Below are 115,343 nucleotides of genomic sequence, written 5' to 3' on the forward strand. Positions count from 1 at the left end.
GAGTTAGATCTTTTAGGTCAAAAAGTGTCGGTTTCGGACTTTATACCTAGAGCGGCTTGGAAAAAGCGTATCCCTAGCTTTTTCCCTACTCTGGTATGGAAGAATAATAAGATTTCATCTGAACTATATGAACTACCATCACCAAATGAGGGTGAAAGTGTAGAAGAGTATACTCAGAGGTGGTGTAAAGAGTTTGAAAAGCGACTTTGTCATTTCTTCGTTAATCGTTATGACAACTTACGTGCTACGGGGGGGTTTTGGGTAAACCTTGATAAGTAAGTTAAACTTTAGCCCAATACTTATATAAGACAAGTATTCATACTTCAATAAGTAATTAATAAAGCCAGTTTGTGCTCTTATAAAAGGGCTTTTTTACAATAAGAGTACAAACATTAACAACTATAGCTATGCCTATATTGTATTATGTTCCGTCGACAGTATGTGAACTGCTTGGACCGTTTTTTAAATTTATCAACTCATTTAACTAGAGGCCATGAGTTAGATAAAACAGGATAGAAAAATGTTTAATATATCACCGATAGGCTCTTGCCGAATCAACACCCCCCTCAGAATTACTCAAGAAACTTATGGTTTTACAGTTTGTAAGAGTCGCAGTTACGGTTTTACACACACTTCGGCTGAAGCTGTTCAACAGGCTAGGTTTATGCTGGGCCTCTACGAACCTCAACCTCAAGCATGGCCATTAATAGCGCGAGGTCGAGACTCAGAAGAATTGATCTCTTCGCCTTATACCGACTCAGATTTATACGTTATTGAAATATCTTCTTTAAAAAAGCTGACTCTTGGTGATGATTGCATTCAGCTTAATTACTTATCTAATGAGTTCAAAGCTTTCTTTAGTGATAAAGAGCGTAGTAAGGCATATTGGAAAGTTGTCTCTAATTCTGATCAGAAAGTGGTTGATGACTTTCTTGCTGAGCATTGGGACGAAACCGACGAACAAAAAGCTGAGCAGCAGACTCTTAGGGCTATCAGACTGAGCTTAATGACCGAAGATGAAATTAGAGAAGACATCAAAACGCTTATTGAGCTTTTACCAAGAGTTGTGTTTATCACTCATGTAAATGCAAGAAAACCCAATGGTGAAGTAATTGCAAGCCGTAATACGCTTATTGAAACCGTAAAGAAATTGGCAAATGAGCTTGGTGCTTATGTGTATGATCCTACCAATAAAATGTTAGAAGTAGGACAAGAAGTAGCGATAGAAGATCACAGTGACTCCCTAGCTCATTACACAGAAGAGTTTGGTCAACTTTTAGTTAAAGATTGGTTCGATGAATACATTAAAGCGCAACTCTTTGACATTCTAGCATCTTCTGACATTGAAGACTTCAAATCTAAGGCTGTCGCTTACTTTAGAGCCTTGATAAAAAATAATGAACAGAGTTATGTTGTTGAGCAGTTAAATAAACTGCCTCTGACTTCATCTAGTTCTGAGCTGTATCAGATGAAAGCACAGGCTTATGAAGAGTGCCAACAAGCAGAACTTGCTCTAGATACACTTAAAAACGCTGTTCAAGAATATCCTGATGATATGACCGCGATCCGAAGCTACTTCGATGCTGCTCTTGCTTATGGTTCAGCGGATGAAGCGCTTAGAATGTTTGAGCTTTTGTCAAAGCAAGAAGAAATAATATCAAGTGAATTAGAGTTAAAGCTTATTAATTTAGCTGCTGAAAAAGAAGCAGTTGGCTCGCACTTTTCATTATTGGTCGAGTTATATATTAGGCACCCAAATTGTGGCGATCTTGCATCTTTACTTGTTGATGCGGCATTGGCTTCGAACTCTGACGATAAGACCATTGAGATTCATGCTATTAAATTAATGGTTCCTTACGTTTCTCCAACGAAGCTCCTAGAGCTGGCACCGTCTATTTTTGATGAGCTCAACGATGAAGAGTGGCTAATGATCTTTGATAATCATCAGCTAGACACTAATTTGTATATTTCTACTTTCATCAATGAAAATAGATTTAGCTTAGCGACTCAGTTTTTAAGTTACAAAGAGATCCCGGCTGTAGGTAACTTAACTTCCTTAGGTCGAATCGATATTGAGCTTGCAACAGCGGCGTCGGATTGGCTTGAGAAAATAGCATCATCAGAAAACCTAAAACTGAAAAACCAGGCTATCAGTAGCTTTAATAAAGCTTTCACTAATTTGCGTGAAGGTGTGCTTACACATAAAAGTTTTGTAAAAGATATACTGACAAAGACTCGAGCGCTTTATAAACAAGGCTCAACAGATGAGCTGTTAAGTTTATATCAGCAGATTGGTAATCAAGATGACTTATTTGAATTACCGTTCTTAACAGCAAGAACGCTTTTCAATGATAATCGTTTTGAGGAGTCTTTAGAGGTCGTTAGCAGTGCCTTACAGCTAAGACCTGAACATTTACTTGCTAATGTTTTTGCAATGCGTAGTGCCGTTAAGTGTGAGCAGTTTGTTACAGCATATAGAGCAGCAGAACGAGTGATAGAGTTGAATGAGCCAGACTCAGAAAACTTGCTAAATGAAGCGAGAGTAAATTTAAGTAGAATACCTCAAAAGGCGACAATCTCGTTTAGGAATACAGAAGACTTAGATGAAAAGTATGCGCTTCTGAACATTATTGAAAAAGAACACTCACTAAAAGATAAAGCTGAAAAGTTCTATAAACAGCTTGAACGAGTATCTGTGAAAAAACTCATCGACATGGAAAAATCAGAAGATTTCTCACCTTTTGATATATGTTCTTTTGCTGAAGATGTACATAAGCGTTTCGGAAATATAGAGAAAGTTTTATTGGTGTTAGCGAGAAACTGGACAAAGCAAAAATACTTCGCTTTGGCTATTCCTTATTGGGCTGCTTTAACTGTAAAATATCCAGCCAATCCTAATTATCATCAGCAGCTAGAACGCTGTCAAAGCAACATGGGTCAGTAATACACATGGACTTAGAAATACTTTTTAAATATATCGATGCCTCTCAACTTCAACCTGAAGGCGTAGACAAGTCTTTGTCTGACAAACTAGCTCAAACAGCTAAACAGACACTTAACCCAGAAGAGTCTAAAGCTTGGTTATCTGATTTTCTTGTCAACTACAGTCATGTAGTTCTTTCCGCTGAAGACTGTGCCAATCTTTTGCTGGTTGCTGAAAAAACGAGAGAGTCTGGGTTAGAAGTGCTTTGGTTTAAGGCTTTTGAGCGTTTCCCATTAAATATCGCGATATGTCGACTGGCGATGCGATGGTATCGACGCTTAAAAGAGATAGATACAGGCCTTCAACAACTTTATCAGGCAAATCCAGAGAACCAAAGCAATTCTGTTCATGCAAATAACATGATTCTAGGACTGGTAGAGCTTCAACTTTGGGCAAATATTGATGAGCTAGCTTTAAAGTACTTAAAGCAGCATAAAGAAGATCAGAAGATCAGAAACCGATACATGATAGTGCTGCACAAGCAAGCAAGATATAAAGACATGCTTAACGTTGCTAGTGAAGGCCGCCAAACCGAGAAATTATCACCGTCAATGCAAAAACTACTTCAAGATGCTGAAGAAAACCAAGAAAACAGCAGTGAACTTATTAAAGTTGATCCTGCAGCGCTGCGCGACATCGCACGTATTCTTCAGTCAAAGCCAGTTAAGGCATTTGATAAGTCTTCTAAACAAGAAAAAGTGTGTTTCTTCACAGGTCAGTTAGGCAGTGGTGGTGCGGAAAGGCAGTTAACGCGTATCGCGGCTGAGTTTAGAAAAAGAGAACATTTTAACGGCAAAATTCTACCATACGTATGTGTTAGACATGCAACGCCTAAACTAAAGAGCGACTTCTTCTTACCTGTTCTAACTGATGCACAAGTACCTGTGTATCAATTAAACGATCATGAAACGCCCGACATTTCACGTTTTACTGATGACAAAGAAGTATTGAAAATTTGGAAAACGGTTGAACCAAATTTAGGCAAATCTATTCTTTGTTTAGCTGCGGTGTTAGCTGAAGAAAAAACGGATGTCATTTATGCATGGCAAGACAGTGCTGTTTTAATAGGTGTTGTTGCGGCATTATTAGCAGGTGTGCCTAGAATTATTTGTAACTTTAGAGGGATGGCGCCTATTCTTCGCCCTGAGTTACTTAGAGCCGAAATGAAACAACTATTCCCTGAGCTACCAAATATCAGAGGTGTAGCTTTCACGGCAAATAGTCTTTTAGCAGCGAAAACATATACAGATTGGCTTAAGTTTGATATCGAACGCTTTACCATTATTCCGAATGCGCTAGATGACTTTACTGTTAAGCCTTTATCTCCACCTGAGTCTGAACAGGAAACATGGGATAGAATTGAAAAAGCGTCACCTGACTGTACACATACGGTAATCGGTGTGTATAGATATGATGATAATAAACGTCCTTTATTCTGGGTTGATGTAGCCGCTAAGTATGTAGCTGAACATCCTTTAACAAGGTTTATTATCGTTGGTCGAGGCAAGTTAGAACAGCAAGTAAAAAGCTATATCAAAGAACTTGGCATGGAAAATAGAATCTTCCAAGCAGGTGTGTCTGAGCATGTACCATTCTGGTTAAGTAAAGCTGATTTGCTAATGCATTTAGCGAAAATGGAAGGCCTACCAAATGCGATTATTGAGTCTCAAATATCAGGAACACCTGTGTTGGCGACTCCTGCTGGTGGCGTGCCTGAGTTAATTGAGGATGGGGTGACGGGCTATTTGTTAAATGACAACATAGATCCGTGTAAAGATCATGTTTTTGAAGTGCTAAAGAACGCCTTAAGTTGTGACATCAGCCTAAAAACGATTGCAACACAAGCTCGTGAATGTTCTTCTGTTCGTCATGAAGTGAATCGTGTCTTACACAGTAACTACGAGTTATTGACTAAAGGTAGCATTTCTTAAGTTAGTTAAATTACTCAGGAGCGCTTTATGTAAAAGCTTTCTGAGTCAATTTAACACTAGGATAAACTACTCTATGTCAAAGAATATAGTCCAAGATACTTTTTTTGTTAATCATGAGCGCTTAATTGCGCTCATGAAGCGTGAGAGTGATATAAGGTTCGCAGGAGGCCCTTTGGGGGTTTTGTGGGCTTATCTTCCACCGTTATTTTGGATTGGGCTTGTTGCATTGGTCTTTTATGTTTTAAAAAGTCCTTTGCCAATTATGACTGAGCCCGCATTATTTGTCGCTACAGGGATATTACCTTATGCCATTTTTAGGCAGGGGATAACATCTATGATGAGGAGTATCAAAGTAAACCGCTTACTCCCTTTGTTACCTGAAGTTACTAAAGCACAATGTTTGCTTGCTACTGCAATACTAGAATGGTTAACAAGTATCATGTTAGCTATTTTTATTTTTGGTGGTGTGAGTTTATTCTTTTCGGTCCCTTTTCCTGGTAATCTGTTTACCGTTTGTGTTGCGTTAACGGTTGCTTGGGCATTAGGGGTTAGCATTGGCGCTTTATTTGCCTCAATTGGTCAGGTCAGCGATACTTTCTCAAGAAGCGTACCTATTATTTTACGTCCATTATTTTGGATATCTGCAATTTTTTACACCGTAAGCCAAGTACCATCAAGCATTCAAACTATGCTAAGTTACAACCCGCTCGTTCATATAATTGAGAGTTTAAGAGAAGGGTATTTCCTCGGTTACACGTCGCCTGTCAGTAATCTGATCATTCCAGTTTCTACTATTTTATTTTCAATAATAGCTACGATTTATGTAGAAGCATGGATTGAAGAGAAAAAGGCAAATCGACACTTATGATTATGCTTGATAATGTATGCTTTGCATATCGTGGCTCAAAACCTGTGCTCAATGAGATAAACACTCGGTTTTTTAGTGGTGATAGGGTAGGGATTTATGCTGAGTCAGGTCAAGGTAAAACGACACTAGCTAGACTTTTAAATGGCTTTCTAACACCCAGCTCAGGCTTTGTGCATTGCAATGATAGTGTCTCTTGGATATTAGGTGATACTTCATTTTTTCACCGTGAACTTAGCGTTTACGATAACTTAGTATTATTGTGTGAAATATTAAATCGAGATTTAGAAACTGTTCTTTTATGGGTGAATACTTTCGCCCAACTCCAAGGTTTTCAAAATAAGCCTCTGAAAGGGCTTACACCGCAACAAAAAGCATTACTCGGTTACAGTGTCTCATTGGCTGTAAAATATAACTGGTATATTGCAGATGAAAAGCTGACTGTTGGTGGCAGGGAGCTTTTACCTATTTGCGAAGCGGCTTTAGAACAGCAATTAAGTGACAGTGGTTTGATATTTTTTAGTAAAAACAGTAAACAACTGCAAACTCACTGTAATCGTTTTTTTATTCTCAAAAACACAAAACTCATTGAATGTGAGAGTGCTGAAATGGCTGAAGCTATTTCAAAGCAGTGGCCAAAGAAAAATTAAAGCTATGACAGATAAAAAAGATAACCAAGAACACACTCAAAGTGAAGAAGAAAGGATCGCAGCTTGGAAAGCTGAGAGGCAGAGAGTTGCTGAAGAACAAAAGCAGGAGCGCATTCGCCTCAAGCAAGAAGAAAGAGAAAAAGCAGCTGAGCAAAGAAAGCTAGAGGCTGAAGCGCAAAAGCAAGAACGAATTCGCCTCAAGCAAGAAGAAAGAGAACAAGCAGCTGAACAAAGAAAGCTAGAGGCTGAAGCGCAAAAGCAAGAACGTATTCGGCAGAAGCAAGAGGAAAGAGAAAAGCAGCAAAAGGAGCAAGAAGAAAAGTTGGCGCAACAGGTGCAAAGCAGAATTCCAAGTTTGGATGAGGTTAATGCTCAAGACGTTCGTTTTGAAGAGCACAAGCGTAAAATCAAGCAATCAAAAATAAAGCTTTTCTCTGTACTTGTACTAATACCTACGTTATTTGTTTTATTTTACCAAAGTTTCATTAGTACGCCGCTTTATAGTGCCACAGCGGTGATCAGTGTATCTTCAAAACAATCTGAATCTTCATCTAGTTTTGGAGGTGTTCCTGCGCTCGGTAATACTGTAAACCCTGACGTTTATTCATCTTATGCCTATTTAACTTCAACAAGCTTATTAAGAGCATTAGACAAAGAAAGTAATATAGTGCACAGGCTTTCTTCTGATGAAGTTGATCCTATTACGAGGATTCGCTCTTGGCTAGGTAGTAGTGAAACAGCACAGTTAAAGCGCTTTATTGAGTCATCGATAGACATACAATCGGGCTTGATCACAATTACTGTTTTTGATTATCAAAAAGAACAAGCAATCAAAAATATCAATACAATAATTAATTTAGTTGATAAGCAAACAAGTTTACTAAGTAAAGAGCTTTTCGAGTCTCAGATAGAGAGTGCAGTAATGGCTGTTGAAGAGGCTAGGCTAGGTGTCATTGAAGCAACTCAAGTCTTGACTCAAATTCAATTAGAAAGCTCAATTCAAGATCCTGAATTATATTTAGCTTCTATATATAGAGATATAGATACTATGTCAGCTGAAAGGCTGCAATTGCTAAACCAAATAAAAAGGAACGAGATAAATGGTACAGGCAATAGTCCTTTAACTAATAGTTTAAGGCTTGAAGTTAAAGAGTTAGATAAAAGAATAACCAGCACAAGAAATAATCTCATTGAAACAGAAGATACTGAGAGTTTTGCTAGTCTTTTGAAGCGTTTTAATCAGGCGAGAAAAGAGTCTCAAATCGCGAATGAGATCCTTAATAAAAGTTTACAAGCCCTTGCGGACATCGAAAAGGACGCAGCTCTTGGCAAGAACTTAATTCAAAGGGTTGTACCTGCACATGCGAGTGAATCCACAACACATCCAAAAGTACTTAAAACAACTTTCATTGCTTTTTTACTCACTTATTCGCTGTTTTTAATAGTGCGTGTGGTTTTAAAACTTGATTAAAATGAAAGGTTCTTACACTGTGTTTTTAGTCATAGATTTATTTAGATGCAGGCATTGATTATTAATGACCAATCGCGTTCAAATTAAATAATGTAGTGGCCATATATCTTGGTGACTACATATTTATCTGTCAAAAATTTACTTCACTTTAGGCTTTCACCAATTAGAGATAAGAATAAGCTATAAATAAGTGCTCCTTTAGTTGGTGTATTTGCTACAGTTGATTTTTGTTTTGAATTAGTAAATGTGTGCAATACAAACCCTCGAAAACACTTAACTACTTTGAGGTAAGAATTTTAATTAGCTGAGTGAATCATTTCTAATTTAGAGCAAATTCTTAATCAAAGCTTCCGTTTTACTTACATGTATTTAGTTATCTGAACGCAGAGGTTCTGATATTGTGAAGGTTAACTTACTGTATAACGAAATGATTTCAATTAGAGGATTAGCATAAATATTTATAGTGGCTAAAATTCATACCAAACTTATGTATATATACGCTAGTTACCTAAACACAAAAAAGCCGAGCTGAGCTCGGCTTTTTTATAAGAGACCTAATAAGTAGGGTAGAAATTACTTATATTGTGCGTCTAGTGTCACACCAGAGAAAGTTCTGTAAGCACGTAAACCAATGTGCCAAGTACCTGCTTGTGGGTTTGTGAACGTACAAGTTTCAGCATTACCGTTTTTGTACGGACGACAATCGTAAGATGATGTCGTTGGTTGGCTGCCTTGTCTAACATATAGGTCAGCATCACCAGAACCACCAGATATAGTCACAGTGAAGCTTGTCATGCCCGCAGGGATTTCAACAGTTTTACGAACCCAGTTGCTACGACTTGCTGAAAGGTTTGTTTCAGTGATACCACCAGGTTGAGGACCTACAGAACCAGCAGTTAAATCACCTTGTAAGCTTACGCCTGTGTATGCAGAGTAACCTTGAAGCATGACGTGATACGTGCCAGCTGCTGGGTTATCGATAGTACATACTTCGTTGTTACCGCCTTTATAAGGACGACAATCGTATGATGATGTAGTTGGTTTGCTACCTGCTTTAACATAAAGGTCAGCATCACCTGTGCCACCGCTCATAGTAAATGTTACTTTGCTTGTGTTTGCTGGTACTTCCATTGTGTAGAAGTCTTGACCGCCTTGTGAACCGCTAAGGCCTGTTTTAGCAACGCCATCAGCGAGTACATTGTCACCTACTGGTGGCTCAACTACACCGCCTGATGCTTCAGCAACTGCTGCAGCTGCATCGATAATACCCGTACCACAATTGTTACAAGTCGCACCGAAGCTCTTAGTCGTATTTTTAAGAATTGTTTCAATCTCATCAGGCGTCGCTGAAGGTTTAGCTTGCTTGATTAGTGCCGCTACACCTGCAACATGAGGTGCTGCCATTGATGTACCTTGAGAATATGCATAGCTGTCAGAGCTTGGTGTTGTTGAACCTGAGTTGTAAGTAGATAAAACACCTTCAGGGTCATTTGCAAAGCTTTGTGCGCCACCTGGTGCTGCTACATCAATGTTTGAACCATAGTTAGAGTAGTAAGCACGACCACCGTTACGACCTACTGCAGCTACGTTAACTACGCCAGAACAGTTACCTGGGTTATAGTTAGCTGAGTTATCGTTGTCGTTACCAGCTGCAATAACAACTACCGCACCATTTGCACGCGCTTGGTTAATTGCGTTTTGCGTTGTTGAACTACAAGCACCGCTGCCACCTAAACTCATGTTGATTACGTCAGCAGGGTTAGGGTTTGCAGGAACACCAGACACTGAGCCACCTGCAGCCCAGATAATACCGTCAGCGATATCAGACGTTAAACCACCACATTTACCAAGTACACGTACAGGCACAACTTTTGAGTCATAAGCCACACCAACAACTCCTTCGCCGTTGTTTGCTACAGCCGCAACCGTACCCGCAACGTGTGTACCGTGCCAGCTTGAACCTTGTGCACCGTGTGTGTATCCACACTCGTTTGCAGAAATCGCATCACCTGGATCGCTCGCGTCTGAATCACGACCACCACCATCATTCGCAACGAGTGTGTTTGAGATCATGTCATAACCAGGTAGTAGGTTAGCGTTTAGATCTGCGTGAGGGCGGTAACCTGTATCAAGTACGGCAACGACTACACCAGCACCAGTTGCGCTATCCCATGCAGCTGGTGCGTTAATGCCCGCTGTATTTTCAAAATAGTGCCACTGATCAGAGTACTGTGGATCATTTGGAGTCGCAGTTGGTTTTAGCATTTGGTCAATTTCGATGTACTCAACATTGCCAGATGCTGCAATTTCTTGCATTAATTCGTTTGCTTCAAGCGCTGATAGTTTTTTGTTAACACGCATTACGTGGTGGTTGCTTAACGCCATTGCACGAACGTACTGAGGTGTTACTTTTGCTTTTTTACTTTTAAAGTTCTTAACAAAAGACTGAGCGCGTTGATTCATCATTGATGGAGAAAACTCTCCGAACTCTGCTGACATCATCATTTGCTGTTGCATGTTGTCTTTATATTTGATGATGAACTGAGTGCCAAGCGTTGACTGGCTTTTTAGTTTTGCCGCTGTTTGGTTAACAGTAGGTGTGTTTACTTGGTCTTGAAAAGGTAAAGCTGAAACTGAACCTGCTACCATCGCAGAGGCCATTGCTAGGCTAAGTGCGCCTAATTTAAATGGTGTTTTTCTTATCATAATAGTTTCCCAATAGTCACTTGTTGTTTTTCTTCGCCAAACTGCGGCGAGGAAGAAAAGTAAAATAAAAGTTAATTTTTTGGAAGGGTAAGTTTGGTTATTAATGTATGTGCAATGGTTATATGTAGATGGATAAACGTCTTTTTATTTTTTAAAGGTGCTGATTATTAAGGTTTTTTTAAATTTAAATGAAGATTTAGAGTTTTAACTAGTAATGTAAACATATGTAAATGGGTGGTAATTTTGTGTTAATTTTATGCTTGTTTGCACAAAAGACCCACCATCAAGGTATAATCCTCCTCGATTTCGGCAAAACAGAGAAAAATATGTTGCAATACGACGTGGTGATTATTGGTGCAGGTGCTGCAGGTTTAATGTGTGCAGCTCAGGCTGGCTATCGAGGCAGACGTGTTGCAGTTGTTGATATGGGCAAAAAACCGGGCCGTAAAATATTGATCAGCGGCGGTGGTCGTTGCAACTTTACCAACGAGGGCGCAAGCCCAGCAAATTATTTGTGTGGTAATCCGCATTTCGTTAAGTCTTGTTTAAGCCGTTATACACAACATGACTTTATAGAACTTGTTGACCGTCATGGGCTTGCTTACCATCATAAAACGCTAGGCCAGTTATTTTGCGACAATAGCGCACAAGATATCGTTGATATTCTCATGACCGAATGTGAATGGGCGGGTGTTGAATTACATCTCAGAAATGAAGTATTAAGCGTCTCTGGGTTAGCTGAAGGCGGTTATCAAGTAACTACCTCTGAGAGTGTCTTTACCTGTGAGTCGCTGGTTGTAGCTGCTGGTGGCTTAACTATGCCGAAATTAGGCGCTACGCCGATTGGTTATAAAATCGCAGAGCAATTTAATTTAAAGGTGTTGCCGACAATGGCTGCACTGGTGCCTTTTACCTTACATGATCATGATAAAACACGGTTTGATGGTTTATCAGGCGTGAGCATTCCATGTTTGGTCTCGAGTGAATGCGGCACTGAATTTAGAGAAAATATTTTATTTACTCACCGCGGTTTATCTGGGCCAGCTATTTTGCAAATCTCTTCATTTTGGCGAGCAGGGCAAGCGGTGACTATTAACTTATTGCCAGAACTACAACTGGATGAAGCCATTCATCAATGGCGTAAAGATCAAGGCAGTAAGTCTTTAAAGAATACTTTGTCTAACATTTTGCCAAAGCGCTTCATTGAAGTGCTGATCAACGAACAAGCTATTCCAGATAAAGCATTGAATCAATTAACACACACTGAAATTGATGAAATTGCAAAATACATTCACCAGTGGCAGATCAAACCTAACGGCACAGAAGGCTACAGAACAGCTGAGGTGACTTTAGGTGGTGTAGACACCGATGAGTTAAGCTCCAAAACATTTGAATCGAAAAAGCAAAAAGGCTTGTACTTTATCGGTGAAGTAACCGATGTGACTGGTTGGCTAGGGGGTTACAACTTCCAGTATGCGTGGAGCTGTGGTTGGGCGTGTGGGCAAGCTTGTTAGTTTTTCAGTATAAATGGTGGCCTACAGAATACAAAACCAAGCTCCTGTAGGTTGTGCTTTAGCGCAACAAAATGTTTAAATCTTGTTGATTTAAATTACCCGACATAAAGTCGGTGCTACCGAAATGAAAAATACTTTGTCGCCATAAGACGACCTACACAAGATTAAAACAGTTTGGTAGCAGCGATTTTATATTGCGTTCTGTTGATTGAGTACTCCATGACAGCTGTTAAGATTACTCATTTCACCTTGCGCAAAAGTAACCTTGCATCGCGCACTGTAAATGAAGTTTTGGATGTAGTGTTGTTTTACATCCATGTAGCTACGCCCATCGGGTATCCATACCCTCACCTCCTTGTGCTGCGAAACTTCGTTTCGGTCACTCGTCGCCCTTGCGCAAAAATAACCTTGCTTCGCAACGTATATTTTGCACGATAATGTCGCCATAAATGACAACCTACAGATAATAAAACAATTACCTGTAGGTTGTGCTTTAGCGCAACAAGGTTTTGATTTAATTCAACACTCAAATGGTAAGCTGAGCCCTATATATTTAACTCATTATTCAATGCCATGGCTGCCGAGCGATTAGGCGCATTTAATTTTTCTAAAATCTTCGCGACATGGTTCTTCACCGTATATTGGCTGATCCCTAAGATCATACCAATCTCTCCATTGGTTTTGCCTGATGATATCCAGTCTAACACTTCTTTCTCACGCCCTGTAAGCAAATGAATAGGTGAATTAAATGCCCGCATTGATTCATATCTAAACAGCTGTGCTTTATGAAGATAGGGTAAAATGAGCTCAATCAAATAAGATGCTGGGGCCGATGTGTTTGAGCGTTTATTATTAAAGGCCACTAAAGTTACAAATCCAGAGTCTTGGTTATCTAAATCATATGTCGCGATATCAGATAACGGGTTTCTCGCTTTTGCATAGCTTTTTAATAAATTTACATTGTTTAATTTAGTGCAATTAATGGTTTTTAGCAGTTGTTGTTGTTGGTTAGGTGAGTATTCGATTGAATAATCAGTTTTTACAGACAGGTTCGACTTATCAATTAATGCGATGTACAGCGCTTCTTTTTCAGCAAAAAACATAACCTCTTCAAAAATATTGATATCAAAAGAACGGTCTTTTATAGATGTTTTTAACAGCTCTATGGCCTTTAAAATACTAGATAGCTCTTCAGTACAACCTAAAAACATGTGCATTCTCCTTAAAATACGATGTCAAGGTAATGAATTTATTCATATTAATTCTGCAGGCGGTGCAGTTACTAAATTCAAATTTAATTAATCGCGTGATTAATTAAAGCATGGATGCGGAATTGATAGCAATTAAAAGTGAAGAAATTGTGAATAAAAAAGAATAAATTATTGATTTTGAGTAATTGTCATAAAACTGGGTGGGAAACGAGCAAAGTAAGACCGTATAGACGGATATTAGTAATTTTTATGTAATCTAATAACACAGTTGAGTGAGGTAATGACGGGTGATTCAAGATCTCTGATTTTGCAACATGAGTGATAGATGGTCCTATCAGACTATACGATCTGTCAACGTATATGGTTAGACTTAACAGGTGATTGAAAGGGATCAAGGTGTAACATGATTGAAAGATTACGACGACCATCGTCATGGCCATTTTATTTTACTGTGCTGATTTATGCTTCATTGATTTGGTTACAAGGCCTCTCGAATTCATTGTTGCAAATAGTTCATGAATTTGAGATCGCATTAACAATGGCATTAGGCTCTTTTGTGGCCGGTGGAACAGCTTTAGGTGGGGGAGCGGTCGCATTTCCTGTGATGACCAAGGTTTTAGCCATAGAGCCTGCTACAGCTAAAGTGTTTTCTCTGGCGATACAGAGCTTTGGTATGACTGCGGCAGCAATCACTATTTTTTGTCGTCGTATTCCTATTTATACCAACATCGTTTTTATGGCATTGCCTATGTCGGCTTTAGGCGTGGCAATCAGTTTGTTGTATGTAGCCCCATTCGCGCCGAGATTATTGGTTAAATCGATTTTCAGTTTTCTACTCTTGTGTTTTGCTATTACCATGGTGCTGCGCTGGTGGCGAAAAGCGCATCATCAACCGAGTGCTGAGCATATAAAGCCTAGCTTAGGACGCTTTTTATTAGTTGGGTTTGTTGGCGGTATTGCTAGCGGTTTAGTGGGGTCTGGTTCGGATATCGCATTATTTGCTTTGCTTATCATTGCCTACCAAGCCGACATCAAAAAAGCGACCGCAACCTCTGTAGTAGTGATGGCATTTACTTCATTGGTGGGCAGCGCCATTAATGCTTGGCATCTCAATGAAATTACGCCTGAAATAGAACAATATTTATTGGCCGCAATTCCTATTGTTGTTGTTGGCGCACCGCTTGGGGCTTATGTGTGTTCAAAAGTGAAAGTTGGCCAACTAGTGAGTTTTTTACTGTTGTTAATCAGCCTAGAAGTATTCTTTACAGGTTATGAACTATGGCAGCAGTAAAAGCAATCATCAACTGGTACTCGCAATCAAGAGAGTTAGCATAAGTATCTATTCTATAAATAAAAAAATAAACTTCAGTTGACTAAATAATGAACTTTATATTTAATTAACCAGTTGGTTAATTAAATATAGAGAGAATAAAATGACAACAAAAGTTACTCGAGGAAGACCTGTTTGCGAAACCAAAAAAGCGGAACAAAAGGCTAAGCTGGTTATTGCCGCACAGCATTTACTCAACATGAAGTCGTATAGCCAGATCACCATTCGAGAGATAGCAGCCGAAGCAAAAGTAAACTCAGCGATGATCAAATATTACTTCGATAGCAAAGAAGGCCTATTCGTAGAGTTGATCCAAGCCTTGGCAGACGAGCAATTTTCTCATTTTGATGATTTGCATGCACAAGCTCGGCCTGTTTATCACTTTATGCGTCAGTTCAATCAAATCCTGCAAACAAACCCCGGATTTGTGCATTTATTAGCGGAAGAAATTCTCAATAAAACCACGCCATTGGCACAGGCCTTTATGAGTGCATTTCCAGAGCGAGTGTCGCAATTCTTACCTGAGTTAATCAAACAAGAAGCAGGCATTGATGACCATAAAAAAGCCAAGTTGGCGGCTTTTTCACTGATGACGCAATTGGTATCACCTTACATTTTTAAAACACTACGTCAGCAAGCTTGGCAAATCGAAGACGCCGAGATACAAAGCGAACAGCGTGTAAAGGAATTATATCTACAGTTTATTTTTGGCTTAAAGGAGCAACAAACTCATGAGGTGGAATTTTAGTGCAAGAAGGAACTTGCCTATCGCAGTGGCGATTGGCGTTCTATTAGTTGTCATCATAGTTAAATTAAATGCGTCAATGCAGCATCAGCCTGCGACTGATGACGGTCAATTAGCGCATTATCAGTTGCTCAATCAGCGAGCAGTAAAGCCAGAAATAGTGGGCTTTGGACGCGTAGAGCCAAATATTAAATTTAATAGTATTGCTGAAGTGTCGGGTAAAATTACCTTTGTGCATCCAGCACTAAAAAAAGGCGAGTTATTTGAGCAAGGCTCTTTATTACTATCAATAGATGACAGTGATTACCAACTCCAACTGGCGAAAGCCAATGCCAACTTAGCTGCAGCAGAGGTCGAACTTGCAGCCAAGAAGACCGCACAATTAAATAATGCGCTCGACATTAAACTTAGCCACAACAAGCTCAAAATAGCGCAAAGCGAATACGAGCGTTTAGCGCGTTTACTTAAACAAAAAAGTATATCTCAAAATGAGCTAGATAGAGCCCAACAACAAGTGTTATTGCAACAGCAAGACTTGCAACGTAACGAAAATATCAAGAGCTTGTTGCCATTAGAGATCAAAGCTCTACAGGCGGGAGTCAATAAAGCCCAAGCCGATGTGAAACAAGCAGAGCTTGCGATTGAACGTACACAAGTTCGTCTGCCATTTACGGGACGTATTCATAAAGTGAATATTGAGCAATCGCAATGGGTCACCATGGGCATGCCATTATTCAGTGCCAGCGATGTGGCGCAAGTACAAATAAATGCCCAATTCACCTTTAACAGCTTTCATCAATTTACGGGATTCTTTCAACGTCCGCCTAATATTACAACGGTATCCGCCCAAGGTATGGCCGCCTATTTTGACGAACAAGGTTTGCAAGCTCAGGTCGAGTTATTGGGTCATGAAGGTATGCGCTGGCAGGCTAAAATTGCTCGTATGAGTGATGAAATAGACCCACAAAGCCAAACTGTTGGGGTGGTTGTTACCATTGACGATAGTTATAAAAATATCGAGTTAGCAAACAAGCCGCCCCTATTGGCAGGTATGCGCGCAAAAGTAACATTACTAGCCACAGAACAAAACTTCATTGCAGTGCCGAGGGCGGTAGTAAAAGGTCGCTATGCGCTTTTAGCCGATGCACAAAACACATTACAAAAGCTTGATACGCGACGTGCGCTGAAGCAGCAAAATTATTTCTTATTTCAAGATGAAAAGTTAGTAGGTGCGAAACTGGTCACCACAGATCTGTTTCCTGTGATCGCAGGCAGTAAATTACAGTTAGTACCAGAAAATGCCGTATTGGCAGTGACATCAGTGAAGGAGCTGTAATAATGATCCGCTTTTTTGCTGCACACCCCACAGCAGCCAATATTTTAATGCTGCTGTTTATTGTGATTGGCTTAGTCAGCCTACCGCAAATTCACCGTGAAACTTTACCTAAAATCAACCAGTACCAGCTCGATATCGTGGTGCCTTACCCCGGAGCCAGTGCAGAAAACGTCGAACAAAAGATCTGCTTAAGTCTAGAGAGTGCCTTAGATGGGATCAGCTTTTTAGAAGAAAAACATTGTGTGGCAAGACAAAATGTTGGCCAGATGACGGTCAAAATGTTTGAACAAGGTGACTTTGAACAGTTCAGTACTGACGTTAGAAATGCTATCGACACCATAGATGATTTTCCTGCTCAGGTTGAGCAATGGACCATCAATGAACGAGGACGTACACAAGATGTGGTGAGTGTCGCAGTGACCACTCATGCGGCACAAAATGGCGCAGATAAGGGTTTATCGCGCGTTGAGTTAAAAGCTTTAGCTGAGCAAGTTAAAGTGACTTTACTGCGCCATCCAGACATTCCGATTGTTGAAATCAACGACTTTTCTAAACATCAACTGCGCGTGACAGCATCACAAGACGCGCTGCAACAATACGGCTTGAGTTTGCAAACCTTGAGTCAGCGTTTAATTGCACAGAATATCGAACTGCCGCTCGGTGTGCTCGAAACATCAGAAGCCGACACGCAAATTCGTATTAAAGACGAACGTCGCTCTGCGGAGCAGTTGGCAGATGTAGTAGTGAGCACAGGCACACAAGGTAATCACGTGCGCATCGCCGATTTAGGGCAAGTGAGCGATACGTTTGAACGCGATGAAAAGCAGATCTTTTTCAACGGTGCGCCTGCAGCCATTATCACCATTAAAAAGAACACCAACGAAGATAGCCTGAGGGTATTACATGCCACCGAAGCGGTGCTGGCAAAGTTACAAACCAGTTTACCAAGTGGGGTGCATTTAACCTTGACCAACGACAACACCAGTTTAGTTAAAGACAGGATCAATCTGTTGATCACCAATGCGTGGCAAGGTTTGTTGTTGGTGTTTTTTGTGATGTGGCTATTTTTCTCTTTCAAATATGCGTTTTGGGTAGTGATGGGTTTACCTGTGTCATTTTTAGCGAGTTTCTTTCTAATGATGCACTTAGGGATCTCAATCAATATGCTCTCTATGGTGGCGCTGTTATTGGCGCTTGGGATCTTAATGGACGATGCCATCGTGATCGCTGAGTCTATTGGTTCGCATATTGAAAAAGGCTTAAAAGTGCAAGATGCCGTGCTTCAAGGTACTAAAGTCGTCTTGCCCGGGGTGTGTTCTTCTTTTGTTACTACGTTATGTATTTTTGTTGGTTTGATCTTTATTGAGGGTAATTTAGGGCAGATCTTAAAAGTGATCCCCATTGTGCTTATTTCTGTTATCACTGTTTCTTTGATTGAAGCCTTCTTTATTTTGCCGAACCACTTAAGTCATGCCTTACAAAGTAAAAGCAAAGACGGAAAATGGGCACAACGTGTTGGTGCAATTCGGGCTCGGTTTGAAACTAAGTTTACCCATTGGAATCAGCAGATATTGCATTTGAACCATGTGTTGATCCGCTATCGCTACTTGGTGTTTGGAGCGGTGATCGCCACCTTTTTATTGTCTCTGAGTATGTTGATTTCTGGCGTGCTGAAATTTACCGCGTTCCCTGATATTGATGGTGATGTATTACAAGCGCGTTTGTTAATGCCAAATGGCACGCCGTTGGTTAAAACCCAGCAAACCATGCGAAAGATTGAGCAAGCTTTGGCGCGCACCAATGCAAAACTCAGCGAGCAAGAAGACGGCGAGTTGGTGATTGCCAGCACTGTGGTGTATGGGCAAAACCCAGACTACCAAGATCAAGGAGCCAACTTGGCCTATATTTCTGTGGATTTACTCAGTGCCGAGCAGCGCAATACCCATTTGCAGGCTTTTTCGGATCTGTGGCGCAAAGAATTAGGTGATGTACCAGAGGCGCTGAGCTTATCGTTCAAAGAGCCTAAATTGGGACCGCAGGGCAGAGCCGTCGATATTCGTTTGCAGTCTGACGACATAGAGCAGTTGAGTCGGGCAGCCTCTGAGCTAAAAAACTGGTTAAAGGGTTATCCTGGAGTGCAAAATATTACCGACGATTTGAGGCCGGGCAAACCTGAGTTTACCTTGACGCTTAAACCGGATGCATTAGTTACGGGCATTACCTCTGCGGACATAGCGCAGCAACTTAGGCCAGCATTTCAAGGCAGCAAATTATCTGACATTCATGTTGGGCTCGAAAATTACGAAGTGACAGTAAAACTGGCAGCTCAAAGCATGGACGAATACAGTGATTTTGATAACTTTCTGATTATTCATCCAAAAAGCCAAGTTGCCATTCCCTTAGCTGCGTTAGTTAATATCGAGCAAACCAGAGGGCTTGCGGTGATCAACCGCGTGAATAATATGCCGACGGTTTCTGTATTCGCTGATATCGATAGTGAGCTTAATACCGCCTCTGCGGTGGTCAAAGATGTCGAAAAACGCTGGCTGTCTGAGCTCAATTCACGCTTTCCCGATATGGCTTACAGTATTGAAGGTGAAGTTAAAAATGCGGGGATCACCCAGTCGTCTATGCGCCGCGCTATGTTACTCGGCATGATAGGTATTTTCTTGCTGTTGGCTTTGCAATTCCAAAGTTATATTGAGCCTTTAATTGTCATGGTGTCTATTCCGTTTGCCATGATAGGCGTTATTTTAGGTCACTTTATTATGGGTATTAACTTCTCGATGCCCTCGCTAATGGGCTTTATTTCGTTGGCAGGTATTGTTGTTAATGATTCTATTTTGTTAGTGCAATTTGTGAAGCGTCGTGTCAAAGAAGGTTTGTCAGTGCATGATGCTGCCGCTCAAGCAAGTCATGACCGTTTTCGTGCGGTGGTGTTAACATCAGTGACCACAATAGCAGGTATGACGCCGCTGTTATTCGAAACCAGTTTGCAGGCGCAGATTTTAATTCCGCTGGCGACCAGTATTGTGTTTGGTATTTTGGCCTCAACCTGTTTGGTACTGCTGGTTTTACCTTGCTTGTACAGCATTTTAGAAGACTTTGGAGTGGCAAAACCTTATCACAGTCATCATGGTATAGACTCAGGCGATGCGGTTAACGAGCGCGAGTTAGGTGGTAATGTAAAAGCTAACACAGTTGTAAAATCAATTTAAACCGAGTAACAAAATTTAAAGGCCACAGCGGGACAAGCCGCTGTGGCTTTTTTGTTTTTATACCAGTCCTCTTAATTAAGCAGTCTATTTTGAGGCAAGAAAAACTAGTCGATAACAAGGCGAAAATTTTGCTATTTAGTTGTTCTAAATAAGAAGTTTTCAACGACATTAGCGTCAGTTTTAGTCCCTCAAAATGATTGAGTATTTTTGAGGATTGGTATTAGTCTTTTGAGGCTGAAAAAAGAGCCCTGACGGGCTCAAACACTAGGCTTAATTAGCTGGGTAAAATGTTGCTTTAAAAGCTGTGAAAAATTAAATAGCTTGGGATCGACCTGATAGCTGTTTTATCAAATCAATATCGGTATTGCCTATCATGTCGATAGGCAGAGAGATTTTTTTATCTATGATCTTTTTTGCGGCCATAAAATCTTTAGCCGTATTAATGCAATCTGCTGCGATGATCCGGCCTTGCTTTAAATACCACAATGAAAAACTGTTTGATGAATGTTGACGTAATACAGTGTTGTCATAGCCATGATTTAAGCCTGCGATCTGAATTTTACAGTCGTATTGATCAGACCAAAACCAAGGCACTGACGTCACCGCTTGATGTTTACCACAAATCGTCGCGGCAGCGGTTTTTGCTTGTGCTAACGCATTTGGCACAGATTCAATACGTGATGCGATACCACTGTGATGCTCAATACCTATGGTGCAATCGCCTGCAGCATAAATATTTTTATCTGTGGTTTGGCATAATTCATTGACCACAATGCCATTTTGCTCCACCAGTAATCCAGCTTGTTCAGCAAGCTCAGTGTTAATTTCGGCGCCAATACCAACAATGACTAAATCGGCATTAAAATACTGCTCAGGAGCGTCTAATTGGGTAAGTGTTTTACAACGCACCCCAGTCACGGTTTGCTCACCGGTGAATGCTAAAACTTGTGTGTTGGTATGTATTTCTACGCCATGTTGTTGGTGAAGCTGCTGATAAAACTCAGAAATAAACGGGGCGGTAACGCGAGCAAGCAATCTCGGCGCTTGCTCTAGTAGTGTTATTTGATGGCCCATTTTATTGAGTACAGCAGCGGTTTCTAAACCAATGTAGCCACCTCCAACCATCACAATACGCTGTTTATCTGTGTTTAATTGTGCAGCTAATTGTTCAATGTCTTTCAGGGTTTTTATATAAAAAACATTATTTAATTCACTGCCTGAACAAGTGATTTTACGCGCCCGACTGCCCGTGCACAGTAGCAAGTGTTCATAGCTTAGGCGCTCACCATTTTGCAGTACCACACTTTGTAAAGCGGGCTCTATTCTTGCCACTCGAGTGCGTAATTTTAGGGTGATGTTATCTTTTTGGTAGGCTTGCTCAGGTCTTATTAATAAGCCTTTTTCATCTACCTGACCCAATAAATAATTTTTAGAAAGCGGTGGGCGATGATAGGGCAAGCTGTGTTCATCACTGATCAAAACAATTTCGTCAGTCCAGCCTTCTTTCCTTAAGCTAATACACGCTTGCGCGCCAGCATGTCCGCCGCCAATGATGATGCATCTTGCCATGATGTTATCCTTTAATTTTGTGGCTAACGCTCAGATTATCCAAATCTAGTATTGAGATTCTGGTAATCTTACTTGCAAGCCATGGTGTTCATCAGACACTAAAACTTGGCAACTTAGACGACTTAACTCCGTCGGCTCTGAGACCATTTCTAGCATATCTGCTTCACTACTATTTGGTTCGTTTACTTTGCCTTGCCAGTCGTCAGTTAAATAACAATGACAAGTTGCGCAACTACCTGAACCACCACACTCAGCTTCAATGCCGTCGATCATGTTTTCCATCGCGGCTTGCATTAAAGAAGTCCCTGCTGGCACATCTATGGTGGTTTCATTGCCGCTAAAATCTATAAAAGTAATATCAGGCATAACTGCTCCTACATGGAAAAACGGCTAAGTTGATTAATTTCAGCCAAGATAGCCGCCGGATCGGCCTCTAGTTGACTGTCCATTGTGGTATTCCAGCGGTTTAAAAAGCCACAAATGGCGATAACAGCAGAGATCTCAATGACCGCTGCTTCACTAAAGTGCTTACCTAAGTCGTCATAATGGTGTTTTTCTAGGTGAGCAGGCGAGGTGCTTGCTGCAAATGCAAAGCGAAGTGCTGCACGCTCGATATCGTCATATAAAATGCTGGTTTCAAACTCAAATGCGGCCAACACCTTGGCGCGATTCACATTCACGCGACTGGCGATGTGCGAGAAATGCCCCTGACAATATTGGCACCCCGCAGCATTAGAGCTGATGGTGGCAATTGCCCATTTTAGTTCTGTACCAATGTGTTCAAATTGGCTTAAGCACCCAAACAACTGACCAAATGCTTTAGCTAGCATAGGGTTTTTAGCCATGGTCAAAATGCCGTTTGGTATAAACCCTAGATTGTTCTCAATGCCCTGCAAGATGGGCTCTAACTCAGGAATATCAGCTCGACTAACCGGGCTGACTAAATGGTTTTTAGTTTGCTGCATTGCAGTCTTCCTAACTGTGATAGCGAGCCATCAAGGTATAGCTAAGTGTAGAACATTCCTATAGTCCCAACGGACCAAGGCCATAGTCCACAGGGGCTATATAGTTATATCAACATTCCCTGTAAGGTTTTTAATAGATTCAAACTGAACCCGAACATTCGCGGCATCGCTTACTATTCAAAGCAAATAAGTCGTGGCTGAAGGATTTGCAAAGACTAGACAGGAAACTAGCATGATTGAAGAACTAATCGACTTTATAAACAACGAATTACTTGAAGGTGCGGCACCTGATTTAGATCAGCACACACCGCTTTTAGAGCTAGGTATTTTAAACTCACTATCGATGGTGAGATTACTTGCGCATGTAGATCAGCGCTATGGTGCGAAGATCCCTGAGCACGATATTACCCCTGTACATTTTGAGAATATAGAAACACTTGCAGCGCTTATTAACACCTTAAGCGCAAAAGATGAGATGCAGGCTGAGCAATCGGTATCTGAGCTAGAGCGCCTTGTGAAATTACAGGAAAGCTATGGCATTCAGAGTGAGCTGGTGGATGCAGGTGAAGGCTTTAAGCAACATGTATTGCGAGTCAAAGGCGATGGCCCTTTATGGATTTTACTGCCTGCGCTTGGCAATCCTTCAACATCTTGGTCTTCAACACTGCGTTCAGTTCAAGGTCGTCACAATGCCGTGGCGCTTGATTTAGCGGGTTTTGGGTTGAGCCAAAGTGCCAATGAAGCCCCCTCTTATGTTGATCATGTTGAGTTTACATTGCAATACCTTGCAACGCTTGAAGAGCAAGAGTGGGTGCTAGTGGCGAACTCTGCAGGTAGCATGATTGCGACTGAGATTGCCCGTCGTTTCCCTGAGAAAGTAAAAGCACTTGTTTGTAGTGGCTTTGGTTTAGTTGAAGACGTCGAAAACTGGTGGGGCGATTTAAAGAAAATGTCGTCAAACCCAGAGCAATTTTTAGCAGCTGCTTATTACCACCCACCAAAGATGACGCCAGCCTTAGAGTCATTACTTGATGATGTTCTGTCTCGCCCTGCCTATCACAGCTTCTTAGATGACTATGCGCGTCAATCTATTGCGAAAACTTTTGATGGGGTGATGGTACCCACTTTATTTGTTGCAGGTAATCACGACCAAATTATTCCACCAGAATGGAGTGAAAAAGCCGCTGAGCTACTTGATAACGCCAGTGTTACTCGCCTTTCTCGCTGTGGTCACTTCTCAGCTTCTGAACGCCCAGAAGAGTTTGTTTGGGTAGTGGAAGATTTCTTAAATAGGGAAGCAATGTAATGGATCAGTTTAAAAGTTACGACGTCGTTATTATTGGCAGTGGCCCAGCAGGCAGCTTATGTGGCATAGAGTGTCGCAAAAAAGGCTTATCGGTTTTATGTATTGAAAAAGATGAGTTTCCGCGCTTTCACATTGGTGAATCATTAACAGGTAATGCGGGGCAGATCATACGCGATCTCGGTTTGGCTGATGAAATGAATGCAGCAGGCTTCCCAGACAAACCCGGTGTGAACGTGATTGGTTCACTATCAAAAAATGAGTTCTTTATTCCTATCTTAGCGCCGACTTGGCAGGTACGCCGTAGCGACTTTGATAACATGTTAAAGCGTAAAGCCCTAGAGCATGGCGTTGAATATCAGCAAGGCTTAGTTAAAGACGTGATCAAACATGAAGAAAAAGTGGTTGGCGCGATTTATAAAGCCGATGGCGTTGAGCATCAAGTACGCTCAAAGGTACTGGTAGATGCCAGTGGTCAAAATACCTTTTTATCGCGCAAGGGCATTGCAGGAAAACGTGAAATCGAGTTCTTTTCACAGCAGATCGCTTCTTTTGCACATTATAAAAATGTTGAGCGCGATTTACCGCCTTTCTCAACGAATACCACCATTTTATATTCAAAGCAGTATCACTGGTCATGGATCATTCCAATCTCGCCAGACACAGATAGTCTAGGGATAGTGATCCCGAAAGACTTGTACTACAAAGAGTGTAAAAACCCAGACGATGCCATCGAATGGGGTATGGAGCATATCAGTCCGGAGATCAGACGCCGTTTCAAAAATGCAGAGCGCGTAGGTGAATCGCAATCTATGGCAGACTTCTCTTACCGTATTGAGCCGTTTGTCGGTGATGGTTGGTTGTGTATCGGTGACGCGCATCGATTCTTAGATCCAATTTTCTCTTATGGCGTGTCATTCGCCATGAAAGAGGGTATTAAGGCTGCCGATGCCATTAAACGTGCCATCGATGGTAACGATTGGAAGACGCCTTTCTACGAATATCGCGATTGGAGTAATGGCGGTCAGCAAATTGCTGCAGATCTTATTCGTTACTTCTGGATCTACCCAATTTTCTTTGGCTATCAAATGCAAAACCCTGATTTACGCGATGAAGTCATCCGTCTATTAGGTGGCTGTTGCTTTGATTGTGAAGGATGGAAAGCCCCGACCATCTTTAGAAATGCCATTGAAGAATACGACCGCAAACAAATGGCTGGTTGAGGATAGATCATGAACTTTGCGTGGAATGAGGATCAGCTCGCATTACATGAGCACGCCTTGAGCTTTGCACGAGATCTCGACTTTTCGAAGATCTCTGCAGGCGAGTTTCCAATGGAAGCTTGGCAATCACTGGGTGAGTTTGGCTACTACGGTTTACCCGTAGATAGCCGCTACTCACCTTGTGGCAGTGGTTTTGACATTTTAACCACAGTTAAAATTTTAGAGGGTCTTGGTCAAGGTTGTGCAGATACCGGCATTTTATTTGCCGGTGCTGCGCACACCTTTGCTTGCGTTATGCCGATTTATGAACATGGCAGTGAAACACTAAAACATGAGTTATTACCGGCACTGACCAGTGGTGAGAAGATTGCGGCAAATGCCATTTCTGAAGCTGAAGCAGGCTCAGATATTGGCAAATTAACCACTAAGGCAACTAAAGAGGGTGACTACTACATCATCAATGGTGCTAAGTCTTATGTGACCAACGGCAGTGTGGCCGATTACTTTGTTCTCTATGCGACCACCAACCCTAAGTTTGGCTACTTAGGTCAAACAGCCTTTGTTGTGCCTGCTGATTTACCTGGCATTGAAGTAGGAAAAAGCTACAAAAAGTTAGGGCTTGATTCGGCGCAGCTAAACCAAGTTTTTTTTGATGAGGTAAAAGTGCATAAGGACTATGTACTAGGCAGTGAAGGGCAGGGGGCGCGTATTTTTGCTGCTTCTATGGATTGGGAACGCTGTTGTTTATTTGCTTTATTTATTGGTGTGATGCAGAACGATTTAGAGCGCTGTATTGAGTTTGCCAATACACGTAAGCAGGGCGATAAAACCATCAGCAAATTTCAGGCAGTGTCACATCGTATTGCCGATATGGAAGTACGTTTACAAAGTGCGCGCTTATTGCTGTATTTTGCGGCTTGGCAAAAGTCGCAAGACGTTGATAATACCAAAGCAGTGGCATCAAGTAAGTTAGCTATCAGCGAGGCGTTTGTGCAATCTGGTATTGACGCCATTCGTATTCATGGCGCGGCCGGTTACTTACAAGAAAGCGGCATAGATAGCAGCATTCGTGATGCCCTAGGTTCGGTGTTGTTCTCAGGCACATCTGATATTCAACGAGAACTCATCTGTAATAGGTTGGGCCTACTATGAAATTGCTCAATCAAGTATTAACCCAAGGCTTAGTGCGTGCAGGTGAACAAGCTCTGGCAGTGAGCGATAGCTCAGAGTCGTATAGTTATGGTGAATTACAACTCAGGGCGACTCAAATTGCTGTGCTGCTGCAAAAAATCGGTGTTAAGGCGGGTGACAGAGTGGGGCTTTGGTGTGATAAGTCATGTCGAGCACTGGCTGGCATGTTGGCGGTGAGTAAACTCAATGCCGTTTATGTACCAATCGATCCAATGAATCCGAAAGTGCGTGTGGATATTATTCGTCAAGACTGCAACATGAAGGTATTGATCACCAATAAAGCTAAGTTTAGTCAATATCAGCGCGGTGATAATGCTTTATGCGACTTTGTAGTATTAGACGAAGATGCGCTAATAAGCTCAGTATTGCATGTGCACACGTGGCAACATATTACTGCTCAGCAACCAAGCCAGCTCAACTTACCAAAACAGGGTAAAAGTACAGACTTGGCGTATATGCTTTACACCTCTGGCTCAACTGGCGTGCCAAAAGGCGTCAAAATCAGTCATGAAAATGCCCTTGCCTTTATTGAATGGTCAGCGACTAAACTCAATGCAACAGTGCAAGATCGTTTTGCCAATCATGCCCCTTGGCATTTTGATTTATCGGTGCTTGATATTTATGTGGCTTTATTATCAGGCGCAAGTGTGCATTTGGTATCTGAGATCGACAGCTATGTGGCACAAAAATTAGTGTCATTTGTGGCCCAAAAGCAGATCAGTGTTTGGTATTCAGTGCCGACTGCACTGGTGATGATGCTAGAAGCTGAGGCTGACTTTGCTGAGCGTTGCCAGCAGCTTAGAGCCATTATTTTTGCTGGTGAAGCTTTTGCGATTAAACCGCTGAAACAACTTCGTGAAGCGTTTCCCAATGCAGAGCTTTACAACTTTTATGGCCCGACTGAAACCAATGTATGTAGTTACTACAAAGTTCCTCGGGTAGTACCAGACAAGCTGCCTATAGGTTACCCAGCCAGCAATGCTTTGCTATCAATTTGTGATGAACAAGGTAAAGCACTGCCTGTGGGCGAGCAAGGGTTTGTTACTGTAATTGGCCCGACTGTTTTCAGCGGTTATTGGGGGCGCGCAGATCTGCAATCAGAAGCTTATAACACAGGTGATATCGGCTATTTCAATGAGCTGGGAGAGTTGATGTATGTCGGTCGCCAAGATCATATGGTGAAAGTGAATGGTTATCGAGTTCATCTTGGTGAAGTTGAACGCGCTATTTACCAGCACCCAGCAGTCAAAGAGTGTTTAGTTGAGCTCAGCAACCAAAAAGCACTCCATGCGCATATTGCCGTAGAGGGCGATGCGCCGTCTTTATTAACCCTAAAAATTCACTGTGCCAAACGTTTACCTAAATACATGTTGCCAGAGCAGGTGATAGTGCACGATGCACTGCCTCGTAATCGCAACGGAAAATTATCGCGTCAATGCTTATCTGGGTTGTCTGCTCAATCGGGATCTGAAAATAACACCCAGATCACGATGAGCGAGGCGTAAACACCTCCTAGTTAAACAAGGAATGAAAAATGAGAAAAAAAATCGCAGTCATCGGTGCTGGTTTATCAGGCATTGCCGCCATCAAACAGCTTACAGACGGAGGCCATGAGGTCGTCTGTTTTGAAAAAGCAGAAAGCTTTGGTGGTGTATTTGCCGATAAAAAAATCTATGAAGATTTGCACCTAACCATTTCTAATTATTTTATGGCGTATTCAGATTATGTGCCGAGTCAGCAAAAGCTGAAGTTCTGGTCTAAAAAAGAATACGTTAATTACTTAGGCGAATACCTTGCCCGCTTCGAATTAGGTCAATACATCCATTACGATCACGAAGTACGAAAGGTAGAAAAGCAAGCGGGAAAATGGCAGGTCACCACGAAACATGGCATGGCTGAACAAACTGACATCTTTGATATGGTTGCCGTTTGCTCGGGTCATTTCCAAAAGCCAAAACTGCCTGAGCTTGCTGGTTTAGATATGTTCGAGGGCGAAATTGAGCACTCGAATGATTATCGCGATAAGCACAAATATGCCGGTAAACGTGTGTTATGTGTCGGTTTGGGGGAAAGTAGTGCCGACATTACTTCTGAGATTTCAGAAGTTTCGAGTAAATGTATCTTATCGCTGCGCCGTTACCCAGCGGTGGCACCACGCTATATGGCGTTCCAAGAAGATCCTTACTTCACCATAGATACCAGCTGGTTAACATCACGCATCGTGAACAAATTACCTCATCGTTATCATGGTGGGATCACCAAAGGTATTTTCAATAAGTATGTGAATAGCCGTAACGATCATGTACGGATCAGAGGTGAGTGGTTGAAAAAATCAGGCCCTTCTCACCATCAGGCCGTCACTAAAAATGAGCGACTATTCAGGCCAATCGCCGATGGCAAAGTAGTCCCTAACATTGGTGGCATTATGCGTTTTGAAAAAAACGCCGTGGTGTTTCAAGATGGCACGCGTGAAGAAATTGATGCCGTGGTATTTTGCACGGGCTATCAACTGAGCTTCCCTTTTTTAGACGTAAGTATCAGCAATATGCGTGATTTGTATAAACAAATGTTTATTCCTGAAATGGGTGACTCACTGTCGTTTATCGGTTTTGTTCGTCCGCAACAAGGGGGCATTCCGGTTATTGCTGAAATGCAATGTCGTTATTTATCACAACTGGCCAGTGGCGAGAAACCATTACCACCACTATCAGAAATGGTCGACATCATTAAATACGATACCGAACACTGGCAGACGGAGTATAAGATCACCCCACATGTGGCCTCTTTGGTGAACTACTGCCATTACATGGATTCTATGGCAAAGCTGGTTGGCTGCATGCCTGAGATCCCTAGCTTGTTTAAAGATCCACTGTTGCGCGTAAAGCTATTGCATAACCCGCAGTTTGCAGTGCAATACCGTTTAGATGGCCCAAATAAAATGACTCATACAGCGCGCTCGTTCTTATTAGGCTTTCCAAATATCAGTTCTTGGCCACGCATCATTCATTTTGAGTTGGCTTTGATCACCCAAAAACTACTCTCACGTTTACGCCTTGATGGCTTACGTGAGCTCAGTAAATAGCTGCTCAGGGACGGGAAAACGTTATGATCCGATTAACCGATGAGTGCTTGTGCAATCTAAATGATGCGTTGCAACCACACCGCTTTAATTTAAGTCGTTTAAGCCATTTGCAAAAAATCATCTTAGGCACCGATGGCACAGTAACCCAATTAATCGAAAGTATTGTCGATGAAAAGTTGGTGGTGAATAAACTGTTTGAAGCCGATGTTGATAGTGACACGATCGCCACAACGTCGAGTGAACAACAAGCTGAAACACATTGCCAAAGGCGGGTTATTTTATTGCAAGGCGAGACCTCAGGCTTGCCGTACCTGTATGCCGACTCCTTGGTTTATCACGGAAACATGAACGTGAATTTTTCTCGTGCCCTGACTCATTCTCAGATCCCCATCGGCAAAGCATGGGAAAAGTTTCAGGTTGAAACCTATAAAACCTTGCTGTCATGGGGATTTGAATATGCCAATGAGCTAGCACCTCACTTTGCGATTTCAAGTCATGATTTGGTGTTGTATCGCACTTACTTGGTGTTCTCTCAGGGTAAAAAGATCTTCCGGATCACCGAAAAGTTTCCTTTCGTTTGGTATCTGCAATCAGAGCAATTCACAGCGAGTGCAGCGACCACTGCAACACCAACTTTAGTCAGCGGAATTTGAGCAATGAAAAATACAGACAGCGTCGTGGCGCAACCACAAATCAATTTAGACATTAACAAACTGACTCCGAGTATTCCTCACATCCCATTTAACAGCGAAGACGGGCAGCTGTTTTTTTGGGGTGAGGAATACCACCTAATTATCGAGTCTCTATCAAAGAAGTACGGAGATATCTACTCGGTTGAAACAGCCAAGGGCAATTTGGTGGTATTAAACGGCTATCAATACATCAAAGAAGCATTGGTCACACAGAATGATGTGTTTAATGTACGAGCCGACTATAAAATTCTGCAAGTGGCACCACAAAAGCACTTTTTAGAGTTAGAAGCTGGCGAGCCTTGGCAGGTGCATCGTAAAGTATTTGCCCATGCCATGCGTGAATATTTTGCCACGCGCTGGGATAACATTGAGCAATGGATGACCACTGAAATTGAGGATATCGCAGCGGTATGGCAAGCCGATGAGGGCAAGCCATTTGATCCGAATCGCGAAGTGTCAATTAAGCTTGCTAGTTTTTTACATAAGGTCATGTTTGATGATCGCTTTGGTGAGTTTGAAAAAGGCCTGTTTGACGAGAAAAGCTTAAGTTGGTTACCAAATGGCTTTATTAACAGCACGCGTTACGAGTTGATGCCTACTGAGCTGCAAGAGAAATATTACGCTCAGTATGGTGATGCGATTGAAAAGTTTAGCGGTAACTTGAACGCCCTTGATCAGTACGTGTCATTCAATGTTGACCGTCGTAAAGCCGATTATAAACCGGGCGAGTATCGTGATTTATGTGATTATTTGTTTGCTGCCAATGACAGTGTTGATGCGCAAACGAAAGCTGCTTTAAATATTGATGAAAAAGAAATTGTCATCGGTTCACTGACTCAAGTTGCTGGAGCTGGTGGCGGTGTTGGTGCATTTGCTATGCGCTGGGCCTTGTTATACTTGGCTGCTTTTCCAAAACAGCAGCAGCGTGTACAAAAAGAACTCGATGAAGTGGTGGGTAAAAACGCGGTGCCACTGAATAAGCACAAAGCGGATCTGCCTTATACACAAGCATTTATCAGTGAGGTATTGCGCCATTGTTCAATTACATCAATGCCTGCAGCCAATTATGCAACAAGTAAAGACACACTATTAGATGGATATTTTCTTGCCGAAGGCACGCCATTGGTGATTAATAATTACAGTATTACCCGAGATGAAACGCTGTGGGAAAACCCGCATGAATTTATGCCTGAACGCTTTTTAGATGAAGATGGCGAGTTGAGCAAAAAACAATTGGGTAAGGCTTTCCCATTTGGTTTAGGACAGCGCCGCTGCTTGGGTGAACATTTCGGTAAATACATCATTCATACCTTGTTTGCTCAGTTAGCGCATAAGTTTGAATTTAGTCTACCTGAAGGGAAGCAGGCCAATCTTAAAGCGATTTCAGGGGTGTTCTTAGTGCCTGAAGAAGTCGAAATTGTGGCTAAAGCGCGCAACACCTAATTCATTTTCATACGCACACATAAAAGGCCGTGTACTTGAAAAATACGCGGCCTTTTTTATATGAATTAAGTTTTTATTTTATATTTAACATTTTTGTAACTTTGAGTTTTTATTCTATTCTAAGTAGTTGATGTTTTTAATTAAGGAAAGAATATGAACAATAATAAATGGCTTTTTGCCCCGCTACTGCTGAGCACAGCCTCGGCTTTTGCACTACCGCAGTGTCCGCAACCACATTTGATGGAGCAGCGTTTTGAAGCGCCCAGCTTTGAAACCGGCAAATATAAAAACTGGTCAAATCGTTTTATTACTTGGCTGCCAAGCTTTCATATGATCCACGATGAAATTGTCGCGGTAGGTAAGCCTGTTACAGTAACGGCTAAGTTTGATTACGGCAGTGTGGCGCATAAAGACTTAGAGTTTGAAACAGTGAAGTTTTATATTCGTGGTCAAAATGATGCAAAGTGGCAATATGTCTCTACGGCGACCACAAACAGCGATGGCAAAGCGACTTTATCTTTACCAGGCATGTCTGCAGGCCAATACCGTATTTACGCGGGCGTTCCAGCTGATGGCACAGGAACAGAAGGTTTCTTAACGGTCGTAGAGCCAAATACAGAAGCGGTATTATTCGATATTGATGGCACATTAACAGAGTCTGATGCCGAGCAAATTGGTGATTACACAGGCATAGATTATGCTGATGCAAAGGATGAGGCTTATACCTTAGCGCGTAGCTATTTAGATTTAGGTTATCAGCCTATTTATCTGACCGCGCGTGTTTATTGGTATGCCAAAGGTACACGTAAATGGCTATCTTGGATGGGTTTGCCTCAAGGTTATCTGCGCACATCGCTGAGCAATGAAACCAGCTTATTCCGTACTGCTGAGTACAAGACAGAGCAGATTAATAAGCTTGAAGCGAATGGCATTAAAATTGTGCGTGCTTATGGCAATGCAAAAACGGATGCTGAAGCATTTATCAAATCTGGGTTGAGTGCATCTCAAAGCTTTACCATAGGTAAAGATGCGGGTCATTACGGCACAACGCCGATTTTAAATAACAGTTACGCCGATCATATTGCGACTCACGTCAGTAACTTCCCGAACGCGAATTGCCGGTAATTTATTTACTTTCTCCAGCCCTGAGTTCCCCCAACCGCTTAGGGCTGTTATCAAAAAATCTCACTTATTCCCTTTAAACTTTTATTAACATAGTTGTAACTTTAAAGTTTTAACTCTACTATGCGCATGATTTTTATTGGCTTAAGGAAATGAGCTGTAAAAAGCTTATTAAGCCCGTTCTATAAGGAAAATTATGAATATCAAAAAACTGAGTATTGGTATTGCACTGCTAGGTGCGACGTCAGCAAGTGCATTCACGCAATTAGGTGGCGGTGGCATTATGCCAATGGGTCATGAATGGCTCACACGTACCGCGGCACTCGAATTGCTAGACCAAGAGCACATCATTCAAACCGATCCTAATGATCCTCGATATCACTGGCAACATGGCCTGGCGAAGCGCACTGATTTAACTGCGGCGTACGATGAAGTACAGCGCATACAAGCTAAAAGTAATAACAATGCGAGTTACCAACCTAAGTATGACGATATCTATGCAGCCATTGTGGGCGAACGCTGGGTGGACATTGCTGGGTTTAATGTGACGAATGCCAGTACGGATCCGACTGGACCAAACTGCTTTAGTGCGATTTCGCAAGAACCTGCCGACCTTCAACAAGATCACTTTATGCGTCGTTATGATGACATAGGTGGTCAAGGTGGTGTAGATGCCGCTTACCGAGGTCAAAAGCGCTTTATTGAACACTTTGTTAATGCCGCAATGGCAGAGCAAAAGCGTATTCAAGTGTGGGATGGTGGAGGCTATTCAGCTAAAGCCGAAGTAGATCATAACTATTTCTTGTTTGGTCGAGCGGTGCACTTATTCCAAGACTCATTTAGCCCGGAACATACGGTACGTTTACCAGCAGATAATTACGAAAAAGTATGGCAAGTAAAAGCCTATTTATGTTCAGAAGGTGCAGAGCAGCACACACATGACACTAAAGATGTACTCGACTTCAGCAGTGGCGATGTGATCTGGCAAGAAAATACTCGACTTGATTCAGGGTGGGATTCATATTCTGCAAGTAATATGAAGCCTGTTGCACTTGTGGCCTTAGAAGCAAGTAAAGACCTATGGGCTGCATTTATCCGCACTATGGCCGTAGACAAAAGTGCACGCGAAGCTTACGCAAGGCAAGAAGCACAAACCTTGGTAGACAATTGGCTGTCGTTTGATGAACAAGCGATGCTTGTATGGTATGAAAATCAACAGCATAGAGACCATACCTATGTACTCGCCCCGGGTGAAACTGGGACAGGTAAAACACTTGAAGCCTGTATGGGAGAATTAAATGTAGGCACAACCAATCAAGCTGAGCGTGTTGCGCAATTAGATGCTGAGCGTCGCCAGTGCTTATATAACATTGAAGCAGAACCCGGATACGCAGATCTGTACGATGATTATATGGGAATGCCCTATAACTGGCGCTGGAAGTCACTTACTTGGCAAACACCACCAAACGACTGGCAACCTACTAAGCAACAATCTGACAGTGGCAAAGCGGTTATGATCAAGTCTGCTGTAGATGGTAAGGCGTTGTCGGTATCGGCTTTAAATAATAATGAACGCTTAACCACAGCGCAGAATAACCCTGTGGAGTGGCTCAAAGTACCTGCAAGTGAAGGGCGTTACTATTTACGAAGTCGCCAAGCACCTGCATTGTTCTTTAGCTATAGTGGGTCTTCATCAGGGTATGGAAAATTATGGAACTCGCCAAAACAAGCGGAGTACGAGTTTGTTTATCAAGGGGGCCTATGGAATATTAAAAATACCTATTGGCAGCAGTATTTTTGGTATAACCAAGATAAGCAGCGTCCACAATTAACTTCGACAGGCAGTGCAGATGAACAGCACTCAAAGTGGATTTTAGAATAACTTTACTCTCTTCTTTTTTTAAAGATACCTAGTAGGTTTCAAAAGGCACGGAGTCAACAGCGTGCCTTTTTTGAGACGAAAGGGACTCATTAAAATTGGCCGCTTAATAGTAAGGTAAAACGTGGTGAGCGCTCAAAGCGGCGATCTTCATACTGTGAAATACCATTTTCAGTAAATAAGCCGTCATGTCGAGTTCTGATGTTTCTGGTTTTACGGCTTAGCAAACGGTCGCCTTTAAGCGTTAACTTCAAGTCAGATGATAGCTTATAATCTAACTCTATTCTGACTTTGAGTTTATCATCCAGTGTGCTGGTATAGTCGTATCGTGTAAATGGAGAAGCGCTTTTATCAAAGAGTGTCATGCTCCAATCTACTTTGTTAAATAGATTAGTTTGGTTGATTTTAACTTGCCATTCGTTATCGCTTAGTCTCGCTATTTTGTTGTCCTGACCTGTAAATGGGTCACGCATATTACTGTCACGCCAAGTGTAACTGACACTGACCATAGTATTTTTTAGGCCAATAGGGTCGAGGCCAAAATCAGTTTCAAGTTTCACACCATATTCTTTCGCGTTATCAACATTACCTTCACCTGAATAGCTCACTAGTGGGATCTCAACAATGAGATCGGTGATCTTATGGTAATACGGCGTCAGAGTCAGACTACCTGAGGTTGCTTGCCATTGTCGCTCAAAACTTACAGAGAACTCGTCTCTGACTTCTGGGCGTAAGTTAGGGTTGGTTTCTTCTAATCGCTGCTCTTCTCGGTTAAAGCGAGGCACAAAATCATTTAATCTTAATTGGCTCACGGTACGCTCTAAATTGGTACGTAACTGAATGGCGTCATTTAAATCATGGCGTAAGTTAATACGTGGTTTTAAGTAATTAAATGAACGGGTTGAGCCACTATTTGCTTGCTCAAAGGTATCGGTTTGCAAGCTAAAATCAGTAGCGACATCCAGTTTTGAATACTCGTAAACCAAAGAGGCCTGTAAGTTCGTTGCTTGTGATATTGAATAGTTATAGTGACTAAAGCCTTCATAGCGGGTTTCTTTGATTTCATTAAGTTCAGTCGAATGATAAACATCATCTTGGTTGTCAATAAATTGCAGGTTCTCATCGAGTTTATTAATAGCTAGCTCAACGCCAGAATCGAAGCTATGCTGCTGGTTGAGTGTGTATTTCCAACTGCCTCTCACGACGCTTTCTGATTCTCTGTAAAGTCGAGGGAGTTGGTATCCCGCCGTGGTGCTGTCATCGTCATTGGTAATGGTCTGCCAAAGTTGATCGTTGGCTTTACTGCGGTTTTCGATAAATACCAGCTTTAAGCTGTGTTTGTCGTTAATTTTATGACTGATATCTCCGCCAATCTCCCATTCTCGTAGGCCCCAATCAAATGTCAGGTTGTCCGCCGTAGTGGTGTTATCTGCAAGTTGAATGTAGGTCGAGTCAAAGTCGCTATCTAGATAGATTTTTTTATACATGCTGTTCAGCGTCATAGAGGTGCTGTTGGCGTGCTTGTAACTGAACTTATTGCTGAATATGTCTTCTCGGAACCAATTTTTACGCACGCGCTTGTAGTGTTTTGTCGGCTCATTGTCAGCAGAGCTAAACAGCTCATTGATTTTTATTTTTGTAGGATAAAGCTTTCTTTCAAAACCAAAGCGATACGTTAAATCGCCTTCACCACCACTTAGTACCAAAGAGCCTAACGGTTTGCCTTGCATAGAGTCTGTTTTCGTGACCCCAATATTCCATAGTACCGCGGTGCTGATGTCGTCTTTGAGCATGACATTGATGATTAAACCATTACTTTGCACATCAAGACCCGATACCGACCCTCTGATCAGCTCAATATAGTCAACATCTTTAGCCTGAATATTGTCTAACTCACTTTTAATGCTATTACCTTTACCCGATACGCGTTGTCGATTAATTAATATTTGTTCGCCTGACGAGCCAAAACCTCGGGTTTCATTGTTGTTATTCATGGCTAATAGTAGGTTATTGGCTCCTGGAATTTTTTCTAAGATATCGCGCAGATTTTGTGGTGAAAATGGCGTGAAGAAACTCTCGTCGTAGGTATCAATGTTAGCAGCTGTGTTGCTGCTTACATCATCATTGGCACAGCTTGCTTGGCTGTTAAAAAACAAAGTCAATGCAGTTGCAACCGCACTTAATTTTAAAAGACGAGATGTGAAAAGGCGTTTCATGATATTTCCCTCAATGGCGTTTGAACTCATATTAGGAAAGCGAACAAAGGTAAAATAGGCACAAAAAGTAAAACTCTGAGTAGGTTTTTTTTACAAAAGTTTACTTAAGAAAATGTAAGGTCTGGGGTAGGGTAACGCGTGTGTAAAAAGGAGTACCGAATTATGAGCATCAAACCGAAATTGTTAATCGTGGAAGACGAAGCCAGTATTTTACGCGGCTTGACCGACTTATTTATTTTTCACGGTTTTGAGGTCGACAGTGAAATGGATGGCAAGCAAGGGTTAGAAGCCGCGTTACAAGGCCATTATCATTGTGTGATTTTAGATGTGATGCTGCCGAGTATGAATGGTTTTGAGATCTGTAATGCGCTACGCCAACACTCGCAAAGCCAAGCGATTTTGATGCTGACTGCTAAAAACAGTGAAGAAGATATCATAAATGGTCTGACTTTGGGGGCTGATGATTATTTAGCTAAACCATTTTCGACGTCCGAGCTGGTGTTAAGGGTTAAAGCCTTAGTGCGCCGTTCAGGATGGAGCCCCGAAGATAGTAAATTGACCATTTGCGATCAAGTGGAGATCTGCACTCAGAGTTTAACAGGCCAATCGTTCAACCAAACGGTGCGCTACACCCGTCGTGAAGTAGAAATCTTAAATTATCTAAGCCAACAAAAAGCGCCAGTTTCTCGCTGTGAACTGTTAAGAGAAGTTTGGGGTTATAAGTCCACCGATCACATTGATACTCGAACGGTTGATATTCATATAGCCAAGTTACGTAAGAAAATAGAGCCAGACCCTAAAGCGCCAAAATATCTAGTGACCCTGCGTGGTGAAGGGTATCAATTATTCGGGCAGGCTTCTTGATGAAAGCATTCTTAAAACCTTCTCCACTGCTTAATTATCAACAGCGTTTAAAACGGCTAAGAATTTTCACGCTGAGCTTTTTCTTGCTGTTGTTTATTCCTGTGTCTTTAGTGTGTGTGTTTGTGTTTCAGCAATTTCAACAAGAGCAGATCGTAAAATACCAAAAGAGCGCAACCAAGCTTAGCGACATCATTAATAAACGCTTATTTAAACAAGCGATTATTACTAACTCGGTTTCTCCTACCGAATTTGACTATTATCAGTATGCTTACAACCCTGAAACCAAAAAGGTCACGCGGCAAGTATCCCCGCTTGCTGATCCAGAAAGCTTTCAGCGGTATGAAGGTTTAGTGGGGTTCTTTCAAATAGATGCACAAGGGCGTTTTAATAGCCCTATGTGGCCTGATGTGATCCAAGCGGATGATGTTTTCTCTGAATGGGAAGCACAAAAAGAAAGCCTCAAAATGGCACGCGGCTTATACGATGTGGTGATGCGTTCAGGGCAGATAAAAACTTTAATTAATAATGGCTTTATCGTACAACCTGAAAAATATGAAGTGATAGAAGACGTACCAGACTACTTCATTTTTTATCGCGTGGTGACAGTCAGTGATGAAGTAAAAATGCAGGGCTATGTGCTAGATAAACAGCGTTATTTACTCGGACTTATCATGGAAGTCATGACCAATAAGCGTCCCAATGCATTTCTCGGATTGACTATTAGTGATAAGAAAGGTCATGCCGAGGATGCGTTTATTGTTTCCAAGATGCTGAAAAATGGAGATATGGATGTACAGTTACAAGCGTCGTTACCGGCAAAGTTGATGCAAGTTCACCTTAAAGAAAGCAAGTTGCATTGGCCATTTCCATCTTATTGTATTTCGTTTTCGACTAAAGCGTTTGGTACCAGTAGCCTTGCTTTGTATGGCTTAGGGTTAATGGGGGTCTTATTAATGACCATTGCACTAGGCTGTTATGGTTTTTATGCTTTGGGTAAACGTCAGTTAAAGTTAGCCGAGCAACGTCTGAACTTTGTCTCGTCGGTGAGTCATGAATTAAAAACCCCACTAACATCCATTCGCATGTATTCAGAAATGCTAAAGTCAGGGCAAATTCTATCTGAGCAACATCGCAGTGATTACTATGAGTTTATATTTAGTGAGAGTGAACGTTTATCTCGTTTGATCGATAATATTTTGCAGCTATCTAAACTCAGTCAGCCTGCACATAATGTTGAGCCGAACTGGGTAAAATTGAGCATATTGAATGACGTTATCCAATCAAAAGTCTCATCTTTGTTAGTGAAAAATGATTTCAAACTTACTATAAATCAGCCTTTTGAACAGCCAGATAGTGCTCTTCTGTGGGTTGATATGGATGCTTTTGCGCAAGTGGTGATCAATATTACTGACAATGCCGTGAAGTTTTTTGATCAAGCCAAGATCAATGATGTTGATAGGCAAAAAATCGATTTCAATTTTCATTATTCTAAGCAACAGCCTGAATTTATTCAGTTGCAAATACGTGATTATGGTTTTGGTATTAGTGAAGAGCAGCAAGAAAAGCTGTTTGAGTTGTTTTATCGTGGCGGCAATGAATTAACCCGAGCAACCCAAGGCACGGGAATTGGTTTGGCTTTGGTTAAAGAGCTGATCAATGCCCAGCAAGGTGAAGTGAGTGTAGAGCGTATGTCACCGGGCTTGGCGTTGAATATACGGTTTAAATTTAAAATAGCTGACAGCTAGGCTTGCCTGATTGCTTTGGCACAATTCGCTGGTAAGTTTGTATATTTCGTTATAACGACTAATTAGGTTATGAACTTTATTGCAGCAGAGTAAACTAAAACATGCCCTCTTATGAGGGCTTTTTGTTCTGTGTATGAAGCCTAAGAAAAAGAATAAATTGATCAACTTAAAACATATTTACGTAAATTGCTGTTTTAGAGTTAGTACAGGTTGCCTTTTGGCATTAAGACATGAAATCCGTTTTTAAAGCGGTTAAAATTTATAAGTTAAAAGGGGTTAGAATAAATTATTATGATCCTAGTAAAGGTATTTTTGTTTGCTCATCTTCTTGTGCTGGCGTAACCTTAAAAAATGCGACAGAATTTCTAATTAATTCTCAGAGCTTTAGAGCTAGAATTACATTACCAGGTTTACACTATCTATGACAAAACCCGCGACTCAGTACATTGCTAGACAAGCAATTCTCGATGCGACAAAGCAAATATTTGCTTATGAATTGCTATATCGAGATTCGCAAAATAATGCTTTCCCTGTCGGGGTAAGTGATGAGCAAGCCACTGGGCGAATGTTTTTTAATTCACTTATTTTGGTTGGCAAAGAAAAACTGGTTGCCAATCATTGTGCGTTTATCAACCTTTCTGATACCACGTTATTGCAAGAGATCCCGCGACTATTAAAACCTGATAACTTAGTGCTTGAAATTGTTGAGCGTTCGCAGAATATTCAGCAGTTACTTGAAACCGTTAGATTGCTACGTAAACAGCATTACCGCTTTGCGCTGGACGATTATGATGCCGACTCTCGATGGGAGCCGCTTTTACCTCATATGTCTTACATTAAATTGGAGCTTGAACAGCCTATTCTTAAAACCACTATGATGGTTAAGAAATTAAAGCGTTTATATCCAAAAATAAAAATTGTGGTTGAGCGAATTGAAACCTACGAAGAATTTGAATATTTGAAAAGTGCTGGGGTTGATTATTTTCAGGGCTACTTTTTTGCCAAACCAGAAATGTTGACGCATGGTAATGTTGAGCCTTCTAAGCTAGTGGTGTTTGATTTATTAAAGTCAACAGCACAGCCGAATCTGTGCTTTAAAGATATCGAGAAAAAAATCTCTAAAGACTTGAGCCTAACGGCTAGGGTGTTGAAGTTAGTGAATGCTCGCTCAGGCCTTGAAAAGTTAGAGATGAAGACGATTTCTCAAGCGGTTGTTTACCTTGGCGAAGATGCCCTAAGACAATTTGTTCGGGTTTTAGCGCTCAGTGAGCTGGGAGTTGATAAGCCAGCTGAATTGACCAAATATGGTTTAATGCGTGCACGCTTTATGGCATTGTTTTTAGCGCCCGGCGGTGAAGAAATGGCTGAGCAGGGGTACCTAATCGGGCTGATGTCGATTCTAGGTGCAGTGCTTGATATGGAGTTAAGCACCATTATTTCTGAGTTCTCACTCGATAGTAATTTAAGTGGTGCACTATTGAATTACAAAGGCTTACTTGGCGGGGCATTAAAAGTAGCGATTGCCGTGGAGCAAAATAATTGGCAAGAAGCTGAAGCTGTATTAGCAGCAGTAAGACCGGCAACACCCATTAGCAATATTTATGATTTAGTTTCTCAAAGCCGTGAATATGCTGATGAGATTTTCGCTGTAGTATCTAAAAATTAAAAACGCTTCTAGCGTGTTGCTTTGTTGTTTTTTTTGGTGTTACTTTTTTGTTGCTTTAATGGTTAAAGCATTATTTTTAGTTATTTAGTCTTAAAGGAAAAAGACGAATGAAAGTATTAAGACTCGCACAGTTATTGCTGGTGTCAGGTGGTAATAAGCCTGACAACTGTAAAGAAAAAAAGAATGAAAAAACGGGTGGTAAATATTATGAATGTGAAGGCGTTATATTCGATACCTGTCATTCTATAAAAAAAGATGGTTCGGTCGGCAATAGAATAAAGTGTCCTTAAAATTTGGATTGACTGGGAAGTGCATTCAATAATCACTTCCTGGTACTTATAGGATCTAGCGTTAAACTTATTTTAAGGTTTCTATATGTTTACTTTTCTAATTATTATCTTCGTTTTCTTTTTATTGCTGTTAGGGCTAGAAGATTACGCAAAACTTTCTATGTTTATTGAGATTCAATCGATGGCCTATGTTTTGTTTCTGGCTATTTTCTCTGCTTTCATTTGCTTACCCTATAAAAAGCTACTTGATAGTTTTAAGAATTATCAAAACAGCGACGATGAGATAAAGAAAGAAAGTTACCTTACTCTGAAGCACTTCAGTTCTATTTTAGGCACTTCTGCCTTGCTCATCGGTTTGTTTTTTACTGTCACTTTTTGGGTTTCTTTGGCTCAACAAGCAAACGAATTACACCCTTCAGACCTTACACTTTCGTTGTCTTTTTCACTTTTTTACAGTGCTTACGGCTTAATAATTAAAATTATAACGTTTTTAATTTCTAGTAAGTTAACAATAGAGATTGCAAGTTTAAAAGACTAGTTTGCATCTATGAAATGTGATGTATATTTGGGTTTTAGGTGTTTTAGAAACTTTCAAAGTATGATTTGAAAATAATTAAAACACCTTGGTAATACAGTCCTTGTTTCTTAAGTCCTATTAGTTTGTCGTATTGAACCCACCGATTGTAAAACTCAGTTTCATATTAATTTCTTTGAGGTACAGTTGTTCCTGCTCGAGATCTGCGCAAAGTAAAGCTTGTTCTTCAGGCAGCTGTGCATCAAAAAGCACTGTGCATTTATTGTCTTCTACAGACAAAGTAGGGCGAGACAAATCGGTTAATTGACGAGTTCTATTAACTAATACGGCCAGTCTGAATAGTATTAAAAGTTTAGCAAAAGTATCTGAACATAGAATATTAAAGTGTTCGAGCTCTGGAAGTTTGATCTTTTTACGATGGAATCGGATCAAGGCACTTAATACACTTTGTTGTTGCTGCGTGAAGCCTGGTAGAGCGGTATTCATCACAATATACGCACTGTGCTTTTGAATACCCGATGAGTTAATTGACAAACCTACTTCGTGTAATTGTGCGGCCCACTGGAGCTGTAAAAGGTCTTTTTGCTTTAACCCCCAGGCTTTTTTACATTGCGAGAATAAATGTTTAACGGTATCAAAAACGTTATCTGCATGGGCGGTGTCGATGTTGTAGTGCTGACCGAGCGCGATGATGGTGCGCACCCTTAAGTCAAACTCATCATAGTTTAACATTTCATGTAAAACACCTTCACGTAGCGCATAATCACAGTATTCTAAGCGCTCTAGTTTCAGCTCTTTAAAAGCGGCAATGACAATACTTAAACCGCCAGAGATATTGGTATGGCGTTCAGGATTTAACCCCTTAATGTCAAGCTGCTCAATACTGCCTTGGGCAATGAACAGTGCTTTGATGTCTTCTAAAATAGACAGTGTTAAGTATTCACAGTCGAATTGAGCTTGTGCAATACCGATTAAGGCTTTGATTGTACCTGATGTACCATAACTTTGTTTCCAACCGGTTTTTCGATAGCGGGGAGAAATGGGTTCAAGTGCTTGTCGTGCGATTATTTCGGCTTTTTTAAACGTGCCTTTACTGAGCTTGCCTGAGCTAAAACAGGCTTTGGTTATATTGGCACAGCCGATATCACGACTTGTTAGTTGTAAGGCTTCAAAGTGTTGACCTATGACGAGTTCAGTACTGCCACCACCAATATCAATGACCAAGCGGTTATCTTTCCCATGCACATAGTTTGCAACACCTTGGTAAATTAAACGCGCTTCTTCTTGCCCAGATATCACATTGATATTAAATGGAAAGTGCACTTGAGCTTGTTGCAAAAAGTGTTTTAGATTTTTAATGTTTCTAAGTGTGTAAGTCGCGACAACTTCGACATTGGCAGGGTCAAACCCCTGTAGAGTTTGTGCCAGTTGCTTAAAAGCCAACATGGCACGTTCAATGGCCTCTTCTGAGAGTTCAAATTCTTCATTGAGACCAGCAGCTAAATGCACGCGATGCTTTTCTTTATGAAGAATTTGTAGTCTGCCCTCAACTTTGCGGGCGATGACTAAATGAAAGCTATTAGAGCCTAAATCGAGCGCTGCAAAACTCGCAGGCTCAGGTGTGTTGTGCATAATTGTGTTCCCATTTACTCAAGAGATCATAGATGGCAATTTGTGAACGTACTTTCTTACGGTTACCGCGGGCAACGTACTTATTTTGTTGTTCGACATCTATGACTCTTGCTTTACAGCAATCTTTAAATTGTAGCTCTAAAATATTGATTATTAGCTGCTTTAAGTGCTGATCGTAAATAGGCACACCGGCTTCAACACGGTGGTCTAAATTTCGCGTCATCCAGTCAGCTGAAGAAATATAAACCTGCTGATCGCCTTGATTTTCGAACACCATTACCCGAGGATGTTCTAAAAAACGATCAACGATACTGATAACTGAGATGTTATCGCTAAATTTCGGTAACCCGGGGACCAGTGCACACATGCCACGAACAATGATACGAATTTTTACACCCTGTCGAGCAGCACTATAGAGCAAATCAATGAGCTGTTTGTCGACTAGATTATTCACTTTTATGGTGATTTGTGCAAATTTACCATTCTTAGCGGCTGAAATTTCATTCTCTATGCCCTGACAAATGCGCTCTCGGGCATTTAATGGTGAAATTTGTAGGTGCTTAAAAGTAAATGGGCGATAACTGGTTTCGATGAACCGGAAGACTTCATCACATTCATCACAGATTTCGTTGTGTTTTGTGAATAGGCTGAAGTCAGTGTAAATTCGCGCTGTCTTTTCGTGAAAGTTACCCGTACCGATGTGGGCATATTTTACAATCTTACCTTTTTCTTTTCGGTGTATTACGCAGAGCTTACTGTGCACCTTTAGTGCAGGCAAACCAACCAGTACCTTAATACCCGCTTCGCTGAGTAACTTAGCCCATTCAATGTTGTTTTGTTCATCAAAGCGCGCTTTTAGTTCGACCATAACAGTGACTTTTTTGCCGTTCTTAGCGGCATTAATTAACGACGAAACTAGTCTTGAGCGAGAGGCTACACGGTAAATATTGATTTTAATTTGAGTGACCTTAGGGTCATAGGCTGCCTGACGAACATATTCAAGCATATGGTTGAACGTATGATACGGATAATAAAGTAAAATATCTTGCTCTGAGATGGCCTTAAAAACACTGTCGTGCTTGGCAAAAGCGCTACTAGTGAGCGGTTTCAACGGCTTATTTTCTAGGTGCTTACGGCCAACATTAGGAAAAGAAATAAAGTCTCTAAAATTACGATAGCGACCACCTGGGATGAGCGCATCTTGCTGGCTCGCGCCAAGTCGTTTTTTTAGTACCTTTAGCATCTCATCAGGCATAGCTTGATCATAGACCATACGCACAGGCTCAGCATAAAGGCGCTGCTTTAGACCTTTTGACATTTTATCGAGTAAGCCTTCTTCAATCTCATTATCTAAATTGTACTCAGCATCACGAGTCATTTTGATTGAATAGCCTTCAATACTGTCAAACTTCACAAAGCTTTTGAAAACCTCGGCCAAATAGAATTCGACCACATCATCAAGCATGACAATGGTTTTATGACGACGACTTTTCTCTGAAGGTAAAATAACAAAACGCTCTAGTCTGTCAGTAGGAATTTCTAATAATGCGTATTGTGACTTTTCACCTTGCATATGGATAAAAAGGTAAGTCATCGCATCATTGATATTGCTCGAGTAATCTTTAGATTCAGTGAGTAGCATAGGCGACATATGCTGCAAAACTTGGTCTTTGAAAAAGTCTTCTAACCAGTCTTTGTGAAAGTCAGATAAGTCAGATGGCTGTCGGATATGAATGTTTTGCTTGTCGAGATCAGATAGCAGTTGATGGTGGATCTGATTAAATTTTTTACCTAGCGACAAGACTTTTTTGTTAACTTGGTTTAACAACTCTTCGTCTGCATCAAAGTGGGCGTCGGATAAACTGTTTAATAAAATTTTTCTTTTTAGATCAGCTACTCTTACCCTGAAAAACTCATCTAAATTATTTGAGAAAATGCCTAAAAAACGCAGTCGCTCGATTATTGGGTTATTTTGATCTTTGGCTTCTTGAAGTACGCGTTCATTGAACGAAAGCCAGCTTAATTCTTTGGCAAAGTAACTAATAGTTGTAGAGGTGTGTGGTACAGAATGCATGATCTATCCATGGGTAATCAAAGGTACAACGACAAAATATATGGGGTTTTTGTGACACTTATATGACAGGCTTATTCCTCAGCCTGTCATAAAATTTAATTTTTATTCACTTTCGATATCAACGACTAGATCGCTGGTGATCGATTCAAGTGCTTCAATCACATTATCTTTGTGCATACCCACAGGTAAAGTGATCGTGGCAAATGCACTGAAAATTGGTACCCCCCAATTTGGTGCGCTCCGCTGTCGAGAATTCAGATGGGTGATATTTGCGCCTTTATGACGGATAACACTTGAAAGCTCTTTGACAATACCCGGTCTGTCATTGCCTGTAATCACTAGATTAAGTGTTTCAGGTGTTTGAGCTGCAACATTGGTATCGCCAGACTCAATATGTACTTCCAAGTATTGTAATGCATTTAGTGCTGATTGTATTTCTTGAAGATGCTCCTCTGCTACGCCAATTTGAATAATACCTGCAAACTGACCTGCTAAATGGCTAAGGTTACTGGTCATCCAGTTACCATGGTGTTCTAGGATGGTTGCTGAGATTTCGTCAACGAGACCCGGCCGGTCCTTACCTATTATTGTTAAAACTAACTGCTTCATATCAATGTCTCTTATTATTTTTACTCACCGTATAGTGAGAGTGGAAACGAACAATGCTCTACTCAACGTATCCTTACGCCAATAAAACATTGCACCCTAAGATTAGTTAAGTTTTAAGGCTTGTCCAGAAAATCGGTTTATATCCTTGAGGTAAAACATGATTATCGCTACTTTTTTATGACTTTTAAGTGTTAACAAAAGTTCATACTTGCAGCGCTTAAAGTCCTTTTTATGTAACAATACTGTCATCTTGATGAAATATAATGCGCACAATTCAAAGATAATAAGGTGTTTTAATGTCTACCTCAGCACAGCAAAAATCTTTTAAAACGGACAAGCGCCGTTTATTTAAAGATCGCTTTGCACAATACAGTATTACCGCAGGCGGGGTAATGGTACTTGTGGCATTGCTGTTGATCTTCTTCTATCTACTATATGTCGTAGAGCCAATCTTAGAGTCAGCAAAAGTAGAGAAGCGCACAGATGTGAGTTTATCTTCAGAGAAAAACTATGTTGGTATTGGTGTTGAAGAGCAAACAGAGATTGCTTATCTATTAGAAGATTCTGGGAGTGTCGATTTTTACCATATAAAAGGCGACAGCTCAGGGCAATTAATGAAAAGCCTAGATGTTGAACTTGATGGAAATATCACGACATTCGCGAAAAGCGCGCCGTTTTTAGGCTTATATGCATACGGTTTAGATAATGGTGCAATTAAGCTGGTTAAGCCGAGCTTCTTAGTCACTTTCCCTGGTAATGAGCGCTTGATCACACCACGTATTGGTTATCCATTAGATGGGGAGCAATTATTGGTGGATGAGCAAGAGCAAGCAATAGCTAAGTTTGCCTTTAGTTATTATGAAGATAAAGCAGCAGCAGTTGCAGTTACTGAAGACAAGCGTGTGGTATTTTCGGCATTCACACCTGAAGAAAACATGTTTACTGGTGAAGTTGAATGGCTAATTGAGCGCACTGAGCTAGACATTGATGGTCGCGTAAATGAGTTACTGATTTCACCAGATACGTCTCGTGTATTTGTTCGTAGTGCGAATAAAATTTATATCTTTGATACGCGTGATCCAGCTGAAGTTGAGCAATTCCAAGTGCTTGCAGCCAATGAAGAAAATGCAAACCTAGTGAGCGCAACGTTACTTGCTGGTGCAAACTCTCTTATGCTGGCAAACGATAACGGTGAAGTGTCTCAGTGGTTTGAAGTAAACACGGAAGATAATGGCCGTCAGTTTGCCAAAATCCGTGCATTTGAAACTGAAAAAACAAATAAGTTAGACATTTACACTGAATACTACCGTCGTACTTTCTTCACAACGACATCATCAGGTGACTTAGGCGTGTACTATACGACCAGTGAAGCTGAATTATGGCGCGGAAAAATTAGCGAACAGGCGATTGATACCTTTGCGGTATCGCCGCGAGCAAACGCGGTTTTATCTTTATCGAATAACACACTTTCTGTATTTGAAGTGCACAACGAGCACCCTGAGGTAACTTGGTCAGCACTTTGGAATGAAGTATGGTACGAAGGCTATCCAGAGCCTGCATACACTTGGCAGTCAACGTCAGCGTCTGATGACTTTGAATCTAAGTTTTCTTTAGTGCCAATCTCATTTGGTACGATTAAAGCGGCAATGTATGCCATGCTATTTGCTGTACCAATTGCCATTTCAGCTGCGATTTATACAGCTTACTTCATGTCGAGTGAATTGCGTCGCGTAGTTAAGCCAACCGTTGAAATTATGGAAGCATTACCAACAGTTATCCTTGGTTTCTTAGCGGGTCTTTGGTTAGCGCCTTTAATCGAAACGCATCTTCCAGCAGTGATTGCACTGGTGACTTTACTGCCAGTGGCGGTGATCGCGACCGCATTTGGTTGGACTAAACTGCCGGCGAGTATTCGTCATCTAATTCCGGATGGCTGGCATTCAATTTTACTTATTCCTGTGGTGTTATTTATCGGTTGGTTGTCATTCGCAATCAGCGGTCAAATCGAACTGTGGGTATTTGATGGTAATGTACGTCAGTATTTAACGAATGAGCTAGGTCTAACGTTTGACCAACGTAACTCACTGGTTGTGGGTATTGCGATGGGCTTTGCGGTTATCCCGACTATTTTCTCAATCGCAGAAGATGCGGTATTCAGTGTGCCTAAGCACTTATCAAATGGTTCATTAGCGCTAGGTGCGACGCAGTGGCAAACCCTTGTTTATGTTGTGCTTCTAACGGCTAGTCCGGGTATTTTCTCTGCAGTCATGATGGGCTTAGGCCGTGCAGTAGGTGAGACCATGATTGTACTGATGGCAACGGGTAATACGCCAATTATGGACTGGAGTATCTTCCAAGGTATGCGTACTTTAGCGGCAAACATCGCGGTTGAAATGCCTGAATCAGAAGTGGGTAGTTCTCACTACCGTATTCTATTCCTTGCTGCATTTGTGTTGTTTATTTTTACCTTTGTATTTAACACGCTCGCTGAATTTGTTCGTCAGCGTCTACGTGAAAAATATAGCTCAATGTAATTATCGGAGTTTCATGACATGGTAAAGCAATGGTTTAAGTCAGGATCTCCTTGGATCTGGATGACAGGTGGTGCAGTTAGCATCAGTTTAATCTCGGTTATCGGCTTATTAGCGATGATCGCGTGGAAAGGTCTAAGCTTCTTCTGGCCATCAGAAGTGGTTGAGTTAAAGCTTGAAGGCTCAGTGTCTAAGCAAACAGTGATTGGTGAGATTTATGACCGTGAGATGGTACCTAAATCTCGCTTAGAAGCTGCAGGCTATGATTTATCGGCATATCAAGATGAATATATTGAACGTATCCTGGTAAAAACGGGTAACCGTGAATATGTAGACCTAGATTTCCGTTGGATACTAACAACAGACATCCAGTCTCAAACTAAGCCTGAAGCGATGGCGGTATTTGAGCGTAGTAAAAACGGCAACTTCTATGGCTACGTAGAGCGTGTAATCGAAGACGGCAAAGAAGTTACGAATGCGCCTAAAGAACGTTTAGTTGAACTGGTTGAGCGTGCAGTAGATTTAAATGAAGAAGCACTTGATCTACAAAACGGTGATATTGGTCACATTAACTATGAGCTTGAGCGTCTGCGTTTAAAAGAAAAGAAATACGCACTTGATAATGCCTTAACGGATGAAGTGTTGGCTGATTTAGAGTCTCAGCGTGCAGAACTTCGTGCTGAATACAAAGTATTAGAAGCGCGCTTATTTGAGCTTCGTAAGAAAGCGAAGCGTGACCAAGTGGTTGTACGTGACATGCGCGGTGAGCTAGTGACTTTACCTATCTATCAGGTATTAGACTTGTGGTTCCCAAATGACATGGGCTTTTTTGCAAAATTAGGTCACTTCTTTGTTCAGTCAGGTAAATTTATCTCAGACGATCCCCGTGAAGCGAATACTGAAGGTGGTGTATTCCCTGCAATCTTCGGTACTGTTTTCATGGTTATGCTAATGGCTGTGATTGTGACGCCATTTGGTGTAGTCGCTGCAATCTACTTACACGAATATGCGGCTAAGAACGCTGTGACTAAGATGATCCGTATCGCGGTAATCAACTTAGCAGGTGTACCTTCGATTGTTTATGGTGTATTTGGTCTTGGCTTCTTCGTTTATATGTTAGGTGGTTCAATTGACCAATTGTTCTACCCAGAAGCTGCGCCAAGCCCTGTATTTGGTACGCCAGGTGTAATTTGGTCGGCATTAACTTTAGCAATCTTAACGCTACCTGTGGTTATTGTTTCGACTGAAGAAGGTTTATCACGCATTCCAAGTTCAGTACGCCATGGTTCATTGGCACTGGGTGCGACAAAAGCTGAAACGCTATGGCGCATCATAGTACCAATGGCAAGTCCGGCAATTATGACAGGTTTAATCTTAGCAGTAGCACGTGCTGCAGGTGAGGTTGCACCACTTATGCTAGTAGGTGTTGTGAAAATGGCACCGACGTTACCGATTGATGGTAACTTCCCGTTTGTTCACTTAGATCGTAAGTTCATGCACTTAGGTTTCCACATCTATGATGTAGGTTTCCAAAGCCCGAACGTTGAAGCGGCGCGTCCATTGGTTTACGCAACAGCATTCTTACTGGTTAGCGTTATCATCGCACTGAATATTACAGCGATTGGTATTCGTAACCATTTACGTGAAAAGTTCCGTTCTCTTGAACATTAATAGTATAACTAGGTATTTTAGAAATGATTACAGTAGCTCCTGAAGTGAATAACACAAATCAAGTTAAATTAGATTTAGCTAATTTGAGCGAAGAGCAAACCGCACTAGAGATCAAAGACCTAGATCTTTACTATGGTGACAAGCAAGCGCTTAGCAAAATTAATATGAAAATCCCTAAGGGTCAGGTAACGGCGTTTATCGGTCCATCGGGTTGTGGTAAATCAACATTATTACGTTGTATTAACCGCATGAATGACTTAGTTGATATTTGTCGTATTGAAGGTGAGATTAATCTTCATGGTCAGAATATCTACGATAAAAGCGTAGACGTTGCGGCACTTCGCCGTAACGTAGGTATGGTATTCCAAAGACCAAATCCATTTCCTAAATCTATTTATGAGAATGTGGTATATGGCCTACGTCTACAAGGTATTAAAGACAAGCGTAAGCTAGATGAAGTGGTGGAGCGTTCATTACGTGGTGCAGCGTTATGGGATGAAGTTAAAGACCGTCTTCATGACAGTGCGTTTGGTTTATCAGGTGGTCAGCAGCAGCGTCTAGTGATTGCCCGCTCAATTGCAATCGAACCTGAAGTATTACTGCTAGACGAACCAACATCGGCACTTGACCCGATTTCAACTTTGGTAATCGAAGAGCTGATCAACGACCTGAAAGAAAAGTATACGGTTGTGATTGTAACGCACAACATGCAACAGGCCGCACGTGTTTCTGACCAAACTGCATTCATGTATATGGGTGAACTGATCGAATACGCTGACACAAACACGCTATTCACAACGCCTTCTAAGAAGAAGACGGAAGACTACATCACGGGTCGTTACGGTTAATAGCGAGCGAGAGGAATAAATCATGGAAAACAATTTAAACAAGCATATCTCTGGCCGCTTTAACGAAGAGCTAGAAAATGTTCGTAACCACGTATTAAGCATGGGTGGTTTGGTTGAAGAGCAATTAAACCTTGCACTTGATGCGATCAACGACAACGATGCTGAAAAAGCACGTAAAGTCAGCGAGAACGACTACAAAGTTAACGCCATGGAAGTGAACATTGATGAAGAATGTACCCGTATCATTGCGAAACGTCAGCCAGCAGCAAGTGACTTACGTCTAGTAGTTGCGATTGCTAAAACCATTGCTGACCTTGAACGTATTGGTGATGAAGCTGAGCGTATCGCACGTGTTGCACTAGATTCATTTACCAAAGACCAGCAAGATTTATTGGTGAACCTAGAGAACATGGGTCGCCAAGTGTCGAAGATGTTACACGATGTGTTAGATGCGTTCGCGCGTATGGATGCGCAAAGTGCCTTTGAAGTGCATAAAGAAGACGCAAAAGTTGACCGTGAGTATGAAGCGCTGACGCGTCAAATTATGACGTACATGATGGAAGACCCGCGTTCTATTCCTAAAATTATGGATTTAATCTGGTCTGTACGTTCATTAGAGCGCATTGGTGACCGTTGTCAGAACATCGCTGAATACGTAATTTATTTCGTGAACGGTAAAGATATTCGCCATACATCTCAAGAAGATATCGCGAAAACGCTGTAAAAAATATATGCCTCTCTGCGCTGAATTTTTATGATTCAGCGTGGCTTATACCAATTCTTGTAATAAAGTAAGCTACTTTGAGGCAAGGAAAGTTGCTCGATAACACCGCTCACGCGTCCTGCTATCGCTGAGGTACCTATGTCCATATAGGTAAGGCAAAAATTTTGATATTTAGTTGTTTCTAAATGAGAAATTTTTAACGCGGTTAGTGACAACTTTAGTCCCTCAAAGTGTTTAAGTATTAATGAGAATTGGTATAAATTCGCATTTCGGACAAAAATCCGTTCACAACGTCGGCTAATGCTGTAAAATTCATCCCGCAAAGCATATTAATATGATTTAAGGGTCAGTTATGCCTACTAATGCGTTTTTAGGAGTATTTGCTAAATCTCCTATTAAGCCAATAGAAGAACACATTAAAATCGTACATAAAGCTAGCAGTTCTTTAGTACCGTTTTTTAATCATGTATTCAAATCAGAATGGAAAGAAGCCGAAGCACTTCGTGTTGAAATCCGCAACCTTGAACGTGAAGCAGATGTTTTAAAGCGTGAAGTAAGATTGCACTTACCTCGCGGCTTATTTATGCCTGTAGAGCGCACCGATTTATTAGAGTTGATCACTCAGCAAGATAAAATTGCGAATAAAGCGAAAGACATCGCAGGTCGCGTTGTTGGTCGTGAGATGGTGATCCCTCAGTCTATCCAAAATGACTTCATTGCTTATCTTGAACGTTGTGTCGATGCAACTAAACAAGCCTCTAAAGCCATCAATGAGTTTGACGAGCTACTGGAAACTGGATTCCGTGGTCGTGAAGTAACTCTGGTTGAAAGCATGCTTGAAAAGTTAGACTCAATTGAGCAAGACACGGATGAAATGCAAATCAAGATCCGCCAAGAGCTTCGTGCTATCGAAGGTGAACTTAACCCTGTTGATGTAATGTTCTTATACAAGATCATCGAGTGGGTTGGTGAGCTTGCTGATATTGCAGAGCGTGTTGGTTCTCGACTTGAGCTAATGTTAGCTCGTTAATCATTTTATTCGTATTTAAAATTTAAGGTTTAACAATGGATATCATTGCTAACTATGGTTCTATGCTGATCCTAATTGCTGCGGCAGTAGGTTTCTTCATGGCATATGGTATTGGTGCAAATGACGTTGCAAACGCCATGGGTACTTCAGTAGGCTCGAAAGCACTTACCATTAAACAAGCGATCATCATCGCGATGATCTTCGAATTCGCCGGTGCATATCTTGCAGGTGGTGAAGTAACATCAACAATCCGAAAAGGTATCATCGATGCAGCGCCTTTCGCTGACATTCCTGAGTTGATGGTGTTAGGTATGATCTCTGCACTATTTGCAGCAGGTTCATGGCTACTACTTGCGTCTTTACTGGGTTGGCCGGTTTCAACGACTCACTCTATCATCGGCGCGATTATTGGTTTCGCGTTGGTTGCGGTGGGTAGTGAAGCAATTCAATGGGGCAAAGTTGCCGGTATCGTAGGTAGCTGGATTGTTACCCCTGCAATTTCAGGCTTTATTGCATACTTAATCTTTATGAGTGCGCAAAAGCTGATCTTCGACACAGACTCGCCATTACAAAATGCAAAGCGTTACGTGCCTATCTATATGGGTTTAGCGGGCTTTGTTATGTCGCTTGTAACCATCAAGAAAGGTCTTAAGCACATTGGTATTAACCTAGGTGCAGTTGAAGGTTATGCGCTTGCAATCGGTATTGCTGTGGTTGTGGGTATCATTGGTAAAATGGCAATTAACCGTTTGAAAATGGACCCTAAAGCAGACAAGCAAATGCAGTTCAACAACGTTGAAAAAGTATTCGCTATCCTAATGGTACTGACTGCATGTTGTATGGCATTCGCACATGGTTCAAACGACGTAGCAAACGCGATTGGTCCACTTGCGGCAGTTGTAAACATTGTTGAGCACAACGGTGAAATCGCTAAGAAAGCGGCTCTTGCTTGGTGGATCCTTCCGCTTGGTGGTATCGGTATCGTAGTGGGTCTTGCGGTCCTTGGTAAGAAAGTAATTAAAACAATTGGTGAAGGCATCACACACTTAACACCAAGCCGTGGTTTTGCTGCTGAACTTGCTGCAGCATCAACGGTAGTTATTGCATCAGGTACTGGTCTACCTATCTCTACAACACAAACGCTAGTAGGTGCTGTATTAGGTGTAGGCATGGCGCGTGGTATCGCTGCACTGAACATGGGTGTAATTAGAAATATTGTGGTTTCTTGGGTAATTACATTGCCAGTCGGTGCTGCACTTGCTATTGTTATATTCTACATTCTAAGAACTGCTTTCGGCGTGTAATTAGACTTACAGACTTTTAGCTTGAAAAGACCTCAGCATCACGGTGCTGGGGTCTTTTTATATCAATAATTCCTTAATAATCTGATACCAACCCTCAATAATACTTAATCATTTTGAGGGACTAAAGCTGCCGCTAACTACGTTAAAAATTTCTCATTTAGAACAACTAAATAGCAAAATTTTCGCCTCGTTATCGACAAGCTTTCCTTGCCTCAAAAAGGTCACTTAATTAAGAGAATTGGTATAAGCAATTGATCTTATCCGTTTTACTCTGAGTACTTCATCGTTATACTGAATGAAATTTGAGTTTGCTTAGAGAAAACCGTGACAAACCTACCTAGTATTAAACAGCTTCAATATCTTATTGCAGTGCATCAGCATCAACATTTTGGTCGTGCCGCACAGGCGTGTTTTATCGGTCAATCGACTTTGAGTACCGCAATTCAAACCCTTGAAGAAACCTTAGGCAGTCAACTCATTGAGCGTGAGAACCGTAGCTTAATGTTTACCGAGTTGGGTGAAGAAGTGGTTGCGCGTGCCAAGAAAATTGTAGCCGATACAATGAGTATTAAAGAGTTCACCGAGAGCTTTAAAAATCCGCTATCAGGCAAGCTAGTCTTGGGGTTAATTCCTACTATTGCAAGCTTTATTGCGGCGCCACTTTATCAATACTGTCGTGAAGCTTTCCCGAATTTAGAGCTGATCTTAATTGAAGATACCAGCGACAAGTTATTGGCGCGCCTTGAGCAAGGACAGATAGATATGGCGATGCTAGCACTGCCTTATCAAACGGAGAAGTTTCACACTAAAGTTCTCACCAAAGATGCTTTTTCTTTGGTTTATCACAAAAGCTACCCGTTAAAAGACATCGATGATTACAACTTGCTGCCAGATCAGAGTGTGTTTTTACTTGAAAGGGAACACTGTCTGACTGGCCATGCTCTGAGTGCTTGCCACCTTAACAAACATGAATGTATTAATCCGTTCGAAGCGAGTAATTTGCATACCTTATTAAGCATGGTGGAATATCAGCACGGTGTGACATTTTTACCGCAAATGGCACTCAACGCAGGCATATTGTCTGGTAAAGATTTAGCCGTGAGAAAGTCGGGTACTGATGCGTATCGTGAGATAGGTTTGATCTGGCGTAAAACCACGGGCCGTATTCGCGATTTTCGCTTATTCAGTGAGGGATTATTGCCATTTATTACTGAACAATGTGATTGCGAAAAATAAATTTTATTTTTCGCAAACTTTTTTAGAACACCTTTCGACTAACTAAACAGAGATTATTAATTAGGGTTGAAAGGTGTTTTTTCAAAGCCAAGACAAACTCATAAAAAAAGCTCAAAAAGGCGACCAAGCTGCGTGGTTGAAGCTAATCAAGCAGCATGAACAGCAGGTGTATAACCACTGCCTCCGCCTGACTGGCAATAGCCATGATGCACTTGATTTAATGCAAGAAGCCTTTATGAGTGTCTATCGCTCTTTGCATAACTTTCATGGCCAGAGTCAATTTAAGACTTGGTTATTTTCGGTGACTCAAGCGCGCTGTATGGATTTCTTTCGTAAACAAAGGCAATCTAGTCCGCTTGAAGAAGTCTCTGAAGCTGCCCATACACCCAGTTGCCCAATTCAATTACAAAGTGATAATCAACATATTCATGCTGCGCTACAGGCTTTACCGTTCGAGCAGCGACAAATTGTTGAACTGAAGTTTTTCCAGCATTTCACCTTTGAAGAAATCGCTGAGCAGCTGGCTATTTCGCCAAATACCGTTAAATCCCGTTTATATAGTGCGCTTGGAAAAATGAAAGCGCCATTGGAGGTGATCCGTGTCGAATCATGAAATGACCCCCCATGAACTACTCGAAAAGTGGCTTGATGGTGAGCAGCTCACAGAAGCGCAACAAGCTCAAGTATTAGCAGATCCAGAAACTAAGCCACTGTTTGAAAACGCCCAGTCTTGGCAGAGCATGGCAAATAGCTATGTAGAGCAAGAGGTTCCGTCTGATACGCCCATAGCGATACCTGAGCTTAAGCAAGTAAGTCGTTTTCAAGGGCATTGGATGCAGTGGAGTATGGCGGCTTGTGTTGGCTTTTTGAGTCTTCTATCTGTGCAACTTTGGCAACAAAACCAAACACTAGAGCAAGGTCTTGTGGCACAACAAACTCAAATAGCAAAACAGCAAGATACCATGCAAAAAATTTTAGCCCAGATGCAAACAAGTCAGAACTTACAAGCTGATTTAACTAATCAAGTGCTATTAACAAATCGTGCAGAACGTCAAGTGGCACTCGATGATTTACTGGCATTTTTGCAAACACAAAGAGCTCAAGATCAAGCGATTTTACGTTTACAACTCAATGAACTTGCTGAGCAAGTGGAACATGCGCCATTGCAAATAGTTGCGCATAATGGAGGTCAATAATGAAAACTTTACTCTCTTTATTATCAGTTGCAGTGCTAAGTGCAACATTTTCAACAGCAGCGAAAACAGATCAAGATATCGCTAAATTACAACGAGAAGTAACCATTTTTCAACGAGTTGTGAGCACGGCATTAAAGCATGATACCAAGGGGAAAGTGCAGAATGTCGAAGGCTACTACTTGGCTGATCAAGGGCTTATTTTTGATGTGAGTTTACGAAATAAAAGTCTGTTTGATTGGCGTAAGCATATTGGGGATATGCAAGATATACATGGCCTTACAGAGATCCAATCACCAGATTTTTCAGCGTTAGAAGTGCAAATGTCAGTGCTCGGTGACAACATTGCAGATGTCTCTAAAGAGGCGTATCAAGTAGCCCTAGAAGCGGTGCGTCAAGGCGCGGAGCAAATACGTGAAGTGGCAGAGCAAGAGCGTGAAACACGACGCGAGTTACATGAATTAGAGCGAGAAAAACATGAACTCGATTACATGCTAAGGCGTCAAGAAGAGAAAAACCAAGAGCTGCTTGAGCATCATAAAGAAATCGCTAAAGAAATCGCAAAATTAGAAGCCGAAAAAGTTAAATTGACTAAGAGTAAAGTGCAGCTTAAAGAAAAACTGAAGCAGGATAGAGCAGAGCGTCAGGCTCAACAGCAGGCGCAACAAGCGTTGCTTAAAACGACTGTGACTGTGAGTCTGGCAAATAGCTTATGTGATTATGGTAATGGCTTACGCAGTGTTAAAGACAGTGAGCATGTGAGTTTCAAGTTTACGCCTTCATACCAGCAAGAAAAGCATATTTTGGTATTTAAAAAGTCGGAAATAGAGTCATGTGTCAGAGGGGATATTAACGCAGATAAATTGGCTAAAAGCGCAACACAATATCAATTTTAGTGGCGTCAAACATATATGCTAAAAGAGGGCGATTAGCCCTCTTTTCTTATGTATCATAAGTTAATTGCTTGATTGATGCATGTGTGTATGCTCGTTGAGGTTTGGCAAAAACAGTAAATACACCCAAACAACCAGATTAAAATAAGGGATCAAACTAAGTAGGGTAAACACAAAAGTAGGATACCCTTTCTTCTGTGTACTTAAGTAACATTGATATGCAATGGTGCAGTGTAAGATCAGCAAAAAAGATACTAATAGCAGCATAACGACCTCCTTAACTTTCCTATTGTGATATTTATCAATCCTTGTGATGTCGTGCTAAAAAGTTGAAATCTTAATAATTAGCTGACATCGTTTTTCACATAGGTTTTATTATAGATGAGAAATCGTTAAGTAAAAGTTCAGTTCTGTATTAAATTGTTACGCAACTGTTTTCTCAGGGAAAATAGTTGTAATTTCTTTTTTGAGTAAGTTTATCGGCATTGGCTTAGCAATAAAATACCCTTGCCCGTAATCAATGCCAATCTCTTTTAGAGCATCAAAAATGTCTTTGCTTTCAACATATTCAGCAACAGAGTGCTTGTCTAGTGAATGACTAATATCATTCACTGCCTTCACCAAAGCAAGATCAATGGGATCATTGAGCATGTCGCGAACAAACGATCCATCAATTTTTACATGTTGAGCAGGGAGCTGCTTTAAATAGCTAAAGGTACTAAAGCCTGTGCCAAAATCATCAATCGAGAAATGGCAGCCTAGCTGATTCAACTTTTTTATCATTGCCTGAGTCGCTGACAAGTTATTGATACTCGCCGATTCTGTGATCTCAAATATCACTCGACTTGGGTTTACCTGATACTGCACTAAGCAATCTTGAATATGGGGTAGTAACCTTTCATCTAAGAAGGAGTGAGCAGATAAGTTGATTGCAACCTGACTTAATTCAACATGCTCAGAAAGTGCCTTAATTGCATGTTTTACCACACATTGATCCATTAGGAAGGTATCGTTAAGTAACTCTAAAGCAGGAATAAACTGATTTGGGTAAATCAGTTCATCGTTAATTTTTAAACGCAACAAGGTTTCAAAGTAAGCAATTTGTGCATGTTTAAAAGACCAAATCGGTTGATAGTGCAGTTCGACTTGCTCGTTTTGTAGTGCTTGGCGTACAGCATGACCCCATTCTAATCCGCCTTGCAGGGTATTATTTTCTGCGTCGTCTTTGTTATAACAATGCACTAAATTACGACCTAAACTCTTAGCAATATAGAGAGCAATATCAGCCTGTTTTAATGACTCATTGGCATCATGGTTAGAGGCCGTTATCTGAGTTAAGCCGATTGAGCAGCTAATGGAATAGCTATTTTCTTCAGAATGAAACTCATGCTTATCTATGGCCATACAGATACTTTCGGCAATAATATGTGCATCAAGTAAACTGACTTCTTTTAAAATCACGGCGAACTCATCACCACCAATGCGGAAGATCAAGTGTTCATCGCCTATATTGTGGCCAAATAGTTGAGCAACTTCTTTAAGAATGATGTCACCTTGCTGGTGCCCTTTAGAATCATTAATAATTTTAAAATGGTCGAGGTCAATATATAGAAGTGCATGTTCAGAGAGTGAGTCTTCACTCATTGTTTTACAGAGACTTTGCAACTGCTGGTCGAAGTAGTAGCGGTTGTGCAGCCCGGTTAATGTGTCATGCAGGGCTAAATGACGTAATTGCAATTCAGCCTGTTTACGTTCGTGAATGTTATCTATCGTTGCCGTAATCGTAACATCAGAAGTGGTGTTTTTAATGAGCTGAAAGCGACATTCAACCCAAATAGACGCGCCATTTTTTTGAGTGAGCTGTAATTCAAGCTGAGCGTAACGTTGCGCCCCAGTTTTGACTTTGACGAGCTGTTTATTCAGGGTGTGTTGATCATCTTTATGGATGAACGCTTTTAACGAGACACCTAAACTGGCTTTAATACCGAATCCTGAGAGTGCTTCCCAAGCTGGGTTAATAAAACGAATTTTAGCTTCGGTGTCTAATTCCATGACCACGGTATTTAAATGTAATAGAATACGCTGGTGTGCAGAGAATAAATCTTTGTAGCGACGTTCGCTTTGACTGAGTTGTGATACTTTGTCAGCAAACTCTGCATAACTCACCATAAAATCTTCACGGCGCGCAGCATGATCACAGACTTTGTTTAAAATTGGCAAGTTGTACGGCGCTCTAACAAAGTCAGTCACACCCATAAGGAGTAGTTGTTCGGCATCATTGACGTCTTTACTGTCGATTATAGTCACAACAGACTGATTTGGCTTATGCTCTAAAATTGCCCCGATTAATTGCTTACTTTCAGAGTAGGTTGTACCAGAGGTGTTAATCAACACAATTGCGTATTGGTTTTGTAAGAATAGCGCTTGTGCATCTTGTAGCGAGTTAACAACGGTACATGCAAAACTGAACTCGAGTTGCTCGCAGATTTCTTCTGCTTGAGTATGATCAGGCTCGAATAATAACAAATCAAGGCGGCTGCTCTTTTCCAATTGTGTAGATAACACATTGGCTAATAACTCTGGAAGTTGCTCGTGTTTCTCAAAAGGTAAAACGGCATCAATGCTATAACTTCTGGCGGTAGTTTCAGCAATGCGTTCGCAGTAAATAGGTGGTGTGAGCACGATAGGCGTGTGTTTGGGCGTTTCAAGTAACCCAGAGCGCACCATGCGCGCAAAGCGCCAGCCATCAATTTTTCCAACATCGAGCCCAGTGATAATGAGATCAACGGCTCGTTGTTTTAATAGATGCAAAGCCGCTTGGCTATCTTCACATTCGATGATTTCAAACACTTCTAGTTTATTGAGGGTAAGTGTAATAGTTGCGCGTTCGGACTCGCTGGCATTGACTATGAGCAATGAAAGTTGCCTTGCCATACTTATATTAACCTCAATCGATTTGTTGTCATCGTTTACGATACCTTTGCTTTACCGAGTATGTTTTTATTTTAATTATTCTTTTCAAAAATGTCGGTAATTAGCTGTTTCTAAAAACATTGCTTCGAAGACCTAGGTTAATGCTATTTTTGTGCACTTACAAGCACTTGATTAAGTGTTATAGGAACACTAAACTTGGCCGCTGTTTTATAACTTGAGGTGTTGTCATGCGCGTTGCTGACTTTAGTTTTGAACTTCCTGATGAGTTAATCGCTCGTCATCCTATGGCAGATCGTACTGCGAGCCGACTACTTACCCTCGATGGTAATACAGGCGAGTTAGGTCACAAGATCTTCAAAGATCTCATTGATTTTTTAAATCCGAACGATTTAATGATCTTCAACAATACCAAAGTGATCCCAGCCCGTATGTATGGCCAAAAAAGCACTGGTGGCAAAGTTGAAGTGTTGGTTGAACGTGTTGTAGATGAGCAAAGAGTGCTGGCCCATGTCCGTTCAAGCAAGTCACCAAAAGAAGGTGCAACACTGATCTTAGAAGGTAAAGCAGAAGCGACTATGGTCGCACGTCATGGTGAGTTGTTTGAGCTTGAGTTCAAAGGCGAGCAAACGGTGTTAAACATCTTAGACGATATTGGTCATATGCCTTTACCACCTTATATTGACCGCCCAGATACGGAAGAAGATAAAGCGCGTTATCAAACCGTATACAACGAAAAACCAGGTGCAGTGGCAGCGCCGACAGCGGGTTTACACTTTGATGAAGCATTGCTTGAAAAAATCAAAGAAAAAGGCATAGAAACACAGTTCATTACTTTGCATGTAGGTGCGGGTACTTTCCAACCTGTACGTGTTGATTCAGTTGATGAGCATGTGATGCATTCTGAGTATATTGAAGTGTCTCAAGAAGTAGTTGATGCCATCAAGAAAACCAAAGCCAATGGCGGTCGAGTGATTGCGGTAGGTACGACATCTGTTCGTTCATTGGAGTCTGCGGCGAAAGCGAGCGAAGGTGAATTACAGCCACTTTATGGCGATACAGACATTTTCATCTACCCTGGTTATGAATTCCAGGTAGTCGATGCCATGATCACTAACTTTCACTTACCAGAATCTACTTTGATCATGTTAGTGAGTGCGTTTGCAGGCCAAGATCATATTATCAATGCCTATAAAACGGCAGTGAATGAGCAGTATCGTTTCTTCAGCTATGGCGATGCCATGTTTATCACCAAACAAGATAAATAATCTCCATTTAGATGACATTATTAAGGCCCTGAAACTCAGGGCCTTGTTGTTTTAAGCTTTTTTCTTAACTCTTAATTCTTATCTCTTATCTCAGTCATCTTTAATTTCTTAGTTTTCGCCCCAATAATTAGAATTCACTGTGTAAACAGGGTAGAATCGGACGGTTAAAATCAGCTCTAAAAATAAACGCGATGGCGTTTATAGAACTAGTGTTGGACTGTTTTTCCGACTTTTGAGGTAGCTATGAAATTTGAATTAGATCGCACAGATGGTAAAGCCCGTCGCGGCCGTTTGATTTTTGACCGTGGTGTGGTCGAAACCCCTGCATTTATGCCTGTAGGTACGTACGGCACTGTTAAAGGCATGACGCCTGATGAATTAAAAGACACAGGTGCACATATCTGCTTGGGTAATACCTTTCACCTAATGCTTCGTCCTGGTACTGAAATCATCAAGCAACATGGCGATTTGCATGACTTCATGAACTGGGATAAGCCAATCCTGACTGATTCAGGCGGTTTCCAAGTATTCAGCTTAGGCGCAATGCGTAAAATTTCTGAAGAAGGCGTAATGTTTAAGTCACCAGTAAATGGTGAAAAAATCATGTTATCGCCAGAAAAAGCGATGCAAGTACAGCGTGATTTAGGTTCAGATATCGTCATGATCTTTGACGAATGTACACCTTACCCTGCAACTGAAAAAGAAGCCCGTGACTCAATGGAGTTATCACTACGCTGGGCAAAACGTTCGAAAGAAGGCCATGGTGATAACCCTTCTGCATTATTTGGTATTATTCAAGGTGGTATGTACCCTGAGCTTCGTGCAGAATCGCAAAAAGGCTTAGAAGAAATTGGCTTCGATGGTTATGCACTCGGTGGTTTATCAGTGGGTGAGCCAAAAGAAGACATGATCAACATCCTTGATCACTGTGCTTACAAAATGCCAGAAGACAAGCCGCGCTATTTAATGGGCGTTGGTAAACCAGAAGACTTAGTCGAAGCGGTGCGTCGTGGTATCGATATGTTTGACTGTGTGATGCCAACGCGTAACGCGCGTAACGGTCACTTGTTTATCAGTACGGGTGTTATTAAAATCCGTAACGCAGTTCACAAAACAGATACAGGTCCATTAGATCCTGAGTGTGATTGTCATACTTGTAAGAACTACTCACGTGCTTACTTACACCATTTAGATAAGTGTAATGAAATCTTAGGTGCACGTTTAAATACCATCCATAATTTACGTTTTTACCAACGTGTGATGGAAGGCCTAAGAAATGCGATTGCCGAAGGCAAACTAGACGAATTCGTAGAAGATTTTTACGCTAAACGTGGCCTACCAGTGCCGCCATTAGCTGAAACAGAATAATATAAATTTAAAATATAAGAGGAAGTGTTATGAGTTTATTTATCTCGACTGCGCATGCAAGTGCTGCAGCGCCTGCACCTGCTGGCGGTGGCATGGAAATGCTTATCATGTTAGGTGTGTTTGGTTTGGTATTTTATTTCTTAATCTACCGCCCACAAGCTAAGCGTGTAAAAGAGCACAAAGACCTAATGGGCGCATTAGGTAAAGGTGACGAAGTACTAACACAAGGCGGTCTAGTAGGTAAAATCACTAAAGTTGCTGATGACAAAGACTTTGTTGTTATTGCTTTAAATGACCAAACTGAAGTCACAGTACAAAAATCAGCAGTATCAGCTGTGTTGCCTAAAGGCACAATGAAATCGCTGTAATCTAAAAACAAAAATAAAAAGGTAAAGCCTGTGTTAAACAAGTATCCAATGTGGAAGTATTTACTTGTTCTGGCTGTATTAGCGATTGGTATTTTATATGCCACACCAAACCTGTATGGTCGTGATCCGGCCATACAGGTTTCTGGTACTAAAGGTGCCAGCGCTGATCTAAGCGTGCTAGACAAAGTAAATGAGACTCTAAAAGAGAACAACATCACAGTTAAATCTTCAGCATTAGAAAACGATCAAGTATTGGTACGTTTTACGAATGTTGAAGAGCAGTTAAAAGCGCAAGATATACTGCGTGACAGTCTATCTGACGACTACATTTCAGCAATTAATATGAGCCCTGCACAACCTGACTGGTTGAAAGACATTGGTGGTAACCCAATGAAGCTAGGCCTAGATTTAAGTGGTGGTGTTCACTTCACAATGGAAGTCGACATGGTCACAGCGATGGACAATGCGCTAGAAACCATGGAGCAAGATTTCAAGAGTGACTTACGCGGTGAGAAACTTCGTTATCGTTCTATTCGTCGTGTATCAGGTGCTGAACGTGTACAAGTGATCATGCGTAATGATGATGACAAAGATGCGGCAGAACGCTTCTTAAAGCAGCGTTACCCACTGTATAACTTTGTTGATGATAGTAGCAACAGCTTGGCATTCTTCGCGAGCTTGAGCGATCAGAAATTCAAAGAGATCCGCGCTTACGCAATCAAACAGAATGAAACCATCATTCGTAACCGTATTAACCAGTTAGGTGTTGCTGAGCCAAATGTACAACAGCAAGGTGCTGAACGTATTATTGTGCAACTACCAGGTGTTCAAGACACTGCTCGTGCGAAAGAGATTTTAGGTGCAACGGCAACGCTTGAGTTCCGTGAAGTAGATGAAAACGCGGATGTGCGCTCTGCTGCGCAGGGCCGTGTTCCACCGGGCACTGAAGTGATCATGCACAAAGATGGCTACCCAGTAGTACTAAAGAAACGCGTTATTTTAGGCGGCTCTCACATTACTGGCGCACAATCGGGTATGGATGAATACTCACGCCCTCAGGTGAGCATTAACCTTGATAGTAAAGGTGGCGCTAAAATGAGTGCCTTCACTAAACGTGCTGTTGGTAAGCGTATGGCGACCGTATTCATTGAATACAAGCCATCAGGTAAGAAAGACGAAAACGGTAAAGCGCTTCCGCCAATTAAGGTTGAAGAAGTGATTAACGTTGCAACCATTCAAGCTCGTCTGAACAACTCATTCCGTATCACAGGTATCGATAACCCAGCTGAAGCCCATAACCTGAGCTTATTACTTCGTGCTGGTGCCTTAGTTGCGCCAATTCAAATCGTTGAAGAGCGTACCGTAGGTCCAAGCCTAGGTCAGGAAAACATCGAAGCGGGTATGACAGCTGTGGTACTTGGTTTTGCATTTGTACTGGCATTTATGTTGTTGTACTACAAAGGCTTTGGTCTGGTATCTAACATTGCACTTGCTTCTAACCTAGTACTTATTGTTGGTGTCATGTCGATGATCCCAGGTGCTACTCTGACATTACCAGGTATTGCCGGTATCGTACTAACGGTAGGTATGGCGGTAGATGCGAATGTACTTATCTTTGAGCGTATTCGTGAAGAATTAGCCGACGGCCGTAGCCCTCAGCAAGCAGTTCACCAAGGTTATGACAGTGCGTTTAGCACCATTTTCGATGCCAACATCACTACACTGATTGCAGCCGTTATCTTATTTGCGGTTGGTACAGGTCCAATTGCGGGCTTTGCTGTAACACTTGCAATCGGTATCATCACGTCGATGTTTACTGCCATTGTCGGTACGCGTGCTGTGATCAATTTAGTGATCGGTGGCAAGCGCGTTAATAAGCTTTCAATCTAGGAGACGGATATGCAGTTATTAAAATTAAATGACACCATCCGCTTTATGTCAGCGCGCAAGCTTACCATGGCGATTTCTGCGTTATTGATCTTGGCATCAATTGCGTCTATGGCAATCCGTGGATTGAATTTTGGCTTAGACTTTACTGGTGGTACTGCGGTTGAGGTTGGCTTTTCACAGCCAGCTGATCTGGCAAAAATCCGCTCTGTCTTAGCTGAAAATGATTTTGCTGATGCGTCAGTACAGTTATTTGGTTCGAGCCAAGATGTACTGGTTCGTTTAGCACCACGCGGCAGCGATGTTAAAGCAGAGACGATTGGTAACCAACTAATCGCGGCGCTTAAGCAAGCGGATAGCAGTGTAGAAATGCGTCGTATCGAGTTTGTTGGCCCAAGTGTAGGTGAAGACTTAAAAGAGCAGGGTGGTTTAGCCATGCTCACCGCGCTAATCTGTATCTTGATGTATGTGGCATTTCGATTTGAATATCGTTTTGCCATCGGTGCGGTAGCGGCACTTTTTCACGATGTGATCATCACTATGGGCCTTTTCTCGTTATTAGACCTAGAGTTTGATCTGACGATCCTTGCAGCAATCTTAGCGGTTATCGGTTACTCACTGAATGACACCATTGTTGTATCTGACCGTATTCGTGAGAACTTCCGTAAAGTGCGTATTGATGACACCATTGAAATTATCAATATCTCACTAACGCAAACACTAAATCGTACGTTAGTTACATCAATCACGACTATTTTAGTATTGATTGCGCTATTCGTATGGGGCGGCCAGACCATTCATGGTTTCGCAACTGCGTTACTATTTGGTGTGTTCATTGGTACTTACTCTTCTGTTTATGTTGCAAGCTCGGTTGCGGTTGCGATGGGTGTAAGCAAAGAAGATTTAATACCGGTAGAAGTTGAAAAAGAAGGTGCGGATTTAGACGCCATGCCTTAATAAAACCTATGTTTTCTTTGAAAAAACCGCATATGTAAATATGCGGTTTTTTATTGTCTGAAAAGCAACTTTTGAACCTTTCCTTTGTAATTGCATCAAATCAGTTATAATCAAGAAAAGTATTTGAAATAGGTAAATTTATGAAAAGCTTATTGATTGCATTATTACCTTTGGCCTTTGTCTTATCTGGTTGCAAGGTAAACGAAGGTGAAGCATACGAGAAAGATAAAGCACCTGAAGAACGCTCTGAGTATGTAGGCACAGAAGGGCTTGCACAGGCACAAAAAGATAAACTGTATTTGATGGATAAAGAGCTTAGAGACAAGTGTAACGATGCGAAGATCAGTTACGCGGTGGCGAAATCAAATAACAATGAGAAAGAAGCACAAGCGCAAAAAGCCATTATGGCCAATACCTGTAAGGGTAAGTAAGCCATTATAAAAGTTATCTAAATTCGGCGATTTTAGAAGAATAAAGAAAACCTCATAATTTTATGACAATGATATTTCATTCTTTTCTTTAAAGAGTATAATGAGAATTGTTTTCAATATTAATTACGAGGTTCTCATGAAATCTAGGTTGGCAATTTTACTTACAAGCCTTGCACTAACAGCATGTTCAGAGCAGGTTGAGCAACAAACACAAACAACTGAAGCTGCACCAGCTAAAGTAACCAACTTAGACACCTATAAGCAACAAGCACAAAGCTTACTTGGTGAGATCAGAGCCAACGAAGCGTCTCAAAAACTTGAGCAAAGCTCACAGCAACTTGTTGCGACCTCTCGTCAATTATTAGCTGAATTCACCGCTAAATACCCAGCATGTGACAGCTACCTTTCGGCATTAGACAAAGCTGCTGACGTTATTCCAACGTTGCCATTAGAAGAAATTGAATCTGGTTACCATAAAGATGGCAAGTTACCTAAATACGATTCACCTGTGTGCTACCACGCAAAAGATTTATTGGTTCACCCTGCAACTGTGCAAGCAATGGCCTCACAAGGTATGCAGTTTGAATCGGCCTATGAAGATGCTGAACTCGAAATTGTCGAAGTGATTGCGCATTTTGACCAAGTTGAAAAAGCACTTCGCTAATCTCTTGCTTCGTTATAAGTTAATGAAGAAATAAGAATGGCGCCCATTGGGCGCCATTCTTGATCTTACATTAGCCTGAATTTACTTATCTTGGCCTGTGAGTCGCAAAAACTTCTCAGCTAAGGCATCTAAATCTTCTTTGTGATTGGGGTCGGGCTTTATGCAATCGATCGGGCAAACACTCACACACGTGGGCGTGTCGTAATGGCCGACACACTCAGTGCATTTATTTGGATCAATCTCATAAATTTTCTCACCCATATAAATGGCCTCATTCGGACATTCAGGATCGCACATATCACAGTTGATGCACTTTGAATTGATCAACAGCGCCATGATTTAGGCCTTTTTAAATGGGTTACGCGAATCTTCTTGATCGTTCAGGTTACGTATCAAAATAGCGTGATCTAAATCGATATTTTCAGGCAATGGAATTTTTACAATGTGACCAGAGCCTTTCGCATCGTCAATTTTCTCGCCCTTTTTGTTTTCCATGTGCTCAAGGTTGAAGCTGATGTTGCCTTGCGGTGTCATAAGCTCAAGACTGTGACCCGTACAGAATTTATTCTTAACATCAATCTCAACCAAGCCATTGTCCAAGCGACCTAATACTTCACCCACAAACTGCTGTTTGTCAGAAACTGAGTGGCCGTATTCATAGTTTTGGTAATCTTGGTGCGCGTGGCGTTTTAAGAAACCTTCGGTATAACCACGGTGTGCTAGGTTCTCAAGAGTGCGCATCAGGTTTGGATCAAACGGTTTACCTGCTACCGCGTCATCAACTGCCTTGCGGTAAACTTGCGCTGTACGTGCTACATAGTAGAAAGACTTAGTACGACCTTCAATTTTTAAGCTGTGCACGCCCATTTTTGTCAGTTGATCCACATACTGCACCGCACGCAAGTCTTTTGAGTTCATGATGTATGTACCATGCTCGTCTTCAAATGCTGGCATGTATTCGCCCGGACGACCTTGCTCTTCTAACATGAAAACTTCATTGGTCGGTGCGCCTTCGCCAAGCGTTGGGATCACAGATTGTGGGTCGATTTTATGTACTACATCGCCGGTTTCAGTTTCTTTACCTGGCTTAACGTCATATTCCCAACGGCATGCATTGGTACACGTACCTTGGTTTGGATCTCGCTTATTGATGTAACCCGATAATAAGCAGCGACCAGAGTAGGCCATGCATAATGCACCGTGAACGAATACTTCTAATTCGGTTTGTGGGCAAAGCTCACGAATTTCAGCGATCTCTTCAAGGGATAATTCACGGGATAAAATCACGCGCTCAATGCCTTGTTTCGCCCAAAACTGAACTGACGCATAGTTAACTGCGTTAGCTTGAACTGAAAGGTGAATCGGCATATCTGGCCATTTATCACGGACTAACATGATTAAACCCGGATCAGACATGATGAGTGCATCGGGCTTCATGGCAATTACAGGTTCAATGTCTTTTAAGTAGGTTTGCACTTTTTTATTGTGTGGCGCAATGTTTGAAACCACATAGAGCTTTTTATTGAGTGCATGGGCTTCGTTAATCCCCAATTCTAAATTAGCTAAATCAAATTCATTGTTACGCACGCGCAAGCTGTAACGTGGTTGGCCTGCATACACGGCATCGGCACCATATGCGAATGCATAACGCATATTTTTTAAACTACCTGCAGGGGATAAAAGCTCTGGAACAAACATAGTAAAAACCTCTTACATTGAACTGAGTGCTGGTCAGCTGTTTCGGTCAAAAGTGACGGTAAAATTTCAGGTGAAATTAAAAAGCGGCGCAGTATAAAGGTTAATGAAATTGTCATGTTTGACGCAGATCATGGTTTTTCGCTGAATTCTGATCTATTCGAAATTTTTAAAGGATCAAGATCTAGTAGGTTTTTAGCGCTAAAACGCGTATAATTCGCGCCCGTAAATATTCAACAATTATTATTGGAGCTAAAAAGATGGCTTTAGAGCGTACTTTTTCAATCATCAAGCCTGATGCGGTAGCTAAAAACCACATCGGTGCAATCTACAACCGTTTCGAATCTGCTGGTCTTAAGATCGTTGCTTCTAAAATGGTTCACCTTTCTCAAGAGAAAGCTGAAGGTTTCTACGCAGAGCACAAAGAGCGTCCTTTCTTTGGTGCACTAGTTTCTTTCATGACTTCTGGTCCAGTAATGGTTCAAGTTCTTGAAGGTGAAAACGCAGTTCTTAAGAACCGTGAAATCATGGGTGCTACTAACCCTGCAGAAGCACTAGCTGGTACTTTACGTGCTGACTACGCTGACAGCATCGACGAGAACGCGGTACACGGTTCTGACGCACCTGAGTCAGCTGCTCGCGAAATCGCTTACTTCTTCGCTGAAGAAGAAATCTGTCCTCGTACTCGCTAATCGCGAATCGAACAGAGTAAAGAAGGGCTCTCGGGCCCTTTTTTAGTCCTTGCTGCTTTTGCAAAGTAAGTTTTTATAGCTATTTTTGCAAAATCATCAACAATGTTTGAGTGTGTTGGTTGGTTTTTATACAATACGTCGTCTTTTTAATTTCGTACCGTCACTTTATCGAGGTTGCTTCATGGCCACTACAGAGAAAAAAATTAATTTACTTGATTTGAATCGCGAGGGGATGCGTGAATTGTTTGCATCATTTGGTGAAAAGCCATTCCGCGCTGATCAGGTAATGAAGTGGATCTATCACTTCGGCATCGATAACTTCGACGATATGAGCAACATCAATAAAAAGCTACGCGCTAAGTTACAAGCGCAATGTGAGATTAAAGCGCCTGAAATTTCAGTGAAACAAGTAGCCAGTGATGGCACCATTAAATACGCGATGCTGTTAGAGGGTGGCCAAGAAGTTGAAACTGTTTGGATCCCAGAAAAAGACCGCGCAACTCTATGTGTTTCTTCTCAAGTTGGCTGTGCCCTTGAATGTACATTCTGCTCAACAGCGCAGCAGGGCTTCAACCGTAACTTAAAAGTCTCTGAGATCATCGGACAGGTATGGCGTGTTGCGACAGATATTGGCCTACACAATGGTGACAGCACTAAGCGCCCGATCACTAACGTGGTTATGATGGGCATGGGTGAGCCATTACTTAACATCAACAATGTCGTTCCTGCGATGGAACTGATGATGGATGACTGGGCGTTTGGTTTATCTAAGCGTCGTGTAACACTAAGTACTTCAGGCGTTGTACCTGCGCTAGATATTCTTAAAGAGAAAATTGATGTGGCACTGGCGATTTCTCTTCACGCGCCAACCAATGAGTTACGTGATGTTCTAGTACCTATCAATAAAAAGTACCCAATTGAAGAGTTCTTAGCGGCATGTCGTCGTTACATTGATGGTTCAAAAGCCAATAAAGACATCACCATCGAATACGTTATGCTACAAGGCGTAAACGATAGTACAGATCAAGCTCACGAGCTGGTTAAAGTACTAAAAGGTACACCGTCTAAGATCAATCTGATCCCATTCAATCCATTCCCGGGTAATGAGTATGGTCGTTCAAGCAACAGCCGTATCGATCGCTTTTCAAAAGTATTACAGGCAGCGGGTTTAACTTGTATTGTTCGTCGTACTCGTGGTGATGACATTGATGCTGCTTGTGGCCAGCTAGTGGGTGATGTAGTTGACCGTACCAAACGTATTATGAAAAAACAGCAGCGCGAAGATAATGCTATTGCTGTGAATGTAAGTAACTAACTTTTAGTAACTAAGTTTAAGCAATCATTTATTGCTGAAGTTATTTACATAAAATAGATGAAAGATAGGGGCTTTTAGGTAATATAGGTCCTTATTATTCATACTATCAAGGTGATACATGCGTTCTTATTGGGTAATTCCATTTGCGTTATTAGGCTTAAGTGGCTGTGTAACAGAAACACACAGCGTCACTAAAAATAGCCCTGTGGTGAATTCAGAAATGAATAACCTAGAAGCAGCAAGAACGCGTATTAGTTTGGCATTAGAATATCTAAAAGCGGGCAATAATACGCAAGCTAAGTTTAATCTTGAACGTGCAGCCAAGTTTGCCCCTAAATTACCTGAAGTACACTACACGCTGGCTTATTACTTCGAGCAAGTAAAAGAGTTCCAACAGGCTAAAGCATCTTATCAAACAGCTCTTAAACTTGCTCCAAATGATCCTAACACACTGAATAACTATGGTACGTTTTTATGCCGTATCGGCGAGTACGATGAAGCGAGGGCGCAATTATTAAAAGCGATAGATACTCGCGGCTATTTACGTGTGTCGCAAAGTTATGAAAATTTGGCTTTATGTGCGGTGAAGCAAGATAAGTTTGAGTTAGCCCTCGATTATTTAAACAGTGCAGTTCAACACGATGGCCAGAGTAAAAGTGCTCTAATTTCTCTAGCAGGTTTGTACTATGCCAAGAGTGACCTGCATCAGGCATTGCGTGTGTTAGAACGTTACACTGAAAATGGCTTCATTTCATCGCGCAGTTTGTTTTTAGAGTACCTGCTACATCAAGAGATGGGGCATTTAGAACAGTCTCAGAAAATCGCCACAACGTTAGTGCAGACTTATCCGCAATCTTATCAAGCACAAGCAATTATTAAAGAAGAATATAATAATAGCGAATTTGATGTATTGCGTGAGCAATATAGAAAAGCCAAGGTGGCAGAAATCACTGAGCAGTCACCGACGGTTTATAACGCTCAGCCTAAGATTAAAATTACCCGTAAGAAAGCGCCTAAACGAGAAAGTAATCACAATAGTGAAATAGTTCAGCCTACTACTGTAATAAGCACACATAGTGCAAGTACAAGTGAAGCTGTGTCCCTGCGTGGCGGTTTACAAACCGCTACAGTGGTTAAACCGCAACCTCAGTCAAATCAGCCTACAAGCACCACAAGCGCACCTGTAGTCGAAGAGAAAAACCAAGCGACGACTGAGCTTATTGAAACGCCAAATAATCAAGTGAGAGTGGTGTCGTTTGGTGAAAAAGCTGCGGTACAACCAGCCCAAGGTCAAGTGCAGTTCTATCAACCAGATCCAAGTCAGGTTAGGTTCAGAGAAATAGCAGAGAATAATACCCCAGTTCTTACAGCTAAGCCTTCATCAGCTGGTGCACCTTTGTTGAATCCAGAAGTGAATCTACCAAGTGTGCCAGTCCATACAGTTGGGTTAGGTGAAAACTTATTTAGTTTATCGGTTAAATATGATGTCAAAATGGCGAGTCTGTTAAAGTGGAACAAGCTGAAAGAATCAGACCGTTTACAGATTGGTCAGCAGGTGTATTTAAATAACCCGCTTACAACCCACATCATTCGAGATGGGGATAGCTTGTATAATATCGCCACCAATTACCAATTACAGATTGGTGACTTGATGCGATGGAACAAATTAACACCAGACGTTGAACTTGCGGCTGGACATAGTTTACTGATTGTAGATCCGAGTAGTTATACTTTATGAATGAAATGAGCCCAGAATCAACTGAGCAACAAGCGTCTTTGGGGCAAGTACTCGCAAGCGCAAGAAAAGATGCGAATTTAACCATTGAAGCCGTGGCGGATAGGTTAAAGCTAAGCCCTAAGCATATCACCAAACTTGAGCAAGATGATTATACGTCACTTGGTCCAATCACCTTCGTTAAAGGGTACATCAAGGCTTACTGTACGCTATTGCAATTAGATCAAGCGCAAACCTTGGCATTGTTTCAGGCACCTGAAAGCGTGGCTGAAAATAAAAGTATGCAAAGTTTTTCACGTCGTACAGAAAAAGAAGCCAACGATAGCCGTTTAATGCTCGTTAGCTATGTGATCTTGGCCATAGTGTTGGGATCGTCAGGTTTTATGTATTGGCAAACTACATCAAATGAAAATGATGTTATCGTGCCTGAAGTGCAGAGTACTGAGCCAGAAAGCGAAGCGTCAGTTACAGAAAATAGTGAAGAAAACGACACGCCTTCAGAAGCTGTTTTAACAACTGAAGGGGCGGTTGAGCCTACCGTGGAAAAGGCAGAAACTGACAAACCAGTTTTAGATGTTGTAGAAGCCGAACAAGCACCAGTGGAAGAGATAAGCAGCACACCTGATTTAAATACGATTGTGATGCATTTCAAAGACGACTCTTGGGTGGAGATCTTTGATGCCTCATCAGAGCGTATTGCTTTTGGCGTTAAAAAAGCCGGATACACCATGACAGTGCAGGGCGTTGCACCGTTTTCTGTGGTGTTAGGCCGTCATCAGCAGGTTGATGTAGAGCTAGATGGTCAATCAGTTGATTTATCATCATTGCCACGCAATCGTTCAGCTAAATTTAAATTACCCTTATCAGAGTAACCGTCATGTTTTCAGAATCTCCAATTAAACGTAGAAAATCGACCCGTATTTATGTAGGTGACGTGCCTATTGGTGATGGCGCACCAATTGCCGTGCAGTCAATGACGAACACCAATACCATGGATATCGATGCGACCGTTGCGCAGATCCGTGCTATTCAAGATGCGGGAGCGGATATCGTTCGTGTATCAGTGCCAACTATGGATGCAGCCGAGGCTTTCAAAAGCATTAAAGAGCAAGTTGATATTCCACTTGTTACCGACATTCATTTTGACTACCGTATCGCGTTAAAGGTGGCACAGTACGGCGCAGATTGTTTACGTATCAACCCGGGTAACATCGGCAGTGAAGATCGTATTCGGGCAGTGGTCGATGCGGCGAGCGAACGTAATATTCCAATTCGTATCGGTGTAAATGGCGGTTCGTTGGAGCGTGATTTACAAGAAAAGTATGGTGAGCCGACACCTGAAGCTTTACTTGAATCAGCGATGCGTCATGTTGAAATCTTACAGCGTTTGAACTTCGACCAGTTCAAAGTCTCTGTAAAAGCATCAGATGTATTCTTAGCGGTTGGTGCGTATCGTTTACTGGCAAAAGAAATTGATCAACCCCTTCACCTTGGTATTACAGAAGCGGGCGGCTTCCGCTCTGGCTCAGTAAAATCAGCGGTTGGTCTAGGTATGCTGCTTGCCGAAGGTATCGGTGATACCCTGCGTGTATCGCTAGCTGCCGATCCTGTTCAAGAGATCAAAGTGGGTTTTGATATTTTAAAATCACTGCGTATTCGTTCTCGCGGTATTAACTTTATTGCCTGCCCGAGCTGCTCTCGTCAAGAGTTCGATGTGGTCAACACCATGAACCAACTTGAAGAGCGTCTTGAAGACATCATTGAGCCAATTTCAGTATCCGTGATTGGCTGTGTTGTAAATGGCCCAGGTGAAGCACTGGTCAGTGACATCGGTCTTGCAGGTGCAAACCGCCGCTCAGGGTTGTACATCAACGGCGAGCGTCAAAAGATGCGTATTGATAACGACAATATCGTCGAGCAGCTTGAAGAGCAGGTGCGCGATTTCGTTGCTAAAAAGCAAGCGCAGCCGGCGATCGACATCAAAATCGTCGAATAATTTTTAAAAATTACCGACAGAGCAAAGAATATCCTGCAGATCTTTTGCTCTGTCGTTTACGTTTTACGCGAGCTGGGTATAATACTTGACTCCTTTACCCACAATGCGCACTGTGTGTGGCACTCGCATTTAGCAAATAGATTGATTTAGGATTTTCAGTGGCAAAACAAATTCAGGCAGTTCGTGGTATGAACGATTGTCTGCCAGGTGATACGCAAGTTTGGCAGAAAGTAGAAGCAGTATTACGTGATACGGTGGCGTCTTATGGTTATCAAGAGATCCGTTTCCCAATTGTTGAATCTACCGACTTATTTAAGCGCTCTATTGGTGAAGTCACCGATATCGTTGAAAAAGAAATGTACACCTTTGAAGATCGTAACGGCGATAGCTTAACACTGCGCCCTGAAGGTACAGCAGTGTGTGTTCGTGCGGGCAACCAAGGCGGCTTATTGTATAACCAAGAGCAGCGTCTTTGGTACATGGGTCCTATGTTCCGTCACGAGCGTCCTCAAAAAGGTCGTTACCGCCAATTCCACCAATTTGGCCTTGAAGCGTTTGGTATTGCGACTGCTGATATCGATGCTGAAGTGATTTTACTTACTGCGCGCTTATGGAAAGCATTCGGCATTTCAGATCATGTTCGTCTCGAGCTGAACTCTTTAGGTTCAAATGAAGCACGAGCAGAGTACCGCGATGCACTTGTGGCGTTTTTAGAGCAGCATATTGATAAGTTAGACGAAGACTCTAAACGTCGTATGTACTCAAACCCACTGCGTGTTCTAGACAGCAAAAACCCAGATGTACAGGTTATCTTAGTTGATGCGCCTAAGTTATCTGAACACTTAGATGAAGAATCAAAAGCACATTTTACAAATTTATGTGAACGTTTAGACGCAGCAGGCGTCGAATACCAAGTTAATGAAAAGCTAGTACGTGGCTTAGATTACTATAACCGCACTGTATTTGAGTGGGTAACGGAAAGTCTAGGTGCGCAAGGCACTGTTTGTGCTGGTGGTCGTTACGACGGTCTAGTTGAACAACTGGGTGGTAAAGCAACCCCTGCAGTTGGTTTTGCAATGGGTATGGAGCGTTTAGTTCTATTACTTCAAGCGCTAGAAAGTGTAGGTGAAATTCGCCGTAATGCTGACGTGTATGTTGCAGCTATGGGTAATGCCGCAAGTATTCAAGCGCCAGTGATTGCTGAGCAATTAAGAACAGAAGTAGCCGGCCTTCGTGTGCAAGTGCACTGTGGTGGCGGTAACTTTAAGAAACAATTAAAACGTGCAGATAAGAGCGACGCGCTAGTTGCGCTAATTTTAGGTGAAAGCGAACTTGCTGAAGGCAAGGTAACCGTGAAATATCTGCGAGAAGAAAAAGAACAAGTCACAGTGAGCCTGGAAGAGGTGAAAACACTGTTAGCAGACTTAGCAGTATAAGAGGACTGTATGGAAATTTACTCAACAGAAGAACAACAAGCAGAAGCAATAAAACGATTTTTCCGTGAAAACGGCGTTTCACTTGCGTTAGGTATCGTTATTGGTCTTGGTGGCTTATACGGTTGGAAATACTATAACCAAAGCAAGATCACATCTGCGGAAGCTGCCTCAAACGCTTACAATGAATTGGTTGAAGGTGGTGAAGTTCTGATTAAGTCTGACTCATTCATTGCTGAAAATGGCGACTCAAATTATGCGGCGCTAGCGGCATTTGTTGCGGCTAAAGAAGCAGTTGAGAAAGGGGAGTTTGAAACAGCGGTAACTAAATTAACTTGGTTACAAGACAATGTTCAAAACCCAGAGCTAAAAGCCACAGCTATCTTACGTTTAGCGCGTGTACAAGCACAGCTTACACAATATGATGCTGCGCTAAAAACATTATCACAAACAACACCAGAGGCTTTTAAAGCACAAGTTGCTGAAGTAAAAGGTGATGTATATCTTGCAAAAGGTGACAAAGACAGCGCTCGCTCTGAATATGAAGCTGCGCTTGCTGAGTCAACAGAAGGCAATAACAGCCTACTACAGATTAAGTTGGACAATTTAGCCACAGCCCAGCCTGCAGCTTAGGAGTAGTTCCGATGAGAAAGCTAAGTATGGCCACATTGGCGTTGTGTATGGCGTCTTTGCTAGGTTGTTCATCGAGCGATGATGAAGAAGAAATTGTTTTACCTGAAATTGTAAACCAATTCGAAACGCAAGTTGACTGGACGAACGGTGTGGGTGATGGCGTAGAGCATTACTTCTCTCGTTTAACGCCTGTTGTCTACAAAGACACTGTATTTGTGGCAGCGAGAAATGGTGAAGTCGAAGCAATTTCAACCGAATCTGGAAAGACCCTTTGGGAAACTGATGTTCGTAAAAACGTCAACTTCTGGCCTTGGGCGGACAACGACAGTGCAAAATTGTCGGGCGGTATTTTACAGGCTTATGGCAAACTATACATAGGCTCTGAGCATGGTGAAGTGATTGCACTTGAGCGAGAAACCGGTGAGATTGTTTGGCGTAAGGCCGTACCGGGTGAAGCATTATCTTCTCCAGCAGCAGGTGATGGTCTGGTTTACGTAAATCTGGGCTCAGGTAAATTGTTAGCACTTCACCCTGATACGGGTGAAGAGCGCTGGCGTCATGAGCAAGAAGTACCTGCATTAACACTTCGTGGTTTGAGCTCTCCAGCAGCAGCCAATGGTGGTGTGTTATTTGGCGAAGAAAGCGGTAAGTTAACGGTTTTAATCGCTGAAAATGGTTACACCGCATGGAGCGCAGAAGTTGCAACTGCAAAAGGTGCGTCTGAATTTGAGCGCTTAGTGGATGTTGATACTAAACCTATCGTTGTAGGCGCATTTGCTTACGCTATCGCCTATAATGGTAACTTAGCAGCGGTTGATGTTCGCAGTGGCAATGTCGTTTGGAAACGTGAGTACAGTAGTTACCGTGATATTAGCATTGAGGCTAATGTGATTTATGTTGTCGACAGTGACGGCATTATTTACGCGTTAGATAAAGATTCGGGCATTGAGCGCTGGAGTCAGTCAGGTCTTCGTGGTTGGTATCTAACGGCACCAGCTGTTGCTGGTAATTACTTAGCTGTAGGCGATCAAGAAGGTAACTTGCATTGGTTAGATAAGCAAACTGGTGATCTAGTTTCTCGAGAAAGTTTTGATAGCTCAGGCTTTTACGTAGAGCCTGTTGTAGCAGAAGATAAATTAATTGTGGTAACCCGAGATGGTGAAGTTAGCGCGGTAAAGATCCCGTAACCATTAATTTATTAATGCATTTTTTCAAGGCTTCGCATTGCGAAGCCTTTTGTTGTTTATTGATGAGGTAGTCTATGCTTCCGGTGATCGCTCTTGTTGGGCGACCTAATGTGGGTAAATCCACACTTTTTAACCGTTTAACACGCACTCGTGATGCGTTAGTAGCGGACTTTCCTGGCCTAACGCGCGACCGTAAATATGGTCAAGCGAATTATGATGGCTATGAGTTTATCGTTGTTGATACGGGTGGTATCGATGGTAGCGAAGAAGGGATTGAAACCGAAATGGCAGAGCAATCTCTGCTGGCCATTGAAGAAGCGGATATTGTTTTATTCTTAGTAGATGCCCGTGCAGGTATGAACGCAGCCGATCAGGCTATTGCGCAGCATTTACGTAAACAAGAGAAAAAATGCTTTATCGTTGCGAATAAAACCGATGGTATTGATGCCGACTCTCATTGTGCTGAGTTTTATCAGTTATCATTGGGTGATGTTCATCAAATTGCGGCAGCGCATGGTCGTGGTGTCACTCAGTTATTAGATCATACTTTGCAGCCTGTTATTGCAGAACTTGCAGCCGAAGCTGAAGAGCTTGAGCAAGATGACGAAAGCTTAGCTGAGCTTTATCTTGAAGGTGAAGATGGCGAGAAGCTGGAAGACGGTAAAACAGGTTTTGAAGATAAGCCTGTTAAATTAGCTATTATTGGTCGTCCTAATGTAGGTAAATCTACACTTACTAACCGTATTCTAGGTGAAGAGCGTGTGATTGTTTACGATATGCCGGGCACGACACGTGACTCTGTATATATCCCGATGACACGCAATGACAAAGAATACGTCCTGATCGACACAGCAGGTGTACGTAAGCGTAAAAAAGTCAGCGATGTAGTCGAAAAGTTCTCAGTGATCAAAACGCTTAAAGCCATTGAAGATGCCAATGTAGTGTTATTGGTGGTTGATGCGCGCGAAGGTATTTCTGATCAAGACTTAAGTTTACTAGGCTTTACGTTAAACGCGGGTCGTTCACTGGTTATTGCAATCAATAAGTGGGATGGCTTAGACGAGTACGTGAAAGAGCGTATTAAAACTGAGCTAGACCGTCGTTTAGGGTTCATCGATTTTGCCCGTTTACACTTCATCTCGGCACTTCACGGTACGGGTGTAGGTCACTTATTTGAGTCTGTAGACGAAGCCTATGAGTCTGCGACTAAGCGTATCAGTACAGCAATGCTGCGTCGTATCATGGATATGGCGCAAGCAGATCACCAGCCGCCGCTAGTACGTGGTCGTCGTGTGAAGTTAAAGTATGCGCACGCCGGTGGTTATAACCCGCCACGTATTGTTATTCACGGTAACCAGGTACATGACTTACCTGACAGCTACAAGCGTTACTTAATGAATTACTACCGTAAAGCGCTTGGCATTATGGGCACACCGATTAAGATTGAATTTAAAGAAGGTGATAACCCATATGCGGGTCGCAGTAACAAGATGACCTTATCGCAAAAGCGTAAGTTACGTGCCTTCTCAAAAGAGAGTCGTAATAAAGATAGTTAATACCTATCTGTATTGTAGATATTAAAAAAAGGAGCTTTCTGCTCCTTTTTTGTTATTTATTGATAGCACATCTACTAATTGAGTAGGTGTGCATATTTCTGACTAAACTTAGCGACTTTAGGGGCCACAACCACACTACAATAGCCCTGATTTGGGTTCTCATTAAAGTAGTCTTGGTGATACTGCTCTGCAGAGTGGAAAGTGACCGCAGGTGTTACCTCCGTGACAATTTTCTCTGCTAAATGTGGCTGTAACTGCTTGATGGCTTGTTCAGTTAGTTCAGCTTGTGCGTCATCGTGATAGAACACCGCACTACGATATTGCGTGCCCACGTCATTACCTTGACGGTTTAATTGAGTCGGATCGTGCAATGTAAAGAACATATCTAATAGCTGGCTGTAACTGATAACATCAGCGTCGAAGCTGAGCTGGACTACTTCAGCATGACCGGTCATGCCTGTACAGATATCTTTGTAGGTAGGGTCATCGGTTTGACCCCCCATGTAGCCAGATTCAACTTTATGAACGCCTTTAACGCGGCGAAACGCCGCATCAATACACCAGAAACAGCCACCGGCAAAGGTTGCCGTTGCAATGTTAGCCATGATTTTTCTCCTCTAAAGCGCGCGCTTGTTCAGCAATTTTTTGGCTTAAGAACTCAGGTGATTGAGTCTTACGCGCCAGTAATGAGTAAGCGCAAGGAATAATAAATAGCGTCAGTATAGTTGCCACGCTTACACCTGCAAAAATAACCACACCAATAACCATGCGACTTTCTGAGCCTGGGCCTGTCGCAAATACTAGCGGGATCGCACTCATTACCGTCGTCAGTGATGTCATGATAATAGGGCGAAGGCGTTGAACGGCTGCATCAATTAAGGCTTGCTCAAATTCGATGCCTTTGTCACGTAATTGATTGGCAAACTCAACAATCAAAATACCATTTTTAGCACTCAAACCAATCAGCATCACAATACCAATTTGGCTGTAGATATTAAGGCTACTGTCGGTGATAAATAACCCATACATAGCGCCAACGAGACCTAGTGGTACCGTTAACATGATCACCAGTGGGTGTACAAAACTTTCAAATTGAGCAGCAAGCACTAAGAAGGTAACGGTTAAAGCGAGTAGGAATACGTAAGTCATGGCCGACTCACCTTCATAAAACAGCTTAGATTCACCTTTATAATCAACAGCACCATCTATGTGGTTTTCTTCAGCTGCAACCGTGTTTAAGAAATCTAAAGCTTCGGCCAGCGTATACCCATCTGCAAGGTTTGCGGTGATGGTGATTGCACGCATACGGTTATAGCGATTTAAACGTGAAGCTGTGGCTTCTTCAGTCACAGTGATCAAGCTGTCTAGTGGGATCAATTCACCTGTACGAGACTTAACAAAGATATCAGCAATGTCATTAGGCGCTGCGAAATCTGCTTTAGTCCCTTTCAGAATCACATCGTATTCTTCACCGCGCTCAATAAAGGTGGTAACGCGGCGTTGGCCTAACATAGTTTCAAGGGTGCGACCAATATCACTCACCGACACTCCTAAGTCTGCCGCTTTTAATTTATCAATGCTGATTAAAAACTGTGGGAAGGTTTCTTTGTAATCATGATCTAAACGCACGAGTCCTTTGTTCTGGCGAGCTTTGGCTAAGATTTTATCCCGCCATTCAACTAGCTCTTCGTAATCGTTACCTTGCAGTACAAACTCGATAGGACGTGACTGACCGCCGCCGCCAATGCCTCGGCGCATAATTGCAAAAGCACGTACATCGGTGACTTCGCGCATCTTGCCACTGATCTCTCCCATTACTTGCCAAGTCGAACGTTTACGCTCGTCCCAATCTGGCATACCTACGATGGCAACACCCCCACGGCCACCCCAACCAGGAACACGCACTAGCACACGACTGAGCTCACCGGCTTCAACATATGGCATCAATCGCTCTTCGATCTTTGCCATATTCTCAGCGTTATTTTCGTAACTCGCGCCTTCAGGGCCATTCATCATCACAAAGAAAGTACCGCGGTCTTCTCTAGGTGTAAGTTCAGATGGAATTTGCTTCATAAGGGTATAAGTCGCAAAACCCGCTAACACCAGTACCGCTAACAAGCTAAAGCGTCTGTTTAAGTTATCCAGTAGTACTTTACGGTAACCATTTTCAAGCTTAGTAAATTGTTTATCCATCCACTGAGTAAAGCGATTTTCACTGCTACTAGGCTTCAGTACTTTGGAACATAAAGCTGGCGACAGGGTCAGTGCAGTGACACTTGAGAATACTACCGCTGCACTGGTTGCCATGGCAAATTCAGTAAAGAGCGCGCCAATCCGGCCATCCATAAATACCAAGGGCACAAACACTGAAACGAGTACAAGTGTTGTGGCTATGATGGCAAATCCAACCTCACGTGCGCCTCTAAATGCAGCTAAAAGTGGCGGCTCACCAAGCTCGATACGGCGATAAATGTTCTCGAGCATAACAATGGCATCGTCCACGACTAAACCGATGGCCAATACCAGTGCCAATAGAGTTAGTAAGTTGATTGAATAACCCATTGAGAGTAAGAACATAAAGGTGGCAATCAGTGCAACAGGCACAGTGACCGCAGGAATTAAAGTCGCACGAATATTACCTAAGAAGATAAAGATCACCACGACGACTAGGCCCATGGCAATTGCAAGCGTACGATAAACTTCGGTAATAGATTCACGAATGAAGATAGAAGAATCATAGCTATCCTGAATGGTCGTGCCTTCGGGCAGATTGCGCTTAATTTTCTCTAGTTCCTTACGGGCATTATCGACTACTTCGAGGGTATTGGCTTTGGCTTGCTTTACAATGCCCATACCGACCATGTTTTTACCATTACCGCGGAATGTACTTTCGTTGTCAGCGGCTTCGAGTAATACATCTGCCACTTCTCCAAGGCGAATTAAGTAGCCTTGCTCACCTCGCTTAATCACGAGGTTATTAAAGTCTTCTTGGGTTTTGTAACTACGGGTGATACGGACAGAAAAATCTCTATCAAGAGACTCTATTTCACCAGCAGGGAGTTCCACGTTTTCACGGCGTAAAACCTGTTCTATGTCGCTTGAAGTAATGCCGCGTGCTGCCATGGCTTTTCTGTCTAGCCAAATCTTCATGGCATATTGACGTTCACCACCAATGCGCACGTTAGAAACACCATCAACCACCGCAAGGCGATCGACAATATAGCGCTGAGCATAGTCAGACAATTCTAGTGTGTTCATAGAGGTACTGTTGAGTACAAACCACGCAATAGGGCTCTCATCAGAATTAGACTTGGATACCTCTGGCGGGCGAACTTGTTCAGGAAGCCTATCTAGTGCACGTGAAACACGCTCGCGAACGTCATTTGCTGCCGCATCAATATCTCGGTCAATATTGAACTCTATGGTGATGTTTGATCGGCCATTGCGAGAGGATGAAGTAATGCTTTTGATGCCTTCAATACCTGATATACGGTTTTCAAGCACTTGAGTTATCTTGGTTTCTACCACTTCACTTGAAGCGCCTGTATAGCTTGTAGAAACGCTGACGATTGGCGTTTCAATGTCTGGGTATTCACGCAGTGGCAACATGGTAAATGCCACGATACCGAACGTGAGTAAAAGCAGGTTAATTACAATTGCAAAAACGGGGCGCTGTACCGCAGTATCTGTAATTCTCACTCGATTACCCCTGTGTCGTTACTGAAGAGCCAGGACGAATTTTAATGGCACCTTCGGTGATTACTTTTTGACCTGCTTCTAAACCACTTTTAATGGCAACCCAACCATGAAAACGTTCAAGTAACTCGACTTTGACTTGCTGTGCTTTATCGTTGTCATCGATGATATACACAAAGTGGCTTTCCTGACGAGGGATGATACTTTTTTCAGGCACCATGAGCGCTTCGATACGGCCCAGCTCCAGTGCTACTTGCATCAGCATACCTGGGCGTAAAAGGTTGGCTTCATTTTCAAAACTGGCAGTGACAGATACGCTACGTGTTGCTTGGTTGATACGCGGTTCAATATGCGTTACTTCACCTGCAAATGGAGTGTTAGGGTAAGCATCTGAAATCGCAGTTACCAGCATGCCTTGGGTTAATTGGGCTAGATATTTTTCAGGCACCTGAAAGTCTACTTTGATAATGCTGATGTCATCTAAAGTGGTGAAAGAGGTGTTGCTATTCACAAAACTACCGATATCGACTAGACGTTTACCTAGCACGCCAGAAAAGGGAGCTTTGATCACCATCTCTTGTAATTTTGATTCTGCATTAGCCAATTTTGCTTGCAATGCATCGACTTCAGATGCTTGTTCTTCTAGCTGAGATTGGGCAGCAGATTGAGAGCGAGCTAGCTCCTGTAAGCGTTTAAGTTGTCGTTTTTGCTCTTTTAAATTAATTTTTAATTCTTTAACGGTTAAACGCTCTTGTTTATCGCGAAGGGTGGCAAGCACTTGCCCCGCTTGCACAAATTCGCCATCAGCGAATGCAAGAGATTTTATGTAATCACTTTGTGCACTGATGATGTTGATGGCTTGGTTTGCTCTGGCTGTACCTACGGCGTCAATATTGATACTTTTGATGTCAGTGCTGACAGTGTGCGCTGCAACTTGGGTTGCTGGGCGAGACGAAGGTCCAGTTTTACTGTGGCTCACAGGTAAGTAAAAGTAACCACTTAGGGCTATTAAGATTAAAATTAAGACGGGAAAGAGGACTTTTCCTGATTGCTTGTTATACATGTTGTTAGACCACTGCTGTTGATGAGCCCAGTTTACAAGTTTTATACGATCGAAAAATGAGTATGGTCGTATTAATTTGTGCATTTAACGAAAATAAAAACGCGCCTATGTATTTGTACCGATTATGTTTTATGGATGTAAAGATGAAACCAGATAAAAAGTGTCCACGATGTGAGAAAATCCGCAAAGTTGTTTTTTGGACTATTTTGATGTTTATCTTTTATTTTGGTTTTTATAATGGCTGAATCAACGAAACATGTGTTTTTAAGGGCCTCTGCAAACCGGTTTAGTATTGAGTTTATGCTGGTAGGTGGTGTTGCCATTGCTATTGTTATGTTGTTTGTTACGCTCAGAGCAACCCCTATAAGTGTCATTGAAATAGTATTTGTCGCCACAGCGATTATGGCGGTGATTTTAGGCTTTTTAAAAAGCCGGGAGCCCTTTTACAGCTTTCAATTGGATCATAGAAAAATTACCTACTATCATAAAGTTGGTAAGTGGAATATCGAAATATCTAACCTTTCATCTGTTGGGGTTCCCATAGCAACCGATGGTTTTGAACAAGCAGAATTGAATGCTGTCGGAATAAAACTCACAGATGAAGCAAGCTTCTTAAATGACTTACATCCACGATTAGCGTGTAAATTATTAATTGAACAGCGGCATATTTTTTTACAAGCTGTTAAAATGCATTGCAAATCCGGCTCCTGCCCATCAAAATGGCTTGTTGAACCCAGTGAGTTCCAAGCGGGCTCGGGTCAAACTTATACCGGTTTAATCGCCATGTTCGCAAATCGGATGCAACATTTACACACGTTGACAGGTTACCATTTGTTGTTGCCTGCAAATGTGTTAGATAGGGATATATGGGATTTTTCAAACCTATTGAACCACTGGAAATTAAATCCAGAAATGGTGGTCCAAGAATTGCTAGATAAACAGGCCACCGTTGCAAGAAGTAACAGGAACGATTCATGAGTATAGAAAGAGCCTTTATTAAAAGTGGTCGTAATACCATTATTCATAAAGAAAAGAAGCTCGACCTAGTAATTGTAAATGGTGAGGCACACCCAAAAATTAAAGTAACAGCGAATGGACTTTTGCCATTTAAAGAAGAACTGCCAAGAAACCGACGTGAAGGTAAAGAGCGTTATTTAGAAGTTGTTCAAGTCGCAAGTGCCGATGTTTTTGGGGAAGTAAAACGTTTGTTGTTTATCCAAGCGCTTGATGGCCGCGAATACAAAGTCGATTACAGTAAAATCGGAACAAAATTATTTGTGCGTATACATCAAGATAGCTATCTCTAATTCTATTAGGAGCGTCTATGTTGCGTCGAGCATCTATAAGTGTTGTAGCGAGTTTTTTACTTTTAGGATGTGGCGGTGGAGGCTCCAACTCCAATGATACCGTTGAAAATGCCAGTGTTAACGCTGGCAATGACTTCAGTGTTGAAGAAAAAGCTGAGTTTACGCTTTCAGCCATAGGCTCTCCTGCTGGCGGTACATATACTTGGCAAGTTATGGAAGGTCCCGCGTTGGAGGGGTTTCCGCAAGAAGGCAAAGAGCTCAAACTTGCTGCACCAGATGTAAAGGCTGATACCTCAGCGACCTTAAAAGTTGAATATCTTGCGCCTAGTGGTGTATTAGTTTCTGATACGGTGACCATAGCTATAGGTTCTAGAAACCAACTTCCTCTCCCCCTTATTGAGAAAATTGCACCTGATAGAGATGTTTTACAATACAAAGATGAAGTAACACTCAGTGCTGAATCATCAACGGATCCTGATGAAAACGGTAAAATCATTGAGTATGTTTGGCAACAAGTGAGTGGCCCTACGCTCACGTTTGAACGCAACGATCAAGTGACCCTCAGCTTTATACATCCGCTATTATCAGCTAATGAAACTGCTCGTTTTAAACTGACACTCACTGATGATGAAGGTGGTCAGAGTAGTACAGAGTTTTCTCTGACCTTATACAAAAATGCACAAGTTGTATTTGCTGATGCAGGTGAAGACATTAAAGTGATTGAGTTTGATAAAGGGCAGTTAGATGCATCGGGAAGCTTATCATCTACCGGAGAATATAGCTGTTTATGGGAGCAATTAGAGCGCCTTAATACACAGCTTGACGACTTAATTTCAGACCCAAGCCTATGTCAAACCACTTTTACCGCGCCAGATGTCGATGTCGCTTCGCAGTTAAAGTTTCAAGTGACGGTGACTGAGCCCGGTGGCTTTACTGACAAAGACAGTATGGAAGTAAGTGTGCAAAGACGGGCTGTGGGTGAAAATTTGAATGATACTGGCCAGCAGCGTTGTTTTAATAGCGAAGCGGTGATTGATTGCGAAAATGAGACTTTTCCGAGGCAAGATGCTGAGCTAGGTCGGGACAGTTTTGTTTTAAATGAAGGAAAAACTGGCTCAGGTTTGGCTGCATTTGATTTTACTAAATTAGATGAAAATGCACGTCCTATTCTCGATAGTAGCACCAGTAACTTTAGTTGTGTCAAAGATAACAATACAGGCCTGATCTGGGAAGTGAAGCAATCGAATTCAGCGATTCCGCCAAATGCGCCTTTACGAGATACTCGCAATACTTACACTTGGTATTTAACCAATTACCCTAATGGCACGCCTGGTACAGATATTTCAAGTTGTTCAAGTTCAGTAAGGTGCGATACCCAGCAATATATTAATGAAGTAAATGCCACTAATTACTGTGGTGGGCGAAATTGGCGGCTACCAACTTTTATCGAGATGATAGGGTTATTTAACTATGGTGAAGTCGCAGGTAGTTCTTATGTGCTTGATCCGGTATATTTTCCTAACATAGCTAATCCTAACTGGATGGGGTCAAGCTTCTATTGGACTTCACAGCCTAGTATTGAAGGTGCCAGTGATAACACTAATTTAATTGAAGCCTATGCATTTGATATGTTAACGGGTGAAACAGTTGAGTTAGAACAAGATAATAAGGCGTATATTCGCTTGGTAAGAGAGGTATCCAATAATGAAGAGTAACAAATTTGTTTTGATATCTCTGCTTTTTGGCAGTGCACTTTGTCAGGCACAAGTCTGTATTCCTGAGGCAGTTGACCCTGAACGTGATATTGACCCTACGGAGCGGTTCGAGATTAATGAAACCGATGGCGTGGTATTAGACCGAACTACAGGTCTAATGTGGCAGCAGTGCGAAGTTGGCTTGAATTATAATGCTAATACCAGAACTTGTTCAGGTAGCACTCAAAAATTGACTTGGCAGCAGGCGCTTCTTGAGGCCAATGATAATAGTCACGCAAGTTATACGGATTGGCATGTCCCCAATGTAAAGGAACTCGCCAGCATTATTGACCATAGCTGTGCATCACCTGCATTACCTCAACTTGAACTGGGTATTTTCTTGTTCAGTAATGAATTGCTTAATGGTGAAGAAGGCGATTATTGGTCAAATACAACCGTTTCATTGGAGCCTGAGTATGCTTGGACTTTTCAAATCTCCGATGGTAAGAACAGGTATCTCAAAAAAACGCAAACTGGTCGATTAAGACTGGTACGTTACGCAAAATAGATTTAGGTTCATAAGAGAATTTGCTAATCTGTGCGCCTTAATTTCATGGGGCTTTATTTTGCGACACTTGTTTAAATCACTGTTATTTACAACGCTGTTTTCTGGCTCAGTTTGGGCCAGTGATAAATGTGATGTCGAGCTTGATCATGGCTTGATCATTACTGATTCAGTGATCCGCATTGTCGATAAAGGTCAAACCCGTGTACAAATCAATAACGATGAACAGCTGCTCATCAAAGGCTACTTTATTCAACTCAATGATGAAGAAACCAAGGTCTTGAAAGAGTACGCACTCGGCATACGCGATACCGTCCCTGAGCTTGTTAGTCTTGCTACAGATGGCGTAAATCTCGGTTTAAGTGCCATTGAACAAATCGTCGAAGGCATGTCAGATAAAGAGCCGGAAGTATTACAGACTCAGCTGCAATACGTTGAACGAGCTTTAATGGATAAGTTCAAACGCGGAGATGACTTTTTTTTTATCGCGCCTCAGTCACTGTCTAAAATTGACGATTTTTTTACCGAAGAGATCAGTCAAAAGATCCATTCTGCAATTCATGGTTCACTAGGCTCAATTCTAGTGTCACTTGGTGATGCCTTTAAATCTCGCGAAGGTAATATTGAAGATCGCATTACAGACATGGGTCAGCGTATGGAGATCATCTCCAAAGAAATCGATAAATCTCTTAAAAAGAAAGCGAAACAGCTTGAAGATAAAGCCGAAGAGTACTGTGAGTGCTTAAACTCACTAGATGAAACTGAAGCGCGCTTACAAGCCATTGTGCCTAGTTTAAAGGCCTATGACTTAGTTAGGATCAGAGCGTCAAAATAAACTGCCAACATAGTATAGCTTGATTTTGGTTAGCCGAAATAAAGTCGCTCGGCATTCGCAAAGCTGAGCTTGTGCCAAAGCTCAGAGTCATCCACGAGTTGTCTGTAACCTTGCCAAACCTTTAAATAATCCTCTCGCATTAAACAAACAGGATAGTTTGAAGCAAACATAATTCTATTTTCGCCAAAGTATGCTAATAATAGCTTGAATTTAGCCTTTAGATCTAAAGCATGCTCGCAGTGTTCCTGGCCAGAAAACTTAATAAAGATGTTATTTATATCTCTTAATAATAATAGAGTGTTTGTGTAATCATGCTGGTTATCGATAAAGCCAGCGTGATTAATAACAATCTTGAAATCAGGGTGCAGTGTGGCGTTTTCGAGTAATGCTTTTACTGCATCAAGATGGCAAAGCTCAAGTTGTGCTTCAAAGACTAAGCCGTGTTCAGCGAGCGTGTTTAGATTTGTTTTGGTGTTTTCAGACAATAACCTAAGATAATCCTGGCCTTCGGTGATATCACGAATACCAATGAAGTTAGGTGCTGATAGTAATTCAGTTAACTGCTGTTTAAAGATATCAGGTTCACTGTCTATTTGAATGTAGCTAATGGCTTTAAAAGAAACGTGTTCAGGCGTACTACTGGCTAGCCATGCAAGTTCAGCGCTTGGCTTGGCATTATTAAATCCTGCCTCTATATGTACAAAGCTATGTACTGCAAATTCAGTATTGGCTAAGTCGGCATAATGGTGGTTTTGTTTTATTTTGTCTAGATTCGGCCAGTTTGGACCTGATCCTTGAGTGAGCCAATGATATTGACCCAAACTTAAGTCAAAAAAGTGTAAGTGTGGATCAATTATCTGCATCATTGTGCTGTATAGCCCCCATCGATACTTTGTAGGCTGCCTGTGATAAAGCTTGCATCATCAGACAGTAAAAATGCGGTGAGTGCAGCAACTTCATGAGCTTGGCCTAAGCGGCCTAATGGCTGTAGTTGCGCTTCTTCAGCAACTATTTCTGCTTTGTTAGCACCGCTCTTTGCACAGTACTTATCAATGGCATGGTGGAATAGCGGGGTTTCTATTGTGCCTGGACACACTGCATTGGCGCGAATATTGAAATTAGCGTAATCAAGCGCCGTGGTTTTTGCTATTGAAGCCAATGACGACTTAGTAAGGTTATACGCAAACGAGTTCGGTTTACCTATGATGGCTTGGTCGGATGCCATTAACACAATCGCGCCATTATTTTGTGCTTTCATGCTGGGTAAAACAGCTTGAATGGCTGCGTAAGCGCCTTTGACATTCAAGTTAAATAGCGTGTCTAACGTGGCTTCGTCGGTATCTTCGATGGTGGCGCTTAAATGTTTGCCAGCATTCGAAACTAGGGCGTCAACACGACCTGTTTGCATAATAATTTCAGCTATACAACGCTTGACTGTTTCGACACAACTGACATCACACTCTACGAAAATGCCAACCTCAGAAGGGGCAATATCGAGGTTAAAGACTTGGTAATTTTCTGATAGCAGCTTTTCAACAACGGCGAGGCCGATGCCAAAGCTGCCACCTGTTACGATGGCAACTTTATTCATAATAAGTTATTCAATCTAAAATTAGTGACCGCAGCCACCTTCACCGTGAACATGACCGTGAGATAATTCTTCAGTCGTCGCTTCACGCACAGATACCACTTCAACATCAAATGTCAGAGTTTTACCAGCAAATGGGTGGTTTAAATCGCAGTCAGCGTTAAAACGGCCAACTTTTACAATGCTTACTTGGTGGCGACCTTGGTTTGACTCAACAATGGCACTCATACCTGGCTTCCATACTTTATTGTTACCTAGGCCCTGTAAGTGTTTAATTGGAATACGTTGAATTAAACCTTCTTGATACTCACCATAGCTGTCTTTAGGCTCAAGTGTTACGCTGAATTTGTCGCCTGCAGCTTTGCCTTCAAGTGCCGCTTCTAGACCAGGAAGCATGCCTTCAGTACCGTGAAGGTAAGTTAATGGCTCAGCATTTGTGCTTGTTTCAATTTGCTCACCGGCTTCACTTAACGTGTAGTGAAACTCAACAGCCGTATCTTTAGTAATTTGCATGTTTTTCTCTCTTATCTCAGTTTGGCACACATTTTACGTGAGCAAATCATGAAGTGCGAGTGTTAAGGAGAAGTATTCGGTTTTACGAGTTGCTCTAGCTCAGACAGAAACTTTTTCGGTTCAGGCTTTTTAGGTGTTTGCGCAGGTCTGGGTAGATGCAGTAGTAGTTTTTTCCCAGGCTTTAGTAAGCTAGTGCTTTTTAGGTTATTCCATGTCAGTAAGTCTTTAACGGGCACATTGAATTGTTTGCTGATCTCCCAAAGAGAATCGCCATTTTGAATGATGTATTCATGCTCCATGGTTAACACTGGCTGTTTTTCTTCTTGAGCAAGATAGGGGCTTAATTGATATTCAAGCATCAAGTTGTCGAGCGGTTGTGCTTTTTTTATTTTTAGTACTTCACCCACTTTTAAAAGACTCGTTTGCTTATTATTGAGTGCCATGAGTGCATTGACCGAAGTATTAAAGCGACGCGCTAAACCATAAAAGGTGTCATTCTTAACCACGGTATAAGTTTGGCTAAAGTAGTTTTGAAAAAAGTCACTTTGCCAAAGTTGTTTTTCGGTCAGGGGTAACAATACTTTATGGGGGCCTTCAGGAGCACTTTGGTGTTGCAGGTAGCCGGGGTTTAGCTGGTGGAGCTGTTTTTTACTGACTCCAGTGAGTGAAGCAAGTACTGAAAAGTCAAAACGCTGAGCAAAGTCGACTTCGCTGGTTAAAGCATAATTAGGCAGCTTAGGAACTTTAAACTTAGGGTGTTTGGCCTGAAGTAAATAGCTTAAAGCGAGTAGTTTCGGTACGTAGTCGGCGGTCTCAGAAGGGAGTTTGAGCTGCCAAAAGTAGCCTTGTTTGCCTTGCTTTTTACTTTTTCGAATCGCTTTTTTTACTCGACCTTCTCCGGTGTTATAGGCTGCGAGCGCATGTAACCAATCGCCGTTAAAGCGTTGGTAAAGGTAAACCAAATAATCTAGAGCGGCATCGGTTGAGGCTAACACGTCTTGTCTGCCGTCGTACCATTCATCAGTTGTTACACCAAAGTGGTAGGCGGTGCCATCCATTAACTGCCAAATACCAACAGCATTTTGACTAGAGTGCACCTTAGGGCGAAAGTCACTCTCAACAAAAGGCAGCAACACCATATCCATGGGTAAGCCTTTTTGCTTTATTTTTTCAGCAATATGAAACAGGTAAGGTTTTGCACGCTTATTCACTTTCAACAAGTAATCGGATTGTTTTAAATACCAGTCAATGCGTTTTTGCAGGCGAGGTGTCGACACTATGTCAAAGGCTAAGCTGGCAATTATTTCTTGCCAAAGATCGTCGTAAACGACAGGGCTAACTTCAGGTGTAATATTGGAGTGTATATCTTCCTTTATTTTTTTATCTGCTCGATAAGACTTATATTCAGGCGTAGTTTGGTCAAATAGCGCAGCAATTTCATGTGGCTTAGCTAGAGCTTTTTGATGAGGTGTAGAGGTACTTTGGCATGCTGTCAGAACTAGCAACCCAATACACAATAAAATGCTTTTAAAATGTATATTCATACCCATGCTCCCTGACAAATTATAGCACTGTCCCTTGCTTTTGCATTTTTTGCGCCTGTTTGGTTTTCGCCAACTCATACATTAATCTTAACCGAGTTTGCGTGAGCTCATCCATTTTGTACATTGCCAGCAATGCTTCTGGCATCGCCATTGAGTCGCTGTTGATTGCGGCCTCTAAAAAGGAAATTGGTTTTTGTAACGCTGTGATTTTATATGGCTTGCCTTGTGATGGTAGCAACCAAGTCACTTTTTCAGAGTGGCGTAGTTTTTTTATTGTTGCTAACCAAGACTCTAAATCACTGTCCTGTACATAGGGAATAGGGTTCGCTGTTAAGCCTACAAACAATCCTGAATTATGATGACTTAAAATACTTAGGTCGCCAAGTGTCGCCCCTTCGATTTCTTCTACGACAAGAGAGTACGCACCTAAATCTAGAGTCACTTGAGCAGCGTTTAATAAGGTAGGGGGGGAAAACTGTCTACTTTGCCACTGCTCAATACGCGCCTTAGCTTTATTTAGTCGTTGTTGAAGCTGAGCGTTAGAGTGTATTTCTACCTGCGATTGACTCAGTTGTAAACTTTTTTCAAATCGAGAGAGTTTGTCTTTTAAAGCGCTTTGGTATTCATTGAAATACTGTGAAACATGACGGGGTGCATGCCATGTTGCATCAGGAAATTCACTCGCTAGTAGCATCATCCCTAAGACTTGTTCTTCATCACTGCTGGTGCTAAATAAATGGCAAATAGGTTGGGGAATGCGTTTTTTGACTTCGCTTGCAAAATTTTCTAGTGCACTAAAGTCTCCATGTGCATCAATAATAGCAGCGCATCTTTGACCGACCAAAACCGCCTGATTGCTTGTGAGATAGCGGGCGTCAGACGGAGGGGCGATTAAAAAAGTCTTGTCATCGAATTTTAGCCATTGTGTTGCAGAAGCTGAACTTGAGATAAAAATAAAAAGCAGGGCGAAGAAAAATCGCATAATCAAATAAAACATTACTGTGCAATTCAAAGTTGCATGTAATTTAACCGATTATGCGAATTGATGAAAGTGAATTACTCTTCACTGCTTGCTAGATGAGAAGAAAGTTTTGTGATTAGGTTTTCTTGCGCAGTTTTCTGTGCTTGTAAGTCGTGACACAGGTGCAATGCGGCCATCAGTAATGCGTTGTGTTCAGTGCGTATAGAACTGCGCTGCTTCATTTCTTCTACTGTGCTATTAAGCAAGGCTGCAGCATCGAGGAGCGCGGGCTCTTGCCCCTCAGTGCAGGCAAATTGATGTGTTTTGCCAAGCAGGCTCACTTCAACTTGATTGGTTTTTTGTGACATTAGCTAGCCTGAGTTGCACTCTGTAGCTTGCTCAACAGGCCAGATAAAGTTTGGCTTGTCTCTTTTTGCTTTTCTTCACTTTCAAGAACTTCTAGCTGAAGAGTTTCATTTTCATCAACTAGTTTTTCATTTTGAGCTTTAAGCTCTGAAAGTTCGTTATTTAAACGATTATTTTGGTTGATAAGTTCATCAATCAATTGTTCGAGTTTTGGGAGAGTTTCGTTGTTCATAAAGGCGCTCTATTGACTGTTATATATGGTACAAATGTAAAACAAACTGACTAAGGATGCTAGCAAATACCTAGCTTTGCGGTGCATTTTGTCATTATTTGGTCATATTTAGGTAAATTCAGCTCGAATACATGTAATAAATACTATTTTAAAAAGTTGAGCTCTTCTTAATTTTATATTTCTCTGAGCAGTGTCGTTTATATCTGAGGGTAATTAGGCGATAATACAAACTGTTATCTTCAAACCTGAGTAAGTGCTCAGGTAAACACTTTTGGGCGCAATTATGCTGAGTTATCGACATTCATTTCATGCGGGCAACCCTGCTGACATCATCAAACATCTTGTTCTGGCACAAGTGCTGGAGTACATGACTAAAAAAGACAAGCCGTTTGATTACATTGATACGCATTCAGGCGCTGGTTTTTTTGAATTAGCAGGCGCCGATTCGCAAAAGACACAAGAATATCTAGATGGCATTGGTAAGCTTTGGCACTACCAAGGCCAAAACCAAGCAATTATAGATTTTGTCGAACTGGTTAAAGTTATGAACGAAGCGTCATTATCGTTTTACCCAGGCTCACCAAAAGTGGCAGAGCAGTTTTTACGTCGCCAAGACAAAGGTTGGTTCTTTGAATTGCACCCACAAGATCTAACTTTACTTGAGAAAAACACTCAGCATAAAAAATCTCTCCGTGTAAAAGGCGAAGATGGGTTTAAAGGTTTACAAGGTTTAGTGCCACCTGCTTCAAGAAGAGCTTGCGTGTTAATGGACCCACCTTATGAAATTAAAACCGACTATCAGCATGCTGTTAAGATGATAATTAAGGCGCATAAAAAATTTAGCTCTGGCACCTATATGATTTGGTATCCGGTTGTAGATAGAGAGCGTATTGATTTAATGGAGCAAACTTTAAAAGAGTCAGGCGTTAGAAACATTCAATTATTTGAGCTGGCAACCAGTGCCGATACTGATGTTCATGGAATGACGGCTTCAGGTATGATGGTTATCAACCCGCCTTGGACATTAAAAAAGACCATGGATGAAGTGTTGCCGGAACTGGTTGATTTATTGTCTGATGAAGATGGCTTTTTCAGAAGTGAGCAGCTAGTCGAAGAGTAATTTGTGTCTTCGATGTAAAAAAGACAAAGTAAAAAGAAAAAATAAAGCGGCATAATGCCGCTAAAAAACTTAGCCCATAGTTTGCTAGCTTTCCTATTTAGAAAGCTAGCTATGGACAAGTCGGGAGTTTAGAACACGTATTTCACAGACATTTGAATACGGTTTAAATCACCATCTACACCACTTTCAGTTTCACGAGTACCTACTTTATATTCAGCACCAAAAGTAAGCTTTTTAACTGGAGAGTAAAGTAAGTTAGCGCTGTAGCTCATGCTTGATTTAGTTGGGTTATAGCCCGCACCTAGTACATCAGTTACATTATCCGCTTCGAAGAATGAATATAAGAAAGTTGAACGGAATTTGTCATTCCAATGGTGCTGATATGCAACAAAACCTGATGTCGAGTCGATGGTATGTAGGTTAGAGCCGTCATATACCGCGCCATTGGCAACGTTTAGACCCACATAACGGCCAAGGCCAGCACCTTGAGTTAGCATAAACTTCAGGTTATTTTTACCAAAGTTCACACGACCAGATGCACTCACACCGAATGATGTTTCGCTTTCATCAGCCGCGCCAATTTTGTACGTGAGCTGACGTGCTAACGCGGTAAGCACAAAATTACCCCAATCTGCTTTGTGTGTGTAACGCGCTGTGAAATCAGGCATAGATGCATCATCTGTTACAACTCGGCCAGAATCAGCAGTGGTGACTGTGCTTTCTGGGTTTTCTACTGAGAATGAGAAGTTACCGCTCGTATATTTCGCCATTGCTTGACGAACGAACACTGTACCTTCGGCTGGACCTACGAAGTCAAGTGTTTCAGGTAGTGCACCGACGTTTTGGAAGTTTGACCAAGCTTGACCAAATAACCAGCCTTTGTAGGTAACAAATGCTTGACGAATACGCGGAGAGTAAGAGTTACTCACACGCTCATTACCACCCGTTGAGGCAATAAAGTCTAGTTCGATTTTCGTTTTAATGGTGCTGCCATCTTCAAGTTTGGTGGCTGTGCCAAAGTTAAAACGAGATTGACGGGCATGCATGTCAAATACCGCATCTTCAGTGCTAGAAGCAGATACTGGAGTTGTGCCCGGTACATAGAAGTCACGGCCAATGTGTTGTGCGCCTAAGGTACCGTCAGAAAAGTCACTCCAGATAGCGTCGAGCTTAACGTAACCGCCATAGCTTACTTTGGTGTCTTCGATGGTGCCTGCTAGAGCGGGTAGGCTTAGAGCGCTTGATACTGCTAGTGCTGTAAGGGTTTTAATTGCTACACTTTTAGTTGTCATAGTTGATGTTCCTTAAAGCTACGTTGTAAATTGCAACGACGCTGTCATGAATAAGAGTTCGTACCCACTGTTGTTGATGGTCGCTTTTTGCTCAATTAGCCTTTGGTCTATACGACTAAGGTGGAGTAATAAACAAACAGTTCACAGACCATTAATAATTCGTGGCAGTATTTCGTCTATAAAAATAGTGGTTAATCGTATTTTACGCTGTATTTTTCATTTATTTAATATAGGGTTGTACTGTTTGGTTCTATTTTAGGCACTTTATTGCAAAAAATGATCTGTGTTTGTTTTTTAACCTTTATACAACTAAGGTCTAATTCTTAAACTGCAACGCCTGAGTGATCCTTGATGAAAGCCCAAGGGCAAGTAAATTAATATGGAGATGACTATGTCACAAAGCATTTATCCGGTTCCTGAAGCTATCAAGAACAATGCATTAGTTAATAACGACCAGTATGAAACTTTATATCAACAGTCTATCGACAATCCTGAAGCATTTTGGGCTGAACACGGTAAACGTCTTGATTGGTCAACCTCTTACACAAAAGTTAAAAACACTTCTTTCGATAAAGGCCACATCAGCATCAATTGGTATGAAGATGGTGAGCTGAACGCTTCTTATAACTGTATCGACCGCCATCTTAAAGCCAAAGCCGATAAAGTTGCGCTAATTTGGGAAGGCGATAGCCCAGAGCATAGCGAAAATATTACGTTTCAACAGCTTCATGATGAAGTGGCTAAACTTGCCAACGGCCTTAAAAAGCTAGGTGTTGAAAAAGGCGACCGTGTTGCGATTTATATGCCGATGACGCCATTTGCAATTTATGCAATGCAAGCTTGTGCACGTATTGGTGCTATCCATTCAGTGGTATTCGGTGGTTTCTCACCATCAGCAATCGCAGATCGTATTAAAGATTCTGGCGCAAAAGTAGTGATTACTTCTGATGAAGGTCGCCGCGGTGGTAACACAGTTCCGCTTAAAGCTAATGTTGACGAAGCGGTTTCTCAAGACGGTGTGACTACGGTTGAGCATGTTGTTGTGCATCAACTAACGGGTGGTGAAGTTGATTGGCAAGGTCATGATGTATGGTGGCATGAGTTAACGGCTGATGTACCAGCTGAATGTGAACCAACGCCAATGAATGCTGAAGACCCATTGTTCATTCTTTATACTTCTGGTTCGACTGGTACACCAAAAGGTGTGGTACATACAACTGGTGGTTACCTAGTTTATTCATCAATGACCCATGAATATGTGTTCGACATTAAGGATGACGATATTTACTGGTGTACAGCCGATGTGGGTTGGATCACAGGCCACAGCTACATGGCATACGGCCCACTAGCTAATGGTTGTACTCAGGTTGTATTCGAAGGTGTACCAACTTACCCAAGCGCAGGTCGTATTGGTGAGGTGGTTGATAAGCACAATGTAACCATTCTTTATACTGCGCCAACGGCTATTCGCGCACTAATGGCGAAAGGCGATGAGCCAACAGCGAGTTCAAAGCGTGATTCACTGCGTATCATGGGCTCAGTAGGTGAGCCAATCAACCCTGAAGCGTGGACTTGGTACCATGAGCGGATTGGTAATAGCAAATGCCCAATCGTAGATACTTGGTGGCAAACAGAAACCGGTGGCATCATGATCACACCACTGCCAGGTGCGACAGACATGAAACCAGGCTCGGCAACACGTCCATTCTTTGGTATTTCCCCGGCTCTATTTGATGCCGCGGGTGAAACACTACAAGGCGCAACAGAAGGTAACCTAGTTATTCTTGATAGCTGGCCGTCACAAGCGCGTACAGTGTATGGTGACCATGAGCGTTTTGAGCAAACTTACTTCTCTGCTTACCCAGGCGTTTACTTCACAGGTGATGGTTGTCGTCGTGATGAAGATGGTTATTACTGGATCACAGGCCGTGTAGATGACGTACTAAACGTATCAGGTCACCGCCTAGGTACTGCCGAAATCGAAAGTGCTCTAGTTGCGCACGAAGCAGTTGCAGAAGCAGCCGTGGTTGGTTACCCGCATGACATCAAAGGCCAAGGTATTTATGTATATGTGACACCGAATGAAGGTGTTCAGATAAGCGATGAGCTAACGAAAGAAGTGCGTAATTGGGTACGTAAAGAGCTAAGCCCAATTGCTTCTCCAGATATGATCCAATGGTCTCCGGGTCTACCTAAGACACGCTCTGGTAAGATTATGCGCCGTATTTTACGTAAGATCGCCGCAAATGAGCACCAACAGCTGGGTGATACGTCAACACTGGCCGATCCTACTGTAGTAGATGAGTTAATAGAAAATCGTTTAAATCGTTAATAAAACGCTAAAAACTTGAATTTCATTAAATTCTAATCGTACTATATCGGCTGTCCTCTTTCAGATGACAGCCGAATTTTTAGGAGAAAAGCATGAGTCAGTTTTTAATTGCGGATGATCACCCTTTATTTAGGGAAGCTTTAAAAGGCGCATTGCAAAGTCAGTTTGAAGATTTAACCGTCTTCGAATCTGAAAGTTTTGACAGTACCCTTGCTGTGTTATCAGAGCAAGATGAATTAGATTTACTACTACTTGATCTTCACATGCCCGGCAGCGGCGATTTATACGGTCTCATTCGTATTCGTGAAGATTACCCAAGTCTACCCATTGTGGTTGTGTCAGGCAGTGAAGATCTCAGCATCATTTCTAAAGTTATGGCATACGGTGCCATGGGCTTCATTCCGAAAGCTTCTTCAACGCAAGATATCGCGCAAGGTATCGAAACCGTGCTCGAAGGAGAAACTTGGTTACCAGAAAATATAAAAGATAAAGTAGCCAATGTTGAAAATGAAGACAGAGAGCTCGCGCAACAAGTTGCTTCACTCACACCACAACAATACAAAGTCTTACAGTACCTTCACGAAGGTTTACTGAATAAGCAAATTGCTTATGAATTACATATTTCTGAAGCGACAGTAAAGGCACATATTACTGCTATCTTTAGAAAGTTAGGCGTTTATAACCGTACTCAAGCTGTACTGATTGCTTCAAAATTACAACTAGAACCCGTAGAAGCAGTGAGTTAAATATAGCGGTTATGCGATAGAATATTTTTAGTGCACTAGGCAAGGAGTGTCTTGGTGCTGCCTCCACAAAAAAAGCTTGTCACAGTGGAGAACACCAAGCTGTAACAAGCTCCCTCTATTTCAGATTAGTTAACTAAATACCACAGTTCGATTACCGTTGATAAACAGCTTGTGCTCAGAAGCGAGCTGTAAGGCATTACAGAACACTGTCTTCTCGATATCTCGACCAATCTTTGCCATGGCTTCAGCATTGTGTATGTGGGTCACTGGCGTCACATTCTGTGCAATGATAGGCCCCTCATCGAGTTCATTATTCACAAAGTGTGCGGTTGCACCGACAATCTTAACGCCGCGCTCAAATGCTTGATGATAAGGTTTTGCGCCAATAAACGCAGGCAAGAAAGAGTGATGGATATTAATCACTTTGTTCTCAAAGCGGGCAACAAATTCAGGTGACAAAATACGCATATATTTGGCAAGACCAATAATGTCAGGCTGATATTGTGCAATAGCATCACCGACGAGCTTATCGTGTTCTGCACGGCTTAACCCTTCGTGTGAAATACAATGAAAAGGAATATCAAAGCCAGACACCAGCTTTTCTAAATCTGGATAATTGGCAATGACTGCCAGTACTTCGATGTTAAGCGCTTGCTCGTATTGTTTAAGTAGCACACCACCAAGGCAGTGAGCCTCTTTTGTGGCCAGTAATACCACCTTTCTTTTTGACTCGTCAAAGAGCTCAACTTTGGCCCCTGATGGCAACTGACTTTTTAATTGCTCAAGAAAAGCCTCACTGGGTTCTCCTATTAATTCGGTGCGCATAAAGAAGCGTTTCGCTTCTTTATCAACAAATTCATTGTTGCGGGTAATATTAAGATTATGCTCGTAACAGAGCCCAGTAATTTTTGCGATGAGACCAACATCGTCATCACATTGTGTGGTTAGTATTGTTTGCATTTCCTCATTCCTCTGCAAAGTCGAAAGACCACTTTTACACAGAAAAAATAAAAAATGAATGATAAATTTTTATAAAAAATACATGTGAATAAAAAGTCTATTTTCCAGTACGTTAATTCTTTTATTGATTGAACTTTATTTAATAGTTTAAGATCTCGCGGGTGGAATACAACAATCAAAAGGATTGGTAATGAAAAAACTATTATTGTTAACTCTGAGCTTGTTCTTGATTGGATGTGGTGGGGGTGACAACGATAATGTTCAGACCCCTCCAAAAGTCGAAGCACCAAAGCTCACTCAGATAACAATTACAGTTGAGCAAACCATAAACGGTCAGCCAGCGAAATCAGAGAGCAAAACACTTAGTCAAGGTGAACGCTTTAATTACACTTTTAGCGTTGCTGAAGGGCATATGCTTTCATTATCAGAAGAAAGCTCTTGCAAAGGAGAGTTAGAGGGTAATGATTATATAATCAAGGAAGTTAAACAAAACTGCTCGGTTAAAGTCTTATCTAACCCAAAAGCAATCTCAATCAGTTTAGCCTCTGATGAAAACAGCACCATAGAATTAACTAAGGCAAGCTATTTTTATGGAGAGAAAGTAGAAATAACGGTTGTTGCTAAGGATGGCTATATGATCGAAAAGGTTTCAGGGTGTGGTGTAAAAAAACAACATGGCAAAAGCTACATCATTGAAAAATTAAAAAGCGACTGTAAAATTTCTACCTCAACATTACCTACCGAAAAGCAATTTTCTGCAGAGCAATTACCAAACATTGAAGTGACTATATTGAGTGAAGATACGGCGATTTTAGATTCAAGCCGAGGCTTACTGACTGTTGATGACGAGCAATTACCGCCAGTGCCTGAAAAACTGAACTTTGAACACGGTATTCTAGCGCTTGATTTAAAAGTGCCTGAGGGGAAAAGCGCAAAAGTTCAGCTCACTTATGAAACTCAATTACCAGCTGATTTTACGTATCAAAAATTAATAGGCGAGCAGTGGCAAGCATTAGACACAGAGTTGGTAAAAGTCAGTGATGATAGGTTTTCTCTAGAGTTAAGCCTTACTGATGGTGGCGCGGGTGATGCCGATGGAGTAGTTAATGGCGTAATTAAAGATCCAGGTGCGCCAGCATCGTTAAAATATTATCAGGTGAGCGCACCAAGTAATGCGGGTGGTACGGTGTCACCTAACACACAGTCAGTTGCCCATGGTACAAAAGGGCTTATTGAAATAACTCCGTCAGTTGGTTTTGAACTGGCCGCAATATCAGGCTGTGATGGCGAGTTAACCGGGTTGACTTATACCACCGCAGCAATCACGTCAGACTGTGCTGTCAGCGCTACTTTTCAGCTTAAAAGCTTTTTAATAACAGCCTCATCGGGTGATGGCGGCTCTATCACACCTGAACAACAAAACATAACCTATGGTACACAGGCTGAATTTACCGTAACAGCAGATGAAGGACAGACTTTACAGGCAATCCAAGGGTGTAACGGTAGCTTAAATGGTCATGTGTATACGACAGGGGTTATTACTGAGCTATGTAGTATTTTAGCGAGCTTTGAGCCTCAAGTTTTCCTTATCACAACTCAAGTGAGTGAAGGCGGAAGTATTGCACCATTAAGCAAGCAACTCGCTTATTTAGAACAAACTTCATTCACTTTAACGCCCAGCGAGGGTTATAGCCTAGCGGCTGTAAGGGGTTGTGAGGGCTCTCTGGTGGGTGATGTTTTCACCACAGGTGCGGTCACTGAAAACTGCCAAGTACAGGCGAATTTTGAATTAAACACTTACACGGTAACGGCAACAGCAAGTGAAGGCGGTAGTGTCACGCCGGCAACGCAAAGAGTGAATCACGGTAGTAACGCACAAATCAGTTTAACCGCAAACGAAGGCTATAGCCTGAGCTCAGTAACAGGTTGTAACGGCACCTTAAATGGCAATGTCTATACCACAGGTACAGTCACCGCTAATTGCCAAGTGCAGGCTAATTTTGAATTAAACACTTACACGGTAACGGCAACAGCAAGTGAAGGCGGTAGTGTCACGCCAGCTACGCAGAGTGTGAGTCATGGCAGTACAGGGCAACTGACAGTTTCTGAGAGTGAGGGCTATAATTTAACTTCAGTGACAGGTTGTAACGGTACATTGAATGAAAATATTTATACTACCGCTGCGCTTACTGAGAGCTGTCAGGTTCAAGCTGAATTTGAATATAAAACCGATGGTAACTGGGTGCTGGGTATTGAATTTGTAGATACCAACTTTTCTATCTGTGTTCGCGAGCATGTGAATATTCAACAAGTGCTGCGTTTAGAAGACTTAACAAGTTTAAGTTGCAATGAAAAGAGCATAACTATGGTGAACGAGTTGCAGTTTATGACGGGCTTAACAAGCTTGGAACTGATTACGAACCAACTGACGACTATTAACCTAAATGCTAATTTGGCGTTAACACGAGCTGATTTACGAGGCAATGCTTTTGACCAAGCAACGTTAGATTATTTGGCTACGATTAGTTGGATTTCTGATTTAAATTACAACACAACACAAGTTAAAAATGGAACTGGCAAGCTCAATGACTCTGGTATAACCTGGTGTGTGTATGATGACCTGGTATTTCAGGACTGCTTAACTCAAGGCTATGATGGGCAAGATGGTAAATTCGGCCGAGATGCACAATCAATGGTAGGGACTCTACAAAAAATAGGTGGTGGTAATGGTGGTTTTGACTTTACGAAGCTAGATGTTAATGGCGATCCTTTACCTTACTCAGCTACCAACTGGTCTTGCGTGAAAGATAACCATACAGGCTTAACCTGGGAAGTAAAAACATATGATGTTGGTTTGCACGATACAGATGACAGGTATAATTGGTTTAATCCTGATAGCAGCACCAATGGCGGTAACCCTGGTTATAAAGATGATGATGGCAATATTTGCTATGGTTATGATGCTAACAACGAAGCTTCCTACTGTAATACACACGCTTTTATAGCACGTGTAAATGCCAAGGAGTTGTGCGGCTTTAATGACTGGCGTATGCCTAACAGGGAGGAGCTTCGTTCTATTGTAGACTATGGTAATACCCTACCAGCCATAGATTCAAGTTACTTTCCTAGAATTCGCGTTAGTAATCATACTTGGTATTGGTCAAGTTCAGTATTTATAGAAACGGATTCTGCTTATTCAATCGACTTTAATTTTGGAAATGAAACTACTAGCCTCAAAAGCAATGATGCACCTGTGCGATTGGTTAGAGCTGGGCAGTAACTTGGTGAAGTTTATGAGATAAACTAGGTAACTGACCGATAAAGTTGCTTATCCTTACTCTTCAAGCTGACGGTGAATAAATTAAGTATTAAGGAGATAATTTTGAAAATATCAGCAGCTTTATTTTTTGGGGCGCTACTTGCTACAAATATTGTTTACGCAGACTGTAGTGATGATATTCTGCCATCAACCCCTAATAGTCGATTTACAGTAAACAATAATGGCACAGTTACTGATAATCAGACTGGGCTTATGTGGATGCGTTGTAGCTTGGGTCAGACTTGGGATGGTGAAAAATGCGAAGGAAGTGCAACTAATTACACTTGGCAACAAGCTTTGGCATCGCCTGATAAAAGCAACTTAGCAGGTTTTAACGACTGGTATTTACCTAATATAAAAGAACTTGCCTCGATCATTGAGATATCTTGCTATCACCCAGCAATAAATAACACATTGTTCCCAAGCACCCAAAGCAGGGTTTATTGGACTAGTTCACATAGTGCAAGAAGTTCTTATTTTGCGTGGGGAGTTTATTTCGGTTATGGCTTCGTTACCCCCAATGATAAGAACTTTGAACAGCTTGTTAGGTTGGTTAGAGTCGCGTTTTGATTTGTTTTTTTAAGACTGAATGCTACTTCCAATACTATAATTTATCGAGAAATTGAAAATTAGTTTAAATGTTCATGAACTATTGATTTACAGTTTGCCATGGACACTAGTATTTAAAGAAGCATAAAGATTTACTTAGCAAAAGGCATATGAGATAACAATAATAAACGCCATGTAATTTTTAATATTACACTTTATGCCTATTAACGGCCAAAATTCATTAATGCTTTCAATTTTGCCGGTTTTACCGGTTTTGATAGATAATGAATGTTGAGAGCCTTCACTTCAGCTTTTACTTCTTGGTCACGTACAGCAGTAATGAGCACGGCAGGCACTTGTAATTGCCATATTTCTCTCAAAGTTTTGATTAAGGTGATGCCATCACATTCAGTTCCTAGCTGATAATCCATGAGGATTAAATCTGGGGCCTTATTTGATTTTGCATGTGCCAGTACCGAATCAACATCATTAAATAGATAGTAGTTAGTTTGCCACTTAGCTAATAAACTCGACATGGCCTCTAGGTTTTTAAGGTCATCGTCAACGGCGATAATATTGAGCTTAGCGTTATTATCTCCAAGCGGCATGCTGGAGGTTGTGCGGGTTTTCCTCGCCACTAAATTAACATCACCATAAGGGATTAACACGCTAAAACGGCTCCCTTTACCGGGGATAGATTTCACCTCTAAGACAATAGACAGCAGGTCACATAGACGTTTTACAACCCCTAAACCCAAACCAACGCCTTTGTTGTCATTTGAGTGTATGCGGTAGAAGTCGTTAAATATTTTTGCTTGTTCGTATTCACTGATCCCTGGACCCGTATCGTACACTTCGACCAATAAGCCATGTTTTCGCTTGCGGGTTGCAATCAATACTTTGCCTGAGTCTGTGTATTTTACGGCGTTCGACACTAAGTTTTGGATCACGCGGCGCAAGTATGTGGTATCGCTATGAACAATATTTAGATTGCTTCTGACTTTTAATTTAAGGCCTTTTTCACTCGATAAAATCGCGTACTCATTGGCAAGTGGGCAGAGAATATCGTCAATACTAAAATGTCTTGGGGTTGGCTGCATTGCCCCTTGTTCTAATTTGGCAATATCAAGTAAAGATGACATCAGGTGAACGGTAGAATCGAGCGAGTCGTTGAGCTTATCAAAGCTGCCTCTATCTTGAGACGATAAGTGGTTAGGATCAATCGATGCTGAGTATAATCTGGCGGCATTGAGCGGCTGCAAAATATCATGGCTGGCGAGTGCTAAGAAGCGGGTTTTACTGTCATTGGCTTTTTCTGCTTCTTTTTTTGCTGCGATTAAGGCGTGCTCGGTTTCAATTCGCGAGTCTATTTGTGCCTCTAAATCTTTATTAATATTTCGGATCTCTTGTGTACGCGCTTCGATGCGGTTTTCAAGATCCATGTTAATTTCTTCAAGGGCATTCTGTGTGGCGATGTGCATGGTGACGTCGCTAAAACTGGTCACGAATCCGCCTTCAGGTAATGGGTTACCTGTCATTTCAAACACCTGGCCATCACGACGGTGGCGAATAAAGTGATGCGGTGTGCCATTTCTCAAATGTTGAACACGTTTTTCGACAAGGCGATCAATTTCACCTGGGCCACATTCACCGCGTTGGGCATTAAAACGGATCACTTCTTCAATCGGTTGGCCGACTTCTAAAAAGCCCTCTGGGTAGTTAAACATCTCAGCGTAGCGTTTGTTCCAAGCAACGAGGTTAAGGTCTTTATCTACAACAGAAATACCATGAGAGAGGTTTTCGAGCGAGGTGTAGAGTAAGTTTTGGTTAAATTGAAGCGCTTGGGTAGTTTCATCAAAGAAGTTAACGACTTCTTCAAATGCCATTTGCTTGCCAGAGGCAACGGTATGAATAAGCGCTTGAGCAGACGAGGCTCCCAAAACCCCGGTGAGGGCTCGTTCACAATAGGCGATAAACTCAGGATCTGGATAGGCGTTATTGTCATCAATATCATGCAATAACGTATAATGACCAAGCAGTTGTTGTGAACGCTGAACACCTAAGAAAGTCTGTAATAGCACTTTAAAGTCATACACGGTTGCTTTAACGTTTTTGTTCATACGCTTAATCAGCGCTGCTTCTTCACGCGGATTAACAAAAGCTGCGGCTTGGATTTTATCGATTAAACGCTCATGAGCACCCAATGAAAAACTAATGTAGCAACTAATATTCGCAAATAGAGCGATTAAGGTGCCCTGAGTGATAAGCTGCTGTCTTGCTTCGAAGTTGAGAGAGAATCCCATATCGACCATGGGCATCATTAAAAACAGCGTCCAACAGATGAATCCTGCTAATAAGCCCGCATACACACCATAAGCATGACCCTTACGCCAATATAAACCACCGACTATGGCAGGTAATAATTGGGTTACTAATGAAAATGCCACTAGACCCATACTTGCCAGTGATTCCCCATGACCAAAATGTTGTTGGTATAAATAAGCCAATAATAAAATGGCGGCGATGATAAAGCGGCGGATCAAGAGAATGGAAGACTTGTAATTACCCAACGCAGGGGCGCGGTGAAAACGACGTTTTAGTACCAATGGCAATACCACATCATTCGACAACATTGTACTGAGTGTGAGTGTTGCTACAACAATCATGGCAGTTGCCGAAGATAGCCCACCGATAAAGACAAACGTCGTGAGAATTGGGTGGCCAGTTGAAATCGGCAAAGCCAGTACAAAACTGTCTGCCGCCAAATGAGAGCCAATATTAGGATGAATAGCAGCAGTCGAAATCGGGATGATCATCGCTGCAGTTAACATAAGATATAGAGGAAAGGCCCACCTAGCTGTAAGTAAGTGCTTTCTATCTTGGTTGTCTACGACCGTAACATGAAACTGTCTGGGCAGGCAGATAATAGCTGCAGCCGCGATCAGGCTCTGGCCAATAAAGTTGAAGCTACTAAAGTTAAAGTCTTGCCAATGGGTAAGTAAATTTAAGCTATGTTTTGGCTGATTATATAGTGCGGCTAATGCCAGAGCTGCCACTGCAACGAGTGCTAACAACTTAATAATCGACTCAAAAGCAATAGCCAGCATCAAGCCTGAACGGTATTCGGTGACGTCGACTTTACGAGTACCAAAAAAAATAGCAAACAAGGCGATGATTAAAGTACCAGTAAGCGCTAAAACAGTACCAGAGAGTTGCTCATCTTGTTGCAGTAATACAAAGCTAGAACTCAGCGCTTTAAGTTGCAGTGCAATATAAGGAATGGTCGCCAACAAAGCTATCATGGTAACCATGACGGCTGTGGTTTGTCGTTTGCCGTAGCGGGCAGAGATGAAATCGGCAATGGTGGTGATATTTTGTTTTTTACTGACTAATACCAGTTTTCTTAAAAAACCTTGTCCGAATAAAAATAAGAGAGCGGGCCCTAATAAAATAGGCAAATAATGCCAATTACTCGCCGCAGCAGTACCTACGGCGCCATAGTAAGTCCATGATGTACAGTAAATGCCGAGTGCCAATGCGTACACAAAAGGATGATGGCTAAACTTTAGCGCACGGGGGGTGGTTTTATCCCCCCAGTTTGCCAGCCAAAATAAAACCCCTATATAACAAAGAGAAACAAATATCAGTGCAGCGCTCATAGTCTTATCTTTTTTATTGTCGACCAAATAACCTTACCACATTTGCTTTTTTTGTAATCCTTTTTGTATCGCAATTTAATGTTTAACTGACTGTTTAATATAGCTTTTGTATTTATTAGTCAGGCTAAATTAGACTAATGTCTTATACCATCTCCAAAATGTCTTTTTTGCTCAAAATGCGAACGTTTAATTTGCTAAGTGTCTGTTAAATATAATTAAACTTGATGTTTTTAGTGTGCCAATCTGCAGTTTACGTAAACGTTAACTTGGTGTTAAGACTAAGGTAGCAATTCCAACTTGATAGGGCGTTGCTAATGTAGATAGTGACAATTAACACCAACACAGCCAATTCATTGGCAAGTGATAGGGGACAACAAAAATGGCTTTTAAAGACGAAGAACAAGCAAAAGCATATTGGTCAGAAAATCTGAGCCTCATGTTTAAGCTATTAACAGTATGGTTTGTAGTGTCATTTGGTTTTGGCATTTTACTGGTAGATGTACTTAATGAGATCCGCTTCTTTGGATTCAAATTAGGGTTTTGGTTTTCACAGCAAGGCGCAATTTACACCTTTGTGGCTTTGATTTTTGTCTACGTGTTCAAAATGGATACGCTTGATAAAAAATACGGCGTAGACGAATAAGGAGCACGAAGATGGATGTTAAGATTCTTACCTTTATTATTGTTGGCTTGAGCTTTGCGCTCTATGTCGGCATCGCAATTTGGGCTCGTGCGGGTTCAACAAAAGAATTCTATGTTGCTGGCGGTGGTGTGCCACCTGTGGCAAACGGCATGGCAACAGCCGCAGACTGGATGAGTGCAGCATCATTCATTTCAATGGCGGGTATCATTTCTTTCGCCGGTTACGATGGTGGTGTTTACCTAATGGGTTGGACTGGTGGTTATGTACTACTGGCGCTTTGTTTAGCACCTTATCTTCGTAAGTTTGGTAAATTTACGGTACCAGATTTCATAGGAGATCGTTATTACTCTCAAGTTGCCCGTGTAGTAGCTATCTTGTGTGCAATCTTTATCTGTTTCACTTACATTGCCGGTCAAATGCGTGGTGTAGGTGTTGTATTCTCTCGTTTCTTAGAAGTAGACATTGAGACTGGTGTTTACATCGGTATGGTTATCGTATTCTTCTATGCTGTATTAGGTGGTATGAAAGGTATCACGTATACACAGGTTGCTCAGTATTGTGTATTAGTATTTGCATATCTAGTGCCTGCTGTCTTCATCTCACTGATGATGACTGGTCATTTATTACCGCAAACTGGTTTTGGTGCAACTTTAGCCGATGGCTCGGGTGTGTATATGCTCGATAAACTCGATGGACTGAGTACCGAACTGGGTTTTTCTCAATATACCGAAGGCTCTAAGAGCATGATTGATGTATTCGCTATCACTGCCGCTCTTATGGTAGGTACAGCGGGTCTGCCTCACGTAATCGTACGTTTTTTCACAGTGCCAAAAGTAAAAGATACGCGCATCTCAGCAGCATGGACGCTTGTATTCATCGCGATTGTTTATACTACAGCTCCTGCGGTTGCATCATTTGCTCGTGTAAACATGATTGACACAATCAATGGTAAAGACGGTAGCGGTACGTTATATGAAGAAGCACCGGCTTGGGTTAAAAACTGGGAAAGAACTGGCCTTATCACATTCGAAGATAAGAATGGCGATGGCAAGATGCAGTACTCTGCAGGTAAGATCTCAGATCCAAACAGTGCTAACGAAGTGAAGATTGACCGTGACATCATGGTACTTGCGAACCCAGAGATTGCGAATCTGCCAGCTTGGGTTATCGCATTAGTCGCAGCGGGGGGTATCGCAGCAGCACTATCAACCACAGCAGGTCTACTGCTGGTAATTTCAACCTCGGTATCGCACGATTTACTTAAGCGAACGCTGAAACCAGATATCAGTGATAAACAAGAGCTACTAGCTGCGCGTTTAGCGGCGATGATAGCGATTGCAATCTCAGCTTACTTCGGTATCAACCCGCCAGGATTTGTGGCTTCAGTTGTGGCGTTTGCATTCGGCCTAGCAGCAGCGAGCTTCTTCCCAGCGATCATCATGGGTATTTTCTCTAAGAAGATGAATAAACAAGGTGCGATTGCAGGTATGGTAACAGGTATTGGCTTCACAGCGGCTTATATCATTTACTTCAAGTTCATTAGCCCTGAACTTAATGCACCTGCAAACTGGTTATTCGGTATCTCTCCGGAAGGTATTGGTATCATCGGTATGCTAGTTAACTTCATCGTTGCGGCGGTTGTTCTTAAACTAACTGCTGAAACACCAAAAGAAGTGCAAGACATGGTTGACAGTATTCGTAACCCTAAAGGCTCAGGTGAGGCACACGCCCACTAATATTTGAGCGAATAAGCACAAAGCTCAGCCGACAAGGCTGGGCTTTTATTCGTTTTAGCAAAGTGCTGTTTTTGCATTTTTATAAATTCGGCTTTATAGCTGTATTTTGCTAAAACGATTCATACCTAAGCGTAAACACTAACATTCCTCTCTTTTATTGTAGTTGTTTATAGGCGGGTGACTTAGGAGTAGAGCATGACCCCAGAAGTTGCTGAAGTCGCGAAGTTTGTTGCCTTACAGGCGCCATTTAGCCAATTACCAGAAGCGGCGACCCACTACTTTGTGTCCCATTTAGAAATTGTTTATTTAAATAAAGACAATCAGTCTCAGTGGTTAAAATCAACTGAGCCAAATTTATACTTAGTTCGCTCAGGTCAATATGAACTGGTCAATGGCAAAGAAGAAGTGATCACGCAAATCGCAGAAGGTGACTATTTTGGCTTTCCGTCTTTGCTCACCGGCGATGCCATACAAAACCGCATAGAAGTGTCGACTCCCGGCTTAATTTATATTTTAAACCAAACCAGCTTTGATTATTTACGTCGTGAATATAAGGCATTCGAACAACACTTTGTGCGCGCTCATGCTAATCGCTTACTGTCATCTCATTATCAGCAAAAAAGTGATAACTGGTCTGAGAAGAAAATCAGTGAGCTATTGACCAGAAAGGCGATAACACTCGGGCCGGATGCATCAATTCGTGATGCCGCGGTGAAAATGAGTGAGCATGGGGTCTCTTCCATTATGGTCACAGAGCAAGAGAGTCTTATCGGTGTACTCACAGATAGAGACTTGCGTAATCGTGTTCTAGCCAAAGATGTCGACCCTAATATTGCAATAAATCAAGTCATGACGGGCAAGCCAAAATTTATTTTCGAAAATAATCGAGTATTTTCTGCCTTGCACTTAATGCTTAAACACAACATACATCACTTGCCTGTGCTCGATGAAAATTACACACCACTAGGCATGTTGACCAGTACAGACTTGTTGCGTCAGCAAAAAAGCGATCCGGTGCAACTTATTGGCCGCATTTATAAAGCGACATCGGTTCAGCTGTTACGCCTGTATGCGCAAGAGATCCCTGCATTATTAAAGAGTTTCTCTCATAACATTGATGATATCTCGGTTATGGGAAAACTATTAAGTGGCCTAACCGATGCATTGACCAGTCGGTTAATTCGTATTTATCAGCAAGAGCATGGTACAGCACCGTGTGCGTTTAGTTTTATTTGCTTTGGTTCACAAGCCCGTGAAGAGCAAACCCTGCATTCAGATCAAGACAATGGCTTATTACTACCGAACAACTTAACCGAAGCGCAAAGAGCTTATTTCAAAGGGATGGGTGAATTTGTCTGTGAACAACTGGTTGAATGCGGTATTAAGCGTTGCCCAGGTAATATTATGGCAAGCAACCCTGAGTGTTGCGGTACCTTAAATGAGTGGTCAGAGCGATTTTTTAAGTGGATTAAATCCCCTACGCCACAGGCCATGTTGAATTGTAAGATCTTTTTTGATCTGCGCTTTATTGATGGTTCGAATGAACTATATAGCGATTTATGTATGTCGTTGGAACGAATAAGCAAAAATGAGCTTTTCTTTGCGGCCATGGCTACAGATATTAACGCGAACTCAGTACCGATTGGTTTGTTTCAGCAATTTAAACTTGAGAAGAGTGAGTCTAAGCATAAGTATTTAGATCTGAAAAAGCGCGGTGTTGTGATCATCAATGATATTGCAAGGCTCTATGCACTAAAAGCTGGAGTAAGGCGGGCAAATACCCTTGAGCGTCTGGATGCGCTGACTAAATTTAATCTCATAAGCGCTAAAGACATTTATAACCTCAAAGATTGTTGGCGCTACCTGACGCAATTGCGACTCAAAACCCAATTGAATAAAGAGGGCTTGCCGGGTAATTGTATTGATCCAGAAGTTCTTACCTCTTTAGAAAAACATCAGTTAAAAGAAGCGTTTTATCTGATTAAGCAAGCACAGCAAGCCTGCGCGTTTAAGTTTGCCAGAGGCAGTTTGTAAATGCAGAAGTTAGTACAAAAAGTGCTTCGCTATTTAAAAGCCAAAGGCAAGTCACTTGATGAAGTGGAGTTTGTGGTTTTAGATCTTGAACTCACAGGGCTTGATCCTAAAGTAAATGAAATTGTATCTGCGGCTTGGGTAACGATGCGCAGTGACAGAATTCAATTAAAAAGTGCGAGGCACATCATTAATAGTGATGTGAAGCAGTTAGATCAGAGTCCGGTTTATCATGGTATCGATGAGCAAACGCTTAATGAAGGAGTATCTCTTAAGGCCTTAATGACTGAGCTATGTGATGCTTTGCACGGCAAGGTATTAGTGTGTCACAACGCTTATTTAGACTGGGGGTTTATTCGGCTAAATAGTAAAGCGTTAGGTTTAGAGGCACTTCCTTTGGCCATTGTCGATACCATGCAAATAGAGAAAAGGCGTCAGTTAAAGCAGAACACCGAATTACATCAAGACAGCCTGACTCTGACTAATTGTCGCACTCGTTATCAACTGCCAGACTATGACGTGCATAATGCACTCACTGATGCCTTAGCAACCGCTGAGCTGTTGTTAGTCTTAACAAATAAAATAGGAGCGGGTAAACCACTTAAACTTTCAGCCTTGATGTAAGATTTTTTTTCGCGCAAGTGTATACATAATTTGCCTATGTCGATTACAATAGCGCCATCTTTTAGGAAGTTACTTTCCTGTCTCTGCATTTAGCTAGGTCCACAACTTAATGGCAATAAAACTGGCAATAAATGGGTTTGGTCGTATTGGACGCAATGTTGTGCGTGCATTATACGAGTCAGGCCGCCATCAAGATATTGAAATCGTGGCTATTAACGAATTAGCCGATCCCAAAGCCGTTGCGCATTTACTTAAATATGATACCTCTCACGGTCGTTTTGCTTACTCGGTTTCGCATGATGCACCTTTCTTAGAAGTAAATGGTGATAAGATCCAATTGTTTAGTGAGTCAGATCCGGCTCATTTACCTTGGCAGGCTTTGCAAGTTGATGTGGTACTTGAGTGTACAGGTGTGTTCCACAGTCGCTTAGACGCTCAAAAACACTTAAATGCAGGTGCTAAAAAAGTTTTATTCTCTCAGCCTGCCGATGCAGATGTTGATGCAACCATAGTGTATGGCATTAACGAAGAAGAGCTTAAAGCTGAGCACACAATTGTTTCTAATGGTTCTTGTACAACCAACTGTATTGTACCTGTGATCAAAGTCCTTGATGATGCTTTTGGTATTGAATCGGGTGCTATTACCACGATCCATGCGTCGATGCACGACCAGCAAGTGATCGATGCGTATCACAGTGATTTGCGCCGTACTCGTGCAGCGAGTCAGTCAATTATTCCAGTCGACACTAAATTAGCCCGTGGTATTGAGCGTATCTTGCCAAAATTTGAAGGTCGCTTTGAAGCCATCGCAGTACGTGTTCCGACGATAAATGTGACGGCCATGGATTTAAGTGTTACGCTAAATCAAGACGTTGATTTAGATAAAATAAATCAAGCAATTCAGGCTAATACACAAGGCCGATTAGAAAGTATTTTAAGTTATACCGAAGAGCCTTTGGTGTCGGTAGATTTTAACCATGATGCACATTCTTGTATCATTGACGGCACGCAAACACGCGTAAGTCATAAAAGGTTAGTAAAACTTTTAGTATGGTGTGATAACGAGTGGGGGTTTGCGAACCGTATGCTCGACACCGCTGAGGCCATGATGGCCGCTAAATAACAACAAAGCTATTACCCAGTATCGTTCTTAAAGGAGACATCAATGTCAGTCATCAAAATGGCGGATCTAGATTTATCAGGCAAGCGTGTTTTAATTCGTGAAGATTTAAACGTGCCAGTAAAAGACGGCAAAGTAACGTCTGATGCGCGTATTCGCGCTTCACTTCCGACTATTAAACTTGCACTTGAAAAAGGTGCAAAAGTGATGGTGATGTCTCACCTTGGTCGTCCAACTGAGGGCGAATACAATGAAGAATTCTCACTTCAGCCAGTGGTTGATTACCTAAACGAAGCGTTAGAGCAAAACGTACGTTTAGAAAAAAATTACCTAAATGGCGTTGAAGTTGCCGACAACGAAGTAGTTGTATTTGAAAACGTACGCTTCAATGTTGGTGAAAAGAAAGACGACGAAGCACTTGCTCAACAGCTTGCTGCATTATGTGACGTATACGTGATGGATGCATTCGGTACGGCTCACCGTGCTCAAGCGTCTACGCATGGCGTTGGCTTATTTGCAGAAGTTGCTTGTGCGGGTCCGCTGTTAGCGGCTGAGCTTGATGCACTAGGTAAAGCACTTGATAACCCGGCACGTCCACTTGTGGCGATTGTAGGTGGTTCTAAAGTATCGACTAAACTAACTGTACTTGATTCATTATCAACTGTGGTTGACCAGCTAGTTGCTGGTGGCGGCATCGCGAACACTTTCGTTGCGGCAGCAGGTCACCCTGTTGGTAAGTCGCTTTTCGAAGCTGATTTAATCGACGAAGCAAACAAATTAACTGCAGCTGCGCGTGCAAACGATGGTGACATTCCAGTACCAACAGATGTGGTTGTTGGCACTGAGTTCTCTGAATCAGCAGTAGCGACAATCAAAGATGTGACTGAAGTATCTGATGAAGACATGATCTTCGACATTGGTCCAGATACAGCACAAACTCTAGCTAAAATCATTGAAAATGCAGGCACGGTTGTGTGGAATGGCCCAGTTGGCGTTTTCGAATTTGACCAGTTTGGTAATGGTACAGAAGCGATTGCCAATGCAATTGCAAAGTCTAAGGCATTCTCAATTGCGGGTGGCGGCGACACGCTAGCAGCAATCGACAAATATGGCGTTGCAGATGAAATTTCTTACATTTCAACGGGCGGTGGTGCTTTCTTAGAGTTCTTAGAAGGGAAAAAACTACCAGCTGTTGCTATGCTTGAGAAAAGAGCAAACGCGTAACAGTTTTTCAGGCCAGCT

Annotated in this window: 93 protein-coding genes (1 of these 93 only partly in view); 67 read left to right on the forward strand and 26 right to left on the reverse strand. The window is 41.9% G+C overall.

The genetic code is table 11. The features are described from left to right. The 6 genes from ACGHEH_RS14670 to ACGHEH_RS14695 form a co-directional block, all read left to right on the forward strand. Positions 1-279 carry the final stretch of a hypothetical protein gene (locus ACGHEH_RS14670; protein ID WP_390446597.1) on the forward strand. The gene continues 1,581 nt to the left of window position 1, outside the view, so the window shows 279 of its 1,860 coding nt (coding positions 1,582-1,860); its start codon lies beyond the left edge, outside the window; it ends in the stop codon at positions 277-279. 241 nt (positions 280-520) lie between these two features. Next, a complete protein-coding gene (locus ACGHEH_RS14675) occupies positions 521-2,944 on the forward strand; it encodes a hypothetical protein (RefSeq protein ID WP_390446599.1) in 2,424 nt (807 codons plus the stop codon). A gap of 5 nt (positions 2,945-2,949) precedes the next feature. After that, a complete protein-coding gene (locus tag ACGHEH_RS14680) occupies positions 2,950-4,914 on the forward strand; it encodes a glycosyltransferase (protein ID WP_390446602.1) in 1,965 nt (654 codons plus the stop codon). A gap of 73 nt (positions 4,915-4,987) precedes the next feature. Continuing rightward, entirely contained in the window at positions 4,988-5,782 is a 795-nt protein-coding gene (locus ACGHEH_RS14685) for an ABC transporter permease (RefSeq protein WP_390446605.1), read from the forward strand. Then, positions 5,779-6,429, forward strand: a complete 651-nt coding sequence (locus ACGHEH_RS14690; RefSeq protein ID WP_390446608.1) for an ATP-binding cassette domain-containing protein — start codon at positions 5,779-5,781, stop codon at positions 6,427-6,429. The genes ACGHEH_RS14685 and ACGHEH_RS14690 overlap by 4 nt, the downstream gene beginning before the upstream one ends. 4 nt (positions 6,430-6,433) lie before the next feature. Beyond that, positions 6,434-7,900: a Wzz/FepE/Etk N-terminal domain-containing protein gene (locus ACGHEH_RS14695; RefSeq protein ID WP_390446611.1), complete on the forward strand. Its 1,467-nt coding sequence runs from the start codon at positions 6,434-6,436 to the stop codon at positions 7,898-7,900. Positions 7,901-8,473: 573 nt separating this feature from the next. Here ACGHEH_RS14695 and ACGHEH_RS14700 read toward each other — a convergent pair. Then, a complete protein-coding gene (locus tag ACGHEH_RS14700; protein ID WP_390446614.1) occupies positions 8,474-10,606 on the reverse strand; it encodes a S8 family peptidase in 2,133 nt (710 codons plus the stop codon). Positions 10,607-10,932: 326 nt separating this feature from the next. Between ACGHEH_RS14700 and ACGHEH_RS14705 the strand changes: the two genes are divergently transcribed. Continuing rightward, positions 10,933-12,120 (forward strand): NAD(P)/FAD-dependent oxidoreductase, encoded by a 1,188-nt coding sequence (locus ACGHEH_RS14705; protein WP_390446617.1) that lies wholly within the window; start codon positions 10,933-10,935, stop codon positions 12,118-12,120. Positions 12,121-12,665: 545 nt separating this feature from the next. On the opposite strand, the gene ACGHEH_RS14710 is transcribed toward ACGHEH_RS14705, so the two are convergent. Beyond that, positions 12,666-13,331, reverse strand: a complete 666-nt coding sequence (locus ACGHEH_RS14710; protein WP_349284607.1) for a helix-turn-helix transcriptional regulator — start codon at positions 13,329-13,331, stop codon at positions 12,666-12,668. Between the two features lie 403 nt (positions 13,332-13,734). Here ACGHEH_RS14710 and ACGHEH_RS14715 point away from each other — a divergent pair, with 403 nt between their 5' ends. The 4 genes from ACGHEH_RS14715 (at position 13,735) to ACGHEH_RS14730 (ending at position 19,960) form a co-directional block, all read left to right on the forward strand. Next, a complete protein-coding gene (locus ACGHEH_RS14715) occupies positions 13,735-14,622 on the forward strand; it encodes a sulfite exporter TauE/SafE family protein (RefSeq protein WP_349284606.1) in 888 nt (295 codons plus the stop codon). Between the two features lie 142 nt (positions 14,623-14,764). Further along, positions 14,765-15,409, forward strand: coding sequence for a TetR/AcrR family transcriptional regulator (locus ACGHEH_RS14720; protein ID WP_390446621.1), 645 nt, complete (start codon positions 14,765-14,767; stop codon positions 15,407-15,409). Next, positions 15,393-16,742 carry an efflux RND transporter periplasmic adaptor subunit gene (locus ACGHEH_RS14725; protein ID WP_390446624.1) on the forward strand — a complete coding sequence of 450 codons (1,350 nt, stop codon included), beginning with the start codon at positions 15,393-15,395 and terminating at the stop codon, positions 16,740-16,742. The genes ACGHEH_RS14720 and ACGHEH_RS14725 overlap by 17 nt, the downstream gene beginning before the upstream one ends. Before the next feature lie 2 nt (positions 16,743-16,744). Beyond that, positions 16,745-19,960, forward strand: coding sequence for an efflux RND transporter permease subunit (locus ACGHEH_RS14730; RefSeq protein ID WP_390446627.1), 3,216 nt, complete (start codon positions 16,745-16,747; stop codon positions 19,958-19,960). Between the two features lie 312 nt (positions 19,961-20,272). Here ACGHEH_RS14730 and ACGHEH_RS14735 read toward each other — a convergent pair whose 3' ends face one another. The 3 genes from ACGHEH_RS14735 to ACGHEH_RS14745 are packed head-to-tail and all read right to left on the reverse strand — an operon-like array spanning position 20,273 to position 22,494. Beyond that, positions 20,273-21,529, reverse strand: coding sequence for an NAD(P)/FAD-dependent oxidoreductase (locus tag ACGHEH_RS14735; protein WP_390446630.1), 1,257 nt, complete (start codon positions 21,527-21,529; stop codon positions 20,273-20,275). Positions 21,530-21,574: 45 nt separating this feature from the next. Continuing rightward, on the reverse strand, positions 21,575-21,895 hold the full coding sequence (locus tag ACGHEH_RS14740; protein WP_130254559.1) for a 2Fe-2S iron-sulfur cluster-binding protein: 321 nt from the start codon (positions 21,893-21,895) through the stop codon (positions 21,575-21,577). A gap of 8 nt (positions 21,896-21,903) precedes the next feature. Next, positions 21,904-22,494, reverse strand: a complete 591-nt coding sequence (locus ACGHEH_RS14745; protein WP_390446634.1) for a carboxymuconolactone decarboxylase family protein — start codon at positions 22,492-22,494, stop codon at positions 21,904-21,906. A 232-nt stretch (positions 22,495-22,726) separates the two neighbouring features. Here ACGHEH_RS14745 and ACGHEH_RS14750 point away from each other — a divergent pair, with 232 nt between their 5' ends. The 9 genes from ACGHEH_RS14750 (at position 22,727) to ACGHEH_RS14790 (ending at position 34,432) form a co-directional block, all read left to right on the forward strand. Continuing rightward, the gene (locus tag ACGHEH_RS14750; protein ID WP_138566808.1) at positions 22,727-23,800 is read left to right on the forward strand and encodes an alpha/beta fold hydrolase; all 1,074 of its coding nucleotides are present in this window, start codon (positions 22,727-22,729) and stop codon (positions 23,798-23,800) included. Next, positions 23,800-25,020: an NAD(P)/FAD-dependent oxidoreductase gene (locus ACGHEH_RS14755; RefSeq protein ID WP_390446637.1), complete on the forward strand. Its 1,221-nt coding sequence runs from the start codon at positions 23,800-23,802 to the stop codon at positions 25,018-25,020. The genes ACGHEH_RS14750 and ACGHEH_RS14755 overlap by 1 nt, the downstream gene beginning before the upstream one ends. A gap of 9 nt (positions 25,021-25,029) precedes the next feature. Further along, entirely contained in the window at positions 25,030-26,172 is a 1,143-nt protein-coding gene (locus ACGHEH_RS14760) for an acyl-CoA dehydrogenase family protein (RefSeq protein WP_390446640.1), read from the forward strand. Next, a complete protein-coding gene (locus tag ACGHEH_RS14765; protein WP_390446643.1) occupies positions 26,169-27,716 on the forward strand; it encodes an amino acid adenylation domain-containing protein in 1,548 nt (515 codons plus the stop codon). Before ACGHEH_RS14760 ends, ACGHEH_RS14765 begins: the two co-directional genes overlap by 4 nt. Before the next feature lie 29 nt (positions 27,717-27,745). Then, a complete protein-coding gene (locus tag ACGHEH_RS14770; RefSeq protein WP_390446646.1) occupies positions 27,746-29,293 on the forward strand; it encodes an NAD(P)-binding domain-containing protein in 1,548 nt (515 codons plus the stop codon). A gap of 23 nt (positions 29,294-29,316) precedes the next feature. Beyond that, a complete protein-coding gene (locus tag ACGHEH_RS14775) occupies positions 29,317-29,946 on the forward strand; it encodes a chorismate pyruvate-lyase family protein (protein ID WP_130254565.1) in 630 nt (209 codons plus the stop codon). Positions 29,947-29,949: 3 nt separating this feature from the next. Continuing rightward, on the forward strand, positions 29,950-31,428 hold the full coding sequence (locus tag ACGHEH_RS14780; protein ID WP_390446649.1) for a cytochrome P450: 1,479 nt from the start codon (positions 29,950-29,952) through the stop codon (positions 31,426-31,428). A 153-nt stretch (positions 31,429-31,581) separates the two neighbouring features. Continuing rightward, the gene (locus tag ACGHEH_RS14785; protein WP_390446653.1) at positions 31,582-32,553 is read left to right on the forward strand and encodes a phosphatidylinositol transfer protein; all 972 of its coding nucleotides are present in this window, start codon (positions 31,582-31,584) and stop codon (positions 32,551-32,553) included. A gap of 193 nt (positions 32,554-32,746) precedes the next feature. Continuing rightward, positions 32,747-34,432, forward strand: a complete 1,686-nt coding sequence (locus ACGHEH_RS14790; RefSeq protein ID WP_390446656.1) for a hemolysin D — start codon at positions 32,747-32,749, stop codon at positions 34,430-34,432. An 89-nt stretch (positions 34,433-34,521) separates the two neighbouring features. On the opposite strand, the gene ACGHEH_RS14795 is transcribed toward ACGHEH_RS14790, so the two are convergent. Beyond that, positions 34,522-36,645, reverse strand: coding sequence for a TonB-dependent receptor plug domain-containing protein (locus ACGHEH_RS14795; RefSeq protein WP_390446659.1), 2,124 nt, complete (start codon positions 36,643-36,645; stop codon positions 34,522-34,524). Positions 36,646-36,807: 162 nt separating this feature from the next. On the opposite strand from ACGHEH_RS14795, the gene ACGHEH_RS14800 reads away from it, so the two are divergent. From ACGHEH_RS14800 to ACGHEH_RS14820, 5 genes are all read left to right on the forward strand, one after another. Further along, positions 36,808-37,509, forward strand: a complete 702-nt coding sequence (locus tag ACGHEH_RS14800; RefSeq protein WP_130254570.1) for a response regulator transcription factor — start codon at positions 36,808-36,810, stop codon at positions 37,507-37,509. Then, the gene (locus ACGHEH_RS14805) at positions 37,509-39,254 is read left to right on the forward strand and encodes a sensor histidine kinase (RefSeq protein ID WP_390446663.1); all 1,746 of its coding nucleotides are present in this window, start codon (positions 37,509-37,511) and stop codon (positions 39,252-39,254) included. Before ACGHEH_RS14800 ends, ACGHEH_RS14805 begins: the two co-directional genes overlap by 1 nt. A gap of 421 nt (positions 39,255-39,675) precedes the next feature. Next, the gene (locus ACGHEH_RS14810) at positions 39,676-40,920 is read left to right on the forward strand and encodes an EAL and HDOD domain-containing protein (protein ID WP_390446666.1); all 1,245 of its coding nucleotides are present in this window, start codon (positions 39,676-39,678) and stop codon (positions 40,918-40,920) included. Positions 40,921-41,027: 107 nt separating this feature from the next. After that, positions 41,028-41,210: a hypothetical protein gene (locus ACGHEH_RS14815; RefSeq protein ID WP_390446669.1), complete on the forward strand. Its 183-nt coding sequence runs from the start codon at positions 41,028-41,030 to the stop codon at positions 41,208-41,210. A gap of 160 nt (positions 41,211-41,370) precedes the next feature. After that, on the forward strand, positions 41,371-41,748 hold the full coding sequence (locus ACGHEH_RS14820) for a hypothetical protein (protein WP_390446672.1): 378 nt from the start codon (positions 41,371-41,373) through the stop codon (positions 41,746-41,748). A 117-nt stretch (positions 41,749-41,865) separates the two neighbouring features. Here the strand turns inward: ACGHEH_RS14820 and ACGHEH_RS14825 are convergent, their stop codons facing one another. The 3 genes from ACGHEH_RS14825 to ACGHEH_RS14835 form a co-directional block, all read right to left on the reverse strand. Beyond that, positions 41,866-43,377, reverse strand: a complete 1,512-nt coding sequence (locus ACGHEH_RS14825) for an exopolyphosphatase (protein ID WP_390446675.1) — start codon at positions 43,375-43,377, stop codon at positions 41,866-41,868. Beyond that, on the reverse strand, positions 43,361-45,451 hold the full coding sequence (gene ppk1 / locus ACGHEH_RS14830; protein ID WP_390446678.1) for a polyphosphate kinase 1: 2,091 nt from the start codon (positions 45,449-45,451) through the stop codon (positions 43,361-43,363). Before ppk1 ends, ACGHEH_RS14825 begins: the two co-directional genes overlap by 17 nt. A 102-nt stretch (positions 45,452-45,553) precedes the next feature. Beyond that, the gene (locus ACGHEH_RS14835) at positions 45,554-46,060 is read right to left on the reverse strand and encodes a glycine cleavage system protein R (RefSeq protein ID WP_390446681.1); all 507 of its coding nucleotides are present in this window, start codon (positions 46,058-46,060) and stop codon (positions 45,554-45,556) included. 296 nt (positions 46,061-46,356) lie between these two features. Here ACGHEH_RS14835 and ACGHEH_RS14840 point away from each other — a divergent pair, with 296 nt between their 5' ends. The 10 genes from ACGHEH_RS14840 to ACGHEH_RS14885 all read left to right on the forward strand — a co-directional run bounded on the left by ACGHEH_RS14840 (position 46,357) and on the right by ACGHEH_RS14885 (position 57,493). Then, the gene (locus ACGHEH_RS14840) at positions 46,357-48,594 is read left to right on the forward strand and encodes an ABC transporter permease subunit (RefSeq protein ID WP_390446684.1); all 2,238 of its coding nucleotides are present in this window, start codon (positions 46,357-46,359) and stop codon (positions 48,592-48,594) included. Between the two features lie 18 nt (positions 48,595-48,612). Beyond that, the gene (gene pstA, locus ACGHEH_RS14845; protein ID WP_390446687.1) at positions 48,613-50,262 is read left to right on the forward strand and encodes a phosphate ABC transporter permease PstA; all 1,650 of its coding nucleotides are present in this window, start codon (positions 48,613-48,615) and stop codon (positions 50,260-50,262) included. 23 nt (positions 50,263-50,285) lie between these two features. Further along, positions 50,286-51,110: a phosphate ABC transporter ATP-binding protein PstB gene (gene pstB, locus ACGHEH_RS14850; RefSeq protein ID WP_058028771.1), complete on the forward strand. Its 825-nt coding sequence runs from the start codon at positions 50,286-50,288 to the stop codon at positions 51,108-51,110. Between the two features lie 22 nt (positions 51,111-51,132). Continuing rightward, a complete protein-coding gene (gene phoU / locus ACGHEH_RS14855; protein WP_058028772.1) occupies positions 51,133-51,834 on the forward strand; it encodes a phosphate signaling complex protein PhoU in 702 nt (233 codons plus the stop codon). A 352-nt stretch (positions 51,835-52,186) separates the two neighbouring features. Further along, positions 52,187-52,864, forward strand: a complete 678-nt coding sequence (locus ACGHEH_RS14860) for a TIGR00153 family protein (protein WP_390446692.1) — start codon at positions 52,187-52,189, stop codon at positions 52,862-52,864. A 35-nt stretch (positions 52,865-52,899) separates the two neighbouring features. Beyond that, positions 52,900-54,168: an inorganic phosphate transporter gene (locus tag ACGHEH_RS14865; protein ID WP_058028774.1), complete on the forward strand. Its 1,269-nt coding sequence runs from the start codon at positions 52,900-52,902 to the stop codon at positions 54,166-54,168. 324 nt (positions 54,169-54,492) lie between these two features. Continuing rightward, positions 54,493-55,404 (forward strand): hydrogen peroxide-inducible genes activator, encoded by a 912-nt coding sequence (locus tag ACGHEH_RS14870; protein WP_390446695.1) that lies wholly within the window; start codon positions 54,493-54,495, stop codon positions 55,402-55,404. A 73-nt stretch (positions 55,405-55,477) separates the two neighbouring features. Beyond that, positions 55,478-56,017, forward strand: a complete 540-nt coding sequence (locus ACGHEH_RS14875; protein WP_058028776.1) for an RNA polymerase sigma factor — start codon at positions 55,478-55,480, stop codon at positions 56,015-56,017. Further along, positions 56,004-56,600, forward strand: coding sequence for a hypothetical protein (locus tag ACGHEH_RS14880; protein WP_390446699.1), 597 nt, complete (start codon positions 56,004-56,006; stop codon positions 56,598-56,600). The genes ACGHEH_RS14875 and ACGHEH_RS14880 overlap by 14 nt, the downstream gene beginning before the upstream one ends. Beyond that, on the forward strand, positions 56,600-57,493 hold the full coding sequence (locus tag ACGHEH_RS14885; protein ID WP_390446702.1) for a hypothetical protein: 894 nt from the start codon (positions 56,600-56,602) through the stop codon (positions 57,491-57,493). Before ACGHEH_RS14880 ends, ACGHEH_RS14885 begins: the two co-directional genes overlap by 1 nt. Before the next feature lie 60 nt (positions 57,494-57,553). Here the strand turns inward: ACGHEH_RS14885 and ACGHEH_RS14890 are convergent, their stop codons facing one another. Together ACGHEH_RS14890 and ACGHEH_RS14895 are read right to left on the reverse strand one after the other, a co-directional pair. Continuing rightward, positions 57,554-57,757, reverse strand: a complete 204-nt coding sequence (locus ACGHEH_RS14890) for a hypothetical protein (RefSeq protein WP_390446705.1) — start codon at positions 57,755-57,757, stop codon at positions 57,554-57,556. 156 nt (positions 57,758-57,913) lie between these two features. Beyond that, positions 57,914-60,424 carry an EAL domain-containing protein gene (locus tag ACGHEH_RS14895; protein ID WP_390446708.1) on the reverse strand — a complete coding sequence of 837 codons (2,511 nt, stop codon included), beginning with the start codon at positions 60,422-60,424 and terminating at the stop codon, positions 57,914-57,916. A 227-nt stretch (positions 60,425-60,651) separates the two neighbouring features. Between ACGHEH_RS14895 and queA the strand changes: the two genes are divergently transcribed. From queA to ACGHEH_RS14930, 7 genes are all read left to right on the forward strand, one after another. Then, a complete protein-coding gene (gene queA / locus ACGHEH_RS14900; protein ID WP_390446711.1) occupies positions 60,652-61,689 on the forward strand; it encodes a tRNA preQ1(34) S-adenosylmethionine ribosyltransferase-isomerase QueA in 1,038 nt (345 codons plus the stop codon). 243 nt (positions 61,690-61,932) lie between these two features. Next, positions 61,933-63,057 (forward strand): tRNA guanosine(34) transglycosylase Tgt, encoded by a 1,125-nt coding sequence (tgt, locus tag ACGHEH_RS14905; RefSeq protein WP_058028782.1) that lies wholly within the window; start codon positions 61,933-61,935, stop codon positions 63,055-63,057. A gap of 29 nt (positions 63,058-63,086) precedes the next feature. Continuing rightward, a complete protein-coding gene (yajC, locus tag ACGHEH_RS14910) occupies positions 63,087-63,425 on the forward strand; it encodes a preprotein translocase subunit YajC (protein WP_058028783.1) in 339 nt (112 codons plus the stop codon). Between the two features lie 30 nt (positions 63,426-63,455). Then, positions 63,456-65,315: a protein translocase subunit SecD gene (gene secD / locus ACGHEH_RS14915; protein WP_390446715.1), complete on the forward strand. Its 1,860-nt coding sequence runs from the start codon at positions 63,456-63,458 to the stop codon at positions 65,313-65,315. Positions 65,316-65,324: 9 nt separating this feature from the next. Next, a complete protein-coding gene (gene secF / locus ACGHEH_RS14920; protein WP_390446718.1) occupies positions 65,325-66,269 on the forward strand; it encodes a protein translocase subunit SecF in 945 nt (314 codons plus the stop codon). Positions 66,270-66,409: 140 nt separating this feature from the next. Then, complete coding sequence (locus tag ACGHEH_RS14925; protein ID WP_349284573.1) at positions 66,410-66,700, forward strand: hypothetical protein; 291 nt, start codon at positions 66,410-66,412, stop codon at positions 66,698-66,700. Positions 66,701-66,836: 136 nt separating this feature from the next. Beyond that, complete coding sequence (locus tag ACGHEH_RS14930) at positions 66,837-67,364, forward strand: hypothetical protein (RefSeq protein ID WP_171037282.1); 528 nt, start codon at positions 66,837-66,839, stop codon at positions 67,362-67,364. Positions 67,365-67,445: 81 nt separating this feature from the next. Here the strand turns inward: ACGHEH_RS14930 and ACGHEH_RS14935 are convergent, their stop codons facing one another. Continuing rightward, positions 67,446-67,700, reverse strand: a complete 255-nt coding sequence (locus ACGHEH_RS14935) for a YfhL family 4Fe-4S dicluster ferredoxin (RefSeq protein ID WP_058028788.1) — start codon at positions 67,698-67,700, stop codon at positions 67,446-67,448. 3 nt (positions 67,701-67,703) lie between these two features. Then, complete coding sequence (gene yegQ / locus ACGHEH_RS14940; RefSeq protein ID WP_390446723.1) at positions 67,704-69,062, reverse strand: tRNA 5-hydroxyuridine modification protein YegQ; 1,359 nt, start codon at positions 69,060-69,062, stop codon at positions 67,704-67,706. 257 nt (positions 69,063-69,319) lie between these two features. Between yegQ and ndk the strand changes: the two genes are divergently transcribed. The 9 genes from ndk (at position 69,320) to der (ending at position 79,606) form a co-directional block, all read left to right on the forward strand. Further along, complete coding sequence (gene ndk / locus ACGHEH_RS14945; RefSeq protein ID WP_058028790.1) at positions 69,320-69,751, forward strand: nucleoside-diphosphate kinase; 432 nt, start codon at positions 69,320-69,322, stop codon at positions 69,749-69,751. A 181-nt stretch (positions 69,752-69,932) separates the two neighbouring features. Next, the gene (locus ACGHEH_RS14950) at positions 69,933-71,066 is read left to right on the forward strand and encodes a bifunctional tRNA (adenosine(37)-C2)-methyltransferase TrmG/ribosomal RNA large subunit methyltransferase RlmN (protein ID WP_390446727.1); all 1,134 of its coding nucleotides are present in this window, start codon (positions 69,933-69,935) and stop codon (positions 71,064-71,066) included. Between the two features lie 118 nt (positions 71,067-71,184). Next, on the forward strand, positions 71,185-72,804 hold the full coding sequence (pilW, locus tag ACGHEH_RS14955) for a type IV pilus biogenesis/stability protein PilW (protein ID WP_390446730.1): 1,620 nt from the start codon (positions 71,185-71,187) through the stop codon (positions 72,802-72,804). Between the two features lie 5 nt (positions 72,805-72,809). After that, positions 72,810-73,673 carry a RodZ domain-containing protein gene (locus ACGHEH_RS14960; protein ID WP_390446733.1) on the forward strand — a complete coding sequence of 288 codons (864 nt, stop codon included), beginning with the start codon at positions 72,810-72,812 and terminating at the stop codon, positions 73,671-73,673. A 5-nt stretch (positions 73,674-73,678) separates the two neighbouring features. Next, positions 73,679-74,797 carry a flavodoxin-dependent (E)-4-hydroxy-3-methylbut-2-enyl-diphosphate synthase gene (gene ispG, locus ACGHEH_RS14965; RefSeq protein ID WP_390446735.1) on the forward strand — a complete coding sequence of 373 codons (1,119 nt, stop codon included), beginning with the start codon at positions 73,679-73,681 and terminating at the stop codon, positions 74,795-74,797. A 158-nt stretch (positions 74,798-74,955) separates the two neighbouring features. Beyond that, entirely contained in the window at positions 74,956-76,233 is a 1,278-nt protein-coding gene (gene hisS / locus ACGHEH_RS14970; RefSeq protein WP_390446738.1) for a histidine--tRNA ligase, read from the forward strand. A gap of 9 nt (positions 76,234-76,242) precedes the next feature. Next, positions 76,243-76,863 carry a YfgM family protein gene (locus ACGHEH_RS14975; RefSeq protein ID WP_390446741.1) on the forward strand — a complete coding sequence of 207 codons (621 nt, stop codon included), beginning with the start codon at positions 76,243-76,245 and terminating at the stop codon, positions 76,861-76,863. An 11-nt stretch (positions 76,864-76,874) separates the two neighbouring features. Beyond that, positions 76,875-78,050 carry an outer membrane protein assembly factor BamB gene (gene bamB, locus ACGHEH_RS14980; protein WP_349284566.1) on the forward strand — a complete coding sequence of 392 codons (1,176 nt, stop codon included), beginning with the start codon at positions 76,875-76,877 and terminating at the stop codon, positions 78,048-78,050. 74 nt (positions 78,051-78,124) lie between these two features. Further along, positions 78,125-79,606 (forward strand): ribosome biogenesis GTPase Der, encoded by a 1,482-nt coding sequence (gene der, locus ACGHEH_RS14985; RefSeq protein ID WP_390446744.1) that lies wholly within the window; start codon positions 78,125-78,127, stop codon positions 79,604-79,606. Between the two features lie 74 nt (positions 79,607-79,680). On the opposite strand, the gene msrA is transcribed toward der, so the two are convergent. From msrA to ACGHEH_RS15000, 3 genes are read right to left on the reverse strand one after another with little or no spacing between them, the layout of a single operon-like run. Continuing rightward, positions 79,681-80,214 carry a peptide-methionine (S)-S-oxide reductase MsrA gene (gene msrA / locus ACGHEH_RS14990; RefSeq protein WP_390446971.1) on the reverse strand — a complete coding sequence of 178 codons (534 nt, stop codon included), beginning with the start codon at positions 80,212-80,214 and terminating at the stop codon, positions 79,681-79,683. After that, the gene (locus ACGHEH_RS14995) at positions 80,204-83,305 is read right to left on the reverse strand and encodes an efflux RND transporter permease subunit (protein WP_390446747.1); all 3,102 of its coding nucleotides are present in this window, start codon (positions 83,303-83,305) and stop codon (positions 80,204-80,206) included. The genes msrA and ACGHEH_RS14995 overlap by 11 nt, the downstream gene beginning before the upstream one ends. 4 nt (positions 83,306-83,309) lie before the next feature. Further along, positions 83,310-84,365, reverse strand: coding sequence for an efflux RND transporter periplasmic adaptor subunit (locus ACGHEH_RS15000; protein WP_390446750.1), 1,056 nt, complete (start codon positions 84,363-84,365; stop codon positions 83,310-83,312). Between the two features lie 237 nt (positions 84,366-84,602). Here ACGHEH_RS15000 and ACGHEH_RS15005 point away from each other — a divergent pair, with 237 nt between their 5' ends. The 5 genes from ACGHEH_RS15005 to ACGHEH_RS15025 are packed head-to-tail and all read left to right on the forward strand — an operon-like array spanning position 84,603 to position 88,766. Continuing rightward, a complete protein-coding gene (locus ACGHEH_RS15005; RefSeq protein WP_390446753.1) occupies positions 84,603-85,343 on the forward strand; it encodes a DUF2982 domain-containing protein in 741 nt (246 codons plus the stop codon). Then, positions 85,340-85,672, forward strand: coding sequence for a hypothetical protein (locus ACGHEH_RS15010; RefSeq protein WP_390446756.1), 333 nt, complete (start codon positions 85,340-85,342; stop codon positions 85,670-85,672). The genes ACGHEH_RS15005 and ACGHEH_RS15010 overlap by 4 nt, the downstream gene beginning before the upstream one ends. A 17-nt stretch (positions 85,673-85,689) precedes the next feature. After that, positions 85,690-87,387: a DUF1566 domain-containing protein gene (locus ACGHEH_RS15015; RefSeq protein WP_390446758.1), complete on the forward strand. Its 1,698-nt coding sequence runs from the start codon at positions 85,690-85,692 to the stop codon at positions 87,385-87,387. Next, positions 87,377-87,934: a DUF1566 domain-containing protein gene (locus ACGHEH_RS15020; protein ID WP_390446761.1), complete on the forward strand. Its 558-nt coding sequence runs from the start codon at positions 87,377-87,379 to the stop codon at positions 87,932-87,934. Before ACGHEH_RS15015 ends, ACGHEH_RS15020 begins: the two co-directional genes overlap by 11 nt. Positions 87,935-87,992: 58 nt before the next feature. After that, on the forward strand, positions 87,993-88,766 hold the full coding sequence (locus ACGHEH_RS15025; protein ID WP_390446764.1) for a YggN family protein: 774 nt from the start codon (positions 87,993-87,995) through the stop codon (positions 88,764-88,766). Positions 88,767-88,795: 29 nt separating this feature from the next. Here the strand turns inward: ACGHEH_RS15025 and ACGHEH_RS15030 are convergent, their stop codons facing one another. From ACGHEH_RS15030 to zapB, 7 genes are all read right to left on the reverse strand, one after another. Beyond that, the gene (locus ACGHEH_RS15030; protein ID WP_390446767.1) at positions 88,796-89,632 is read right to left on the reverse strand and encodes an amidohydrolase family protein; all 837 of its coding nucleotides are present in this window, start codon (positions 89,630-89,632) and stop codon (positions 88,796-88,798) included. Next, the gene (locus ACGHEH_RS15035) at positions 89,629-90,357 is read right to left on the reverse strand and encodes an SDR family NAD(P)-dependent oxidoreductase (protein WP_390446770.1); all 729 of its coding nucleotides are present in this window, start codon (positions 90,355-90,357) and stop codon (positions 89,629-89,631) included. Before ACGHEH_RS15035 ends, ACGHEH_RS15030 begins: the two co-directional genes overlap by 4 nt. A 21-nt stretch (positions 90,358-90,378) precedes the next feature. After that, complete coding sequence (locus ACGHEH_RS15040; protein WP_390446772.1) at positions 90,379-90,867, reverse strand: peptidylprolyl isomerase; 489 nt, start codon at positions 90,865-90,867, stop codon at positions 90,379-90,381. Between the two features lie 62 nt (positions 90,868-90,929). Next, positions 90,930-92,411 (reverse strand): LysM peptidoglycan-binding domain-containing protein, encoded by a 1,482-nt coding sequence (locus ACGHEH_RS15045; protein ID WP_390446775.1) that lies wholly within the window; start codon positions 92,409-92,411, stop codon positions 90,930-90,932. A 19-nt stretch (positions 92,412-92,430) separates the two neighbouring features. Then, a complete protein-coding gene (locus tag ACGHEH_RS15050; RefSeq protein ID WP_390446778.1) occupies positions 92,431-93,408 on the reverse strand; it encodes a hypothetical protein in 978 nt (325 codons plus the stop codon). A gap of 59 nt (positions 93,409-93,467) precedes the next feature. Continuing rightward, positions 93,468-93,740, reverse strand: a complete 273-nt coding sequence (locus ACGHEH_RS15055) for a cell division protein ZapA (RefSeq protein WP_390446781.1) — start codon at positions 93,738-93,740, stop codon at positions 93,468-93,470. Further along, entirely contained in the window at positions 93,740-93,970 is a 231-nt protein-coding gene (zapB, locus tag ACGHEH_RS15060) for a cell division protein ZapB (protein WP_058028813.1), read from the reverse strand. Before zapB ends, ACGHEH_RS15055 begins: the two co-directional genes overlap by 1 nt. A gap of 283 nt (positions 93,971-94,253) precedes the next feature. Between zapB and ACGHEH_RS15065 the strand changes: the two genes are divergently transcribed. After that, positions 94,254-95,090 carry a 23S rRNA (adenine(2030)-N(6))-methyltransferase RlmJ gene (locus tag ACGHEH_RS15065; protein ID WP_390446784.1) on the forward strand — a complete coding sequence of 279 codons (837 nt, stop codon included), beginning with the start codon at positions 94,254-94,256 and terminating at the stop codon, positions 95,088-95,090. A 128-nt stretch (positions 95,091-95,218) separates the two neighbouring features. Here ACGHEH_RS15065 and ACGHEH_RS15070 read toward each other — a convergent pair whose 3' ends face one another. Further along, a complete protein-coding gene (locus ACGHEH_RS15070) occupies positions 95,219-96,382 on the reverse strand; it encodes a DcaP family trimeric outer membrane transporter (RefSeq protein ID WP_390446787.1) in 1,164 nt (387 codons plus the stop codon). A gap of 391 nt (positions 96,383-96,773) precedes the next feature. Between ACGHEH_RS15070 and acs the strand changes: the two genes are divergently transcribed. Both acs and ACGHEH_RS15080 read left to right on the forward strand, forming a co-directional pair. Then, positions 96,774-98,714 carry an acetate--CoA ligase gene (gene acs / locus ACGHEH_RS15075; protein ID WP_390446790.1) on the forward strand — a complete coding sequence of 647 codons (1,941 nt, stop codon included), beginning with the start codon at positions 96,774-96,776 and terminating at the stop codon, positions 98,712-98,714. Between the two features lie 92 nt (positions 98,715-98,806). Beyond that, the gene (locus ACGHEH_RS15080; protein ID WP_390446792.1) at positions 98,807-99,460 is read left to right on the forward strand and encodes a response regulator transcription factor; all 654 of its coding nucleotides are present in this window, start codon (positions 98,807-98,809) and stop codon (positions 99,458-99,460) included. A gap of 129 nt (positions 99,461-99,589) precedes the next feature. Here the strand turns inward: ACGHEH_RS15080 and purU are convergent, their stop codons facing one another. Then, positions 99,590-100,420, reverse strand: coding sequence for a formyltetrahydrofolate deformylase (gene purU, locus ACGHEH_RS15085; RefSeq protein ID WP_349284547.1), 831 nt, complete (start codon positions 100,418-100,420; stop codon positions 99,590-99,592). Between the two features lie 190 nt (positions 100,421-100,610). Here purU and ACGHEH_RS15090 point away from each other — a divergent pair, with 190 nt between their 5' ends. After that, positions 100,611-103,700 (forward strand): DUF1566 domain-containing protein, encoded by a 3,090-nt coding sequence (locus ACGHEH_RS15090; RefSeq protein WP_390446795.1) that lies wholly within the window; start codon positions 100,611-100,613, stop codon positions 103,698-103,700. A gap of 102 nt (positions 103,701-103,802) precedes the next feature. Beyond that, positions 103,803-104,309 (forward strand): DUF1566 domain-containing protein, encoded by a 507-nt coding sequence (locus ACGHEH_RS15095; RefSeq protein ID WP_390446797.1) that lies wholly within the window; start codon positions 103,803-103,805, stop codon positions 104,307-104,309. 203 nt (positions 104,310-104,512) lie between these two features. On the opposite strand, the gene ACGHEH_RS15100 is transcribed toward ACGHEH_RS15095, so the two are convergent. Beyond that, entirely contained in the window at positions 104,513-107,947 is a 3,435-nt protein-coding gene (locus ACGHEH_RS15100; RefSeq protein ID WP_390446800.1) for a PAS-domain containing protein, read from the reverse strand. A 379-nt stretch (positions 107,948-108,326) separates the two neighbouring features. On the opposite strand from ACGHEH_RS15100, the gene ACGHEH_RS15105 reads away from it, so the two are divergent. The 6 genes from ACGHEH_RS15105 (at position 108,327) to ACGHEH_RS15130 (ending at position 115,325) form a co-directional block, all read left to right on the forward strand. Continuing rightward, the gene (locus ACGHEH_RS15105; RefSeq protein WP_058028820.1) at positions 108,327-108,590 is read left to right on the forward strand and encodes a DUF4212 domain-containing protein; all 264 of its coding nucleotides are present in this window, start codon (positions 108,327-108,329) and stop codon (positions 108,588-108,590) included. Between the two features lie 11 nt (positions 108,591-108,601). Beyond that, the gene (locus ACGHEH_RS15110) at positions 108,602-110,326 is read left to right on the forward strand and encodes a sodium:solute symporter family protein (protein ID WP_390446803.1); all 1,725 of its coding nucleotides are present in this window, start codon (positions 108,602-108,604) and stop codon (positions 110,324-110,326) included. A gap of 195 nt (positions 110,327-110,521) precedes the next feature. Beyond that, complete coding sequence (locus ACGHEH_RS15115; protein ID WP_390446806.1) at positions 110,522-112,360, forward strand: DUF294 nucleotidyltransferase-like domain-containing protein; 1,839 nt, start codon at positions 110,522-110,524, stop codon at positions 112,358-112,360. After that, on the forward strand, positions 112,361-112,981 hold the full coding sequence (locus ACGHEH_RS15120; RefSeq protein ID WP_390446810.1) for an exonuclease domain-containing protein: 621 nt from the start codon (positions 112,361-112,363) through the stop codon (positions 112,979-112,981). Positions 112,982-113,090: 109 nt separating this feature from the next. Beyond that, positions 113,091-114,104 carry an erythrose-4-phosphate dehydrogenase gene (gene epd / locus ACGHEH_RS15125; protein WP_390446813.1) on the forward strand — a complete coding sequence of 338 codons (1,014 nt, stop codon included), beginning with the start codon at positions 113,091-113,093 and terminating at the stop codon, positions 114,102-114,104. Between the two features lie 42 nt (positions 114,105-114,146). Continuing rightward, positions 114,147-115,325 carry a phosphoglycerate kinase gene (locus ACGHEH_RS15130; protein ID WP_390446816.1) on the forward strand — a complete coding sequence of 393 codons (1,179 nt, stop codon included), beginning with the start codon at positions 114,147-114,149 and terminating at the stop codon, positions 115,323-115,325. Positions 115,326-115,343: the final 18 nt, after the last annotated feature.

The sequence above is a fragment of the Pseudoalteromonas sp. MTN2-4 genome (assembly GCF_042848605.1).
GTDB lineage: Bacteria > Pseudomonadota > Gammaproteobacteria > Enterobacterales > Alteromonadaceae > Pseudoalteromonas.

What these genes read in the sequence shown, in the direction of transcription:
- ACGHEH_RS14675 (WP_390446599.1), top strand. Translation starts at nt 521, where the DNA reads ATGTTTAATATATCACCGATAGGCTCTTGCCGAATCAACACCCCCCTC.
- ACGHEH_RS14680 (WP_390446602.1), top strand. Translation starts at nt 2,950, where the DNA reads ATGGACTTAGAAATACTTTTTAAATATATCGATGCCTCTCAACTTCAA.
- ACGHEH_RS14685 (WP_390446605.1), top strand. Translation starts at nt 4,988, where the DNA reads ATGTCAAAGAATATAGTCCAAGATACTTTTTTTGTTAATCATGAGCGC.
- ACGHEH_RS14690 (WP_390446608.1), top strand. Translation starts at nt 5,779, where the DNA reads ATGATTATGCTTGATAATGTATGCTTTGCATATCGTGGCTCAAAACCT.
- ACGHEH_RS14695 (WP_390446611.1), top strand. Translation starts at nt 6,434, where the DNA reads ATGACAGATAAAAAAGATAACCAAGAACACACTCAAAGTGAAGAAGAA.
- ACGHEH_RS14700 (WP_390446614.1), bottom strand. Translation starts at nt 10,606, where the DNA reads ATGATAAGAAAAACACCATTTAAATTAGGCGCACTTAGCCTAGCAATG.
- ACGHEH_RS14705 (WP_390446617.1), top strand. Translation starts at nt 10,933, where the DNA reads ATGTTGCAATACGACGTGGTGATTATTGGTGCAGGTGCTGCAGGTTTA.
- ACGHEH_RS14710 (WP_349284607.1), bottom strand. Translation starts at nt 13,331, where the DNA reads ATGTTTTTAGGTTGTACTGAAGAGCTATCTAGTATTTTAAAGGCCATA.
- ACGHEH_RS14715 (WP_349284606.1), top strand. Translation starts at nt 13,735, where the DNA reads ATGATTGAAAGATTACGACGACCATCGTCATGGCCATTTTATTTTACT.
- ACGHEH_RS14720 (WP_390446621.1), top strand. Translation starts at nt 14,765, where the DNA reads ATGACAACAAAAGTTACTCGAGGAAGACCTGTTTGCGAAACCAAAAAA.
- ACGHEH_RS14725 (WP_390446624.1), top strand. Translation starts at nt 15,393, where the DNA reads ATGAGGTGGAATTTTAGTGCAAGAAGGAACTTGCCTATCGCAGTGGCG.
- ACGHEH_RS14730 (WP_390446627.1), top strand. Translation starts at nt 16,745, where the DNA reads ATGATCCGCTTTTTTGCTGCACACCCCACAGCAGCCAATATTTTAATG.
- ACGHEH_RS14735 (WP_390446630.1), bottom strand. Translation starts at nt 21,529, where the DNA reads ATGGCAAGATGCATCATCATTGGCGGCGGACATGCTGGCGCGCAAGCG.
- ACGHEH_RS14740 (WP_130254559.1), bottom strand. Translation starts at nt 21,895, where the DNA reads ATGCCTGATATTACTTTTATAGATTTTAGCGGCAATGAAACCACCATA.
- ACGHEH_RS14745 (WP_390446634.1), bottom strand. Translation starts at nt 22,494, where the DNA reads ATGCAGCAAACTAAAAACCATTTAGTCAGCCCGGTTAGTCGAGCTGAT.
- ACGHEH_RS14750 (WP_138566808.1), top strand. Translation starts at nt 22,727, where the DNA reads ATGATTGAAGAACTAATCGACTTTATAAACAACGAATTACTTGAAGGT.
- ACGHEH_RS14755 (WP_390446637.1), top strand. Translation starts at nt 23,800, where the DNA reads ATGGATCAGTTTAAAAGTTACGACGTCGTTATTATTGGCAGTGGCCCA.
- ACGHEH_RS14760 (WP_390446640.1), top strand. Translation starts at nt 25,030, where the DNA reads ATGAACTTTGCGTGGAATGAGGATCAGCTCGCATTACATGAGCACGCC.
- ACGHEH_RS14765 (WP_390446643.1), top strand. Translation starts at nt 26,169, where the DNA reads ATGAAATTGCTCAATCAAGTATTAACCCAAGGCTTAGTGCGTGCAGGT.
- ACGHEH_RS14770 (WP_390446646.1), top strand. Translation starts at nt 27,746, where the DNA reads ATGAGAAAAAAAATCGCAGTCATCGGTGCTGGTTTATCAGGCATTGCC.
- ACGHEH_RS14775 (WP_130254565.1), top strand. Translation starts at nt 29,317, where the DNA reads ATGATCCGATTAACCGATGAGTGCTTGTGCAATCTAAATGATGCGTTG.
- ACGHEH_RS14780 (WP_390446649.1), top strand. Translation starts at nt 29,950, where the DNA reads ATGAAAAATACAGACAGCGTCGTGGCGCAACCACAAATCAATTTAGAC.
- ACGHEH_RS14785 (WP_390446653.1), top strand. Translation starts at nt 31,582, where the DNA reads ATGAACAATAATAAATGGCTTTTTGCCCCGCTACTGCTGAGCACAGCC.
- ACGHEH_RS14790 (WP_390446656.1), top strand. Translation starts at nt 32,747, where the DNA reads ATGAATATCAAAAAACTGAGTATTGGTATTGCACTGCTAGGTGCGACG.
- ACGHEH_RS14795 (WP_390446659.1), bottom strand. Translation starts at nt 36,645, where the DNA reads ATGAAACGCCTTTTCACATCTCGTCTTTTAAAATTAAGTGCGGTTGCA.
- ACGHEH_RS14800 (WP_130254570.1), top strand. Translation starts at nt 36,808, where the DNA reads ATGAGCATCAAACCGAAATTGTTAATCGTGGAAGACGAAGCCAGTATT.
- ACGHEH_RS14805 (WP_390446663.1), top strand. Translation starts at nt 37,509, where the DNA reads ATGAAAGCATTCTTAAAACCTTCTCCACTGCTTAATTATCAACAGCGT.
- ACGHEH_RS14810 (WP_390446666.1), top strand. Translation starts at nt 39,676, where the DNA reads ATGACAAAACCCGCGACTCAGTACATTGCTAGACAAGCAATTCTCGAT.
- ACGHEH_RS14815 (WP_390446669.1), top strand. Translation starts at nt 41,028, where the DNA reads ATGAAAGTATTAAGACTCGCACAGTTATTGCTGGTGTCAGGTGGTAAT.
- ACGHEH_RS14820 (WP_390446672.1), top strand. Translation starts at nt 41,371, where the DNA reads ATGTTTATTGAGATTCAATCGATGGCCTATGTTTTGTTTCTGGCTATT.
- ACGHEH_RS14825 (WP_390446675.1), bottom strand. Translation starts at nt 43,377, where the DNA reads ATGCACAACACACCTGAGCCTGCGAGTTTTGCAGCGCTCGATTTAGGC.
- ppk1 (WP_390446678.1), bottom strand. Translation starts at nt 45,451, where the DNA reads ATGCATTCTGTACCACACACCTCTACAACTATTAGTTACTTTGCCAAA.
- ACGHEH_RS14835 (WP_390446681.1), bottom strand. Translation starts at nt 46,060, where the DNA reads ATGAAGCAGTTAGTTTTAACAATAATAGGTAAGGACCGGCCGGGTCTC.
- ACGHEH_RS14840 (WP_390446684.1), top strand. Translation starts at nt 46,357, where the DNA reads ATGTCTACCTCAGCACAGCAAAAATCTTTTAAAACGGACAAGCGCCGT.
- pstA (WP_390446687.1), top strand. Translation starts at nt 48,613, where the DNA reads ATGGTAAAGCAATGGTTTAAGTCAGGATCTCCTTGGATCTGGATGACA.
- pstB (WP_058028771.1), top strand. Translation starts at nt 50,286, where the DNA reads ATGATTACAGTAGCTCCTGAAGTGAATAACACAAATCAAGTTAAATTA.
- phoU (WP_058028772.1), top strand. Translation starts at nt 51,133, where the DNA reads ATGGAAAACAATTTAAACAAGCATATCTCTGGCCGCTTTAACGAAGAG.
- ACGHEH_RS14860 (WP_390446692.1), top strand. Translation starts at nt 52,187, where the DNA reads ATGCCTACTAATGCGTTTTTAGGAGTATTTGCTAAATCTCCTATTAAG.
- ACGHEH_RS14865 (WP_058028774.1), top strand. Translation starts at nt 52,900, where the DNA reads ATGGATATCATTGCTAACTATGGTTCTATGCTGATCCTAATTGCTGCG.
- ACGHEH_RS14885 (WP_390446702.1), top strand. Translation starts at nt 56,600, where the DNA reads ATGAAAACTTTACTCTCTTTATTATCAGTTGCAGTGCTAAGTGCAACA.
- ACGHEH_RS14890 (WP_390446705.1), bottom strand. Translation starts at nt 57,757, where the DNA reads ATGCTGCTATTAGTATCTTTTTTGCTGATCTTACACTGCACCATTGCA.
- ACGHEH_RS14895 (WP_390446708.1), bottom strand. Translation starts at nt 60,424, where the DNA reads ATGGCAAGGCAACTTTCATTGCTCATAGTCAATGCCAGCGAGTCCGAA.
- queA (WP_390446711.1), top strand. Translation starts at nt 60,652, where the DNA reads ATGCGCGTTGCTGACTTTAGTTTTGAACTTCCTGATGAGTTAATCGCT.
- tgt (WP_058028782.1), top strand. Translation starts at nt 61,933, where the DNA reads ATGAAATTTGAATTAGATCGCACAGATGGTAAAGCCCGTCGCGGCCGT.
- yajC (WP_058028783.1), top strand. Translation starts at nt 63,087, where the DNA reads ATGAGTTTATTTATCTCGACTGCGCATGCAAGTGCTGCAGCGCCTGCA.
- secF (WP_390446718.1), top strand. Translation starts at nt 65,325, where the DNA reads ATGCAGTTATTAAAATTAAATGACACCATCCGCTTTATGTCAGCGCGC.
- ACGHEH_RS14925 (WP_349284573.1), top strand. Translation starts at nt 66,410, where the DNA reads ATGAAAAGCTTATTGATTGCATTATTACCTTTGGCCTTTGTCTTATCT.
- ACGHEH_RS14930 (WP_171037282.1), top strand. Translation starts at nt 66,837, where the DNA reads ATGAAATCTAGGTTGGCAATTTTACTTACAAGCCTTGCACTAACAGCA.
- ACGHEH_RS14935 (WP_058028788.1), bottom strand. Translation starts at nt 67,700, where the DNA reads ATGGCGCTGTTGATCAATTCAAAGTGCATCAACTGTGATATGTGCGAT.
- yegQ (WP_390446723.1), bottom strand. Translation starts at nt 69,062, where the DNA reads ATGTTTGTTCCAGAGCTTTTATCCCCTGCAGGTAGTTTAAAAAATATG.
- ndk (WP_058028790.1), top strand. Translation starts at nt 69,320, where the DNA reads ATGGCTTTAGAGCGTACTTTTTCAATCATCAAGCCTGATGCGGTAGCT.
- ACGHEH_RS14950 (WP_390446727.1), top strand. Translation starts at nt 69,933, where the DNA reads ATGGCCACTACAGAGAAAAAAATTAATTTACTTGATTTGAATCGCGAG.
- pilW (WP_390446730.1), top strand. Translation starts at nt 71,185, where the DNA reads ATGCGTTCTTATTGGGTAATTCCATTTGCGTTATTAGGCTTAAGTGGC.
- ACGHEH_RS14960 (WP_390446733.1), top strand. Translation starts at nt 72,810, where the DNA reads ATGAGCCCAGAATCAACTGAGCAACAAGCGTCTTTGGGGCAAGTACTC.
- ispG (WP_390446735.1), top strand. Translation starts at nt 73,679, where the DNA reads ATGTTTTCAGAATCTCCAATTAAACGTAGAAAATCGACCCGTATTTAT.
- ACGHEH_RS14975 (WP_390446741.1), top strand. Translation starts at nt 76,243, where the DNA reads ATGGAAATTTACTCAACAGAAGAACAACAAGCAGAAGCAATAAAACGA.
- bamB (WP_349284566.1), top strand. Translation starts at nt 76,875, where the DNA reads ATGAGAAAGCTAAGTATGGCCACATTGGCGTTGTGTATGGCGTCTTTG.
- der (WP_390446744.1), top strand. Translation starts at nt 78,125, where the DNA reads ATGCTTCCGGTGATCGCTCTTGTTGGGCGACCTAATGTGGGTAAATCC.
- ACGHEH_RS15000 (WP_390446750.1), bottom strand. Translation starts at nt 84,365, where the DNA reads ATGTATAACAAGCAATCAGGAAAAGTCCTCTTTCCCGTCTTAATTTTA.
- ACGHEH_RS15005 (WP_390446753.1), top strand. Translation starts at nt 84,603, where the DNA reads ATGGCTGAATCAACGAAACATGTGTTTTTAAGGGCCTCTGCAAACCGG.
- ACGHEH_RS15010 (WP_390446756.1), top strand. Translation starts at nt 85,340, where the DNA reads ATGAGTATAGAAAGAGCCTTTATTAAAAGTGGTCGTAATACCATTATT.
- ACGHEH_RS15015 (WP_390446758.1), top strand. Translation starts at nt 85,690, where the DNA reads ATGTTGCGTCGAGCATCTATAAGTGTTGTAGCGAGTTTTTTACTTTTA.
- ACGHEH_RS15020 (WP_390446761.1), top strand. Translation starts at nt 87,377, where the DNA reads ATGAAGAGTAACAAATTTGTTTTGATATCTCTGCTTTTTGGCAGTGCA.
- ACGHEH_RS15030 (WP_390446767.1), bottom strand. Translation starts at nt 89,632, where the DNA reads ATGATGCAGATAATTGATCCACACTTACACTTTTTTGACTTAAGTTTG.
- ACGHEH_RS15035 (WP_390446770.1), bottom strand. Translation starts at nt 90,357, where the DNA reads ATGAATAAAGTTGCCATCGTAACAGGTGGCAGCTTTGGCATCGGCCTC.
- ACGHEH_RS15040 (WP_390446772.1), bottom strand. Translation starts at nt 90,867, where the DNA reads ATGCAAATTACTAAAGATACGGCTGTTGAGTTTCACTACACGTTAAGT.
- ACGHEH_RS15045 (WP_390446775.1), bottom strand. Translation starts at nt 92,411, where the DNA reads ATGAATATACATTTTAAAAGCATTTTATTGTGTATTGGGTTGCTAGTT.
- ACGHEH_RS15050 (WP_390446778.1), bottom strand. Translation starts at nt 93,408, where the DNA reads ATGTTTTATTTGATTATGCGATTTTTCTTCGCCCTGCTTTTTATTTTT.
- ACGHEH_RS15055 (WP_390446781.1), bottom strand. Translation starts at nt 93,740, where the DNA reads ATGTCACAAAAAACCAATCAAGTTGAAGTGAGCCTGCTTGGCAAAACA.
- zapB (WP_058028813.1), bottom strand. Translation starts at nt 93,970, where the DNA reads ATGAACAACGAAACTCTCCCAAAACTCGAACAATTGATTGATGAACTT.
- ACGHEH_RS15065 (WP_390446784.1), top strand. Translation starts at nt 94,254, where the DNA reads ATGCTGAGTTATCGACATTCATTTCATGCGGGCAACCCTGCTGACATC.
- ACGHEH_RS15070 (WP_390446787.1), bottom strand. Translation starts at nt 96,382, where the DNA reads ATGACAACTAAAAGTGTAGCAATTAAAACCCTTACAGCACTAGCAGTA.
- acs (WP_390446790.1), top strand. Translation starts at nt 96,774, where the DNA reads ATGTCACAAAGCATTTATCCGGTTCCTGAAGCTATCAAGAACAATGCA.
- ACGHEH_RS15080 (WP_390446792.1), top strand. Translation starts at nt 98,807, where the DNA reads ATGAGTCAGTTTTTAATTGCGGATGATCACCCTTTATTTAGGGAAGCT.
- purU (WP_349284547.1), bottom strand. Translation starts at nt 100,420, where the DNA reads ATGCAAACAATACTAACCACACAATGTGATGACGATGTTGGTCTCATC.
- ACGHEH_RS15090 (WP_390446795.1), top strand. Translation starts at nt 100,611, where the DNA reads ATGAAAAAACTATTATTGTTAACTCTGAGCTTGTTCTTGATTGGATGT.
- ACGHEH_RS15100 (WP_390446800.1), bottom strand. Translation starts at nt 107,947, where the DNA reads ATGAGCGCTGCACTGATATTTGTTTCTCTTTGTTATATAGGGGTTTTA.
- ACGHEH_RS15105 (WP_058028820.1), top strand. Translation starts at nt 108,327, where the DNA reads ATGGCTTTTAAAGACGAAGAACAAGCAAAAGCATATTGGTCAGAAAAT.
- ACGHEH_RS15110 (WP_390446803.1), top strand. Translation starts at nt 108,602, where the DNA reads ATGGATGTTAAGATTCTTACCTTTATTATTGTTGGCTTGAGCTTTGCG.
- ACGHEH_RS15115 (WP_390446806.1), top strand. Translation starts at nt 110,522, where the DNA reads ATGACCCCAGAAGTTGCTGAAGTCGCGAAGTTTGTTGCCTTACAGGCG.
- ACGHEH_RS15120 (WP_390446810.1), top strand. Translation starts at nt 112,361, where the DNA reads ATGCAGAAGTTAGTACAAAAAGTGCTTCGCTATTTAAAAGCCAAAGGC.
- epd (WP_390446813.1), top strand. Translation starts at nt 113,091, where the DNA reads ATGGCAATAAAACTGGCAATAAATGGGTTTGGTCGTATTGGACGCAAT.
- ACGHEH_RS15130 (WP_390446816.1), top strand. Translation starts at nt 114,147, where the DNA reads ATGTCAGTCATCAAAATGGCGGATCTAGATTTATCAGGCAAGCGTGTT.